Consider the following 113,807-nt stretch of genomic DNA (forward strand, 5'->3'; position numbering starts at 1 on the left):
CCGACCTGTGGCAGCTCAATCGCTGGATGGCGCAGCAGGAGCGCGCCCATTTCGCACGCTGGTCGCAGCAGCACGCCATCGGCTCTTCGTCATCAACGCAGTCGTCTTCTACCGCAGGAGTTTGAACATGCATACCGGACAGCGCAATTTCACGGCCTTGCCCGTGATCGATATCAGCGGCCTCTATCGCGACGAGCCGTCACAGCGCCAGGCGGTTGCCGACCAGCTGGGTGCGGCGGCGCGCGAGGTCGGGTTTTTCTACATCACCGGGCACGGGATCGATCCGCAACTCATCGCCGGCCTGCGCGAGGCCAGCCGCGCGCTGTTTGCGCAGCCGATGCCATGGAAGATGCGCTATTACATCGGCGATGCCTGGGGCCACAAGGGCTACGTGCCCGAGGGCGAAGAGGTCTACTCCAAAGGCCGGCCCGATCACAAGGAAGCGTTCGACATCGGTTTCGAGGTACCGGATGACCATCCGCTGGTGCTGGCCGGCACGCCCCTGATCGGCAACAACAAGTGGCCCGAGCTGCCGGGTTTCAAGGCCGCCGTCTCCCGTTACTACGAGGCGGTGTTCGCGCTTGGCCGTACCTTGTTCCGTGGCTTTGCCCTGGCGCTGGGCCAGCCCGAGGATGCCTTCGAGTCCCTGGTGACCTGTCCGCCCTCGAAGCTGCGCCTGATCCATTATCCGGTCGACCTGGAAGCGGTCGATGCGCCCGGTATCGGCGCCCACACGGATTACGAATGCTTCACCCTGCTGCTGGCCGACCAGCCCGGCCTGGAAGTGATGAACGACGAGGGCGCCTGGATCGACGCGCCGCCTTGTTCGGTGGCAGGTGAGGAAGCCTTCGTCATCAATATCGGCGACATGCTCGAAGTGATGACCGCAGGCGCATTCCCGGCCACGTCCCACCGCGTGCGCAAGGTGCAGCAGGAACGCTATTCCTTCCCGCTGTTCTTCGCCTGCGACTATCACACGCGCATCCGCCCCTTGCCGCAATTTGCCAACGGATCCGGGGACGCCGGCAGCTATGGCGAACTCTCCATCGGCGAGCATATGTATTCGCAGGCCCAGCAGACTTATACCTACCTCAAGCGCAAGGTGGAAGCGGGCGAGTTGGCGATGTCTGCCGATGCACTCAAGCCTGGCAGTTTTGGTTATACCCGGCCCAGGACGCCGGCTGGTCCTTGACCCATCGTCCTTTTTTCTTTCCCTCTTTTTCTTTTCTCCAGCCGCTCACAGAAGGAGTCCAGCGCCATGACCCATCCCCTCCGCAGTATTTCGTTCAAGCGCAACCTGTTCACGCTGGTCCTCTCGGCCGTGCTGCCGGTGGCAGCGTTCGCGCAGACCATGGTCCCCGGCCAGCTCAAGGTCGGCATGGAAATCACTTATCCTCCTTTCGAATCCTGGCAGGGCGACAAGGTCGTCGGTTTCGATCCGGATATGGCCGAGATGCTGGGCCGGGAATTGAAGCTCAAGCCGTCCTTTGTCGATACCAAGTTTCCCGGCCTGATCCTGGGCCTGGGCGGCGGCCAGTTCGATGCCGTCATCTCCGGCATGTACATCACGCCCGAGCGCACTGCCCAGGCCGATGCCATTGCCTACGGCAAGACCGGCGCGGCCATCATGGTGGCCAAGGATGGGGGCGTGATGCCCAGGACTGAAAACGACCTGTGCGGCCTCAAGGTCGGCCTGCAAGCGGGGACCAGCTGGGTCAACGCCTTGAAGAAACTCTCGGCCGAATACTGTGTGCCGCAGGGCAAGCCGGCGGTAGTCGTGAGCGAATTCCCGACCGCGCCGGAAGCTTCGCAGGCCCTGCTGTCGAGGAACATCCAGGCTCAGATGGAAATCGCCGGTGCCGCCAAGATGCTGGCAGAGCGCAGCAAGGGGCGCATCGTCATCAGCTCGCAAGCCTTGGTGTATCCGCAGACGCTGGGCATCTACGTCAAGAAGGGCAATACCGCCCTGTACCAGGCCTTGCAGAAAGCGCTGGCGGCAGGCCAGGCCAGCGGCGACTATGCGGCGCTCATCAAGAAATACGATCTTGAGCCCGTGGCGGTAGCCAAGTAACGTCGACCTTGACTCACCGGGAGCCCTCGCATGGCATTGGATTGGTCGTATTTCTGGTCCCTCTTTTCGATGGGAATCTTCTGGCGCGCGTGTCTCACGGTGGTCGAGCTGGGTTCGCTGGTATGGGTGCTGGGCATGGCGCTGGGCTTCTTGCTGGCCTGCGCCCGCACCTCCGAGACGCGCTGGATCAACTGGGCCGCCGGCCTGTATATCTGGCTCTTCCGCAGCCTGCCGCTGCTGGTCGTGGTGGTGGTGGTCTTCAACCTGCCGCAGATTTTCCCGCTGACCCGCGCCGTTGTGGGTGATCCCTTCTTTGCGGGGCTGGTGGCCATGGTGCTCACCGAGGCCGCCTACATGGCCGAGATCCACCGCGGCGGCCTGCAGTCGGTCGCCCGCGGTCAGCGCGAGGCCGCACGCGCCCTGGCGCTGGGCCTGTTCGGCACGATGCGGCTGATCGTCATCCCGCAAGCGTTCCGGATCGCCTTGCCCACCCTCATCAACGAATACGTCACCATCATCAAGCTGACTTCGCTGGTATCGGTGATCTCCTTGCCTGAGTTGCTGATGACGGGCCTGCGCCTGTATTCGCAGAATTTCCTGGTGATGGAAACCCTGCTTGGCGTGGCCGTGTATTACGTCTTGCTGGTGACGCTCTTCAGCACGCTGCTGGGTTGGTTCGAGCGCCGGCTGGATCTGCAGAAGCGCCGTCCCGCAACCCTCGGCGAGGCCGACTGCGCGGCCTTGCGCAAGCAGCTCGGCAACTTGCGGGTCGCACCAGCGGCGAGCCAGGCGCCAGGCCAGCCGAGCGCATTGGAACTGGTCAACATCCACAAAGCCTATGGCCCGCATCAGGTGCTCAAGGGAGTGAACCTGAGCGTGGGCAAGGGCGAGGTGATTTCCATCATCGGACCCTCGGGTTCCGGCAAGACCTCGCTGATCCGCACCATCAATGCGCTGGAAAAGATCGACCAGGGCGAGATCATTCTCTTCGGTGAAGGCTATATCAGCGCCAATGCCTCGCTCGACAGCAGGCTGGTGCGCAATGGCATCAGCCGCATCGGCATGGTGTTCCAGGGCTTCAACCTGTTCCCCCACCTGAGCGTGCTGGAGAACGTGTTGCTGGCACCGCGTTACCATCATGAGCCGGGCGATCCGGCGCTGCGCCAGACCCAAGCGCTGCAACTGCTGGACAAGGTGGGCCTGCTGGCGCACCAGCACAAATACCCGCACCAGCTCTCCGGTGGGCAGCAGCAGCGGGTGGCCATCGCCCGCGCCTTGGCCATGTCACCTGAGGTGATGCTCTTTGACGAACCCACCTCGGCACTGGACCCCGAGCTGGTCGGCGAGGTCTTGAAGGTGATCCAGGATCTGGCCCAGGAGGGCATGACGATGGTGATCGTCACGCATGAGATGGACTTTGCGCTGACCATCTCGGACCGGGTGCTCTTCATGGAAAACGGCCTGGTCCAGCTGGATGCCTCGCCCCGGCACATCCGCCAGGCAACGACCACCGACGCCGCGACGCTGCGCGTGCGCCGCTTCATGGGATTGGACGCTTGAAATGACGATGACCAACGACGAACCCAGCCTGCGCCGCGACCTAGCCGCCGCATATCGGCTGGCCGCGCTGTTCGGCTGGGATGACACGCTCTACACGCATTTCTCGGTACGGTTGCCGCGCGCGGCCAATGCGTCGCCGGAGGATGATCGTTTCCTGATCAATCCCTTCGGGATGATGTTCGACGAAGTGCGCGCCAGCGATTTGCTGGTGGTCGACCTGCAGGGGCGCGTGGTCTCCGGCAGTGCCGATTACAACGTCGCCGGCTTCACCATCCACAGCGCAGTACACATGGCCCGTGAGGATGCGCATTGCGTCCTGCACACCCACACGCTGCCCGGCATGGCGGTGGCAGCCTGCGCGCAGGGGCTGCTGCAGCTCAACCAGATCAGCACCGAGTTCTACCAGCGGGTCGGCGTGCATGCCTATGAGGGCGTGGCCTTCGATCTGGATGAGCGCACGCGCATTCAACAATCGCTGGGCAACAACATCGCCTTGCTGTTGCGCCATCACGGCCTCTTGTCAGTGGGGGGCACGGTGGCCGATGCGTTCGCGATCATGTTCTACCTCAATCGCGCGTGCGAGATCCAGATGGCTGCGGCACAAATGGCCTCGGTGGCTGGGCCGGTCACCGAGATCCCGGCGCACCTGAGCCAGCACGCCTGCGAGCAGCTGCAAAGCGTCGAGCATGAGCGCCAGATCCTGTGGCAAGCCTGGTTGCGTCGCCTGGACCGGATCGATCCTTCCTACCGCGACTGAGGGCCACACCCATGCCGACCCTGTTGATTTGCAGCGCGACCGACGACCTCAGCGACCTGCACGTGGTCTTTCGTGAAGAGGCTGCGCGCCGCATGCCGGAGCTGCAGGTGCGGCTGTGGCCGGACCTGCCTGATCCGGACGATGTGGAGGCGGTTGCCGGCTGGTATCCGCCGGCCGGGGTTATCGAGCGCTTGTCCAATCTGCGCCTGATTTCTTCGATTGCGGCCGGAGTCGATCATGTGCTCGATGCCGCGCGGGCTCACCCTGACGTGCCGCTGTGCCGTATCGTCGATCCCGCACTGGCCGCAGGCATGGCTGAATATGTGCTGTGGGCCGTGTTGTATTACCACCGTGCGCTGGACCAGGCGTTGCAGCAGCAAGTACAGCGTGTGTGGAAGATTCCGTCGCAAAAGCCTGCGTACCAGACCCATGTCGGCCTGATGGGGCTGGGTGCGCTGGGCAGCCATCTGGCCGGGGTGTTGCGCGCGCAGGGTTTCACGGTCAGTGGCTGGTCACGTTCGGCACATCACATCGAGGGCGTGAGGACCTATGCCGGTGGCGATGCGCTTCATGCCTTCCTGCAGGCACCCGATATCGTGGTCTGCCTCTTGCCGCTGACCGATGCCACCCGCAAGCTGCTGGGGCAGGGCGTATTTGCGGCAATGAAGCCGGGCGCAGCGCTGGTGCATTGCGGCCGGGGAGAGCACCTGGTGGAGGAGGACCTGCTGGAAGCACTGGATCGGCAGCATTTGCGCGGGGCCGTGCTGGATGTCTTTGCGCAGGAGCCGTTGCCCGCATCCAACGCGCTGTGGACGCACCCGCGCGTGGTGGTGACGCCGCATATGGCGTCTAGTGCGCAGTCGGAGGTCATCGTGGGGCAAATTCTGGAGAATCTGCAGCGGGTGCGCAGGGGGGAGGCTGTGTTGCATGAGGTTGATCGGAGCCGGGGATATTAACGCCCCCCAAAACAAGGCCGGACTTTCTGGTCCCTCCCGCAAGGCGCGCAGGCGCCTTGCTCGTGGTCCCCAAAACACAAAAGGCCGACTGACTTTCGTCAATCGACCTTTTCTATTTTGGTGCCCACGGAGGGACTCGAACCCCCACACCTCGCGGCACATGGACCTGAACCATGCGCGTCTACCAATTCCGCCACGTGGGCCTTCTGCAAATGCGTTCAAACTGCATTGCTTGAAAGAGGCTGCATTCTAAGGGCAAACTTTTAAGTTGTCACTTATTTTTTAAGTTTTTTTATTCCGAAAAACTAATCCGAAAACTAATAAAAAAATTGATGCCCAAGACGGAAGAAGACCCCTGAAACCTAACAAATTGGATAAGTAATTCTCGAAGAGAAACACCAAAAAATTAAACTATTTTCTGACCGAAGAAACGCAAAAGGCTGGTCGATTTTCATCGACCAGCCTTTTATGTTTGGTGCCCACGGAGGGACTCGAACCCCCACACCTCGCGGCACATGGACCTGAACCATGCGCGTCTACCAATTCCGCCACGTGGGCCTTCTGCAATCAGCGGTGACTTGCTGTGCTTGAAAGAGGCTGCATATTAAGGCCTATCAGCCCGATGGTCAACACCTAATTGAAAAATTTTTTATTATTTTTCGCAGGCGCCCGCCATCCCCATCAACCGCCCAGATAAGCCTCCACCACCTTGGGATTGCCCAGCAGATTCGCACCGCTATCCTCAAGCACGATCTTGCCCGTCTCCAGCACATAGCCCCGTTGCGCAATGCGCAGCGCCTGCCGCACGTTCTGCTCTACCAGCAGTACGGTCATGCCGGTCTTGTTGATCTCCTGCACGATGCGGAAGATTTCCTGGATGATCAGCGGGGCCAGCCCCATCGACGGTTCATCCAGCAACAGAACCTTGGGCTTGGCCATCAGCGCACGGCCAATGGCCAGCATCTGCTGCTCACCACCCGAGAGATTGCCCGCCAGTCCGGCCGCACGGTTCTTCAAGACCGGGAAGAGGGAATACACCCACTCCAGGTCACGCGCCACGCCGTCCTTGTCCTTGCGCGTATAAGCGCCCAAGGCCAGGTTCTCTTCCACGGTCAGCGTGGTCAGCGTGGCGCGGCCTTCAGCCACCTGCACCACGCCGGATTCGACAATGCGGTGCGGGGACATCTGCAGCAGGTCCTGCCCGTTGAGCAGCACACGGCCGCGCTGCGCCTTCACCAGGCCGGAAATGGCCAGCAGCGACGTGCTCTTGCCGGCGCCATTGGCACCGACCAGGGCCGTGATCTCGCCTTCGTTCAGGGACAGGCTGATGCCCTTGACCGCTTCAATGTGGCCATAGGCCACCGCCAGGTCCTCGACCTGCAAAATGGGTTGCTTGTTGCCGCTGGCGCTCATGCTTCTTCCTTGCCGAGATAGGCCTCGATCACTTCCTGGTTGTTCTTGATCTGGTCCGGGCTGCCCTCGGCGATGATCTTGCCGAAGTTCAGCACCGCGATGCGCTCGCACAGGCCCATGACGAAACGCATGTCATGCTCGATCATGAAGATGGTGAAACCGCGCGCCTTGATGTTGACGATCTCGCTCATCAGCTCGGTCTTCTCGGCCGGGTTCATGCCGGCCACCGGCTCGTCCAGCAGCAGCAGCTTGGGCTTGGTCGCCAGCGCACGGGCGAACTCCAGCTTGCGCTGCTCGCCATAGGAGAGGCTGTCGGCCAGCATGTGCGCCTTGTGATCCAGGCGCACCCAGGACAGCAGTTCCAGTGCACGTTCGCGCGCTTGCTTCTCGGCCTCGCGGAAGCCGCCGAGGTTGAAGAGCATGCTGGCCACGCCATAGTTCAGGTGCTCGTGCATGCCGACCACCACGTTTTCCAGCAGCGTCATTTCCTTGAACACGCGGATGTTCTGGAAGGTGCGGGCGATGCCGCGCTCGGTGATCTTGTGCGGGGCGACGGCGCCGATGTCGTCGTCATTGAAGCGGATGCTGCCGGAGGAGGCGCGCAGCAGGCCCGTGATGAGGTTGAAGACCGTGGTCTTGCCGGCACCGTTGGGGCCGATCAGGCCGAAGATCTCGCCTTCCTTGACGTTGAAGTTCACACCCTGCAGCACTTGCAGGCCGCCGAAGTTCTTGCTGATGTCGTTCAGTTGTAAAAGCATTACTTCACCTTCTTCTCAGCGTTGCGGCCCAGGAAGGCGCGGATGCGGCGCGGGTCCCAGATGCCCTTGGGCAGGTACAGCACCACCAGGATCAGGATCAGGCCATTGATGGCCAGGCGGAAGTCCTTGAAATGACGCAGCACTTCCGGCAGCAGCGAGAGAATGGTCGAGCCGATCATCGGTCCGATCAGGTTGCTGGTGCCACCGAAGACCGCCATGGTCAGGATGTCGACCGCGTTCTCGAAACCATAGTTGTTGGGGCCGATGGTGAAGGTGAAGTGCGCGTTGAGCCCACCAGCGACACCTGCAATGGCGGCACCGATGACGAAGGCCAGCAGCTTGTAGCCGGCCACGTTCACGCCCATCAGGCGCGCCGCGACTTCATCTTCCTTGATGGCCTCGAAGGCGCGGCCGGTCTTGGAGCGGCGCAGGCGGGCCAGCGCATAGATCGTCACGCCCAGGAGCAGCACGATGTGCCACCACTCGGTGATGGGCGGCACACCGTTCAGGCCCATCGGGCCCCCGGTGATTTCCAGGTTGAGGACGATGACGCGGACCACTTCGCCAAAGCCCAAAGTTGCCATGGCCAGGTAGACGCCGGAGAGACGCAGCGTCGGGATGCCGATCACCAGCGCTACCAGCGAGGGCAGCACGCCGCCCGCTGCCAGGGCGATAGGGAAGGGCATGTCGAACTGCATCGTCAACAGCGATGCGGTGTAAGCACCGATGCCCATGAAGGCCGCATTGGCCAGCGACAGCAGGCCGCAGGACAGCGTGACGTAGATCGAGAGTGCCAGCATGGCATTGACGCCGATGCTGAAAATGACCGTGTTGTAGGTGGCCCAGAAGCCATCCCACCATTCCATGAAACCCATCTTATGCCTTCCTTTCCAGCACTTTGCCAAACATGCCGGAGGGTTTTACCAGCAGGATCAGGAACAGGAGGCCAAACGCCACCGCATCGCGGAAGTCGCTGGAGATATAGGCCACCGTCAGCACCTCGGCAAAGCCGAGGAAGAGGCCGCCGATCATGGCGCCACGGATATCGCCCATGCCGCCCAGGATGATGACGGCGATGCCCTTGTGCAGCATCGGCTGTCCCATGAAGGGCGAGATCGCATTGAAGGACACGCCCACAAGCACGCCGGCCGCGCCACCCAGGGCCGCAGCGGCAAAGGAGGTCAGCAGGAACAGGCCTTCGACGTTGATGCCCAGCAGGTAAGCCGCCTTGGGCGACTCGGCGATGGCGCGCAGCGCACGGCCGAGCTGGGTCTTGCGCATCACGCCCAGCAGCACCACCATCAGCACGAAGGCGATCACGATGATCGCCACCTGCACGGCGGTGATGTGCAGGTTGCCCAGGCTCACGCTGTCTTCAGGAATCGTGCCCTGGGGGAAGCGCTTGTTCTCGGCACCGAAGATGCCCTGCGAGATGTTGGTGATCATGATGGCCACGCCAATGGTGGCTATCATCGGGATCAGGTGGGGTGCATTGCGGCGGCGCAGTGGTTTCAGGACCAGCACGTCGATGATGAGGCCGAGGGTACCGGTGGCCACCATGGCCAGCAGCAGGGCGACCCACAGGGGGAGGGCCATCTGCTCCACCAGCAGCAGGGCGGCATAGCTGCCCAGCATGAAGATGGCGCCGTGCGAAAGATTGATCACGCCCAGGACGCCAAAGACCAGCGTGAATCCAAGCGCGAAGAGCGCGTACACGCTGCCCAGCGAGAGGGCATTGATGAGCTGTTGTTCTAACATGGGAACCTGCAATAGGTGAGGTGACGCCGGGCGCCGCGTGGCGCCCGATGACTTGCGAACGGGCGCCGCCGGTGGACCGGCAGCGACCGTCTTTACAGCCTTGGGCTGCTTACTTCAGCAGGACGAACTTGCCGCCCTTGGCGATGTTGACGATGGCTTCCTGGTCCGCATCGAAGCCGACCTGCTTGCCTGCCACCGCCGGTGCTGCACGGAAGGCGAACTTGCCGGTGGCGCCGTCGATCTTGACTGCCGGCAGCGCGGCGCGCAGGGCGTCACGGTCCTTGGCCAGGTTGCCGGAGAGCTTCACGCTCTTGATCGCATCGGCCATGATGTACATGGCGTCATAGGCTTGCGCGGCGAACTGGTCAGGGTCGGAACCGAACTTGGCCTTGTAGGCGGCAATGAACGCCTTGTTGGCCGGGGTCTGGTTCTCGGCCGACCAGGGGCTGCCCATCAGGGTGTTGTCGCCGGCATCCTTGGCGATCTCGAACAGCTTGGGCGAGTTCAGGCCGTTGCCGCCGATGAAGGGCTGCTTCATGCCCAGCGCGCGGGTCTGCAGGATGATGTTGGCGGCTTCTTCAGCCAGGCAGGAGCAGACGATGGCGTCCGGGTTGCCGGCCTTGATCTTGGTCAGCTGGGCCTTGAAGTCGACGTCGCCCTTGGCATAGGCCTCGGTGGTGGTGACGGGGATCTTCTGCTGTTCCAGGGTGGCCTTGAAGACGTCATAGCCGGACTTGGTGAAGGCGTCGTCGTTACCGTAGATCACGGCAACCTTCTTGATGCCGAAGTGCTTCACGGCCGCCTTGACGGTGACGGGCAGCACGTCGGCTTCCATCACGGAATTGCGGAAGGTGAAGGGACCCATGGCAGTGATGCCGTCAGCGGTATTGCTGGTGCCGAACACCACCACCTTGGCGGCGTTGGCGATCGGGTCGGCAGCGAAGGCCGAATTCGACAGGGTGGGGCCGAAGACAGCCAGTACCTTGTCCTGGAAGATCAGCTTCTTGAAGACGTTGATGGCTTCTTCCTTCTTGCCTTGTTCGTCTTCGATCACCAGGGCCAGCTTGTCGCCGTTGACGCCGCCCTTGGCATTGATTTCTTCGGAAGCCAGTGTGAAGCCGTTCTTGATGGCCACGCCATATTTGGCGGCCGGGCCGGTCAGGGCTTCGGCCACGCCCAGCTTGATGTCGGCGGCCAGTGCGGCCGAGGACAGGGTGGCACCGATCAGCAGGGCCGGAATGGTCTTGAGCATGGTATTGAATTGCATCGAGTTCTCTCCTCAGTTAGATATTGTAGAAATCGTCCGCATCACGGAGCACCGTGCGCAACAGCGCGGCGCGACGTCATGTGGCGATTCCTTCATCGAGGATGATGCAAAAGACGCCCGGGATGGCCGGGACTTGTGCTCCATCCTCTGAAGACCGTTGTGTGGTCTCTTTCGATACAGCCGCCACAGCATACCCGAAAAGGCAGGCTGCGCCAGCAATTACAACCCGCTGCAACGCACCCGGGTAGGGCGCGCCACAGTGGCATGCGAAGTTCGTCCGGCCAGCGGACGAGGGTGGTGCGAGATAGTGCTTAGTTCAGTTCCTTGCGCAGTTGCGCAATGGCTGCACGCACCTGGTTGGGTGCGGTGCCGCCGATGTGGTCACGTGCGGCTACCGAGCCTTCCAGCGTCAGCACGGCAAACACGTCTTCCCCGATCAGCTCGGAGAAGGCGCGCAGGTCGGCCAGCGACAGGTCGGCCAGGTCGCAGCGCTTGTCCACGCAGGTACGCACGGCGTGCGCCACGGCTTCGTGGGCGTCGCGGAAGGGCAGGCCCTTCTTGACCAGGTAGTCGGCCAGGTCGGTCGCCGTGGCGTAGCCCTGCAGGGCGGCCGCGCGCATGGCTTCGGGCTTGACGCTGATGCCGCGCGCCATGTCGGCGAAGATGCGCAGGGTATCGGTGAGCGTGTCGACGGTGTCGAACAGCGGTTCCTTGTCTTCCTGGTTGTCCTTGTTGTAGGCCAGGGGCTGGCCCTTCATCAGGGTCAGCAGGGCGATCAGGTGGCCGTTGACGCGGCCGGTCTTGCCGCGCGCCAGTTCGGGTACGTCCGGGTTCTTCTTTTGCGGCATGATGGACGAGCCGGTGCAGAAGCGATCGGCGATGTCGATGAAGCCCACGCGCGGGCTCATCCAGATCACCAGCTCTTCGGACATGCGCGAGATGTGCGTCATCACCAATGCAGCGGCGGCGCAGAATTCGATGGCGAAGTCACGGTCCGAGACGGCGTCCAGCGAGTTGCGGCAGACGTCGTCGAAGCCCAGGGTCTTGGCCACGCGCAGGCGGTCGATCGGGAAGGTGGTGCCGGCCAGGGCGGCTGCGCCCAGCGGCAGGCGGTTGATGCGCTTGCGGGCGTCGATCATGCGTTCGGCATCGCGGCCGAACATCTCGACATAGGCCAGCACGTGGTGGCCGAAGGTGATCGGCTGTGCCACCTGCATGTGGGTGAAGCCCGGCAGGATGGTGTCGGCGTGCTGCTCGGCCAGGTCCAGCAGGGCCAGGCGCAACTCGCGCAGCAGGCCGATGATGTCGTCCACCGCGCCGCGCATGTAGAGGCGGATGTCGGTGGCCACCTGGTCGTTGCGCGAACGGCCGGTATGCAGGCGCTTGCCGGCGTCGCCGACCAGTTCGGTCAGGCGCTTTTCGATGTTCAGGTGGACGTCTTCCAGGTCCAGCAGCCATTCGAACTGGCCGGACTCGATTTCACCCTTGATCTGGGCCATGCCACGCTGGATCTCGGCGTAATCGGCCGCGCTGATGATGCCCTGGTGGGCCAGCATCTCGGCATGCGCCAGCGAGCCCTGGATGTCGACCTGGGCCATGCGGTTGTCGAAGAACACCGATGCGGTATAGCGCTTGACGAGATCGGAGACGGGTTCAGAAAAGCGAGCCGACCAGGCTTCGCCCTTTTTAGCAAATTGGTCTGTCATATTGGGAATTCCGGAGAATGGGCGATTATAGCAAGCACAACTGCGCCAAGCCACGGCCATGCAGCCGGAAATGCTGCGGCACGCGGATTTTTCGCATTTCATCACCGGCCAGTCGCACGCTTTTTTCATCCGTTCCCAGCGGATGGTGATGGAAAGCTTTTTACGCCGTCAAACCAGCCAAAGTTTCCATGTGGCATCATTTTTGCTTGTTGTTTTTGCGCAAGCTCTCCTGCGACGGCAAAAAGCCATGGGCTCCTGACATTTGCTGACGCTATACTCAAGGTGCGATGACTGATCCGGGTGAAATTCTGCAGGTTTCCGGAGAAGAACAGGGCTGCCAACCTCGGCGCAGCCAGGATGATGCCGGCACCGCCGGTGTCGTGGGGGTATCGTCCGGCTGCACATGCCACGGGGGTGGTCCTGTCAAGCGCTCAAGAGAGATGGTTGGGGGTCGTCTTACAGGAGAGAAGCATGAATTTGGAAGCACTGTTTCAGCAGCAAACTGCCTTGCCGAGCATTCCCAAGGTGGTGCAGGAAGTCATCGAAAGTTTCAACAATGATTCGGTCTCGATTGAAGAGATCGCCAAGAAGCTGGCCGCCGACCAGGTTTTGAGCGCCAAGATCTTGCGCCTGGCCAATTCATCCTATTACCACGTCTCGCGCACCATCGGCACCGTCGATGATGCGGTGCTGATGCTGGGTTTCATGACAGTGCGCACGCTGGTGGTGAGCACCGGCATGGCCGGCAGTTTCAAGAAGTTGCCCGGTGTGGACCTGAAGCTGTTCTGGCGTTACAGCCTCGATACGGCCATCGTCGCCAAGTGGCTGGCCAAGCAGAAGCAGGTCAAGCTCAATTCCGATTTTGCCTTCACGGTGGGCCTGATGCACGCCATCGGCCAGCTGGTGATGCATGCCGGCATGCCCGAGCAGGCGCTGGAGGTGGACAAGGTCGCCGGTCCCCTGGATGCGCGCCGCCTGGACGTGGAGCGCCAGTCCTTCGGCTACGACTTTGCCGATGTCGGTGCCGAGCTGGCACGCCGCTGGCGCTTCCCGGATGAGTTCGCCAAGGTCATCAAGGCTTTCCCGCAGCCGCTCAAGGGCGAGTTCGATCCCTTCGCCGCCGTTGTCCACCTGGCCGCCTGGCGTGCCCGCGCGGAAGAAAACAAGTATTCGGCCGACGAACTGGAATCGACCTTCCCGACTGAAGTGGCCGCCAAGCTGGGATTGAGCCTGGCCACCTTCACCGAGGACATGCCGCCACTGGCGGAACTGGGTGAGGGCATGCAGGAGCTGATCTCCTGATCGGCCAGATCATCCATGGAAGGGCAGGCCGGAGAGCGCCGAAGTAGGGCGGCTCCGGCCGGTGTGAAGGAAAAGGACGCAAAAAACGACAATGCCGGCTCCCGCAAGGGGCCGGCATTGTCGTTTGGTGAAGCGGCTTGCAAAATCCGGGAGGCGCCTGCGCCACCCGGATCTCCCGTGCCCGCTCAGTAATTGAGTTTGGCGTCCAGGAAATTGAGCATGGACCGATACGCCTGGCTGCGCGCATCCGGGTTGCCGCCGCTGGTGACGCCTTCGCCGCGCTTGCCCACACCGGCCACATCCATGCGCACGTGCACCGGCAGGCCGGGCGCGTCGAAGTCGTGATAGGTATCGGGATAGAGGCGCAGGGCGATCTCGGTGTCGCTGCCCTTCATCTTCTGCTCGATGGCTTCGCAGGCCTGGGGCGGGGTCCAGTCATCGTTCTCGCCCATCAGGATCAAGAGCGGTGCGGCCGGTTTGAAGGGCTCGGTGGTCTTGGCATAGGGGCGGCAATCCGGATAGAAGGCCACGGCAGCGCGCGGCTGGATCTTGCGCACGGCCACATCGGTCTCGGCCAGGTTCATCGCGGCCAGCAGGGTGGAGGCGCCATGCGACCATCCCAGCAGGGCGATGCGCTTCACATCCACGTCCGGCTGCGAAGTGACCCAGTGCAGGGCGGCCTGCACGTCGAAGCGGCGGTTCATGGCGCTGATTTCGCGCTGGGCCACGGTGTCCTGGCAGGTGGAGCGGCGGCCGCGCGGGGTGAAGCTGTCCGGGAACAGCACGTTGTAGCCGGCGTCACTGAGTACGCGCGCCATCGCCAGGTGGCGCGGCGTGAATTCACCCTTGCCATCCTTGACCATGCTGTACAAGCCGCCGCAGCCATGCAGGGCGATCACGGTCGGTGCCGGTCCCTTGGTGGTGAGCGATTTGCGTGCCTTGATCCACACGCCATAGAGCGCGGTGGCCTTGCCCCCCTTGCTGTCCACGCTGGTGAGCGACACGCGGCGTGCTTCCAGCGGTGCCGACGATGCCGGAGCCGGCGCGGCCTGCGCCCAGGAATGGATCACGGCGAGCGATGCTGCAATGCAGAACGCTGCCAGCGGTTTTCCCCAATGTCGCATGATGTTCGTTTCCCCGTTTCGATGCCTGGCCGCTGCGTCCTGACCATTCCCGCCTATGGGGAAAATGGTCGCTGAAGCAATAAGCTTCAAGGATTGCAACGACACTGTGTATTTGAATTCTTCAGCTTGTATTTTACAAAAGCGAAGCGTCTGGCGGCAGGGAAGATTCGTTTTTGCGGTGCAAAAACCTGATTCATCACAAGAGCGCGCCTGCACCTGTGCGCCGCCCGCAACAGCTTGTCGCTTCGTCAAATGTCAGATGAGCCATCTGTTATCGGCATGCAAACGCTGAACTTGAGACGGGGCGTCTCCTGGTTCCAATCCAAACAAAAAAAGGGCCGCCCGCATCGGCGGGCAGCCCTCTTGCTGGCAGGGCAACAGCCTCGCTCAGCCGGTATTGCGCAAGCCGGCGGCCACCCCATTGATGGTGAGGTGGATGCCGCGCTGCACGCGTTCTTCCGGCGTGCGCTTGGCGGCCGCGGTGGCGCGGTGGCGCTTGATCAGTTCGACCTGCAGGTGGTTCAGCGGATCGAGATAGGCGAAGCGGTTCTTGATCGAGCGCGCCAGCAGCGGATTGCCCGACAGTCGCTCCTTGGTGCCGGTAATGGCCGAGAGCATGGCGCTGGTACGTTCATGCTCGCCGGTGATGCGGCCGAAGATCGTGGTGCGCAGCTTGCGGTCGGCTACCAACCCGGCGTAGCGCGAGGCCACGGCCAGGTCGGTCTTGGAGAGCACCATGTCCATGTTCGACAGCAGGGCTGCGAAGAACGGCCATTCCTTGCACATGGCGCGCAGGGTGGCCAGGCGCTTTGCGCTCTCCTTGGCGTTGCCGGCTTCTTCCAGCCAGCCCGAGACCGCGCTGCCGAAGCCATACCAGCCCGGGAAGAGCAGGCGGCACTGGCCCCACGAGAAGCCCCAGGGAATTGCGCGCAGATCCTCGATGCGCTGGGTCGCCTTGCGCGAGGCCGGGCGCGAACCGATGTTCAGTTGCGCGATCTCGGCAATGGGTGTGGCGGCGAAGAAGTAATCGGTGAAGCCCGGGGTCTCGTAGACCAGGTTGCGGTAGGCGCGATAGGCGCGCTCCGACAGTTCTTCCATGACGCGCTCGAACTCGGCCAGCTTCTTGGCTTCCTTGCCATCGGTGGCGGCAGGCATCAGGCTCGCTTCCAGGGTGGCGGCGACCAGCAGCTCCAGGTTGCGGCGGCCGATTTCCGGATTGGAGAACTTGGAGGCGATGATTTCACCCTGCTCGGTCAGGCGGATCTGGCCGTTGACCGTGCCGGGCGGCTGCGCCAGGATGGCCTGGTAGCTGGGGCCGCCGCCGCGGCCGACGGTGCCGCCACGACCGTGGAAGAGGCGCAGCTTCACGCCGGCTTCATTGAACAGTTCCACCAGCTGGTTCTCGGCCTTGTAGAGCTCCCAGTTGGAGGTCAGGAAGCCGCCATCCTTGTTGGAATCCGAATAGCCCAGCATCACTTCCTGCAGCTTGCCGTGCTTGGCGATCAAGCCCTTGACCTGCGGCAGGGTCAGCCAGCCGCGCATGATCTCGGCCGCACAGCGCAAGTCGGGGATGGTCTCGAAGAGCGGGATGACCATCAGTTCCAGCTCGTGCAGCTGGTTGCCTTCGATGTGCAGCAGGCCCGTTTCCTTCTGCAGCAGCAAGACTTCCAGCAGGTCGGAGAGGGTTTCGGTGTGCGAGATGATGTAGTTGCGGATGGCGCGTTCGCCGTAGCGGCGGCGGATTTCACGCGCTGCACGCAGGATGGTCAGCTCGGAATTGGTCTCATCGGCGTACTGCAGGTAGGGCGAATACAGCAGGCGCGGCCTGGACAGTTCGCCCAGCAGCAGGGCGATCTTGCGCTCTTCAGCCAGGCCCGCGTAGTCGGCCTCGACCTGGGCCTTGGCAAAGAGCTCGGCCAGCACACGCTCGTGGACGTCGGAGCTTTGGCGCATGTCCAGCGTGGCCAGGTGGAAGCCGAAGATTTCCACGGCACGCTTCAATCCGGCCAGGCGCGGCTTGACCAGCGCGGCACCGTGGTTGGCCTGCAGCGAGGCTACCAGCACCTCCAGTTCAGCCACGCATTCGGCCGGGCTGGCGTAGGGCGCGGCAGCACCGATTTCCTGGCGCAGGATGTTGACCACGCCCAGCGAACGGGCGGTGGCGGCCAGGCGCGCGTAGATGCCGATGAGGGCGCGGCGGTAGGGTTCGTCGGCGCGGTGCTCGGAGTGGTCCGGCGAGGCATCGGCCAGGGCCAGCAGTTCCGGGCTGGCCGCGACCATCAGGGTGGAGATGGACATCTCGGCGCCCAGCGTGTGCACTTCGTCGAGGTAGTAATCGAAGATGGTGGTGGACTGGCGCTTCAACGCATGCTGCATGGTGGCGGCATTGACGTTGGGATTGCCGTCGCGGTCGCCGCCGATCCAGCTGCCCATCTGCAGGTAGGGCGGCAGTTCCACTGCGCGGGTCTTGGCGCGCGAGGGGAACTGGCTGTCGATCTCGGCCTCGATGTCGTCATACAGGGCCGGCAGTTCGCGCAGGAAGGTGATGCGGTAGTAGGAGAGGGCGTTCTCGATCTCGTCGGCCACCGTCAGCTTGGTATAGCGCAGCATGCGCGTCTGCCACAGCGTGGCGATGCGCGCGCGCAGCAGTTCGGTGTTGTGGCGCAGTTCGCGCGGGGTCAGCGGCAGGTCGCGTTCGGCCACCAGGCGGGCAATCTCGCGCTCGGCGTCCAGGATGGACTTGCGCTGCACTTCGGTCGGGTGGGCGGTCAGCACCGGCGAGACCAGCGCTTCCTTCAGGAAGCTGCGCACTTGCGCGCCCGAGACCCCGGCATCGTCCAGGCGCGAGAGCGCATAGGCCACGCTGCCCGGCTTGGCCTCTGAGCCCGCCAGCAGGTGCGCGCGGCGGCGGCGGTTGTGGTGCTGGTCTTCGGCGATGTTGGCCAGGTGCGAGAAATAGGAAAACGCGCGCACCACCGAATTGGTCTGGTCGCGGGTCAGTTTCTTCAACAGCTTGTCCAGCTCGGCGCCGGCCTTGGCGTCGGATTCGCGGCGAAAACGCACGGCGGTCTGGCGAATGGTTTCCACCACCTCGAAGACTTCATCGCCTTCCTGTTCCCGCACGACTTCGCCCAGGAGACGTCCGAGCAAGCGGATGTCTTCCTTCAGGGGCGCGTCCTTGTCGGTGCTGCGGGCGGGTTTGGTGACGGTCTTGCTGGCCGGGCTGCGCTTGGCGGCAGTGGTGGCGCGTGGCGTGGAGGGAGTGGAACGGGCACTGCGTGGTGTTGGATTTTTAGTCGCCATGATCAACGGTTGCTGCGGTTTTCGGAGGAGAAAGTCGTGCTTGTGGATCGGATTGCCGTAGGTGTGCGTGCTAGAATTTGCCTCGTTTTTGGTGTGCGTCTCGCTTCTGGTCGCTGTGATCGATGTGCGTTGCTGCTTGCCCCCGATCGCTTTTTTTAATCGTATTGTTCAGTCTGGATGCGCCGGTCTCCTGCTTTCCCTGTCTCCTCGGCCGCGGGTGCCACGACTGAATCGGAAAGCCCGTCTTGAAAGAATTTCCTCCTTCCAACATCGTCATCGTCTCGCGTGAAAGCCGCCTCGCCATGTGGCAGGCCGAGTACGTGCGGGACCGTCTGGCGGCATTATATCCGCAGTGCAGCATCAATATCCTCGGAACCACTACCCGTGGCGACCAGATTCTTGATCGCGCGCTTTCCAAGGTGGGTGGCAAGGGCCTGTTCGTCAAGGAACTGGAAGTGGCCATGGCCGAAGGCCGCGCCGACCTCGCCGTGCACTGCTTGAAGGACATGCCGATGGACCTGCCCGAAGGCTTCGAGCTGGCCGCCATCCTGGAACGCGAAGACCCGCGCGACGCCTTCGTCTCCAACGACTACGACTCGCTTGATGCGCTGCCCGCCGGCGCCATCGTCGGCACCAGCAGCCTGCGCCGCCAGGCCATGATCGCCGCGCGTTATCCGCAACTGGTGGTCAAGCCGCTGCGCGGCAATCTCGATACCCGCCTGGCCAAGCTGGATCGCGGCGATTATGCCGCCATCATCCTGGCCGTGGCCGGCCTGAACCGCCTGGGCCTGAAGGCGCGCATCCGCTCCTTCCTCGATCCCGAACAGAGCCTGCCCTCGCCCGGCCAGGGCACGCTGGCCATCGAGATCCCCGAAGGCCGTGACGACATCAAGCGCCTGCTGGCGCCCCTGCATGATGTGCCGGCGGCCGTCGTGTCGGCGGCCGAGCGTTCGGTCTCGCGCATCTTCGGTGCCAGCTGCCAGATCCCGCTGGCGGCCTACGCCACGCTGGACGGCGAACGCCTGCACCTGCGCGCCATGATCGCCACCCCCGACGGCGCGCAAGCCGCTGCCGCCGAGGCCGAAGGCTCGCCGGATGCGCCCGAGGCGCTCGGTGCGCAAGTGGCCGAGCTGCTCAAGTCGAGCGGCGCCGATGCCATTCTGGCGGCCTGCAAGGCCCAGGCTGATGCCGCTTCGGCCTGAGCCCGTTTCATCCTTGCCGGTGGTCGTGACCCGGCCACTGCAGCAGGCCGGCGCCTTTGCCGGGCGCGTGCAGCAACTGGGACGGCGTGCCGTGGTGTTCCCGCTGCTGGCCATCGGACCGGTGGACGATGACAGCGAACTCAAGGCCACGCTGGCGCGCCTGCACGACTTTGCGCTGGTGGTCTTCGTCAGCCCCAATGCCATCGATGCCGCCTTTGCCCACCTGCAGCAATGGCCGCGCGATGTGCCCATCGGCATCGTGGGGGAGGGCAGCAGGGTGGCCTTGCGCGGCCATGGCGTCGATACGGGCAACGCCACCATCTACGGCCCCCAACGCGCCGACAAGATGGATTCCGAGGAATTGTTCAAATCCCTCCCGCTGGAACAATTGCGCGGCAGGCGCGCTCTGATCGTGCGCGGCCAGGCCGGCCGCGACTTCCTGAGTGAAGCTTTGCAACAACAGGGCGTGGAGGTCGAATTGCTCACTGCCTATCGCCGCCTGGCGCCCGAACTGGACGCGCAAAACCGCCTGCAACTGCTGGATTTGCTCGACGGTGGCGCCGACTGGGTCATCACCAGTTCCGAGGCCTTGCGCAATTTGCTTCACTTGGCAAGACTAGCCGGGGGCGAGGAACGTGTGGTAAAACTGCAACGACAACGCATCGTCGTCTCTCACCACAGGATCGCCGAGACCGCGCGGGAGCAGGGTTTCGTGCAGGTGGTCCTGACCGGCTCGGGAGATGAACGCCTGCTTGCCGCCCTTGTTCCATCCGCTCCCTGAGTGGCCGCGTAATTTGCCGCGTTACAATCCAGCCCATGAACGAACAGCAACCCACTCCCCAATTGCCGGAGCCTCAACCGCAAGCCAGCCACGGCGCTGGTGCTGCGGCCCCGCAGGCTTCCTATACCTTCACCCCGCCGGATGGCACGGCCGTGCTGCGCCGCCGCCAGCGTGCGCAGACCATCGTGCTGCTGCTGGTCATCGCCGGCCTGGGCGCGCAGTGGTGGGTCTCGCATACCGAACTGCGCGACCTGCGCAGCGAAGTCGCGCAGCGCCTGCAGAATGGCGACAACAGCAGCAATGAACTGAAGGGCGTGCTCAAGGCCGTGCAGGAGAGCACCAAGGAACTGCAATCCAAGGTCAGCGTGCTCGACAGCAAGCAGGCCGAGTCCCAGAGCCAGCAACTGGCGCTGGAACAGATGTACCAGGACCTGAACAAGAACCGCGACGACTGGGCCCTCTCCGAAATCGAGGAAGTCCTTTCCACCGCTGACCAGCAGCTGGAGCTGGCCGGCAACGTGCAAGGCGCGCTGATCGCGCTGCAGAATGCCGACAAGAGCCTGTCGCGCTCGGACAAGGCGCAGTTCATCGCCATTCGCCGCGCCATCGCGCGTGACATCGAACGCCTGAAGGCCCTGCCCACGGTGGACATCGCCGGCATCGCCGTGCGCCTGGACAGCGCCATCGGCCAGGTCGACAACCTGCCGCTGCTGGTCGATGAGCGTCCGGTGGAGTCTGCCAGCGAACCCAAGCAACAGCAGGTGAAGACCGCTGCCGCCGAGAAGCCCGCCGCCAAGGGCGAGGCCGGCCGTGCCAAGACCAAGGCTGAAGCCGCGCCTGCGGAAGCGTCGGCCTGGTCGCAATGGCTGGCCGGTGCCCGCGAAACCTGGCAGAGCATGAGCACCGAGATGTGGTCCGAGCTGCGCCAGCTGGTGCGCATCCGCGAAGTGCAGACCCCCGAAGCGATCCTGCTCTCGCCGGGCCAGGCGTACTTCGTGCGTGAGAACCTCAAGCTGCGCCTCTTGAATGCACGCCTGGCGCTGCTCTCGCGCAACGAGTTCGCCTTCCGCAATGACCTGTCCTCGGCGCAGGACACCATCGCCAAGTATTTCGATACCCGCGCCAAGCAGGTCCAGACCACGCAGGCGCTGTTGAAGCAGGTGCAGGGCAGCAATGTCTCCATCCAGTTGCCCACGCTGGCTGAAAGCCTGAACGCGGTGCGCAACTACAAGGCCCGTCCGTGAGCCGCTGACGGGAACCTGATATGAAAATACTGCTCTGGCTTCTGACCCTGTTTGCCTCCGCCATCGGCCTGGCCGTGCTGGCGCGCTTCAACCCCGGCAATGTGGTGCTGTTCTATCCGCCGTACCGCATCGACCTGTCCCTGAACTTCTTCATCTTCGCCGTGCTGGCGGTGTTCCTGACCATCTACGTGGTCATCCGCGCCATCCGCCTGACGCAGAAGCTGCCCGGCCGCGTGATCGCCTATCGCCGTGCCAAGCGCGAGAATGAAAGCAACAAGGCCCTGCGCGACGCCCTGAAGGCTTACTTCGAAGGCCGCTTCGGCCAGGCCGAGAAGTCCGCCACGCGCGCCTCCGACCTGCCCGACAACGCCGGCGTGGCCGCCCTGATTGCGGCCCGTGCCGCGCACCGCATGCGCCAGGGCGACCGCCGCGACATCTGGCTGGCCAGCACCGAAGTCGATCCCACGCTCAAGGCTGCGCGCCTGATGACGGCACTGGAACTGCAAGTGGACGAACATCACTTCAAGCAGGCGCTGGAAACCGTGGAAGAGTTGAACGCCAACGGCACCCGCCACATCCAGGCCCTGCAATGGGCGTTGAAGGCCAACCAGCAAGCCAAGAACTGGCCCGAAGTGCTGCGCCTGGTGCAGACCCTGGACAAGCGCAACGCCCTGCATCCGGCCCTGTCGAATCGCCTGCGCGAGATGTCCTACGATGCCTTGCTGTCGGACCGCTCGCACGATGCCGAATCGATTCGCCTCTTGTGGAATGGCGTGCCTGGTGTCGACAAGCTGAAGCCCTACATCGCCGCACGTGCCGCCCACGCCTTCTCCAGCCGTGGCCTGCATGATGAAGCGCGCAGCCTGCTGGAACGCGCGCTGGCGGCTGACTGGGATATCCGCCTCTTGCGTGCCTATCGTGAATCGACCGCCGAAGCCGGCTCGCCGGCCTTGCTGTCGCAGATCGAGCATTGCGAATCCTGGTTGTCCAAGAACCCGACCGATGCCGAACTGGCCCTGACCCTGGGCATGTTCTGCCTGCGCCAGAAGCTGTGGGGCAAGGCCCAGCGCCATCTGGAGCAAGCCCTCTCGGACGCCATCGAACCGCGCACCGTGCGCGAATCGCACCTGGCCCTGGCCCAGCTGCACGAGGCCCTGGACCAGCCCGACCAGGCCGCCGGCCACTACAAGCAATGCGCCCTGGCTACAGCCATCCGCTGAACTTGTTGCGCCGGTCAATGACCAAGGCGGAAGCGGCGCAAGCCCTTCCGCCTTTTTCATGTGCGCTGCCGGGCACTGTCATGTTGGCGTAAGTTGCACCGGCCAAGATGCCGGTCTGAGCCTGAATGCCGCTATAATTGCGGCTTTCCGGTGTTTGGCATGCCTGAATTGAGCATTAAGCGCCGTTTAATGCTCATGGCATCGAGCATTAAGCATGGATGCCTTGGCGCTGCCGACCCGAAAACCGCTTTTCGTTTCTTTCCCTAGTGAGAATCCCATGAGCCTGAACAACGTCCCCGCTGGCCGCGACCTGCCCAATGACTTCAACGTGATCATCGAAATCCCGATGAACGCCGACCCGATCAAGTACGAAGTGGACAAGGACACCGGCGCCATCTTCGTCGACCGTTTCATGGGCACTGCCATGCACTATCCGTGCAACTACGGCTACATTCCCCAGACCCTGTCGCAAGACGGCGACCCGGTCGACGTGCTGGTGATCACCCCGTTCCCGCTGATCCCGGGCGTGGTGGTGCGCTGCCGTCCCATCGGCGTGCTGAAGATGGCCGATGAATCGGGCATCGATGCCAAGCTGCTGGCCGTGCCGGTCGACAAGATCCTGCCGATCTACACCCACTGGCAAAAGCCGGAAGACCTCAACGAACTGCGCCTGAACCAGATCAAGCACTTCTTCGAACACTACAAGGACCTGGAAAAGGGCAAGTGGGTCAAGGTCGAAGGCTGGGAAGGCCCGGACGCCGCCCGCGCTGAAATCCTGGCTGGTGTGGAAGCGTTCAAGAACGCCAAGTAATTCCCCGTCAGCAAGACATAAAAAATCGCCCGACAGGTTTGCGCCTGTCGGGCGATTTTCATTTCATGACCGGCGCGGGCCGGTCGATGTGCTCAACGCCGGGTCAATCCAGCTTGGCCGCATGCTCGCGGGTCGCATGGAAAGTGATCTCCGGCCAGCGTTCCTGGGTCAGGCGCAGGTTCACGCCCGAGCTGGCCAGGTAGGCCATGTTGCCGGCCGCATCGATGGCCAGGTTGGCGCCGGCCGAGGACTTCTCGAAGTCGGCCAGTTTCTTCTTGTCATCGCAGCTGATCCAGCGGGCGCTGCTGATGCTGGTGCCTTCAAACACCGCGTCCACGCCATATTCATTCAGCAGGCGGCTGGCCACCACTTCGAACTGCAGCACGCCCACCGCGCCCAGGATCAGGTCGCTGCCGGTGACGGGCTTGAAGACCTGCACCGCACCTTCTTCACCCAGCTGCTGCAAGCCCTTGTGCAACTGCTTGATCTTGAGCGGATTGCGGATGCGCGCCACGCGGAAGAAATCCGGCGCGAAGTAGGGAATGCCGGTGAACTGCAGCATCTCGCCTTCGGAGAAGCTGTCGCCGATCTGCATGTTGCCGTGGTTGGGCAGGCCGATGATGTCGCCGGCATAGGCTTCTTCCACCTGTTCGCGGCTGGAGGCCATGAAGGTCACCACCGACGACACCTTGATGTCGCGGTTCAGGCGCAGGTGCTTCAACTTCATGCCGCGCTCGAAGCGCCCCGAGCACACGCGCAGGAAGGCGATGCGGTCGCGGTGCGCCGGGTCCATGTTGGCCTGGATCTTGAAGACGAAACCGGAGAAGGGCTCTTCGGTCGGCTTGACATCACGCACGGTGGCGTCGCGTCCGCCCGGACCCGGTGCCCAGTCCAGCAGCGCATCGAGGATCTCGCGCACGCCGAAGTTGTTGATGGCCGAACCGAAGAAGACCGGGGTCTGCACACCGGCCAGGAAATCTTCCAGGTTGAAGGGGTGGGAGGCGCCATGCACCAGTTCCACTTCCATCTTGAGCTGTTCGATTTCCAGCGGGAACATCTCGGCCAGCTTGGGATTGTCGATGCCCTTGATGATTTCCACGTTGCCGTTGGCGCGTTCTTCACCGGCCTTGAAGAGCATGATCTCGTCACGCAGCAGGTGATACACGCCACGGAAATTCTTGCCCATGCCGATCGGCCAGGTCACCGGCGCGCACTGGATCTTCAGCACCGACTCCAGCTCATCCAACAGTTCCAGCGAATCGCGGGTCTCGCGGTCCAGCTTGTTCATGAAGGTGATGATGGGCGTATTGCGCATGCGGCAGACGTTCAACAGCTTGATGGTCTGTTCTTCCACGCCCTTGGCGGCATCGATCACCATCAGCGCCGAGTCCACGGCGGTCAGCACGCGGTAGGTATCTTCCGAGAAGTCCTGGTGGCCCGGGGTGTCGAGCAGGTTGACGACGTGATCGCGGTACTCGAACTGCATCACCGAGCTGGCCACGGAAATGCCGCGCTGCTTTTCGATTTCCATCCAGTCCGAGGTCGCGTGGCGGCCGCTCTTGCGGGCCTTCACGGTACCGGCCAGCTGGATCGCGCCCGAGAACAGCAGCAGCTTTTCGGTCAGCGTGGTTTTACCGGCGTCGGGGTGGGAGATGATGCCGAAGGTGCGGCGGCGTTTGACTTCGCGCGCGATCAGGTCGGAAGAGACCTTGGTGGTGGCGCCAGGCGCGCTGGCGTTATCTGCGTCAGCGGCTTGGGGAGCGGTGGCGGCGACGTCGGGGAGTTCGTTGCTGGGTTCTTGCATGGCGGATCGGTCGGGGTGGGAGCCGGGCGGAACACGGCCCCCGGCGCGGCTGGACGATCCAACCCGCATGGCCTCGGGCTGCGCGCACTGTTCCTTTGGCAAGGAGGCGCCGCACGCCCTGTTCCGACAGCTCTGGAAAACCCGAGATTATAACTGAAGCGGCCCGCTTGCCCGCATGTTTGCCGGACGGCAACGTGCGGGCGGCGGGCGGTCCAGGCGATGACGCACAGGTAGGGCGCGGCAGGATCAGGAGCGTTCGTCGCGGCGATCCTCGCGCCGCTGATGGGCTTCGCGCTGCTGGGCCTGCTGCTGGCGCGCCTGGTGCTGCTGCTGTTGCTGGCGGGCCTGCTCCATCTGGCGATGCTGCTGCTCGCGCTGCTGGTTCATCATCTGCTGCTGGCGTTGCTGCTCCTGCTGTTGATGCTGGCGCATCTGCTGCTCACGCTGTTGCTGCTGCAATTGCTGTTGCTGCATCTGCTGCTGGCGTTGTTGCTGCTGCTCCACCTGTTGCTGGCGCTGCTGCCACTGGCGTTCCTGGGCCTGCTGCTGCTGGCGCTGCTCCTGGGCTTGCTGGTCGCGTTGCAGCTGCTGGCCACGGATCATCTGTTCACGCTGGCGTTGCTGGTCATAGGCCTGCTGTTCACGCTGGCGCTGCTGGTCGATGGCCTGGCGCTGGCGCAGCTGATCCTGCTGGGCCACCCGCTGCTGGACGTTGTCGGCCACCGGCAGCGGGCGCGCCGCATTGGCCGGGAAGGGCTGTCCCGCTTGCGCTTGCGGACCATGTCCATGCCACTGCGGCGCATGCTGGGCCTGTACCAGGTTCTGTGCCTGGGGGCCAGCCAGCGGACGTTGTCCCGGCGGCGGGGCCAGTGCCGGGGCTGGCAGCTGCGCAGTGCGGCCGCCGGCATAACGCTGGTCGTGATGCCAGACCACCGGACGCTGGTTCATCGTCACGTTGCGGTTCACGTTGATGTTGTTGTTGACGTAGCGGTTGTTGATGACGCTGGTGTTGTTGACGTTGTTCACATTGGTCACATTGGTGACGTTGTTGATGCGCGTCTGCGTGACCATCACCTGGCGCTGGCGCCAGTCCGGGCGCGCATCACCAAAGACCGCACTCATGACGCCAATGCCCACCCCGAAGCTGATGCTGGCCGAGAACCCCGGCTCATAGCTGGGCGGACGATAGCGCGGCGGTGGCGCCCACACCACCGGTGGAGCCGACGGCCACCACCAGTTGCCATACACCACGGTCGGGTTGTAATACGGCACATAAACCACCTGCGGATTGACCGGCACGATCTCGATCACTTCGTCCTGCACCACCACGCGCTGCTGCGGGCTGGATTCGAGCGTGCCGGCGATGCGGGCGCGTTCGCGCAGGTTCTGCACCGTATCCATGACCGAGGTCTGCTGGGCGAGGAAGGCCTGTCCCAGTTGCTGGGTCCAGTCCAGGCGATCATTGAGCATGGCCAGTACCGAGGGGAATTGCACCAGCGCCTTCACGCTCGGGTCCCACGGCATGGGGGCTACCGCCCGCGCCAGGCCGTCGCCCTGCAGGCCCGGCCGGGCTTCGACAAAGCGCTGGGCCTGCACCACTTCCAGCGGATAGGTCGAGGCCATCAGCACCTGGGCCAGCAGCGAATCAGGATACAGCGCCACCGGGGCCAGCATCTGGTCCAGCTGTTGCTGGGTATAGGCGGGCGGGGGTGGCGGTGCGTACGTTGTCTGCGCCTGCACGGGCAGGCCAGAGACCAGCGAAAAGACCAGGCAGGTGGCCCAGGCCAGGGATGTCTTGTTCATGTCGTTCTCCTTGCCGGATTGCGTGCGGCGGAAGGAGGCAACAGGCGGTGCATGCTTCCGGGGCACAGGATGGAGCCATGCTCTGCCAACTTGAGTGCGCAAGGTGTAACGGAAGTGCAAGCAATGTTTCAGCCCGGGGGCGGCAGTGATCGCACCACTTGCCCAGTGGAAAGCCTTGCGCAAGGCGGGGGCTGCTGTGGCATCATGAATGGCCACGGCACGAATCTCATCAAGGAAACCGATGAATCGCATGATATTCATCTATCGTGCAGATCAGTCATTCATGAGCTTCACCGGCATCGCAGCGGCCCGCCACGATGGGTTGCCACGCTTTGCGACGGGGGAGGAGAAACGTTCTAAACTGTTTTCGCAGCAGGGCCGGGCATGCAGCAAGTACCAAGGCAAACTTTTTACGACAACAAGCCATCAAGCAAGGAACGACCATGAGCCATCACCTGATCTGGCGGCGCGATGATTTCCTCATCGACACCGATCCCGACCGGCTGGACATCCCCCTCATCCACGACGTACTGACCCATTCGAGCTGGTCGCCCGGCATCGACCTCAACACCGTGCGCACGGCGCTGGCCAACAGCCTCTGCTTCGGGCTCTATCGCGGCAAGCAGCAGATCGGCTTCGCCCGCGTGGTGACCGATCACGCCACCTTCGGCTACCTGTGCGATGTCTTCGTGGTCGGCGACCTGCGCGGCCAGGGCCTGGGCCGCTGGATGATCGAATCGGTCAACCAGCATCCCACGCTGCAGAAACTGCGCCGCGTCATGCTGACCACTTCTACCGCGCCGTGGCTGTATGCCAGCTGTGGTTTCGAGGCCATCAATCGCGGTGACTTCGTCTGGCATATCTCGCGCCCGGATATCTACAAGCAGGCCGCGGCGCAGTAAATCTTCCTGCGCCGGATCAGCGGAGTGCAGGCATGCCTCCGCTGGTTTTCCTGATGCGACCTGACCGGCGTGATCAGTAAACTTAGTTTTCCAGCGCTTTTGCTTCCTTGGCCTTCTACCGGAAAACGCATGCGGATTCCCGCTGTGTGCGATTCCAGAACCCCTGCGGATTCCTCCTCCCGTCTTCCTTCCTAAGCATTTTTCTTCCCGGCCCCGCCTGGGACGGCCATATCCGATGCTGGCAACTTAGTTTTGATGAAGACTTGATCCAGTTCCTGTCGCAGTGACGCAAAGATGATCCGCATCAAGAAGCGGCCAGATGTGAATTTGCATCATTTTTCGCAGACTTATAATTTTGGCACCTCTTCATTTCAGTCCGCCGCCTCGCCGCGTCACATCACCTCGCGAGCGCACGACTCCTGACCATGACCATTGCCAACAAACTCCGTCTGCTTCTGCTTGCCGTCGTCCTCGGCCTGGCCAGCCTCACCGGCCTGAGCATCCATCACAGCAATCGAATTGCCGATGCTGCCAGCTATTCTGCGGTCAACACCGTGCCCAGCCTGCTGCTGCTGGGCGAGGCGGGGGAAGCCATCTTCCGCATCCGCGTGGGCATCTGGCGCTATGCGGCTGCGACCGATCCTGCCGTGCGTGCCAAGCTGGAGAAATCCATGGGCACGAACCGCGACAAGGTCATCGCCGCCTTCGACCGTTACGAGAAGGAAGCCCTTTCCGACGCGACCGATCGCCAGTTGCTGCAAGCCGATCGCGACGCCTTCGCCGACTATGAAAAAAGCCGCCAGGTGGTCATCGCCCTGGGAGCCGCAGGCAAGATCGAGGAAGCCCTGCACGCCGTCGAGCACCAGGTCGTGCCGCCCGGGGACAAGCTCATCGGCGCCCTGGCTGCGCATCGGCAGTACAACGCCCAGCTGGGCCAGCAAGGTGTGCAGGCGGCCCAGGGCAGCCTGCGCTCGGCCGTCTACCAGGCGGTGTTGATGAGCCTGGCCGTGTGTGCGGTGGTGGCGGTGGTCAGCCTGCTGATTTCGCGCACCATTTCCACTTCGCTGGGCGAGGCCATCATGACGGCGCGCGCCATTGCCACGGGCGACCTCAGCACCCGTATCCGTCGCCGCGCCGATGATGAAGTGGGCCAGCTGATGATTGCCATCCAGCAGATGACCGACAGCCTGGTCCGCATCGTGAGCAATGTGCGCAGCAGTGCCAGCGCCATCGCCACGGCCACGGGAGAAATCGCCGCCGGCAACCTTGACCTGTCGGCCCGTACCGAATCCCAGGCTGGCTCCATCGAAGAGACCGCCTCCGCCATGGAGCAACTGACGGCCACCGTGCGCCAGAATGCGGACAACGCCCAGCAGGCCAATGTGCTGGCCAGCTCCGCCTCCAGCATCGCTACCGAGGGTGGGCAGGCGGTGCAGCAGGTGGTGCGAACGATGGAAGAGATCAATGCGTCCTCGCTGAAAATCGTCGACATCATCAGCGTGATCGACGGTATCGCGTTCCAGACCAACATCCTGGCCTTGAATGCGGCCGTTGAAGCCGCGCGTGCCGGCGAGCAGGGGCGCGGCTTTGCGGTGGTGGCCTCTGAAGTGCGTTCACTGGCCCAGCGCTCGGCTGCGGCGGCGCGTGAGATCAAGCAACTGATCGATGACTCGGTCGGCAAGGTGGAGAGCGGCAGCCGCCTGGTGGCGCAAGCGGGCGATACGATCCAGCAGGTGGTCGACAGCGTGCGCCGCGTGACCGACATCGTCGCCGACATCACGGCTGCCAGCGCCGAGCAGAGTGATGGCATCGTCCAGGTCAACCAGGCCATCGGTTTGATGGATCAGGCCACGCAGCAGAATGCGGCGCTGGTGGAGCAGGCAGCTGCGGCATCGCAGTCGATGCGGGAGCAGGCAGCGGGATTGTCCGAGGCCGTGGCGGTGTTCAAGCTGGCGCATGAGCTGCAGATGCAGGGTGAAGCAGCTCCACACGCGACGGCTGCAGGCACCTTGGCAGGACGCGACGTGCTGGCCTTGCCTGCCTGATGCAGGTGCTTGCGCCCGTGGTGGTCGGCGCAAGCGTCTGTTTTTGACGCCGGTTTTTTTGGAGGCCGCGTCAGCTTGCGGATGGTCAGCAGTAGTCATGAGATGTGAGCGTTGGTGATCCTCAGTTCGGCTAAGGTTCCTGCAGCCCGATGTGGGCAAGCATTCTGCAGTGACCTACTCATGCGCCAAGGAGAGCCGAACATGACCATTGCCAAGAAGTTGTACCTTCTCATCATCGCCGTCATCCTGGGCCTGTGCGCCCTGGCAGCGCTGAGCATCAACCAGAGCCACCGGGTGTCGGCGGCAGCCGGATATTCGACGCACAATACCGTCCCCAGCATCCTCGCACTGGATCAGGCGATCGAATCGGTTTACGCGATACGGCTGAACGTGGCGCGCTACTTCATCGAGCCCGCGACCCGCAACAAGATTTTCCCTGTCCTTGATTCGCTGCATGAAAAGGTACAGGCCGCCTTCCTCAAATACGAGAAGGATTGCATCTCCGACCCGAAAGACGCAAAGATGCTGGAGCAGGACCGTGCTGCCTTTGCCGATTACGAGAAAGCACGGCACCAGACCTTGGCCCTGGTCGAGACCGGGCAGCCGTCCGAACTGTCGCGCGCGAGGGAAGAGCTGCTGGTGCCGGCAGGCAACCGATTGATGAAAGCCCTCATCGAGCACAAGCAGTACAACGAACAGCTGGGCCGCCAGGGGATGGAGAACGCCGCTTCCATCCTGGAGTCGTCCACCGTCATCATCGTCGGCGTGAGCCTGCTGATCGGTGCGGTGGTGGTGGGTTTGAGCCTGCTGCTGGTGCGCCTGATCGTCACGTCCCTGCGACACGCCACGCATGTGGCTGAGGCCATCTCCCGCTACGACCTCACCAGCAAGATCGATCACGCCGCGCGTGATGAGATCGGCCATCTGATGCAGGCGCTGGGTCGCATGAACGACAGCCTGCGCAAGATCATGGGCGGTGTGGGCGACAGCACTGGCACGATCCAGGTGGCCGCGCGTGAAATCGCCACCGGCAATCTGGACCTGTCTTCCCGCACCGAATCGCAGGCGGGCTCCCTCGAAGAAACGGCCACCGCCATGGAGCAACTGACCGCCACCGTTCGCCAGAACGCGGAGAACGCGCGCCAGGCCAGCGAACTGGCGCGCTCGGCCTCGGCCGTGGCGGCCCAGGGTGGCAAGGTGGTCGATGAAGTGGTGCTGACCATGGAGGCCATCAATGCCTCGTCGCTGAAGATCGTGGATATCATCAGCGTGATCGACGGCATCGCTTTCCAGACCAATATCCTCGCCTTGAATGCAGCGGTTGAAGCGGCACGTGCAGGTGAGCAGGGACGCGGCTTTGCGGTGGTGGCTTCGGAGGTCCGTTCGCTGGCCCAGCGTTCGGCCACGGCCGCCAAGGAGATCAAGGAATTGATCCAGGATTCGGTCGACAAGATCGGTGCCGGTGGCCGCCTGGTGACCGAGGCGGGCAGTACGATGGCGCAAGTGGTGCAGAGTGTGGGGCGGGTCACCGACATCGTGAGCGAAATCAGTGAGGCCAGCAGTGAACAGAGCCAGGGCCTGGAGCAGATCAACCAGGCCATCGGTGCCATGGATGAAGTCACGCAACAGAATGCGGCGCTGGTGGAGCAGGCGGCTGCGGCCTCGCAATCGCTGCAGGAGCAGGCGGTGCAGCTGGCAGGTGCGGTGCAGGTGTTCAAGCTGGATCGTGAACGGGAGCTGGCCATTGACCTGGTGTCCGGGGAGGCCATCCCGGAGCGGGCTGCCGACTTGCTGCTGGTGGGCGCACGCGCGCAGGCTTGAGGGCAAGAGGGGCGCTTGGTGGCGTCCCTCTTTTTTCATTTTTCTTCAATGCGACGGTAATACCGTCCTGAATCGCAGCGTTCTTACTTTTCCGGCATGCCTGAAGAATGATGGCTGGTGATCAGCCACTCCTTGCCGTTCCATTCATAGGTAAAGCTGTAGCGCGCATGCACGACCTGGCCGGTGGTGCCGAAGGTGAAGCTGTAGAGGCCGGCGTCGATGGCCGTGTTGCAGCCTATCCAGAGCCAGCGCTGGTCGATCTTGCCGACGGGCTTGTTGTGGAGGAAGTGTTCGAAATAATCGATGCGCTCTTCGTTGGTGAACCGTGGCTTGTTGGAAACGGTGGGCAAGAGCAGCGAGCGCGGTGCGTAGTTTTCGGCGACGGCTTCGGGATCGAGCGTTTGCAGTGAGGCATTCCAGCGGTCGAAGAGGGCGGCGATTTCTTTGCCTGTGGTTGATTTGCACACCATGCCGTTGCCGGGACCCTCAAAGGGCAGGTCGGGAGCGGGTTTGCTCGACGGGGTCGAGGCGCAGCCGGTGAGGATGAGTGCAAAGGCTGATGCGGAAAGGACTGTTTTCATTTTTCCCCCTGTTAATTTTTATGGTCAGGTGTTCTGCTGAAGATCGCTGACCGGAGTTGGGGTCTTCAGCGCTGGCTATTTTAAGCGGCGGGATTGTTTTTTTCCGAGAAATCGTTAGTGCGTTAATGCATTGCTTACCTGCGATAATTCGCCGATGAGGGGCCGGGTGATAGTACCTGTGATCTAGCATAAGTCGATGCTGTCATTCCGTCGATTTTCGGTATTGGCATAAAGCAAGCTGCTACTGAAACGGTCGATTGATTACCGGCGCGGTAAGCAAGTGGGTAGCCCTTTGAGGCTTGAAGTGTAGAAGCCGGTTGTTTCCCTGTCCCGGTACCGTGGCGCAGCCCCTTGGCCCTCCTCGCAAGCCCCGGAGGCATCGATAGCTAACGAGGTGTTGGGCGGGAGCGTGCGCGTGCGTTCTCTTCCCCCGCGTGTATCTTGTCGTGTACGTCATATCGGCGCGGGTGCACGGGGAGTGCGGGCGCGGGCGGGGCGCAGTAGTCCCCACGAAAATCTGGATCAAATTTTGGCCCGTAGCTCATATTCATGGGTCACGCTGGGGATATGGTAGTCTGTTGCAAATCCATGTGTCACAACAGCTTTATTTAGCAATGTCCAATGTAAATCCTCAAGTGTTGCAGTGGGCCAGAGAGACTGCGGGTCTTTCTCTGGTGGATGCTGCTGCGCGCCTTCAGCTAGGTAACGCAAAGCTCCGTGGCGAGGAAGTACTGAGTCAGTATGAATCAGGTGTCAGTTTTCCGAGTCGGAGTGTGGTGCTGCGCATGACCAAGGTGTACAGGAGGCCGCTGCTAACTTTCTATCTCGCTCAGCCTCCATTGCAGGGTGAGCGCGGCGAGGACTTTCGGACAATTCCAGAGGCGCGCCGCCAAGAGAGTGCAGGGCCATTGGATGCGTTGGTGCGAGACGTGTTTGTTCGTCAGCGCCTAGTCCGTGAAGCGGTGGTGGAGGCGGAAGAGGCTGTATCGCTTACTTTCGTGGGGAGCGTCAGCCTGGATCAGCCTGTGGCCGATGTTAGCGCGAAGCTTGTTAAGCGGTTGCAGTTCGACTTAACTGAGTTCCGTCGTAAGCGAGCAGCAGAGGATGCATTTAAGTATCTTCGTGGCTTGGTAGAGCATACCGGGGTCTTTGTACTCTTGATTGGCAATTTGGGCAGTCATCACTCGAACATAAGCGCGGAGGTATTTAGAGGTTTTGCGCTCGCTGACGAAATATCTCCCTTCATCATCATAAATGACCAAGATGCAAAGGCGGCATGGTCGTTCACGCTTCTCCATGAACTCGCCCACATTTGGCTCGGTGCTACTGGCCTTAGCGGCGGGGCGTTTGATCAACGCCTAGAGCGTTTCTGTAATGAGGTGGCGAGTGAGATATTGTTGCCCGCAGATGACTTGCGTGCACAAAGATTCGACACCAGCAGCCGTGATGCCTTGATTAACTCAATCAGTGCGTATGCAGACAGATGCAACGTGAGTCGTAGCATGGTTGCCTACCGCTTGTTCAAGGCGGATCGGTTGAACGAAGCAATTTGGCAGGATGTGACTGAGCATTTCAGACAAGTGTGGCTTCAGGACCGGGGCGCGAAAAAGGCGGATACCTCTGAGGGCGGGCCTTCCTATTTCGTCGTTCGTCGCCATCGTCTAGGTAACGCGTTACTGGACGTAGTAAGACGCACTTTGGATGAGGGAATTCTTACTCCCACTAAGGCGGGGAAGGTTCTTGGAGTCAAGGCCAGTAACGTTGCGACCTTGGTGGAGAGCGCATGAGTGCATCTTCGTCTGTTCAGTTGTATTTGCTCGACGCGAACGTCCTTATTGATGCTCACAACAAATACTACGCAGTGGACATGGTTCCAGAGTTTTGGGAGTGGCTGCTGCATAGTGCCTTATCCGGTCGAGTTGCCATGCCGCTAGAGACTTTCGAGGAAGTTAAGGGTGGGCCAAACGCCAAAAAGGACGGGCTGAATGAGTGGTTGCACTCTGCTGATGTGGAGAAGAACTTGGTCTTGCCGGAGGAGTTTGATGGCGGGCTGTTGCAAAGGGTGATGGATACATATGCCCCAGACCTCACTGATGTGGAAGTAGAGCAGGTTGGACGAGATCCGTTCTTGATTGCATATTGCCTAGCCGATCCCGCTTCTAGGTGTGTTGTGTCTAATGAGGTTTCTAAGCCGGCAAAGCAACGCGCCAATCAAAAAGTGCCGGATGTTAGTCGAAAGGTTGGTGTGGAGTGCTGTGACACTTTTGCGATGTTGCGCCGTCTGGGCTTCAAAACGGGTTGGAAGGCGGGAACCTGAGCACACTTTGAGCACAGTGCCGAGATAAAATAAATGACCTGGCCCGGTGAACGCCGTCCACCGTTGGCTCGTAAGTGCCTGATCTGCAAGGAAAAACGCGAGGAAGTTTGGCCTGCCCTGAGGGACTCGAACCCCCGACCTATGGCTTAGAAGGCCATTGCTCTATCCAGTTGAGCTAAGGGCAGTTCGGCGTGGCTGGCGGTGTGATGCTGCGCCGATGCGCTACCGCCAACGATCCAGAAAAAGAAAACGGGCTGTCACAGACAGCCCGTTTTTGATGAGTGGTCGGAGTACAAGGATTCGAACCTTGGACCCCCTGGTCCCAAACCAGGTGCGCTACCGGGCTGCGCTACACTCCGAGAAGCGAGATAATAGCAGCATCCCTTTCAAATGGTCAACAAAGAATGCAAATTCTTCAAACAAGACCCTAAGCCGCCGTCTCCCGCTCCCGTGCTTCAGCCTCGCCCTGCACCCTGATCTCCACCATCAGCTTCTTGATCTCCGGCACGCACGAGCCGCAATTGCCGCCCGCTTTCACACACGCCGTCACCTGGCTGACCTCCGTCAATCCCTGCGCACGGATCGCGTTGCAGATGGTGTTGCGCCCCACACCAAAACACGAACACACCGTCGGCCCGGCGTCAGCACCTTTCTCGATCGGCTGACCCACGAGCAGTCCCACGCGGTCGGCTTCTTCCAGCTTGTCCTTGGCAAACAGTCCCGCCAGCCACGAGCGCGAGGGCAGGTCAGGGCGCGCCGACATGAACAGGCACATGTCGATGCGATCATCGACCACGTGCACCGCACGATAACTGCCGTCGCTCAGGTCTTCATACTCCAGCCAGTCCGCATCGTCGGCCTGCACGCCCAGGAGCGCCCTTGCCCAAGCGGTGTGGTCGCTGATGTGATTGCGGCCGGCCAGTTCATAACGCACGAAGTCGCGGCCTTGCACGCGGGTCCAGTGGGTGATGTCATCCAGGTCCAGCGCATGGCGTGTGAGGATGAAACCATGCCAGCCCACGCGGAATTCTTCGATGGCCACCGGCGTGTGCTTGAACTCCGGTTCGCCCGAGACCGGATCGACCACCGGATTGACCACCGCCCCCACGCGCGCATCAGAGGCGGACTGACCGTTCCAGTGGATCGGCACGAATACATTGCCGCGCGGGATGCCGCCACCATGCTGCACGCGCGCCACCATCGCACCCCAGCGGCTGCTGATGCGGGCCAGGCCGCCCTCGCGCACGCCATACAGCAGCGCATCCTGCGGGTGCAGGTCGATGAAGGATTCAGGTATATGGCTGGCCAGCGTGGCCGACTTGCCGGTGCGCGTCATGGTGTGCCAGTGGTCGCGCACGCGGCCGGTGTTGAGGATCAGCGGGTAATCCTCGCAAACGGCGTGGCCCGGCGTGCGCGGTGCGGTCGGCACAAAACGCGCGCAGCCATCAGCGTGGGTGAAACGATGATCTTCCAGTACCCTTGCCGTGCCGCTGATGCTGCCATCGGACAAGCGCTGCACGGGCCACTGGATCGGCGCCATCGCGTCATAGGAAGCCTTGTCCATGCCCGTCAGGCCGGAGAGATTGAAGACGCGGCGTGCGCGGTGAGCACCCCCGGCATCGGCTTCGCCATTGCGATACGCGGAGAGCCGTGCATGTTCATCAAAGATCGCCTGCGGGCCATCGAAATCAAATCCTGCAAAGCCCATGCGCCGCGCGACCTCGCAGATGATCTGCCAGTCACCGCGCGCCTCGCCCGGTGCCGTGAGGAAAGCCCGCTGCCGCGAAATGCGGCGCTCGGAATTGGTCACCGTCCCGTCCTTCTCGCCCCAGGCCAGCGCCGGTAGCAGCACGTGGGCCAGCGCATTGGTATCGGTCTGCGTGATGACGTCGGAAGACACCACCAGCTCGCACTTCAGCAGCGCCCGCTGCACCAGGTCGGCATCGGGCAGGCTCACCAGCGGATTGGTGGCCATGATCCACACCGCCTTGATGCGGCCTTCCTCGATGGCGCGGAACATGTCCACGGCTTTCAAGCCCGGCTTGTCGGCGATGCGCGGGGATTGCCAGAAGCCTTGCACGATCTCGCGATGCAAGGGCTGGTCCAGGTCCATGTGTGCGGCCAGCATGTTGGCCAGGCCGCCGACCTCGCGCCCGCCCATGGCATTGGGCTGGCCGGTGATGGAGAAGGGGCCCATGCCGGGCCTGCCGATGCGGCCCGTGGCCAGGTGGCAGTTGATGATGCTGTTGACCTTGTCAGTGCCGACCGAGGATTGATTGACGCCCATGGAGAAGCCAGTGACGACCTTCTCCGTCTCGGCAAAGGCTTCGTAAAAGGCCAGCAGGTCTTGCAGATCCACCTTGCAGATGCGCGCTACCGTGGCCGGATCGGCGCACTCGGCATCGGCCACCGCCAGCGCTTCATCGAAGCCCTTGGTGTGCGCGGCGATGAAGGCGTTGTCGCGCAGGCCGCGATGGGCGAGGTAGCTCATCAAGCCATTGAAGAGCCACACATCCGTGCCCGCCTTGACGGGCAGGTGCAGGTCCGCCAGTTCGCAGGTCGCGGTGCGGCGCGGGTCGATCACGACCAGGCGCAGGGCAGGGCGGGTTTCTTTGAGCTTGGCGATGCGCTGGAAGAGGATGGGATGGCACCACGCGGCATTGGAGCCGACCAGCACGATCAGGTCGGCCAGTTCCAAGTCTTCGTAGCAGACCGGCACCAGGTCTTCACCGAAGGCGCGCTTGTGGCCGGCTACGGCCGAGGACATGCACAGCCGTGAATTGGTATCGATGTTGGCGCTGCCGATGTAGCCCTTCATGAGCTTGTTGGCGATGTAGTAGTCCTCGGTCAGCAATTGTCCCGAGACATAGAGTGCGACCGCATCCGGACCATGTTCGGCAATGACGGCCGAGAACTTGCTCGCCACCTGCTCCAGCGCCTGGTCCCAGGAGACCTGCTGCAATGCGCCTTGCGCATCGCGCACTTGCGGATGCAGCAGGCGGCCATCCAGATCCACCGTCTCCGCGAGGGCCGATCCTTTCACGCACAGGCGGCCGAAGTTGGCCGGATGCTGCGCGTCGCCCTGCACGCTGATGCGGCCATCGTTCTTCAGCGAAGCCGTCACGCCGCAGCCCACGCCGCAGTAGGGGCAGGTGGTCGAGGTGGTGGCCACGGCCAGGGCCAGCGGGGTCTGTGCAAGGTTCATTGGTATCCTCTGTTACTAATTGCCGTAGTCGATGCGACGGCTAGGCAGCATGCTGGCACATCGCCTGTCCGAACGGCAGTTCGCGCCTGAACGCGCTGATGTCGTGGCCGCTCTGAATCAGGTCGAAGTACCACGGTCCATCTTTGACATCACCATACAGCACTGCGCCGACCAGGCGCGAGCCACGCAATACCAGGCGCTTGTAGATGCCGCGGCGCGGGTCGCGTACCACCAGGTCTTCGGTATCTTCACCGCCGATGAAATCGCCTGCCGAATACAGGTCCACGCCGGTCACCTTGAGTTTGGTCGCCGTGGCCTGCTGCACGTAACGGCGATGACCGGCACCGGCCAGGTGCGCACCGCAGACGCGTGCCTGGTCCCAGATCGGGGCCACCAGTCCGAAGGTGGCCTTGCGGTGCTGTACGCATTCGCCCACGGCATAGATGCGCGGGTCGTAGGTCTGCAAGGTGTCGTCGACGATGATGGCGCGTTCACAGTGCAAGCCTGCCGACTTGGCCAGCGCAATGTTGGGGCGCACGCCCGCCGTCATCACCACCAGGTCGGCCGGAACACTGCTGCCATCCTTGAAGCGCACGGCGGTGACGCGATCCGGGCCGATGATTTCTTCCGTATGGGCATTGAGCAGGAAGCGCAGGCCCTTGTCTTCCAGCGCCTTTTTCAGCAGGGCGGCAGCGGGCTTGTCCAGTTGCTGGTTCATCAGCGCATCCGTGACGTGCACCACGGTCACCTCCATGCCCTGGCGCATCAGGCCATTGGCCGCTTCCAGCCCGAGCAGGCCGCCGCCGATCACCACCGCATGGCGATGGGTGCGCGCGGCTTGCAGCATGGTGTCCACGTCCTGGATGTCGCGGAAGGCGATCACGCCCGGCAGTTGATGGCCCGGCACCGGGATGATGAAAGGCGTGGAGCCGGTGGCCAGCAGCAGGCGGTCGTATTTCACGGCCAGGCCGGATTGTGCGTGGACGGTGCGCTGGCGGCGGTCGATCTGCACCACCGGGTCGCCCGCATGCAGGGTGATGCCGTGTTCGTCATACCAGGCGCGCGGGTTGAGCATGATGTCATCGATGCTCTTGTCGCCGGCCAGTACCGGCGAGAGCATGATGCGGTTGTAGTTGCCATGCGGCTCGGCACCGAAAACGGTGATGTCGTAGAGATCCGGTGCGAGCTTGAGCAGCTCCTCCACCGTGCGCATGCCGGCCATGCCATTGCCGACCACGACCAGCGAGGGCTTGGCGGTCGTCATCTCAGCCACCGATCCAGACTTTGCCTTCGTCGATGCGCGCCGGCCAGGCGGGTACCGAGTTGGCGGGTTCCTCCAGGCACTGCCCGGTGGTGAGATCGAAGTGATGCTTGTAGATCGGCGAGGCCACTACGATGCGTTCGCCCAGGTTGCCCACCAGCCCGCGCGAGAGCACGGCGGCCTGGGCATTGGGATCATAGTTGCCGATGGCGAAGACGCGCGGCTGCGGCGCGCCCTGGCTGCGGTCGATGACGTGGAAGATGGCTACCTGCTGGTCGCCGATCAGCGCGGCCACGCCCGTGTTGGGGACGATCTCGGCCAGTTCGCAGACGGGGGTCCAGTGCTTGATTTGTTGGTCGCTGTGCATGCCGGGCTCCTGATGGTTCCTGATGTTCAGACGGTCTCGACGACGACGGGAATATCGAGCAGCTTCTTCTCGGCCACCGTGGCCGGTCGGATCTGCCCGCGTTCCTCGACGAACTTGATGTTGCCGTCGGCCGCCTTGCTGTTGACGAAGTGGCGGAAGCGCTTGCGCGTTTCGGGATCGGTGACGGCCTTCTTCCATTCGCACTGGTAGGTGTCGACCACGCGCTGCATCTCGCTCTCCAGCTCGGCGGCTATGCCCAGCTTGTCGTCGATGACCACGCTCTTGAGGTAGTCCAGCCCGCCTTCGAGGTTTTCGCGCCAGGTGCTGGTACGTTGCAGGCGGTCTGCCGTGCGCACGTAGAACATCAGGAAGCGGTCCACGTAACGGGTCAAGGTTTCTTCATCCAGGTCGGAAGCGATCAGTTCCGCATGGCGCGGCTTCATGCCGCCATTGCCGCAGACGTACAGGTTCCAGCCCTTGTCGGTGGCGATGATGCCCACGTCCTTGCCCTGCGCTTCGGCGCATTCGCGGGTGCAGCCTGAGACGCCGAACTTGATCTTGTGCGGCGAGCGCAGGCCCTTGTAGCGGTTTTCCAGGCGCACGGCGAAGCCCACGCTGTCGCCCACGCCGTAACGGCACCAGGTCGAGCCGACGCAGGATTTGACGGTGCGCAGCGACTTGCCGTAGGCGTGGCCGGTCTCGAAACCGGCGGCGATCAGTTCTTCCCAGATGTCAGGCAGCTGGTCCACGCGGGCACCGAAGAGGTCCACGCGCTGGCCGCCGGTGATCTTGGTGTAGAGGCCGTATTTCTTGGCGATCTGGCCGACCGCGATCAGGCCATCGGGCGTGACTTCGCCACCGGCCATGCGTGGCACCACCGAATAGGTGCCATCCTTCTGGATATTGCCGAGGAAGTAGTCGTTGGAATCCTGCAGGCCGGCGTGTTCCTTCTTGAGCACGAAGTCGTTCCACAGCGATGCCAGCACATTGGCCACCATCGGCTTGCAGACATCGCAGCCCAGGCCCTTGCCGTGCTTGGCCAGCAGTTCATCGAAGCTCTTGATCTGGCCCACGCGCACCAGGTGGTGGATTTCCTGGCGCGAGTAGGGGAAGTGTTCGCAGACATGGTTGTTGACGGCCAGGCCCTGCTTCTTCATCTCGGCCTTCATCACCTGGGTGACCAGCGGCACGCAGCCGCCGCAGGCGGTGCCGGCCTTGGTGCAAGCCTTCAGGTCGCCGATATTGGTGACGCCCGAGGCCACCGCCGCACACAGCTGGCCCTTGGAGACGTTGTTGCAGGAGCAGATCTGCGCCGATTCCGGCAGGGCGTCCACGCCCAGGCCCGGTTTTGCCTTGCCGTCGGATTGCGGCAAGATCAGGAATTCCGGCGACTCCGGCAGCTCGATCTTGTTGAGCATCATCTGCAGCAGCGTGCCGTATTCGGCGGCATCGCCCACCATGACCGCGCCCAGCAGGTGCTTGCCCGATTCGGAGACCACGATCTTCTTGTAGATCTGCTTGCGCTCGTCGGTGAACTGGTAGGAGCGGCTGCCGGCTTCCTTGCCGTGCGCATCGCCGATGCTGGCCACGTCCACGCCCATGAGCTTCAACTTGGTGCTCATGTCGGCACCGTTGAAGGCCGGTACTTCGATGGCTTCATCGCGGTGCGAGAGCAGGTGCTTGGCGGCAGTGCGGGCCATGTCGTAGCCGGGGGCGACCAGGCCGAAGATCTTGCCGTTCCACAGCGCGCATTCGCCGATGGCATACACGGCCGCGTCGGACGTGAGGCAGCTGTTGTCGATGACGATGCCGCCCCGGTCGCCCACCTTCAGGCCCGCCTGGCGCGCCAGTTCGTCACGCGGGCGGATGCCGGCGGAGAAGACGATCATGTCGGTTTCCAGGTGCGAGCCATCTTCGAAATTCATGCGATGGGTGTGCTGCTTGCCATCGACGATCTCGACCGTGTTCTTTTGCGTATGGGCGGTCACGCCCAGTTCCTCGATCTTCTGGCGCAGGATGCGGCCACCGCTTTCATCGACCTGCACCGCCATGAGGCGCGGCGCGAATTCGACCACGTGGGTTTCCAGCTTCAGGTCACGCAGGGCCTTGGCGCATTCCAGCCCCAGCAGGCCGCCGCCGATGACCACGCCGCTCCTGGAGCGGCTGCCGCATTCCAGCATCGCTTCCAGGTCTTCGATGGTGCGATAGACGAAGCAATCCTTGCGCTGGTTGCCCGCCACCGTCGGCACGAAGGGATAGGAGCCGGTGGCCAGTACCAGTTTGTCATAGGACAGGGTCTCTTCCGCACCGGCCACATTGACCACCACCTGCTTGCGTTCCAGGTCGATGTGCCGGGCCTTGGCGTTGAGCTTGAGATCGAACTGCACCGGGCTGCGGCCGGCGTCGAAGAAACCGGGCGCCACCAGCGACAGGTCTTGCGCGCTCTTGCCGGCAAAGAATTCGGAGAGGTGCACGCGGTCGTAGGCCGGGCGCGGTTCTTCGCACAGGATGGTGACCTTGAGGTCGCCTGCGCCGCTTTCCGCCAGGCATTCCAGGAATTTGTGGCCGACCATGCCGTGGCCGATGACGATGATGTTCATGGGTGCTCTCCTCAGGCTGCAACTTTGCTGTCGGCCAGGGCGGCGTCGCCGCTCTTGTCCGACGCGGTGAAACGGATGGCCACTGCGCACAGTGCCGAAATGGTCACCAGCACGCCCAGCATGGACAGGGTCTGCTGGGTATTGCCCAGGCCCTTCATCAGGAAGCCCGCTGCCACCGCGCCGACGTTGCCACCGGCACCGATGATGCCGGCCACGCCGCCGAGCGCCTTGCGGTCGATGAAGGGCACCAGCGCATAGGTCGCGCCACAGGCCATGTGGGTGAAGAGGCCGAAGCACAGCATGGCGACGACGGCAGCCAGCACGCTGCCGGCATGGGCGAACCACAGCAGGCCCAGGCCTTCACCCAGCATCATCACGAAGAGCAGGGTGGCGCGGCGGTTCAGGCCGCCACGCAGGGCCACCTTGTCCGAGATGTAGCCGCCCAGGGCGCGCGCAAACAGCGCCAGCAGGCCGAAGCTGGCGGCGGCGATGCCGGCCGATTCCAGCGAGAGCTGGAAGTGATCCACGTAGTAGATGGCGGCGATGTTGTGGATGAAGATCTCCACGCCGAAGCAGGCACCGTAGGTAATGAAGAGCATCCACACGCGATAGTTGGCGGCCGCTGCACGGAAGCTGGCCCAGCCGCCGCGCTTGCCGCTTTCGATGGTCACGCCGGCGGCGCGCAGTTCGTCATAGTTGCCTTCCGGGCAGTCCTGGGTAAAGCGCCAGTAGAGCGCGGCCATCACCAGCATCAGTACGCCCGGCACCAGCAGCGCGGCGCGCCAGCCCCAGCCTTGCGAGACGCCCAGCATCAGCATGGCGGCCATCAGCAAGGGCATCACGCCCTGTGCCACGCCGCCGCCCGCATTGCCCCAGCCAGCCGTGGCCGCATTGGCCGTGCCGACCACGTTGGGGGCGAACATGACCGAGGTGTGGTACTGGGTGATGACGAAGCTGGCACCGACGGCACCGATGAGCAGGCGGAAGAACAGGAAGCTCTCGTAGGTCTGCGCGAAGGCCACGCCGATCACCGGTACGGCACCGGCCAGCAGCAGCCCGGTATAGGCCTTGCGCGGGCCGAAGCGGTCACACATGGGGCCGATGATGAGGCGCACCAGAATGGTCACGGCCACGGCGGCGATGTTGATGTTGGCGATCTGGCCGGGGGTAAGGTGGAATTCACCCTTGATGACCGGCATCAGCGGCGCGCAGGCGAACCAGGCGAAGAAGCAGACGAAGAAGGCCATCCAGGTCAGGTGGAAGGCGCGCATCTGGGGCGTGCCCAGGGAGAACAGCGCGATACGATTGGATTTGCTCATGTCGGGGTCCCGTAAAAACAAAAAGGCGCCCGCTCGAATCCGAGGCCTTGCCTCGTTTCAAGCGGACGCCATTGTCCGTATGCATTGCAGATCCATCGTTAGATCGGCATCAAAGTGGTGGATCGTCCTTGATCCTGATGGACATTGAGCAAAGGCCGTGCCAGGCGGAGGGTTTTGGTGCGGTGGCAGGCGGGGAGCGGCTTTGCAGGGAGTGAGCGGACATCAGGCGCAACCTCGGTGCCGTGCCGGATCACCGATATATATCATTGCATGATGTATCCGGGTGCGTGCTGCGCGTTCGTGGTGCAGTGCATCGTAACAGTGCGTGGGTGTGCAGGCCGGGGCAAGTGAAGACGCTGAGGTATCTGTTGCCGCAGGGATATCCCGTGTGCACAGGGCAGGGACGAGCAACGCTTATCGCGGCTGGAAGGCAATGAGCGCCATGCCCGCCAGCGCCACGGCCACCCCGGCGCAATCCCAACCCGAGGGCCGCACGCCGTCCACGGCCCACAGCCACAGCATGGCCACGGCGATGTAGACCCCGCCATAGGCTGCATAGACGCGCCCGGAAGCGGCCTCATGCAGCGTCAGCAGCCAGGCGAACAGGGCCAGGCTGGCGGCGGCCGGTAGCAGCCGACGATTTCGGCCAAGGCCGTGCAGAGATAGAGGAAAACCGTTTTCATCGGCGCGTTCGTCAGTCTTCTTCGCGAGCGCTGATGTCGGCTCGCTCGTCGTCGGTCTTGCGCAGCCACTGGCGATGCAGGAAGTGCTCCAGCGGCCGGCCCACCACGAACAGCAGCAGGATCAATCCCGTCGCAATGAGCGCCACGCGCCACCAGCCAGCTCCGCAGACGATGCCCACCGCAGCGGTGACCCAGATCGAAGCCGCCGTGGTCAGGCCGCGTACTTTTTCGCTGCGCTGTTCATGGATGATCACCCCGGCACCGAGGAAGCCGATGCCGGTGATCACGCCCTGGATGGCGCGGCTGACCGCATCGCGGCTATGCACGTCGGACTCCATCGAGAAATCCATGGCGGCCATGGTGACGAGCGCCGCCCCCAGCGCGACCAGGCCCAGGGTCTTCATGCCGGTCGGTTTACCGCGCAGGTTGCGGTCGATGCCGATGACGCAGCCGATGAGCATGGCGAAGAGCAGGCGGTAAAAGATTTCCAGATGGTCGGTCATGGGAGGCGGATGCAGTGATCGAGGGCGACATTGTAACCTTGCGGTCCACCGCTTTTTCATCCTCCGTCCGGTCCTGGGTCACACGCATAAAAAAGCCCCGTCAACTTCGACGGGGCAAATCAGGCATGGCGGGAGGCTTGCGCTGCGCCATGCTGCGCTCAAGCATCAAACAACAGGAAACAACGGAGACAACAGGAAAAACAGGAAAAACAGGTACTGCGGAGACATCGACTACCTGGAAAGAGCGATGCGCCCATCGGTCTGCAGCAATGGATCAGGAACCCGAGCCGCCAGCGCCTCCGGCACCACCGGTGCCGCTGCCGCCGGCTGCACCGCCCGCACCCGTACCGGTGCCACCAGTGCCACCGGAGCCGCCGCCAGGGCCGCCATTGCCGCCCGGGGAGGTGCCCAGCGGGCCGCCCTTCATGTCAGTGGAATTGGGGTTGTTGCCGGAGCGGGACTTCTGGCTGCTGCTCTTGTCCGACTTGTTGTGGTTGCGCATGCTCTTGCCGGAGGAAGAGCTGCCGGTGTCGGTGGCGCTGTTGTTGGGGGCCATCTGCCCGCCGGTAGCGCCTGTTGCGCCCGAGCCGGCGGCACCCGCACCTGCTGCACCACCGCTGGCACCCGAATTCTGCGCGAAGGCGCCGGTGCTGAAAGCGGCGACCACGAGGGCGGTGCCGAGCAATTTCAAAGTCGGTTTGGACATGGAGATCTCCTTGGGTTGTTGTGGGGGCGTCCCGCCATCGCGAGCCGTTGGAGACATACTAGGTCCTGCACCGAAGACGGGCAGTCGGACGCAGTTTCAATCGCGTGTCGGTGCTTTCGTACCCGGATGACGGTGCTTGTTGTTGAGCCACGCAGTCCATCACGCCGTTTTGATCACGCGGCGGCCGGCGTGCATGCCCTCAAGCCAGGGTCTGCCGCAGTTCGCTGGGGCTGATCCCGTAATGCTGGCGAAAGCGCATCGCAAAACGCGAGGGCGAGTCATAGCCGCAGGCCGAGGCGATGTCGGCGATGGGCAAGGAGGAGGCCTGCAGCTGGTCCAGTGCCAGTCCCAGCTGCACCTTGTCGAGCAGCTCCCGAAAGCCGGTCTGCTCGCGCGCCAGGCGCCGGCGCAGGGTCGAGACGCTGCAATGAAACGCTTCGGCCACGCGCTCCAGGCTGCGTTCTTCGGGCGCCAGCATCAGCAGGTGCTGTTCGATGTGATGGCTGATGGCGTCGCCGCGTTCGCGCAGCAGGCCGCCGATGGCGCCGCGCAGGCTCAGCGCCAGCAACAGGCCTTCTGCGGCCTGGCATTGCAGTTCGACCGCTGCTTCTTCGCGGATGCAGTCCTGCAGGTGGCGCCAGGCGCGCAGGGTGTCGGCCTCCTGCTTCACGCTGCTGACCGCACTGGCCTCGCGCGCCTGCACGCCCTGGCCGGGGTAGTGCAGGCGGAAACGCTCCACCAGCGCCGGCGGCAGCGACACCATGTCGGCCGCGTACTCGCCTCCCTTGGGCAGGTTGGCCACATTGACCTGGGTGCCAGCGGCCAAGAGCACCAGCACATCCTGTCCGCACAGCAGCTGGCGATGGCCCCATTGCAGGCGCTTCTTGCCCTGGCGCACGTGGCAGATGCTGGCCAGGCCGATGAAGACCTGGCGCAGCTGCTGTTCGTGGCGGGCGCGGATGCGGGTCAGCGTGGGGCCCGTGCCATGGGCGAAGGGCAGGATGGCGATGTCACTTTGCATGCGGGAATCAACGTCCGTAGGTGGCGGTCAGCCTGGCCTGGCCGAGGGCCGAGGCATTGAGGAAGAAGCCGAGCATAGCACCGCTGGCTTGCGCATCCAGTGGCAATTTTTCGGTGTTCAGTGCCCAAATGACGAATTGATAGCTGTGCGGCTTGTCCCCTGCTGGCGGACAGGCGCCACCGAAACTGCTGCCGCCGAAATCGGTCCGGCCTTGCACCGCACCTGCGGGCAGGCCATGGCCTTGCGCATTGATGCCGGCCGGCAGGCTGGTGGTGGAGGCCGGCAGGTTGAACACGGTCCAGTGCCACCAGCCGCTGCCGGTGGGCGCATCGGGGTCATAGACGGTCACGGCGAAGCTCTTGGTGCCAGCCGGCGCGTTGGACCAGGACAGCTGCGGCGAGCGGTTCAGGCCGCTGCAGCCGAAGCCATTGAAGACTTCCGCGTTGGAGAGGGCCTGGCCGTCCTTGATGTCGCGGCTGCTGATGGTGAAGTCGGCGGCCTGTGCCGACAGTGCAAAAAACGTCAGGGCCAATGCGGCCAGGGAAAGGCGGGAAGAAGGCATGCAAGCGCTCCGGTCAAGGTTGAGGAGCGCCCATGGTAGAAGACGCATATCCGGCGCATGGTGCAGAAAACGTCAGCCTCGGTGCAGAAAGCGTCAAGGCGCAAACAGGCTTGCGGGTGGCACTGTCAGAACAGGTTCAGCGAAATCAGCAAGTCCAGTCCCTGGAACAGTTCGACATAACGGCTGGCGGCCGATTCATTGATGACGATGAAGCGGGTGAAATCGAACAGCGCCGGTTCCAGCTGCGCATCAATGGCTTGATGTGCGGCGAAGCTGGCGTAGCTGAGGCCGAAACCGTAGAACTGCTGCTTGAACTGCGGATTGAGATTGGCCTCATCGACCGGGTGGAATTTCATCACCAGCCGTGCATGCTGGCTGGCCACCAGCGCCTGCATGGTGCGCAGCGAACTCATCAGGCCATGGAGGTTGCGCCGGGCCTCTTCGCTGTGCTGGCCGCAGCGCGCCACCATGTTGATGATGTTGGGCAGGAAGCACAGCCAGTGGCGCTGCTCTTGCCCCAGGGCCCCCTGCGGTGCCAGGCTGACCGTGCGCACCTTGGGGAGGCCCGGAAAGGCTTGCGGTGAGACGCGGTAGGCGCCGCCATATTTCGGATGGTGCGCGTCGAACCAGATGGCGGGCACCGCATTGATTTGCAGGATGGCTTGCGGCGTCAGTCCCAGGCGCTGCATCAGCACGGGTCTGGCTTGCAGCATGTGCAGCAGCGCGGTGGCATCGACGGCGGCATTCTGTGCCGGTCCGGCCAGCAGGGGATTGCAGGAGGTGTTGCCTTCTTCCAGGTAGCACACGCTCTGCACCGCCGCCGCCAGCTTGAGCAGCTTGCCCAGCAGGTAGCCGGTGTGCGGCACGAACAGGCGCAAGGGCGTGAAGGTGGCAGGCAAGGCCGCCACCATTGCATCCAGGAACGCTACCGTGCGGGCCAGATCCCAGATGCCGTCGTTGATGACGCTGGCAAAGGCTCCCTCCCATTGCATGCCGCGTCCGCATACCACCCGCGGCGCGCGCAGTTCTCCCTCGCGCTGAAGTTGCCGGGCGATGGAATAGGTGATGGGGCTGTGCAGGTAGACGATGTCCATGGAAGAGCAGGGGCGTGGCCGCAAACTCGCGCCTGGTGCGGCAAAGGCAGGATGATGGTCGCCCCGGCCTGCATGCACCATGGGAAGATGATTCACAAACGTAACGGGATGTAACGGAGGCGCAGCGTCCCGTTGCGCCGCTGTCAGCTTCAGCGAGCGCCATATGTTCCGGTGCACCAGGCTCAGCCACGAGGCTGCACAGCGCTTTCGCCAGCCGCCTCTCTGGTTGGCGCCTACTGACCGGGATGGCGGAGGCAGTCAAGCTTTTATAATGATCGCGCTTCCCTATTCTGAGCGAGTTCCCATGAACCTCACCCCCCTAGCCATCCTGCTGGTCTTCCAATGCCTGGGCGAAGGCGCCGCGCAATTGCTGGGCCTGCCCATTCCCGGTCCGGTGATCGGCATGCTGCTGCTGCTGATCGCCTTTCTCTCTTCACCCCGTCTGGCGCAGATGATGGAGCCGACCTCCTGGGGCATCCTGCAGCACCTGTCGCTGCTGTTCGTGCCCGCGGGCGTGGGCGTGATCGCCGCCGCCGGTCAGCTCAAAGGCGATCTTCCTGCCATCGTGGTGGCGCTGGTGGTCAGCACGGTGCTGGCCATCGCCGTCGGCGCGCTGGTGACCAACGCGGCGATGAAGCGCTTTACCGGCGCACGGCAGGCGCCTGACGATGAGGAGTCGCGCTGATGCACGGCCTGGCACGCCTCTCCGATGTCTGGGTCTACCTCGCCGCCTCGCCGCTGCTGGGGTTGACGACCACGCTGGTGGCCTATCTTTTCGCGTTGTGGGTGTATCGCCGCCTGGGTTACAACCCCTTGGCCAACCCGGTCCTGATCGCCATTGCCATCGTGGTCAGCATCCTCGCCATTACGCATACCCCCTACAAGACCTATTTCGAGGGCGCGCAATTCGTCCACTTCATGCTCGGCCCCGCCACGGTCGCCCTGGCCATGCCGCTCTACAAGCAGTGGCACAACTTCCGCCGCGCCGTGCTGCCGCTGATGCTGGGGCTGGCCGCCGGGTCGGTGACGGCGGTGGTCTCGGCCGTCGGCATCGCCTATGCGATGGCGGCTTCGCGCGACATCCTCATCTCCATGGCGCCCAAGTCCGCCACCACTCCCATTGCGATGGCCATCGCGGAACGCTTCGGCGGCCTGCCCTCGCTGACCGCCGTGCTGGTGATCTGCACCGGCATCCTGGGCGCGGTGCTGGCGCGCTACGTCCTGAACTTCCTGCGCATCGACAGCCATCCCGTGCGCGGCTTCGCGCTGGGCGTGGCCTCGCATGGCATCGGTACGGCGCGGGCGCTGCAGGTCAGCGCCGAGATGGGCGCTTTCGCCGGACTGGGCATGGGCCTCAATGGCGTCTTCACGGCCGTGCTGGTGCCGGTCCTGATGCCGCTGTTGCTGCGTTGGACCGGGCACTGAAAAAGGACTAAATGATTTATACGGCGGGCTTGGGGCACCATGGCGGTACCTTGAACTGCTCCACCAGGAAATCACGCATGCGTTGCACCTTGGGCGGCAGGTGGGTGCGGGTCGGGTAGAGGGTGTGCACCACCAGTTGTTCCCCGGTGCTCCAGCCCTCGAACAATTCCACCAGTTCACCGGACTGGATCGCGGCATTGACGATGAAGTCCGGCTGGATCGCGATACCCTGGCCGGCAATGGCCATGGCGCGGCAGGTCGCACCGTTGTTGACGTAGACGGTGGAGCGCACGCGTACCTGGCAGGTGTCGCCATGCACGTGTTTGAAATGCCACTCGTCGCCGCCGTTGCGGTAGCTGTAGGAAATGAAGGGAAAATCGCGCAGCTCCGCCGGACTCACCGGCGTACCGTGCCGCTCCAGGAAGGCCGGCGAAGCGCAGGCGATCATGCGCACCGGCGCCAGGGGACGCGCCACCATACGGCTGTCACCCAGGGTGCTGATGCGGATGGCCATGTCGAATCCTTCTTCAAGCAGGTCGATGGTGCGATCCGACAGGGTGATGTTGAGCGTGATCAGCGGATTCTGTTCGGTGAACTTGCCCCACAGCGGGGCCAGTTGCTCGACGCCGAAATCCTGCGGCGCGCCGATGCGCAGGCGGCCGCAGGCCTGGTCGGAATTGAGCCCGACTTCGCTCTCCACATCCTGGATCGATTCCAGCAATTCCTTGCAGCGCGTGAAGTAGACGCGCCCTTCATCGGTCAGCGAGAGCCGCCGCGTGGTGCGGTGGAGCAGGCGGATGCCCAAAAACTGTTCCAGCTCAGATACCTGCCGCGAGACCGCCGGCTTGGACTGGCCGGTCACATCCACGGCGGCCACGAAGCTGCCGCTTTCGACGACGGCGACAAAGGTTTCCATCGCTTGCAACTTGTCCATGGCTGCCTTCCGATTTGCAAGAAAAATACCGTGCAGACTGCCACAGGTGCGCGCGCTTGCCCATGCTACGTTCGGATAATGGCGCGCCGGGGAAATTCGTTCATCGCACCGTGGCGGCCCACGCCACGACGTCGCCCGCCAGGCGCGCCGAGGCGCTGCCAAAGGCGCTGACCACTTCCGGTACCTTGCTGCCGGCCACCGGTTCGACCACCGCAAAGCGGCGCGCGGCCAGTTGCTGGCGGGTGGAGGTGTCGACCAGGCGGGCCTCGTAGACGATCACCACCTTGGGCTGGCCGTTGCGATATTCAGTCTGGAAGGCCAGCAGCGCTCCATTGAGTTCCACCTCGGCGGCGATGTTGGCGTTGTCGCCGGACAGGCGGGGAAAACGTCCATCGGCCTGGAAGGCGTCCAGCAAGCGGTCGCGCAGCAGTTGCGGCGCCGGGTCGCTCCAGCGCACGCCGGCATAGGACTTGACCACGTCGCCTTCGGGCAGCACCAGGATGCGTTCGCTGTCGATGCTGCGGCTGGCCGTCGGCGTGGCGATGCGCAGTGCACGGTAAGGGCTGGCGGAGACAGGGGCGGCGGCGGAAGCCAGCGGCGGCAGCCGATAGACCGCCAGCGGATCAGCCTTGGGCAGGATGGAACACGCCGTCAGGGCCAGGCTGGCGGCCACCAGGGCGGAGCGCAGGAGCGGGGTCATCATGGGTTGAATTCCTGGAGATTGTCTTGGCCCAGCAGGTAACCGCCGGGATTGCTTTCCAGCTTGCGGCTGATGGCCCGCACCGAGGCCAGGGTACTGCGCAGCTCGGTAATGGCCGGGCCGATCTCGGCTACCCCCTGGGCGCCGTTGTTGAGCGCTGCCTGGTTCTGCTGGATCAGCTTCTCGATCTGCTGGCTGCTGGCTGCCAGCGAACGCATGGCCTGCTGCAGGTTGCCCATGGCGTCATTGCCGCGCGTGGCCAGCAGCTGGTTGGCCGACTGCATGGCCAGGTTGGCCTGGCGCGCAGCGGCCGCCAGTTCCTGCATTGCCGTGCCGACATTGCCGCGCTGGTTGGCCAAGGTGTCGGTCAGCTGTTCCAGGTGCGCCAGGGTCTGGTTCAGGCGCCGGGCGTTCTCGGGGGCGAGGAACTGCTTGGCATTGAGCAGCACCTCGTTGACGTTGGAGAGCAGGTCTTCACCGTTGGAGAGCAAGGAGCTCAGCGGCGAGGGCGAAGCGATGATGATGGGATCATTGCCATCCTTGGATTCCAGTCGCGGACTCTGCGGCGAGCCATTGGTCAGCTGGATCAGTGCGGTACCGGTGATGCCGGCCAGGGCCAGCTTGGCGCCGGTGTCTTCCTTGATGGGCGCCTTGCCGGTCACGCGGATGCGCGCGCGCACCTTGCGCGGGTCGGCCGGGTCCAGGCTCAGGCCGACCACGTCGCCCACCTTGATGCCGCTGTACTGCACGGGGCTACCGCGCGAGAGTCCGCTGACCGCCTCGTTGAAGATGACCGTGTAGTAGTCGACGTCGCGGTCCTGCCCGACCTTGGTCAGCCACAGGCAGAACACCAGCGCCGCCAGGGCGACCAGGATCGTGAAGAGTCCGATGAGGACGTGATGGGCACGCGTTTCCATTAGGCGTTTCCTTGATGCGTTGGGGTGGCCGAGGCGCGCAGTGCGGCCTGGCTGGCGGCCCGTCCGCGCGGGCCCTGGAAGTATTGCTGTATCCACGGATCATCGAAAGCCGCCACGGCCTCGATGCGGTCGGCCACCAGCACGCGCTTGGCCGAGAGCACGGCGACACGGTCGCAGATGGCATAGAGGGTGTCCAGGTCATGGGTGACCAGGAACACGGTCAGGCCCAGCGCATCGCGCAGGGTCAGGATCAGGCGGTCGAAGGCGGCCGCGCTGATGGGGTCGAGGCCGGCAGTCGGTTCGTCCAGAAACAGGATGTCCGGATCCAGCGCCAGCGCGCGGGCCAGTGCGGCGCGCTTGATCATGCCGCCCGAGAGTTCTGCCGGATATTTGTCGCCGGCGGCAATGGGCAGGCCCGCCAGCGCCAGCTTCATGGCCGAGACGCCGCGCGCCTCATCGGCATCGAGCCCGCCGTATTCGGTGAGGGGCAGGGCGATGTTTTCCAGCACGGTCAGCGACGAGAACAGCGCGCCCTGCTGGAACAGTACGCCGAAGCGCCGCTCGTATTGCGACCGTGCTTCGGTCGACAGCGCGGACAGATCCTGCCCGAACACCTTCACCTGTCCGGCCGCAGGACGCTGCAAGCCGACGATGCTGCGCAGCAGGACCGACTTGCCGGTCCCGGAACCACCCACCACGCCCAGGATTTCACCGCGCCGTACCTGCAGGTCCAGCTGGTCGTGCACCACCTGGGGGCCGAACTGGTTGCGCAGGCCGCGCACGTCGATGATCGCCTCCGTGGCGCGGTCTTCGCGCACCCGGGTCACCATCCCATCTCCATGAAGAACAGGGCCGCCAGTGCATCCAGCAGGATCACCACGAAGATCGACTGCACCACGCTGGAGGTGGTGTGCTGGCCCACCGACTGGGCGCTGCCGCTGACCTTGAAGCCTTCATTGCAGCCGATGATGGCGATCACGAAGGCAAACAGCGGGGCCTTGACCATGCCCAGCACGAAGTGGCGGATGCCCACATCCTGCTGCAGCAGCGAGAGGAACATGGTCGGGCTGATGTCCAGCGACAGCGCACACACCATGGCGCCGCCGAAGAGGCCCGACATCATGGCGATGAAGGTGAGAATGGGCATGGAGATCAGCAGCGCGATGATGCGCGGCAGGACCAGCAGGTTGATCGGGTCCAGCCCGAGCGCGCGGATGGCATCGATTTCCTCGTTGGCCTTCATCGAGCCGATCTGCGCCGTAAATGAACTGGCGGTACGCCCCGCCATCAGGATGGCCGTCAGCAGGACGGCGAACTCGCGCAGGAAGGAGAAGGCCACCAGGTCCACCGTATAGAGGCTGGCCCCGAAGTCGGCCAGCACGGTGGCGCCGAGGAAGGCGACCACGGCGCCCACCATGAAAGTGAGCAGGGAGACGATGGGTACCGCATCCAGACCGGTCTGCTCGACCTGGGCCACCACGCCCGTAAAGCGCCAGCGCGAGGGGCGCCAGAACGACGCCGCCAGGGTCTGCAGGCACAAGCCGGCAAAACCCAGCAGCCCGCGCGAACAGGCGCGCAGGTTGAGCGTGGCCACGCCGGCCCGTTCGAGCATGTCGGTGATCCAGGCCTGCGGCGGCGGGGCGGCCTTGGGCATGGCGATGGCCTTGGCCTCGGCGACGGCGGCCAGCAGGCCCCGCCAGGCGTGCGGCAGGTCGCTGCTTTCGCCGGTCTGGCGCAAGGCCGCCGGTACGCCCAGCAAGTCCACCAGCAGCTTGGCCCCCACGGTATCGAAGGCGGTCAGTGCAGAAAACGTCAGCACCAGTTCATCGCCTGCCGTCGGCCGCTGCTGCGCAATCTGGCGCGACAGCGCGCGGTAGTTGCGCAAGGTCCAGTCGCCCTCCACGTGCAGCACAGGCGGGCTGGACGGTTCGAGGCGGAAGGTGGCGGCGTTGTTCAAATCAGGTCAGGCCGGCAAGGGCAAGGTTGGAAGAGGGCAGTGTACCGAACTTGCGCACCACTGCGCAAAAAGCGTCAGCGGGCCGCGGCAAGTATGGCATGGGCACAGGCTTCGCGCCAGACGCAATGACCCGCGCGGGCACTATCCCAAGAGGTAATTGCCGCTGGGCGGAGCGGCTCCTACCATGTGCTCTCCCTGGACCCGGCCAGTGCCATCCTCCTCCCTCCACCGGCAGAAAGCACCGGGGCTGGTTTGACGTTTTCTGCACCATGCCGCGTGCGGCACGCTTCTCATGAAAAAACTCATCTTTACCCTTTCCGCCCTGGGACTGCTCAACGCCAGTCAATGTGCCCAGGCCCAGGCTTCCAGTGTCACCGTCTATGGCGTCATCGACATGAGCCTGGTCTATACCAGCAAGGTCGGTGCCGGCAACAACAGCCGCGTCAGTGTCGATTCGGGCGATGCCATGGCCTCGCGCATCGGCTTTCGCGGCCGGGAGGAGCTGGGCGGCGGACTGGCTGCCATCTTCCAGCTCGAAAACGGCTTTTCCGCCGACGACGGCGCCATGGCCACGCCCGGCACCTTGTTCGACCGCAAGTCGATCGTCGGCCTGAGCGGCCATCTCGGTACGCTGACCATCGGCCGCCAGACCGATTACCTGGAAGAAATCGGCCTGCAATACAGCTCCTTCCAGATCTTCGGTGGCGGCGGGGTGCGCGCCGGCCACTTCAACAGCCTTGATCGCCTGACCGGGGCGCGTACCAGCAATTCCCTGCGCTTCGATACGGCGGACATGGGCGGATTCACCGGTAGCCTCTTCTATGGTTTCGGCGAGGTCGCCGGCAAGACGTCGGCAGGACAAGCCTTCGGGGTCGGGGCCAACTACAAGAACGGCAACGCCGGTATCGGTGCCGCCTATTACCAGAGCAAGCTGGCCGCCGATACGCCGCCCTCCAGTGCCGGTGATACCGACCTGAAGACCTTCACCCTGGGCGCCAGCTACCAGGCCGGGCCGGCCAAACTGTTCGCCGCCTGGTCGCAGGTGCGTCGTCCGACCCAGCAGCCATTGGCTGCCAGCGGCCTGGTGGCCATCACCACCGCCACGCGCGCCAATGTCTTTGATGTCGGTGTCGACTATGCGCTCGATGCCAAGCTGCACCTGCTGGGCAGCGTCATCCATGACCGCGCCGACCTGTCCCGCGCCAACGGTGGCGCTACGCGCGGGCACACCACGCAGTTCAATGTCGGCGTCGATTACTTCTTCAGCAAGCGCACCGACCTCTATGCCATGGCCAGCCGCCAGTCGGCCAGCGACGTGCTCAATCCCGGCGTCATCAGCGCAGCCTATTCGTCGGCACCGGCCGACGACAGCAGCCAGAACGTCTTGCGCATCGGGCTGCGGCACAAGTTCTGAGCGCGCCGAAAAACATAGCCGAAAATGGCAAAACAGCCTCCGCAGTGCGGGGGCTGTTTTGCTTTTGAGCGCTGCGGTCCGGGCCCATCACGGGCGCGGAAACGGCGTATTCGGGAGGAGAACGCAGGCTGCGCGAGCGCCAGCGCGTCGTGCAGCGCGCAGGTTTGCCAAATCGGGCTACACCGGTGCGCAACGGGAACGCAATAATCCATCACACCCGTTCCACACCGACACGTCCCGACCATGACCTCCACTCGTTTCCGTTTGCGCCTGCTGCACCAGGCGCTCCTGACCACGCTCTCCGCAGCCGGCCTGGCCACTGCCTTGCTGGCGCCGTTGCCGGCGGCCGCCCATGGTGCGGCCGCGCACATGCTGCCGCTCAAGAAGACCCTGGAGGATTTCGGCGCTACCGTGCGCTGGGATGCCTATGCCGGCCTGTGGACCATTCAGCGCAACAGCGTGACCGTGCGCGTCAAGCCGCGTGCCGCGACCGCGCTGGTCAACGGCCAGCCGGTCAAACTGCCGGTGCCGCTGGTGATGAAGAACGGGCAGCCCTATGTCTCGGATGAATTCATCAACACCGTCTTTGCGCCCAGCCTGGACAAGACTTTCCAGATCGAATCAGTACCGCATCCGCTCAATCCGCTCAGCGCCGATGAGATCAATGCCACGCTGGACGTCTTGAAGGCCAGCGGCCGCTGGCAGCCGTCCTATCGCTTTACCGAAATCACGGTGGCCGAAGCGCCCAAGGAGCAGGTCTGGAAATTCGCCCTCGGCGAACGCGGCCTGGCCTTTGCGCGGCGCGCCGATTTCACCTTGCTCGATGGCAGCCAGGTCATCGAAGGCACGGTGGACCTGGGCCAGCGCAGCGTGACCCGCTGGGAGCCCAAGGCCGGGGTGCACGGCATGGTGCTGGTGGATGATTTCGCCACCGTCCAGAATGCCATGGAGACCAGCACCGACTACGCCCAGGCGCTGGCCAAGCGCGGCATCACCGATATCAAGAAGGTGGTAGCCACTCCGCTGACCGTGGGCTACTTCGGCGGCAAGGATGCCCTGCAGGAAGATGCCCGCCTGCTCAAGGTGGTCAGCTACCTGGATGTGGGCGACGGCAATTACTGGGCGCACCCCATCGAGAACCTGGTGGCGGTGGTCGACCTGGTGCAGAAGAAGGTCATCAAGATCGAAGACAACGGCGTCATCCCGGTGCCGATGAAGCCGACCGGCTACGACGGCAGCGGCCGCGCACTGGTCCCGCCGCCCAAGCCGCTGGACATCAGCGAGCCCGAGGGCAAGAACTACACCATCACCGGCAATACCCTGCGCTGGCGCAACTGGGAGATGCATTTCAAGCTGGATTCGCGCGTGGGCCTGATGTTCTCGACCGTCACCTACAACGACCACGGCAAGAAGCGCCAGATCATGTATGAGGGTTCGCTGGGCGGCATGATCGTGCCCTATGGTGATCCGGACGTGGGCTGGTATTTCAAGGCCTACCTGGATTCGGGCGAATACGGCATGGGCACCCTGACTTCGCCCATCGAGCGCGGCAAGGATGCACCCGACAATGTGGTGCTGCTTGATGCCACCCTGGCCGACACCAGTGGCAAGCCGCGTACCATCCCGCGCGCCATCGGCGTCTTCGAACGCTATGCCGGTCCGGAATTCAAGCACCAGGAATACGGCCAGCCCAATCTGTCGGTGGAGCGGCGCGAGCTGGTGATCCGCTGGATCAGCACGGTCGGCAACTATGACTACATCTTCGACTGGGTCTTTGCCGAGAATGGCACCATCGGCATCAATGCCGGCGCCACCGGCATCGAGGCGGTCAAGGGCGTGAAGTCCTCGACCATGCGTGACGCCAGCGCGGCCGAGGATACCCGCTACGGCACGCTGATCGATCACAACATCGTCGGCACCACGCACCAGCATATCTACAACTTCCGTCTCGACCTGGATATCGATGGGGAAAGCAATTCGCTGACCGAAGTCGATCCGGTAGTCTTGCCCAACACCCGGAGCGGCCCGCGCGGCAGCACCATGCAGACCGTACAGCGCACGGCCGATACCGAGCAGCAGGCGGCGCAGAAATTCGATGCCTCGACCATCCGCCTGCTGAGCAACCCGAACAAGTTCAACAAGGTCGGCAATCCCGTGTCTTACCAGCTGATCCCCTACGCGGGCGGTACGCACCCGATTGCCAAGGGCGCCAACTTCTCGCCGGATGAATGGCTCAACAAGCGCCTGAGTTTCATGGACCGCCAACTGTGGGTGACCCGCTATGACCCGCAGCAGCGCTTCCCGGAAGGCAAGTATCCGAACCGCTCCCATGAAGACACCGGCCTGGGCGCCTTCACCAAGGACAACCAGTCCATCGTCAACCAGGACGATGTGGTCTGGCTGACCACCGGCACCACCCACGTGGCGCGTGCCGAAGAGTGGCCCATCATGCCCACCGAATGGGTGCACGTCCTGTTGAAGCCCTGGAACTTCTTCGACGAGACGCCCACCCTCGGCCTGAACAAGAAGAAATAAGGCTTCCCCAAGCCGGCAAAGCTTGACCGTCTGCTTCGGGCCGACGGTCTTTTTTCACAAGGAGACTCCATGCATATTGCATCGAACATCATAGGCGGCCAGCTGCGCACGGGCAGCCGCCTGCTCGATTCGTACAATCCCGCCAACGGCCAGGTCATGGGCCGCTTCCCGCAATCCGATGCCATCGAGGTAGCCGCGGCGGTGGCCGCCGCGCGCCAGGCGCAGCCCGGCTGGGCCGCATTGTCACTGGTGCAGCGGCGCGAGCACCTGCAGCGCGTGGCCGATGCCATCGCCGCCCATGCCGAACGGCTGGCCACGCTGGTGACACAGGAACAAGGCCGTCCATTGGGTGGCGTCGGCCCTGGCCAGGTGCCGGGCTCGCGCTTCGAGCTGTGGGGCTGCGAAGCCTGGACGCGTGCCACTGCGAGCCTTGAACTGGCCCCGGAAGTGGTGTTCGAGGACGAGACCCGGCGCGACGAACTGCATCGCAAGCCCTATGGCGTCATCGCCGCCATCGCACCCTGGAACTGGCCGCTGATGATTTCCATCTGGCAGATCATCCCGGCGCTCTACACCGGCAATACGGTGGTGCTCAAGCCCTCCGAATACACCAGCGTCTGCGGCCTGGAACTGGCGCGCGTGATTGCCGAAGCACTGCCGCCCGGTGTGCTCAATACCGTCAGCGGCGATGGCAGCGTGGGTGCCCTGCTGGTGGAGGATGCGGACGTCAACAAGATCATGTTCACCGGCTCCGGTGCGACCGGAGCACGCATCGTCGCGGCGGCCGCGCGCAACCTCACGCCGACCACCATGGAACTGGGCGGCAATGATGCGGCCATCGTGCTGGAGGATGCGGATCCCAAGGCGATTGCACCGGGCCTGTTCTGGGGCGCTTTCCTCAACATGGGGCAGACCTGCGCCTGTGCCAAGCGGCTCTACGTGCCCGATGCGCTGCATGACCAGATCGTGGCCGAGCTCAAGGCCATCATTGCGGCCACCCCGATGGGCGACGGCTTGCAGCCCGGCATCGCCATGGGGCCGGTGCAGAATCCCATGCAATTGAAGAAGGTGGCGGCGCTGGTGGACAGTGCCCGTGCAGAGGGGGCCACCATCGTCTGCGGCGGCGAGCTGCCGGAAGGCCCGGGCAATTTTTATCCGCTCACGCTGGTGACCGATATCCGCGATGGGGCGCGCCTGGTGGACGAGGAACAGTTCGGCCCGGTGCTGCCCATCATTCGCTATGCCGATCTTGAGCAGGCCATTGCCAATGCCAACCGGCTTGATGTGGGCCTGGGTGCGTCGGTGTGGAGCAATGACACGCAGCGTGCAGCTGAAGTCGCCATGCGCCTGCAGGCCGGGACGGTATGGGTGAACCAGCACGGCATGGTTCATCCGATGGTGCCTTTCGGCGGCAACAAGCGCTCGGGTTGGGGGCTGGAGTTCGGGCAGGAGGGATTGAAGGGCGTGACGCAGCCGCAGGTGATCAGCCTGAAGAAATAACCGTACGGTTTTGTATAAAAAAGGATATCCGCGGATATCCTTTTTTTTGTGTCGGGCGCGAAGTGATGGCTGCATGCCCGGGATGGAAAGATCAGCGCGTCGCGCTCGCTTCCAGTTTGGCCTGCCCGCCCTTGCCATAAGCGAGAGGCCGCTCGGCACGCCCATCCTGCAATTCCAGCGTGGTCAGCGCATCGCGAGCCACCGCCTTGACGCGCCATTGCCGCCCGTCGTCCTCGCTCACCAGCAGGGCACCGGAGAGCGAGCTTGCCATGACCTGGTTGCCTTCGCTGCGCAGGGCCGTGATGGAGCCGCTGGTAGGGGAGGCCAAGGATTGCCAATGCTGCCCGCCATCCTCGCTGCGCAGCAGCTTGCCGCCCAGGCCACCAACGATGATGGCCCCGGAGGCAGTGACCACGCCGCTCCACAGTGATGCCTTGCTGCCCGTGGCCAGCGCTTCCCAGTGCTGGCCACCATCGTGCGAGCGATACAGCACGCCTTGCTCGGCCGAGACGAACAGCGCGCCATCACGGCCGGGGAAGATGTGCAGCAGGTTCAGGTCGCCGCGCTGCTGGCCGGGTGCCGTGGGCAGTTTGACCTGCTGCCAGCTCTTGCCGCCATCGCGCGTATGCAGCAGCAGCGACCACAGGCCCGCTGCCCAGCCTTCATTGGCATTGGCAAACCAGATCGAGAACAGTGGCTGGTCGACGCTGGTATCACTGCGCTGCAGGGCCCAACTCTTGCCGCCATCGGCGGTATGCAGGATCACGCCACCGTGTCCGGCGGCCCAGCCTTGTTCGGGGCCGGCGAAGCTGACCGAGGTCAGCGTGGTATCGACCGGTACCTTGTCCGCCTGGCGATAGCTGGCACCGCCATCGTCGGAGAGGATGATGTAGCCATAGGCGCCCACGGCCACGATGCGGCTGCCAGCACGCGCAGCGCCCAGCATCATGTTGTGCAGGGCATGCGCATCGGCGCGCGCCGGTGACAGCGTGACTGGCGCGCCGGCCTGCGCGAATGCGCCATGGGAGACGCTACCGGCGAACAGGGCCAGCGCGAGCGCCAAGGAATGTTTGCGGAAAGAAATCATGACTCGTCCTTGCGATCGGTAATCAGTGCGCCAGGGCGCTGTTGAGCTTGATGGGCGACTTGCGCGGGAACATCTTCTCCAACACCACCGCGAATGCGGGCAGGGCAGTCATCGCCATGACCAGGTTGACCAGGAACATGAAGGCCAGCAGCTTGCCCATGTCGGCCTGGAACTTGAGGTCGGAGAAGGACCACGTTGCCACGCCGATGGCCAGCGTGATGGCGGTGAAGATGGTGGCGATGCCCACTTCCTGGATCGCATTGTGCAGTGCCTGTTCAATGGGCAGGCCAGCGGCCAGATGCAGTTGCAGGCGGTTGTAGATGTAGAAGGCATAGTCCACGCCGATCCCCACGGCCAGCACCATCACCGGCAAGGTGGCCACCGTCAGGCCGATCTGCAGTTGCTTCATGAAGGCATAGCCGATGAAGGTGGCCACCGTCAGCGGCAGGCAGCAGGCGATGATGGCGCGCCAGTCGCGATAGACCACAAACACCAGCAGCACGATGGCCCCATAGACGTAGAGCATCATGGGCAGCTCGGATTTTTCCACTTCGTCGTTGACGGCAGCGATCACGCCCGCGTTGCCGGCGGCCAGGCGGATTTCCAGCCCGGCCAGCTTGTGCTGGTCGCGATAGGACTTCACCGCCTGGATCACGCCATTGATGGTGGCAGCCTTGTGATCGGCCAGGAACAGGTGGCTGGCCAGCATGTTGCAATCCTTGGAGAGGAAACCGCGTACACGCCCGATCTCGACTGCCAGCGCGGCGTAGTTGGCGGCATCCAGCGGTACCGTGAACATGGCCGGATTGCCCTCGTTGTAGCCTTCGTTGTAGATCTTCATCTGGTCCGCGAAGGAGCTGACCGAGAGCACGCCCGGCACATGCCGCATGACCGTATCGAACTGGTCCTGGTAACGTCCGAAGTTGACGTTATCGCAAGAATTGGAGGGCGTCGAGAGGATCACCGTGAGCCAGTCCAACCCGTTGCCGTAGTTGTCCGCGATCCAGCGGGCATCGCGGTTGTAGCGTGCATCGGCATGCAGTTCCGGTGCGCCCGGCTGCAGCGTGCCGACCAGGCGGTCATGGCTGTACCAGGCCGAACCGGTCAGCACCAGCAGCGTGACGACCACGATGCTGCGGGCCACGCGCGGCTGTGCCGAGCGCGACAGCACGGCCAGCCAGCGGCCCCTGGCCTGCTGGGCGCGCATGGCGCTGTCGGCGTAGGTTTTGCCGACCTTCAGCAGCGAGGCCGCCAGCGGCAGCATGACCAGGTTGGTGATGATCTTGTAGCCCACGCCGATGGAGGCCGTGATGGCCAGCTCGCGCACCATGGGAATGGGGATCATCACCAGGGTGACGAAGGACACCAGCGCCGTCACCAGCGCCAGGACGCCCGGAATGAGCAGGCCCTTGAAACTGGCGCGGGCCGCCGCTTCGCAGGACTGGCCGCTGGCGATGCCGCGCACGATGGTATTGATCTGCTGCACGCCGTGCGAGACGCCAATGGCAAACACCAGGAAGGGCACCAGCACCGCCAGCGGATCGAGCCCGTAACCGAGCAGGCGCAGGGTGCCGAACTGCCACACCAGCGACACCAGCGAACAGGCCACCGGCAGCAGTGTGAACGGCAGCGAGCGGCAATACCAGTAGACCGCGATGGTGGTCAGCAGCAGGGCCATGGCGCAGAACTTCAGGACACCCTCGGCCCCATCGGCCACGTCGCCGATCTGCTTGGCAAAGCCGATGATCTGCACTTCGAAGTCGGCGTTCTCGTATTTCGCGCGCAGGTCGTTGAGCAGCTTGTTGTAGGCCAGGTAGTCGACCTTGTCGCCCTTGGCATCGAACTCGTTGATCTCGGCCACGATCATGGCGCTGTCCTGGTTGCGCGAGATGAGGGTGCCGACGAAGCCGCCATTGACGGCCGTGTTGCGGATCTGCGCGATGGTCTCCGGCGTGAGCGCCGAGGGGATCACGGTGCCGGGGATGACCGGGTCGGCGCGGAAGCCTTCCTCGGTGATCTCATTGACGAAGGTGTTGGGCGTCCACAGCGATTGCACGCCGAGCCGGCTGATGTTGGGCAGGAACATGACGGCCTGCGTCATCTCGGACAGGCGGGTCAGTCCCTCCTGGGTCCAGATGCTGCCCTTGCGTGCACGCAGCACGATGTTGAGGCGATTGGCGCCGAGCACGTCATCGCGGTACTGCTTGAAGGTATCGATGTATTCGTGATGCGTCGGCATCTGTTTTTCAAAGCCGGCGTCCATGCGCAATTGCAGCGCGAAATACGACAGCACGGCGGTAAAAGCCAGCAGCAGGGCCAGGATGGGGATGCGCAGGCGGAACAGGCTGGCTTCGAGTCTATCCAGGCTGAACAGGGAAGGGGCGTTGGCCATGGTGCGGTGGTCTCGGGTCGGAGTTCAAAAACGCTGGCCGCCCGCAGGCGGCACAAGGAAATACGCGGCAACAGGACGACGCGCCCGGAGCGTGGAGGCCGCGGGCGCGCTGCCTCAGAAGTTGCGGCTGATGGTCATGCCATAGAAGCTGCGGTCACGCAGCGGTTGATCCAGCACGCTGGCCCCGCCCCAGAACTTGGCCAGGTTCAGCGCCACCTGCCATTTGGCCGGGTTCTGCGTGAAGGTCACGGTGAAGTTGGCCATCTTGGCGCCTTGCATGAAGGTCGCCGTGGCATTGGGCGTGCGGCCCTTCACGGCATGGAAGAAGTAGACCTCGGGGATGACCTGCCAGCCCGGGATCACCGAACCATCGTAGACCCAGCTGAAGTCGAAGTTGTAGCCATATGAAGTAGCGCTGCCCACGCCGGCGGTATTGCCGCCATTGGCCAGCGTATTGCTGGCATTGGCCGTGGTGTCATAGCCCCAGCCCCACAGCCCTGCAGCCACGGGGATGCCGCCATAGGCATTCTTCAGGTTGGGATACTTGATGGCCACCGCTTCGACCATCAGCGTGGCGGTATCGGCACCCAGGGTCTTGAGGACGGCACCGTGCTCGCTGGGGGTGAGGCTGAGCATGCCGGTGACGGCCAACTGGTATTTCTCGGTCTCGATGTAGCACTTGCCATTGGTCTGGCACAGTCCGCCATTGGCGTTCTGTACCGAGCCGTTGAGCGAGACCGCATCCTTGGGCCGGTACGACAGCTCGGTGCCGATGGCCCAGTTGCCCAGCGGGAAGTTGGCCGACAGGCCGACCATCTTGCGGTCTTCCAGGTAGGAATAGCCCAGCCCGCTGGTGGTGTTGGCCGTCGACAGCACGGGCGACTTGTCGTGGTAGTTCATCACGTACAGGCCAAAGTTCACGTCCTTCCCTGGTGGCGTATAACGCAGCGCCACGCCGTACTGGCCGGTGGAGCGCGGTCGGTTGGTGGTCGGCACGCCCAGTGCATCGGCGCCGATGCCCACCGTGGCGGTGGACCAGTAGCTGCCCACCGGCGGGAAATAGTTGCTCTCCCAGCCTTGCTGCAAGTAGGTCTCCACCGAGAAGCCACGGCCCAGGCCAGTGGCGAAGTTGACCATGGGCGCGGGCAGGATGGCCTCCTTCAACTGCGTGCCCGGATTGGACAGGCGCATGATGTCGATGGCGTTGGTCTGGTTGATGCCCCCGGCGATGAACAGGCTCTCGCCCCAGTTCACCACCTGGTTGCCGACGCGGATGCGGGCGCGTTCTTCACCCAGGTCGAAGGACTTGCTGACCCACAGGTCCAGCAGGCGGATCTTGGTGTGCAGCTCGTTGCTGGCGTCGTTGGACAGCGCGTTGCCAGTCGTGTTGGCCCCGCTGATGTTGCCGGTGGTGCGGGTCGATGAGAAATCGCGCAGCCAGCTTACCCGCCCCAGGAATTTCACGTCTTCCGGCATGTTGAGCAATAGCTCATGGGTCCCTTTGAGGTAGGTGGTGAAGCGGTCGCCCCGGTTGTAGTTCAGGTCGCCCTGGTCATTGAGCGAGGACAGCGCATCGGTACAGCCAGCCGGTGCACTTGGGCCAGTGGCGGCGGCAGCATTGCCGCCGCTGCTGCCGATGACCAGCCCGCAGGCCTGCTTGCCGGCGCGCACGCCCACACCCAGCGAGACCGTGGAATCGAAGTTGCCGGAGACCGTCTCGCCCTCGAAGGTGATGGCCTGTGCGGCCCCGCTGCACAGCGTGGCGGCGGCCAGTGCGATGACCCTGGTTTGCAGATGATGTTTCATTATTGTTCCTCTCCCGTTGCTGATGCGGTGTCAGGACCGCTCAGCGATCGCTGATGGCACGCAGGTTGTCGGCGCTGTAGAAGCTGGCCTTGGTACGTGGATTGCCCTTGCCATCGACTTCCCAGGCCATGTCGCGGCCGGTGCCGGCCGAGTGCAGGTCGAACACGTAGCGGCCCTCGGCCAGGTTGTATTGCGCGAAGCCGGCCTGGTCGCAGCTGCCGGTCTCGTAGACCGGGATCACGTAGGCTTCGCGGTGCTTCCACAGCTTGCCCTGGGCGTCGTAGTCATCGGCGGCGACCAGGTTCCAGCTGTCTTCGTCGACATAGAAAGTGCGCTTGGGCGCGAGGTGGCGCACGCCGGCCTTGACGGTGGCTTCCACCACCCACACGCGGTGCAGCTCATAGCGGCGGGCGTTCTCGGCGATGTAGTCGTCACCGGCCACGTCCTCGAACTTGGCCTTGAAGTCGGTGGCGCCGAAACTGCCGTAGGGAACGTAGATTTCCTTCTTGCCCACCAGCTTCCAGTCGAAGCGGTCGATGGTGCCGTTGAAGACCATGGGCTCATCCAGGGTGTACTGGTTTTCCATGCCGATCTGCGGAGAGTCGTAGGCATAGGAGGGCATGCGGCGCACGCGGCGCTGGCCGGGGAAGTAGTAGAAGGTTTCGCCGCCGGCCTGGTTGAGGAAGGTGGTCAGCGACAGCGCCTGGCCGGCCAGCGCCGTGGGCGAGTTGTAGGCGAAATAGGTGTAGTACTCCACCGGCGGCAGGGTCGACAGGTTCACGCTGCCCTTGGCAGCCCAGGGGAAGAACATGGTCTGCTGCGAACCGGCCTTGATCCATTCGCTGCTGCCCTTGCGCGGCGAGACGGCGGTGATGGTGGATTTCCATTCCAGGGCCACGCCGCGATAGCGCATCTTGCTGTTGTACATGACCTCTTCGCCGGTCTTGGGCACCGGGAAGGGAATGCCCGGCACTACCGCCTCGGCCAGGCTCCAGCCGTCGGCACCGAGCTTGGCGCTGGTGTTCTTTTTGGTGTTCTCCACCACGAAATCGGGAGCGCTGCAGTAACGATGGCTGGGATAGACATCCATCTTGTAACCCTTGATCTGCTTGATCAGGGCGACCTGGCCGGCAGTGAGCTTGCTGGCGTACTTGTCGACGTTGGCGGCATCGATGGTGTCGGTCTTCTTCTCGTCCTTGTACTTGAAGAAATCGCGGCGCAGCTTGCCGTAGGACCAGCCGGGCAGGACCACGTTGTCTTCCTTCCAGTCCGGCACGCCGTTGCCGCCGGCTTTCTCGCCGCCCAGCGGCGTGAGGCTGCCGCCCAGGTCCGCGGGCGTGGCGGCCTGCGCGAAGGTGGCGGCCAGCGCCAGGGCGATGGCGCTCATGTGGATGACCTTCATTGCTCTTCTCCCTTGTGGTGATGCTGATGTGCATTGGCCGGACGCGCTGCCGCGCGTTCCGGATGGGTGACCGTTCCCGAGGCGTGGAGGCCTTTCCTGTCGCCGCAACCCGGTCGGGCTCGGGGCCGTTCCTGACAAATGACTGACGGAACGGGAATTTGACTCGCTTATGGCGTTGTCCTGGACAGGGTTTTTTTAGGGAGCAGTGGACGAGGGAGAATGTAGAAGGGGCGCCCATGCAACTGTTAGCCGCTTTTAGCAATTTTCTGGCTCGCGGCCAGAAAGGGATGGTCCAAAATGAAGCGGATCCGCTGAACGCCAATCAGAAAAGGACTTTCCGGCCGGCGGTGCTGGTTTGGACGGGCAGGGTCATGCGCTGTAGAAGGAATGCAGGGATTGTTCCCCTCTTGTGAGATTGACCTGTGACAATAAAGGGATTATTGCCGTAAACGAGATAAATCAACCGATTGGTCGGCTTTGTGAGGAGAAAAGCTCGTATTTGGTACGAGGCGTTTTTGGTAAGCGCGCACATTGCCATGCGCGCCAGGGGTGCAGGGGAGGGAGGACGAATGAGATGGCGGACCAAGACAGGGCAGCTTTGCCAAAAACGGCTATGCCTTTGCCCCAAAATTGCCCAGTGATGGTTGCGGGCCGCAGATGGTAACGGACGTTACCAATGCGGCCCGCATGGTGAAACTCAGGATTGCGCGGCAGTTTTCAACGCTGTTTCGGAAGGCAGGACGCCGAACATCTTCTTGTATTCCGAGGCAAAGCGGCTGGGATGGTTGAAGCCGCACAGCGCGGCCAGGTTGCCGATGGTGTCATGGCGATCATGGGCGCGATCCTCGCTGCCCCGGCGCTTGATCTCGCGGTGGGCGGCGTTGAGCCGCAGTGCCTTGAGGTATTGCAGCGGCGAGATGTCTAGCCTTTCCTCGAAGCAGTATTGGAGCGTGCGGCGGCTCACGTGGGTGGCGCGGCAGACATCGAGGATGCCGATCTCTTCACCCGCATGCGCACGCATGTAGTCGATGGCGTTTTGCACGATGCGCTCGCGGCGCTGGCGCGAGGGCAGCGTCGATTCCAGTTCGTGGCTGCCCTGGTTCAGCGACAGCGCCAGTGCCACGTTGCTGATGGCGGTGGAGGCCAGCGCACGCGGGCTGATCGGGCGCGCGGCCGCGCCCGCCGGCGTGTTGAGCAGATCGAAGGCGACCGAGAAGTAGTGCCGCAGCATGCCCGCCGTGGCCGCATCGAGCTGCAGCACCGACAGGTCCAGCCATTTGCGCACGCTGGCTTCATCCTGCTCGTGCAGCTGCGACAGGAACAGCTCGCGCGGCACCGAGATGCCCAGCAATTCGATGGGTCCGGTGGTGCGGATATGATGCGGCCGGCTGCCATCGAGCACGATCAGCTGGTCTTGCGTGAGCGGCCGGCCGTTGAGCAGGTGGCCCTGCGCCTGGGTGTTGCAGATGCCGATGACCATCTGCTCGGGCGGCGGCACGATGCGTTCGTGCAGGGCCGTGTTGGTACTCTCTCGGATGAAGCAGAACTCGTCGGTTTCCACGATGGCCAGCGCGCCGACGAAGCGGCCACTGCCCAGTTGCTGGTACTCCTGCTCCCATCCGGCGAGCGTGCTGGCTTGTTCATCCACGTCCGAAAACTGTTCGGCATGGACGGAAAAATGATCGGAATGCATGGCGCGGGCTCCTGTTGTTTTGGGTCAGCCAATGCAAATTCCGCACCAGCCGGTCAAACAGCCGGAAACGGCAAGCCGTACGCGCACCGACGCCGCAGACCAGGTACGCAGGCGGTAAGGGGCAGGCAGGATGGTTCTCCGTCTCCGTTGTCTCGGAGCACCTTCGAGGGTGTCTCTCGGACTTTGCTTTTTTTCGTCAATCTACTGAATCAAACAATAAACCACAAGGGCGGATTGGTCACATTGGGAATCAGGAGGATTGCGGTCAGCCGGATAAATATGCTAGGCCGTTTTTCCTTTCGCCAGGGCAGAGCTGATTTACGGGTGCCAGGTTGGCGCAGATTTATTCATATAAATCGTTTCCGTCCGGCCTGGTGATGCAAGACGATGCTGAAGAAGCTTTCACATGGGCAAGAGGCGGCGCCGCAAGGGCGATACGCGGCTGCCCCTTTCGCAGCACCATGGTGCGATTGCCGGCCACGGCGAGCTCGGGGTTGAATGAGCGCGGGAAGAAAAATTACGAGCTTTGATACGAACAAATTCGAGATGAGGCCAAAGGCGCCGGGACGACAGTGATGCCGTCCACAGAATGCGACCGTGTCCCGACAACAAGCTCGATGCGTGTCATTGCCTTCGATTGACATCGCTCAGGGAAAACACCATGACCATCACCATTGCGCCCAATCGCCTCTCGGCCTTGGCCTCTGCACCACTGGCCCCGTCTTCGCGTGTGCGCAAGCCGGCCCCGGCTGCCATCACCAGTACCGCCAGTTTTGCCCGCTCGGCGCTGGTGGCCGAGGAGGGCGTCACGCCCATTTCGGCCTTCGGGATGGACCAGACCGCCGCGCCCAATTCCTTGGCCGCGTCGGCTCCGGCGGCGCACACGGTCCGCGCCAGACGGCGCGAACAGGCCGTGCGCGCCAAGACGGAGCAGGACCAGGCTCTGCCTGCGTTGAGCACGCCGGGAATGCCGAGAACCGGCTTGCCTGCCTGGAGCGAGGCGGGCTCCTCCGAGGTGGCGCAGGCCGATCTGGTCAAGGTGCACTCCACGACGCCGCCGGCCGGGCTGCTGCCAATCAAGCCGCAGGAGGCCGAGCCGGCCTGGTCCGCAGCGGATGCTGCACCATCGGCACCGGCAGCTGTACCGCCGCAGGCCTGTCCAGCCATGCCCGTGGCGGTGATGCCGGCATCGGTCTCTTCAGGTACCGGTGCAGACCCCGTGGCCTGTCCGGTCGTGCAGACCGCGCCGCCGCAGGCCAATCCCGGCAAGACGCCGGGCCGCCCCACGTACTGGACGACCGATCTGGTTCCCTTGGCGGACGCTTTTCCTCCCGATGTGATCCTCATCTCCGATTGCGTTCCGGTGCCGGTGTCCTCGCTCATTCCTGCGCCGGTCACACCGCCGATCTGCACGCCGGTGCCAGTGCCTGCCCCCGCGCCCCGCGTCGTACCGGCGCTACCTGTGGTCGCTCCCGCAATGGTGGCCGCGCCGGTTGTACCCGCGCCTTCAGCGTCAGCTCCTGCGCCGTCGGCTGCACCGGCGATCGCCCCCGCACCGACGGCTTATGTGGCACCACCGGCCGCGGTCTATGTCGCCGCACCGGCAGAACCGCCGGTCCCCGACAGCAATTTCCGCGCGCTGCGCGACGATGGCAACGCCTTCAAGCTCGATGATGGCCGCACGGTCAATTTCGGACCGGGGCAGGTCAAGGCGCTCAACAACTGCCCTGGCTGTCTGGTCGGCACCGATGGCAATGACCTGCTCGATCCCAACCTGGGTACCTCCAACTACAACGTCAACGTCCAGTCCGGACCCTTCCGGCAGTTGGCCGGAGGTGGCGGTGACGACCTCATCAATGGCAGCAAGGGCGATGACATCCTCTGGGGTGGTGATGGCAAAGATCTCTTGTGGGGCAAGGAAGGCGACGACCAGCTCTATGGCGAGAACGGCGATGACCAACTGGTGGGCGATGATGGCAACGACCTGCTCTCGGGCGGTGCCGGCAACGACCGCATTTTTGCTGGCATGGGCAATGACCGCATCTGGGGTGGCGACGGCGATGACCAGCTGTATGGCAATGACCTGATCCTCAAGGGCGTCAAGGGCCTGCAAGCCGGCCAGACAGACGATGACCAGATCGTGGGCGGTGCAGGTAACGACAGCATCTCGGGCGGCTTCGGCAATGACCAGCTATGGGGCGGCACGGGTGATGACAACCTCTATGGCGACGATGGCGATGACAAGCTCTATGGCGACGAAGGCAACGACCATCTTTATGGCGGCGCTGGCAACGATGTCCTGCAAGGTGGCGACGGCAATGATGTGCTCTACGGTGACTACATGCATGCCTACGGCGCCGCCACCAATGACATTGGTGGCGATGACCTGCTCTACGGGGGCGCCGGCAACGATTCCTTGTATGGTGGCGTGGGCAACGACCTGCTTGACGGCGTCACCGGCAGCGACTACATGGAAGGCGGCCAGGGTGACGATATCTATGTCGTCGATTGCAGCGGCGACACCGTGGTCGAGAACCCCAACGAAGGCCATGACACCGTCATTGCCTCTTGCAGCTATACGCTCACACCCGATGTGGAAGATCTGCACCTGGCCGAGGGCGGCAACTTCAATGGTACTGGCAACACCCTTGACAACCTGGTCACCGGCAACAGCCAGGACAACCGGCTCGACGGCGGCCAGGGCGCCGACACCATGATCGGTGGCAAGGGCAACGATATCTATGTGGTCGATAACGTCGGCGACAAGGTGGTGGAACTGGCGAATGAAGGCATCGATACGGTCCTCTCCAAGATCAGCCATACCCTGGGCGACCACCTGGAAAACCTGACGCTGATGGACAGCACCAGCGCGCAGGCCGAGACCATCAACGGCAAGGCGGCGCAGGTGTACGGTTTCCCGCACAACTATGACCTGGATTATTCGCAGGGCGACGAAGTGCCCGGCTACAAGGGAACCTGCGGCGAGACCAGCGTGGCCAACATTTGCATCATGTCCGGCCTGCAGGAGACCGAGGCCGATGTGGTCAAGCGCGCCATCGCCAATGGCTGGTGCCGTACGCAAGGCAGCAGCGACGCAACGCGCGGGGGCTGCAATCAGTACGATCAGGTGAACCTGCTCAAGAGCTTTGGCCTGCAGGCGGAGTACAGCAACGGGTATGACCAGGCCAGGTTGGCCAGCCTGCTCAAGGATGGCCGTGGCGTCCTGATCGCCGTCAACGCGGGCAAGCTGTGGGGCGATCCTGACTACATCCAGGGCGGCGTGCTCAACCACGTGGTGACGGTCACCGGCGTGGCCTGCGATGCCGACAGCGGCAACGTGCTCGGTTTCTATATCGCCGATTCCGGACGCGGCCAAGCCGCCGATGCCAATCGCTACCTGTCAGCCGACGACATGCGCCAAGTGGCTGACGCATACGGTGCCAACATGGTCTATACGCGCGATCCGATCAAGGTCCGCAACGAGAACATCGACGCCACCGGCAATGCGCTGGACAACGTCCTCACCGGCAATCGCGGCAACAACACCCTCACCGGCGGAGCTGGCGACGATCTCCTCATCGGCGGCGCCGGCAACGATACCTATGTCTTTGCCCGTGGCGATGGCCGCGACCAGATCAACGACAACGATGCCACGCGTGGCAACCAGGATGTGCTGCAGTTCAAGGACATCAAGCAGACCAACCTCTGGTTCAGCCAGGTCGGCCAGGACCTGCAGATCGACGTGATGGGCAGCAGCGACCGCCTCACCATCAGCGACTGGTTCGCAGATGGCAGCAGCGGCACCGACCATCACGTCGAGCGCATCCGTACCGCCGATGGCAACACGCTCCACGACACCGATGTGGCCCCGCTGGTGCAGGCCATGGCCAGCTTCGCGCCACCTGCGTCCTTGCAGACCGAGTGGAGCAACGGCCAGGCCAGCGCAAGCGGCAAGGTGCTGCTGACGGTCAATCACTGAGCGGCAGGATCATCGGCGCGGCGCCTGCCCCAGGCTGGGCGGCCGCTGCGCGCCGGGTGCTAATCGGGCAGGACGACAGTCATCTACTCCTCTTCGGGAATCCTATGAACGAGAGCGATAACGATCCCGGCCAGGCGGTCATGGACAGCGGCTTGCTGTGCCTGATCATGCTGGCCAAGCTGCACGGCATTGCCGCTGATGCGCAGCAATTGAGGCACCGCTTCGGCCGGCAGCCCTTCGGTGAGCAGAACATCCTGCTGGCCGCACGCATGCTGGGCATGAAGGCGCGCTGCATCCGCCAGCATCCCTCGCGCCTGGAACGCACGCCCTTGCCGGCCATCGGCGTCGATCACGAGGGCCGCTTCTTCGTGCTGGCCAAGATCGAGTCGGAGCCCGGCCAGGCGGGCCCGGCCGTGCGCGTGCTGGTCCAGCAGGCGGGCCAGCCGCCGCAGGTGATGTCGCGGGCGGAGTTCGTGGCCTTCTGGAGCGGCAAGATCATCCTCATGGCCAGCAAGGCGACCTATGCCGGCGAAGCCTCGCGCTTCGATTTCACCTGGTTCATCCCGGCCGTGGTGAAGTACCGCAAGGTGCTGGGCGAGGTCTTGCTGATCTCGCTGGTGCTGCAGGTCATCGGCTTGGTCACGCCCTTGTTCTTCCAGGTGGTGATGGATAAGGTGCTGGTCAATCATGCCATGATGACCCTGAACGTGATTGCCGTCGGGCTGATCGCGGCCACCATTTTCGAGGCGCTGCTCACTGGTATCCGTACCGCCATCTTCGCCAGGGCCAGCAGCAAGATCGATGTGGAACTCGGGGCGCGCCTGTTTGCCCATCTCCTGAGCCTGCCGCTGGCCTACTTCCAGGTACGCCGCGCGGGCGATTCGATCGCCCGGGTACGCGAGCTGGAAAACATCCGCAGCTTCCTCACCGGCAATGCCATGACGCTGGTGCTGGACCTGGTGTTTTCCTTCATCTTCCTGGCGGTGATGCTCTGGTACAGCGTGCCGCTGAGCCTCATCGTGCTGGCTTCCATCCCGGTCTACCTGTTGCTGTCATTGATCTTCACACCGGTCCTGCGCGCCCGCTTGAACGACAAGTTCAACAAGAGCGCCGAGAACCAGTCCTTCCTGGTGGAGACCTTGACCGGCATGGATACCGTCAAGGCCATGGCGGTAGAGCCGCACTGGCAGCGCAAGTGGGACCAGCAGCTGGCCGCTTACGTCGCCGCCGGCCTGGGCACCACCAACATCAGTCTGCTGGCCAGTGGCGGGGTGAGTCTGGTCAGCAAGCTGGTTGGCGTGGGCATCATGTGGCTGGGGGCATTGCAGGTGGTCGACAACAAGCTGTCGGTCGGGGAGCTGGTGGCCTTCAACATGCTGGCCGGGCAGGTGGCCGCGCCCATCCTGCGGCTGGCGCAATTGTGGAACGACTTCCAGCAGGTTGGCATCTCCATGAGTCGGCTGGCTGACGTGCTCGATGCCCGTAGCGAGGTCGCCGGCCATCGTACCCGCTTGCCGCGCGTGAGCGGGGCGATTGCCTTCGAGCGGGTGAGCTTCCGCTATCGTCCCGAGACGCCGGAGGTCATCCGCGGGTTGTCCTTGCAGGTCCGACCGGGGGAAGTCATCGGTATCGTCGGCCGTTCCGGTTCCGGCAAGAGCACCCTGGCCAAGCTGGTACAGCGGCTCTATGTCTGCGAGAGCGGGCGCATCAGCGTGGACGGGCAGGACATCGCCATCATCGACACCGCATCGCTGCGCCAGCAGATCGGGGTGGTGCTGCAGGAGAACACGCTGTTCTCGCGCTCCATCCGCGACAACATCGCCCTGGTCGATCCCTCTGCCTCCATCGAGGAAGTGATTGCCGCCGCGCGGCTGGCAGGTGCGCATGACTTCATCTGCGAACTGCCCGAGGGCTACGACACCCTGGTCGGCGAGCAGGGTACGGGCCTCTCCGGTGGCCAGCGCCAGCGCATCGCCATCGCCCGCGCGCTCATCAGCAATCCCGGCATCCTGATCTTCGACGAAGCCACCAGCGCGCTGGACTATGAATCCGAAAAGATCATCCAGGACAACATGCGCCAGATCTGCGCCGGTCGCACGGTGCTCATCATCGCCCATCGCCTGTCGGCGGTGCGCGAGGCCGACCGCATCCTGGTGATGGAGCGCGGCAATGTGGTCGAAAGCGGTCGCCATGAAGAACTGGTGGGCCTGACCAACGGCATCTATGCCCATCTGCATGCACTGCAGGCCGGCAAGTCGTCCAGGGAGGAATCGGCATGAGCATGCATTATCGTTCGCAGGCCTGGATGGCCCTGTGGCAGCGCTACGGCCGCCGCTTCCTGCAAGCCTGGCGCGGGCGTCACCAGCACCCCGCCGGGCTGTTCAACGAAGATGAGGCGGAGTTCCTGCCGGCGGCCCTGTCGCTGCAGGAGGCCCCCGATTCCGCCAGCCTGCGCTGGACGGCGCGCCTGCTGGTGGCGATGGTGGTGCTGGCACTGGCGTGGTCATTGATCGGGCATATCGATATCGTGGTCAGCGCCAATGGCAAGGTCATTCCGGCCGGGCGCAGCAAGACCATCGCCGCGGTCGAGGTGGCCAGCGTGCGCGCACTGCTGGTGCGCGAGGGACAGCATGTGCAGGCCGGGCAGGTGCTCATCGAACTGGACGCCACCAGCAGCGACAGCGAGCGCGACAAGGCGGCCGACATGCTGGCCCAGGCGCGCCTGCAGGTGGCGCGCGCGGCGGCCATGATGGACGCGGTACAGCAGCTGCGCGCACCGCAGCTGGAGACGGTGGCAGAGGTGACGCCAACGCAATGGGATTCGGTGCAGCGCCAGTTGCAGGGGCAGTACCAGGACTTTCGCGCTCGTCTGGCCCGGCTGGACGATGAGGTCGTCCGCTACGATGCCGCACTGCGCCTGGCCACGCGGCGTGCCAGCGACTACCGGGACCTGAGCGCCGACCACAGCGTGTCGCGTCACGCCTGGCTGGAGAAGGAACAGGCACGCATCGATCTCCAAGGGCAGCTGGCCGATGCCCGCAACCAGCGTGCGGCCTTGCTGGCCCAGACCCGGAAGGAGGCGCACGATAGCCGGATCGAAGCCGAGAAGATCATCGAGAGCGCCCGCCAGGACCAGCGCCGTGCCGGGGAACACAGCAATCTGCTGCGCCTGACCGCGCCGGTCACGGGCACCGTGCAGCAGCTTGCGGTGCACACCGTCGGCGGTGTGGTCGCGGCGACGCAGCCGCTCATGCAGATCGTGCCAGAAGGCGGCGACATCGAGATCGAGGCCCAGATCGAGAACAAGGACGTGGGTTTCGTGGAGGTCGGCCAGCAGGTCGAGGTGAAGGTCGATGCCTTCGATTACACCAAGTACGGCACCGTCCCGGCGCGGGTGGTCTTTGTCTCGCGCGACGCCATCCAGGATGAGAAGAAGGGCCTGGTCTACTCCGCCCGCATCGCCCTGGAGCGCAACAGCCTCGACGTGGAAGGCCGCCGGCTGCCGCTGTCGGCGGGGCTGGCGGTCAACGTGGGCATTCGCACGGGCAGTCGCCGGGTGATCGAATATGCGCTCTCGCCGCTGATGCGTCACCAGAAGGAGGCCTTGCATGAGCGTTGATCTTGCGCCCCGTTGCCCGCGCTGGCTGGCCGCCATGGGCATGGTGGCCGCGTTGCTGGCGGCGATGCCTGCCTGCAACGGCGAGCCTGCGCCATTCGATCCCCTGCTGGCGCGGCCGCCTGAACTGGACCGGGGCAAGCTGATGCCGGGCGATGAGCAGGGCATGGTCTGCACCAGCAGCAGCTTTGGTCCCGGCAAGGTTCTGACCCTGGCCGACGCGGTGGATCTGGCGCTTTGCCACCAGCCCCAGGTGCAGGCCACCTGGGCCAGCATCAAACTGCAGGCGGCGCAACTGGGCGAGGCGCGCGCTGCCTACCTGCCTACCCTCAATGCAGGTGCCAGCCGCTACCGTGACGGCATCAGCGCGGAGCAGGGCAGCAGCACCCGCTCGGTCGGCACGCTCTATGCCACACTGACCTGGCGTCTGCTTGATTTCGGCGGACGCAGCGCCAACCAGCGCGCTGCCGATGTGTTGTTGCAGGCCGCCTCGGCCAGCCAGGATGCGACCCTGCAGAAGGCCATGGCCGCGGCGGTCGGCCTGTACTACGAGGCGCACAGTGCGCGGGCGGCCGAGCACGCGCGTGAGCGTGCGCTGCAGCTCGCGCACCAAGTGCTGGCCACTGCCATCAAGCGGGAACAGCGCGGCGTGGGCAGCTTGCCCGAGACCCTGCAGGCACGCAGCTTCGTGGCCAAGGCTGAACTGGAACTGGCACGCGCCGTTGGTCAGCACAAGCGCAGCCTGGTGGCCTTGGCGGTGGGGCTGGGCTTGCTGGACCAGGCGGGCGATGTGCCGGTACTGACGCTGTCTTCCGAGGTCGAGGAAGATCCGCTCGGGCTGGAGCAGAACCTGCCCGGCTGGCTGCAATCGGCACGGCAATACCACCCCGGGATCCTGGCGGCCCGCGCCCAGTTGGAAGCGGCGCGCGAGAAGGTCAAGGTGGCGCGTTCGGAGGGATTGCCAACGCTGGACCTGAGCGCCAGCCGCTTCATCAATGGCCGGCCCAACCAGGCGGGTGGCAGTCGCGGCGACCGTGAAACGGTGGTGGGCCTGAACCTCAACATTCCGGTGTTCGAGGGCTTTGCACGCAACTACAAGATCGATGGCGCGCAAGCCCAGGTCGAGCTGCGCGAAGCCGAGTTGCGCGATGTCCAGGCGCAGGTGCTGGGCGACATCGCCACTACCTATGCCGATGCGACCACGGCCTTGCGCAGCATGGCTTCTTCGCGCAGCCTGCTGGAAGCGGCGCAACGGGCGGTGGAGTCGGTACGGCGCAAATACGATGCGGGCGCCGCCGACATCGTGGAAATGCTCAATGCGCAATCCGTGCTCAGCGAGGCAGAACTAGAACGCATCCGCTGCCTGTCGGACTGGCGCTCGGCGCGACTGCGGCTGCTGGCCAATGCAGGTGAAATGGGGCGCAGCAGTTTCGCTACCAGCAGTGCACCACTGAAGCCCCCCGCCAGGCCCTAGGCACCCTTGCGCGGCGCACGGCGCCAGGTCAGCCAGCCGACATGCAGGGACAGCATGGCGCCCAGGACGAAGACCAGGCCGCTGGCCACACGTTGCTCGATGGCCAGGGTCAGTGCGGTCGGCATCACCACGACGCCCACAAAGCCGGCGAAGACGCACAGTCCGGTGGCCCGGCCGACCTCCTCACGCGGTACCAGGATGGCGATCTCGGAAAACAGCACGCCATTCCACGCCACCACCGCCACACCCAAGGCTGCCGCTGCCACGAACAGCATGAACGGCGCCACCACGCTGAAGGCCGCGCACGCCAGGATGGCGAAGCCCAGCGCGCCAAGCAGGCCGGAGAGGGCGAGCATGCGCAGCGCCGGCATGCCCCGGTCGACACAGCGGCCCCAGAGCAGCCGAAAGACCACGCCGACCAGGTTCAGGAGCGTGAGCAGCAGTCCGGCCTGCTCAATGGACATCTGCTGGAAACCATGCAGGAAAGGCACCAGCATGGCCAGGGTAGTGACCTGCAGCCCGGAAAAAACAAAGGCCACCAGCACCAGCATGCGCAGCGGCGGATGGGTCGCCAGCAGCGACCAGACACTGGCCTGTGTGCTGGCCGCGCTGCCAGACTGCGCCGTGTGGCGGAGCTCCTGCGCAGAACGTGCGGTGAAGGCGACTGCGGCCAGCAGGCCCATGATGCCTGGAGCCAGGAAAGCCCAAGGCAATCCCAGGTGCTGCACCATGGCCGGCACCAGCACGGCGGCCAGTGCGGCACCGGCCGGCACGCCGCTTTGCCGGATGGAGAACAGCAGGCTGCGATGTTTCAGCGGCGCGCCTTGGCTCAGGAAGTACGAACTGGCCGGCGTGATGCCGCCGTAGCCCAGGCCCATGAGCACGCTGCCGACCAGCACGCCGGCCACATGGCTGCTGGCGATGAGCAGCATGCCCGAGGCGCAGAGCGCCAGGCACCAGCGGCTGGCCTGGAACGCGCCGAGGCGGTGGACGCGGTTGCCGAACCAGATCGACGAGCAGGCCGCCGCCGCGTAGAGCACGGCCGTGTAGACCCCGACCCAGCGGGCGGAAATGCCCAGTGTGTCTGCCAGCAGGGGCGAGACGGTCAGGACTGCGGTGGCGGCGAAGGAGGTGGCGATCTGGATGGCGGTCAGCAGGAGCAGGGCGGCAAGGGCATTCATGGACGAGATCGCGGTACCGGACTGGCCGGGAGAAAAATAAGAAAAGCGGCATGAGCCTGGCGACGTCGCAGGGCGTGCGCACTTGCAGGCAGGCATCAAGGTCACAAAGGCATGATTGTAGGAAAAGATACGGAATCATGTTTTTCCTGATAGATTCGGCTACGGCAACGCTGCTAACGTAGCGCTTGGAGGGCGCGGTGCCGGAACGCCGGGCAAGCTCGAAGAAGCTCACGAGCGACGATGAATGCCGGTGCGGCGAACTGGCCGATTGAACGGGTACGGACCAGGGGCGGGGAAGCAGGAATGCGATTTCTCAACAAAGATCATCAATGGAAGATCGGGCAGCTCATCGTCGGCGCCTTGATCTGTTTCATTGCGTGCCTGGCCGCGTTTGGCGCGGCCGGCTTCTTCTGGTTGCAGCACGACCTGGAAGAGAAGATCGTGCAGCCGCTGCTGGAACGTGAACTCAATCGCGTGCTCGAGGGCTTTCGCTCCGAATACCTGGCCGGCGGCGTCTTCATCAAGCAGATGCAGGGCCTGATGCTGGAATCCTCGATCTCCCTGCATGGAGACCTGCGTCCGTTGGCCCGCTTCATCGAAGCGCTGGCGCGCCGCGAGAATGCCGAGGAACCCCGCTTTTCCTACATCCAGTTCGGCAACAACCGGGGCCAGCTGATTGCCGTCAATCTCAAGGGCCATGGCAGCCTGGACTACTACCTGCAGGATGACGCACATCCCGGCCTGCAGCATTTCGACCAGCGCCCGGATGGCGAGCACCTCACTCCACTCTCGGTCACACCCGATTACGATGCCCGCCAGCGGCCGTGGTACGTCAATGCCACTGCCGAATGCCCGCAGGTCTCCGCGATCTACTTCAGCATGGGGGCCGATGCGCAGTGGAATGCCTCCATGACCTGCCCCGTCAATCGCTCCCCGGAGGACCAGGGCGTGATTGCGGTCGATCTCTCACAGGCGCGCCTGCAGCATCTGCTGGATGCGGCGGTCCAGCAGTCGCTGGTGGCCGGGATCTTCATCGTCGATGACAACGAACGCGTACTGCTGCAATCGGACCGGCTCAGTGCCGCCGACAAGCGCTTCCTGATTGACCAGCCGCCCGGCAGCCGCGCGCGCTTCACCGAGCTGGCCATCGCGCGCCTGGCCGACCGCTCGCGCATGGTCAACCTCAAGACCGATGCCAACGGCAAGTTCCTGATCTACCAGCAGCCCCTCTCCAAGATCGACGGTGCGCCTGCCGAGCTGGCCGGTTACCGGGTGCTGGTGATTTCGTCCCGCTCGGAATTGCTCTCGGTCTTCGATGGCATCTTCTGGATCAGCTGGGTGGCACTGGCGGTCATGCTCGCGGGCGGCCTGGTCCTGATCCGCCTGTATCGCGGAAGCATCACCTCACCGTTGATGCGCTTGCGCCACCAGGCCGAGCAGGTGGCTTTCCGCGAGGCCAGTGGTACGCATCGCTTCGATCTGCTCTATCCCAAGGGCTGGGCCATCGAAGAGATCGTCTCGGTGCAGGATGCGGTGGAACGCATGGCCGGCAATCTCTACAAGCTGTATCGCGAACTGCGCGACCAGGTCGATCGCGACCAGGAAAGCGGACTCTTGAGCCTCATCGGGGCAGCCGACCGGCTGGAGCAGAGCGCGTGGGAGCAGGCCACGGTCTGCATGGTGGAGATCAACAACTACATGGTGCTGGCCGATACCCTCAACAAGGTTGCCCTGCGTCACCTGTGGCAGAGCCTGTGCCAGCAGGTGGCTCCCGTATGGGGCGACTTTGCCGCCCAGCGGCTGGTCCGTTGCCGCTACAGCGAAAGCCGCGTCGCGGTGGTGATGCTTGGCGCGCCTGCCGAACATGAAGACATGCTGCTGCGCCTGCGCAGCAAGTCCGAACTGGTGCTGGCCACCGGCGGGGCAGAAGAGGTGCGCGTGTTCCTCAGTATTGGCGTGAGCGTTTGCGCACAGCGCAACAAGGCCGCCATGGAAAAAAGCCTGGCCAATGCTGCCGTCGCACTGCGCCAGGCGCAGCAGCCGGGTGGTGGCGGGTACTGCGTGTTCCAGCCGTCCATGCTGGCACGCGAAGAACGGGTGCAGGCACTGCTGGCGGCCATGGATGCGGCCACGCTGGAGGCCGAGTTCAGCATGGTCTACCAGCCCATCTGCGATCTGCGCAGCGGCGCCTTGCACGGTGTAGAGGCATTGATGCGCTGGCATTCGCCAGCCTTCGGCCCGGTTTCGCCAGCGGAATTCATTCCGCTGGCTGAGCGCAGCGAGCGTATCTCGCAACTGGGTGCATTGGCTTTCCGCAAGGTCGCAGCTGACGTTGCGCAGTGGCAGGCGCAGGGGCTCTTGCCGGAGGATTTCACGGCGCACGTGAACGTTTCGGTGCGGCAGGCCATGAACGTACACTTCTTCGAGCAGGTCCGCGACATTGCCTTGAGCGCTGGCGTGGCGCCGCCGCGTATTACCCTGGAGCTGACCGAGAGCCTGCTGATCGATGATGCCCATCACCTGCAGGCGCAGTTCCGGCAATTGAGTGCCTACGGGTTTGGACTGTGCCTGGATGACTTCGGTACCGGCTATTCCTCGCTGTCGACGCTGCACAATTATGATTTCGATTGCGTGAAGCTGGATCGCTCCTTCATCCTGCGCGTGACCGAAGAAGGGCGGGCTTCCTCCTTGCTGCCCGCCATCATCGGCATCGCACGGTCGCAGCAGATGCACTGCGTGGCCGAGGGTGTGGAAACCGAAGAGCAGGCCGAACTGTTGCGCGCCATGGGCTGCGAGTTCGTGCAGGGCTATCTGTTCGCGCGGCCGATGGAGGCGCAGGCGCTGGTGGCCTGGATGCGGCGAGAGCCTGACGCTGGTACCCGGGGCCAGCCAGTCATGCCGCCATGAGCGCAAAGACCAGCACGCCCGCCGCAGCGACGTCGATTGCCAGCAGCAGCGCGGCGCCAAGACGACGCTCCATGAACGCGCCAAGCGCCCAGAACCCGGCCAGCAGGGCCACGCTGGTGGCAAGCAGCCAACCATAAGATTGACCATCGGCCAGCCAGAGCACCGCCGCGGCTGCGCCCAGCAGCAAGAGGAACTGCAATGCCGAGGCCCATCGTGCCAGCGTCGGCAGCTCGGTCTCGTAACGCCGGCGCGCGGCGTCGAGGTCGAACGGGGCAGGTGCCGCCATCCCGGCGGGACGCCATCCGGGCGGCTTGATGAAAATTTTCAGCTTGTCCTGCCAGCGTGGCATTTGGGCAGCGTTCTGCAGCAATTGCTGGTAGCCGGAAAAAATCGACCATAGCGGATCCCAACTGTTCAACGGTGTGCGGGTGCCGTAGACCACCGGCTCTTTTTCCTCGGCGAAGGTACCGAACATGCGGTCCCAGATCACCAGCATGCCGCCGTAGTTCTTGTCGAGGTATTGGTCGTTCACGGCGTGGTGTACGCGATGGTTGGACGGCGACGAAAACACGCGATCGAACCAGCCCAGCTTGCCCACGTGCTCGGTATGGATCCAGAACTGGTAGATGAGCACGACCAGTCCCGCGATCCCGAACTGCTCTGGCTCCACGCCGAGGATGGCCATGGGCAGATAGAAGATCCATCCCAGCAGCATGACGGTGCTTTCCTGGCGCAGAGCGGTGGAGAGATTGAAGTGCTGGCTCTGGTGGTGCACGGAGTGGGCCGCCCAGCCCAGCGCATTTTCATGGCCGAAGCGGTGCAGCCAGTAATCGAAAAAGTCGAACAGGAGGATGGCCGTGATCCATCCCAGCGCCCCGTGCCAGAATCGCGCCGCCGGGAATATGGCGAAGACGCGGTAGGCCAGGAAATACAGGCCGACCTGGAAGATCTGGGTGACCAGCGCCACCAGCTGGCTGATGACGCCCAGCGACAGGCTGGCCAGGGAGTCGGCCAGTTGATAGGTATTGCGTTGGCGCAGGTAGCCGTAGCCGAATTCCACTGCGATGAGCAGGAGGAATACGGGGATGGCGTAGACGATGATGGTTTCCATGGGGCTTGAAGAGGTGAAGCAGGGGCCGACGAACCCGCAAGTATGCCGCTACCCGGGAATATTTTCCTGGCGCGGTGGCTTTTGATGTAAAAGCGGTGCGGACGGTGTGCGTCGGCTTTATCTTGATTTGTATGGAAACATGAGCTGATTGTATCCATACATTCTGGAGGTGGCGGCAGCATTGGGCCACGCGCTGTCCTTCCCGTTTGCAAACTGAAATCGTAAATGCGTCGACGGGCAGCTTTTCCCGCAATGGACAACGGGACCATTGCCGAACTCATCGCCTTGCGCGTCGCTTCTTCAAGCACACCTGTGCATTCGATGGCCTGATGGTTTCTCAGTGAGCTCGGCCAGTCCGCCTCCGGCGGTGCGGACGCCACCGCTTCAACTCGGATGCGGACGCTGTCAATGTTGCTTTCGTCAAATGCCAGCGGAGAGAGTTTTTCCGTGATCAGTGGCGGCACCGCGCGCAATCTGCTGCGACTCGGCGTGGGTGCGACCTACCCGCTCTCCGATACCTCCAACCTGTTCAGCCAAGCGCAATTCCATTTCGGTGCGGCCAGTCGTTCCTGCGGGGTGACGGCCGGCTGGCGTTGGTGGTGGTGACCGGATCGGCTGTTTCCTGAAGAGTTCAAGCGCCAGGCAGGCAAACTGGCCGGCGCAGTTGCGTAGGCAATGCCTCCATGAACGTACTCAAATGAACTGTTGCACAATTCCCGCCGCGCGTTGAATCCCTATTACCTCGCGTCGCTGTTGCCATGCATCCGGCACGGCTCGGCCAATTTGAGACCGGCTCAGGTTTCTTGGCGCAATCCAATGACCTGCTCTTCGCTCCATCGTTTCTTCATGCTGCCCCCCGTATGAGGCAGCTTCCCCCGTCGATCCCCTACCTGTTTCATCCAGCAGAGTATTCAGGCCAGCGTCTCCATTTCCCGCGCACCATGCTGTATCGGCTTCGCGACAGGTGCTGATACGGTGCAAATCGCTCACCAGGTCGGCGCTGCATGCCTGTCTTTGGTGAGTTCCCAGCCGGGAAAAGCGATGAGATCTGGTGTTCCAGCCTGGCACGCCGTTTGCTTTTAGGCAGAAAACGATTTTTATATAAACCATCAGTTCATATATGAAACAAAATAAGTCATTTTGTTTCGAGATATCTGCTATATTGGCTACGAATATCTCCCATATATAAATTGCTGTTTCATATATGGAACGTTTCGGTGCCCGGCAGGAGGCACCCGTCCGCAGAGACGGCAGCCGGGAAGAATAGCTGGGGCGCAGCAGCGCGCTATGGCAATCAGCAGAGGCAACATGATCGAAATCGAATTCCGCAAGGTCGGCAAAAGTTTTGTCGATCGCCAGACGGCGCAAGCGCGCGCCGCTGTCACCAACGTCAACCTGTCCATCAAGAGCGGCGAGGTGGTCTCCATCATCGGTCCCTCCGGCTGTGGCAAGAGCACCCTGCTCAACATGGGAGCAGGGCTGTACCTGCCCACCGAAGGCGAAGTCTTCGTCGGCGGTGAGCGCGTGACCAAGCCGGTCCGCAAGGTCGCCTTCATGCTGCAGAAGGACCTGCTCATGCCCTGGCGCAATATCCGCGCCAACGTCACCCTGGGGCTGGAAATCGACGGCATCCGCGAGGCCGAGCGCCGGCGCATCGCCGACGAGCTGCTGGCCAAGTGCCACCTCAAGGGCTTTGAAGAGCATTACCCATACCAGCTCTCCGGCGGCATGCGCCAGCGCGCCGCGCTGGCCCGCACGCTGGCGGTGGACCCGCAGGTGCTGCTGCTGGACGAACCCTTCTCGGCCCTGGATGCCCAGACCAAGATGGTGCTGCAGCAGGATCTGGCCAAGATGCTCTACGAAAAGAAGAAGACCGCGCTCTTCATTACCCACGACCTGGTGGAAGCCATCGCCCTGTCGGACCGTCTGCTGGTCATGAGCGAGCGTCCCGGCACCATCGTCGAGGAAATCGTGGTGGACCTGCCGTTCCGCGACAACCCGTTGGAGCGCCGCAAGCTGCCCGAGATCGGCCCCTTGCAAGGGCGCCTGATGGAACTGCTCAAGGTGGGCAAAGAGACCGCCGAGCTGCACTGATTTCACGCTGCATCTTCACCCGTCAACAGAGAGACCCCAAGGGAGAGCCAGAAACATGAAGAACCTGTTCGCATCCGCCTGTAGTGCATTCGCCCTGGTCGCGGCCATGGGCGCCGCCGTCCTGCCCATGGCCGCGCATGCCGCTCCGGAAGAAGTGACCTACCTGCTGCCCGCGCCACCCAATTCGCCGGCCTTCGCTCCCTGGGTGCTGGCCCAGCACAAGGGCTATTACGCCGATGAAAACCTGAAAGTCAGCTTTATCGTCGCCAAGGGCGGCGTGGACGTGGCCAAGCAGATCGGCGCCGGCAATGCCGTCATCGGTGGTGCCATTGGCGACACCCCCATCGTGGTTCGCGCCAACGGCATTCCGGTCAAGGCCATCGCCGTACTGGGCGCCGGTTCGGTGACCATGGTCGCTGCCAACCCGGCCGATGGCATCAAGGGCCTCAAGGACCTAAAGGGCAAGACCGTCACCGTGATGTCCTATACCGATACCACCTACTACGCCTTCCTGGGCAGCCTGAAGACCGCCGGCCTGTCCAAGACCGACGTGCAGATCCAGGCCGCCGGTCCTTCCGGCGTCTGGCAGCTGTACACCTCGGGCAAGTCGCAGGCCTTCGCCGGTGTGCCCGACTGGGTGGTCAACGCTACCGATGCCGGCGCCAAGGTCGAACTGCTGGACAACGGTGGCTTCAAGAGCATGGCGCAGGCCATCCTGGCCTCCGACGACACCATCAAGAAGAACCCGGAACTCTTGAAACGCCTGGTGCGCGCCACCCTGCGCGGCATGCAGGACATCATGAAGGATCCCAAGGCCGCGGCCGATGACTACGTCGCCGCACTGCCCACTTACAAGGGCAAGGAAGCCAGCATCCAGGCCACCTTCGAGATGTACAACAAGTACGTCTATGCCAACCAGAAGACCCTGGGCCAGATCGACCAGGCGCGCATGGAAGCGGTCCAGAAGTTCTACGTCAGCGAAGGCATCGTCACCAAGGCCACGCCGGTCAACGAGCTCTTCACCAACCAGTTCGTCGGAGTCGCCAAGTAATCATGAATACCACCACAGCCAAAGACCTGACCATGTCCAGTCCCGAGCCAACGTCCTCGCCCGATCTGATCAAGCCGACGGGGCGTCGTCCGCTGATGAACGACAAGGCCCGCACGGTGTGCGGCAGCCTGGCGCTGCTGGTGGTGTTCATCGCCGCCTGGCAGTGGGGGCCCGGCATGCTGGGCATGCCCGAATACATCCTGCCCAACTTCATGCAGGTGGTGCGTGAAGCGGTGGTGATGTGGAACAACGCGCAATTGCTGCAGCACTTCGGCATCACCGCCATGGAAGTGGTGTTCGGCTTCCTCTTCGGCGCCTTGCTGGGCCTGGCCGTCGGCGTCGCGCTGGGCCTCTCGCCGCGTGCCGAGGCCATGCTCTCGCCCTATATCCTGGCGCTGCAGATCGCGCCCAAGGTGGCCTTTGCACCACTGTTCGTGATGTGGCTGGGCTACACCATCTATCCCAAGATCATCGTGGCGGTGCTGATCGTGTTCTTCCCGATCATGATCAACGTGCTCTCGGCCATCCGTACCGTCGATCCCGACATGGTCAACCTGGTGCGTACGCTCAATGCCGGCCGCTGGCAGATCTTCCACCTGGTCGAGTTCCGTTCGGCACTGCCGGCGCTGTTCTCGGGCCTGCGCATCGCCTCCACGCTGTCGGTCATCGGCGTGACCGTAGGTGAACTGGTGGGCGGCAACCAGGGGCTGGGTTATCTGCTGGTCGATGGGGAAGGACAGGGCAATACTGCTGCCGTCTTCGTCTCCATCGTCGCACTGACCCTCATCGGTGTGGTCACCTACGGTGTGGTGGTCTGGGCCGAACGCAAGGTCCTGCACTACCTGCCCAAGGCCAATACCAGCACCGTCTGAATCGAACCACTCAACCAGCGCAACAGGAGCACGCACATGTCAGCAGCAAGCACGGCGACACTTTTGGCGGGACGACGCATTCTGGTCACTGGCGCGGCACGCGGCCTCGGCCTGGCGTTCGTGGACGCCATCGCCGCCGCCGGGGCCAAGGTGGCCATGGCCGACATCCTCCAGGAAGAACTGGCAGCCTCCGTGGCCGCCCTGAAACAGCGCGGCCTGCAGGTCGAAGGTTTCGCACTGGACCTGGCCGATGCGGCCTCGGTGAAGGCCTGCGCAGCGGCCGCCACCAAATGGCTGGGCGGACTCGACGGCCTGGTCAACAACGCGGCCATCACCAACTCAGGCGGCAAGAGCAGCGAGCAGCTGGAGGTAGACATGTGGGACCGCGTCATGGATGTCAACGTACGCGGCACCTGGCTGATGACCAATGCCTGCCTGCCGTCGCTGCGTGCCTCGGGGCGCGGTGCGGTAGTGAACCTGTCGTCCGATACTCCCTTGTGGGGCGCGCCCAACCTGCTGGCCTACGTGGCCAGCAAGAGTGCGGTGATCGGCATGACCCGTTCACTGGCTCGCGAGCTGGGCGCCGACAACATCACCGTCAATGCCGTGGCACCGGGCCTGACGCTGGTGGAAGCCACCCAGTACGTACCGCAGGCGCGGCACCAGCACTACCTCGACGGCCGAGCCATCCGGCGCGACCAGTTGCCCGAGGATGTCTGCGGCGCGGTGGTGTTCGCGCTGTCGGACATGGCGCGCTTCTTCACCGGTCAGGTGATGGCGGTCAACGGTGGTTTCGTGATGCATTGAAGACTTACCTCTTGCCAGATCAACCCGGATCATTCCGGACCCATTCAAGGAGAAAAAGCATGACCGATATGTCCGAACAGGAAAACATGGGCCGCAGCTGGGATCGCCCCGCCGGCGCCAGCTTCGCTGACTGGATGGAGTCGCGCGTGGCGCGCCTGTCCACCCGCAAGTATGACTGGAACGCACTGAAGTTCCAGGCCGACTACGACCCCAAGTACCGTCGCGCCCAGATGCGCTACATCGGTACCGGCGGCACGGGTGTGGCCCATGACGCCAACGTCATTCCCTCCGAGCATTTCACCTTCTCGACCATGATCATCCCGGCCGGCCACGAAGGCCCGTCGCACCTGCACGTGGACGTGGAAGAAGTGTTCTTCGTCCTGCGCGGCAAGCTCAAGCTGGTGCTGGAAAAGGATGGCGAGCGCTTCGAGACCGTCCTCACCGACCGTGACGTGGTCTCGGTGCCGCCGGGCGTGTATCGCGAAGAGATCAACATCGGCGACGAAGACGCGCTGATGTGCGTGATGCTGGGTGCCAAGAAACCCATCACCCCGACCTATCCGCCGGATCATCCGCTGACCTCCGTCAAGCGCTGATTGCAGAGAACGACACCATGCATCCTGACACCTCCATCGCCCCCGTCACCGCAGCCAGCTGCGACGAGGCGCTGCGCGAACCGCTGGCACTGCTCGATAGCCGCTTCACCGAGGGCAGCGTCGAGGTGCCGGGTGGCCGTGTCAGCTACCGCAGCTGCGGTAGCGGTCCGGTGGTGGTGCTGTTGCATGGCATCAGCTCGGGCGCGCCCTCGTGGTTGCAGTGCGCGCTCAAGCTGGCGTCGCAGGCCCGCGTGATCGCCTGGAACGCGCCCGGTTACGGCCGTTCGACACCGCTGACGATGAGCCAGCCCACGGCGGTCGATTATGCAACGCGCCTGCAGGACATGTTGCAGGCGCTGGAGGTCGAGCAGTGCGTGCTGGTCGGCCATTCCCTGGGCGCGCTGATGGCCGCAGCCTACCTGGCCCATGGCGATGGTCGCGCACGCCGTACGCTGCTGGCCGATCCGGCGCTGGGCTACGGTGCTGCCGACAAGCAAGAGCGCGCGCAGCAGGTGCGGCAAGAGCGCCTGGCTGCCTTGTACACACTGGGCATCGCCGGCATGGCGCAGAAGCCGACACGCCTGCTGTCGGCCCACGCCAGCGCGCAGGACCACGCCTGGGTGCGCTGGAACATGCAGCGGCTGGACGCATCGGGCTACACCCAGGCCGTGCAATTGTTGTGCGGTGACGATATCGCGCCTTACCTGCAGGCTGCACCACGACGGGGGTTGTCGGTGGCGTGCGGAACCGAGGACATCGTCACCACCCCGCAGGCCAGTGAAGGGCTGGCCAGGCAGTTCGGACTTCCCTTCAAGCTGGTGGACGCGGCCGGCCATGCCTGCTATATCGAGCAGCCGTCGCAATTTGCTGCGCTGGTCAGCGCGCAACTCACCTCAACCAATTAAATAAAACAGAAAATCATCATGAACAAACCAGTGATGCCAGAAGAAGAGTCGCAAGACAAGTATTCCGTCCCGGGCCTGGAACGCGGCCTGCGCCTGCTATGCGAATTCAGCCGCCAGGACAAGACCCTGTCCGCGCCCGAACTGGCGCGTCGTCTGGACATCCCGCGCTCCACGGTGTTTCGCCTGCTGGCCACGCTGGAACGCATGGGCTTTGTCGAGCGCGCCGATGGCGGGCGCGACTACCGCCTGGGCATGTCGGTGCTGCGCCTGGGCTTCGAATACCTGGCCTCGCTGGAACTGACCGAGATCGGCCGCCCGCTGCTGGACCGCCTGCGCGACGAGATCGGCTACTCCTGCAACCTGGTCGTGCGCGATGGCCGCTCCATTGTCTATGTCGCCAAGTCGGTGACCCAGACCGCATTCACCAGCCACGTCAACGTCGGCACCCGTCTGCCGGCGCATGCCACCGTGCTGGGCAGGGTGCTGCTGGAAGACCTGAGCCTGCCGCAACTGCGCGCCCTGTATCCGGAAGAGCACCTGGAAGTCTTTTCCAGCAACACCCCCAAGACCGTGGTCGAGTTGTTCGACATGGTGCAGGCCGACAAGGAACGCGGCTTCGTCCTGCAGGAAGGTTTCTTCGAAACCAGCATCTCCACCGTCGCCGCACCGGTACGCGATCACTCCGGCAACGTGGTGGCCGCCATGGGCGCCACGATCCCTTCGCCGCACATCGATGCCAGCCAGCTCGACATCATCGTGGCCCGCGTTCGCGAGACCGCAGCCGAACTGTCCCGCCTGCTGGACCACGCTCCGCAAGGCGGCGCCAAGGTCGTCAACATGTGGCGGGGCTGAGATGGCGATGACTTCCCTCCAAGGCAAGGTGGCAGTGGTCACCGGCGGCTCTTCCGGCATCGGTCTGGCGACCGTGGAACTGCTGCTCGAAGCGGGCGCAGCCGTGGCCTTCTGCGGCCGTGATGGCGCCCGGCTCAAGGACGCTGAAGCCGCGTTGCGCGAGCGCTACCCGCAGGCCCGCCTGTACAGCGCACCTTGCGATGTGCTCTCGCAGGAGCAGGTGCAGGCGTTTGCCGCCTCGGTGGAAAACACCCTGGGCGCGGTGTCCATGCTGGTCAACAACGCCGGCCAGGGCCGCGTCTCGACCTTTGCCGATACCGCCGACGAGGCCTGGAGCGAAGAGCTGCGCCTGAAATTCTTTTCCGTGATCTACCCGACCCGCGCCTTCCTGCCGCAACTGCAGGCCATGAGCGCGCAGCACGGGGATGCTGCCATCGTCTGTGTCAATTCGCTGCTGGCCACGCAGCCCGAGCCGCACATGGTAGCCACTTCCGCCGCCCGCGCCGGCGTGCACAACCTGGTGCGCTCGCTGGCCACCGAATTGGCCACTGGCGAAGCCGCCCGCGTGCGCGTCAATGGCATCTTGATCGGCCTGGTGGAATCGGGCCAATGGCGCCGCCGCTATGCCGCGCGTGACGCCGAACTGCAGGACCAGAGCTGGGCCCAATGGACCGCCGCGCTGGCCGCAAAGAAACAGATTCAACTCGGCCGTCTCGGCCTTCCCCGGGAAGCCGCGCAGGCGATCGTGTTCCTCGCCACGCCGCTTTCCTCGTACACCACAGGCAGCCATATCGATGTTTCCGGAGGACTTTCCCGCCATGTCTAATACCAACCAGCAAGTGACCGTCGGCTGCGCCATCGCCGCTTTCCTCGAACAATGCGGCGTGAAGGCTGCCTTCGGCGTGATCTCGATCCACAACATGCCCATCCTCGACGCCTTCGGCGAGCGTGGCAAAATCCGCTTCATCCCGGCCCGCGGCGAAGCGGGCGGGGCCAACATGGCCGACGCCTATGCGCGAACCACCGGTGGCCTGGGCGTGTGCCTGACCTCCACCGGCACCGCCGCCGGCAATGCCGCCGGTGCCATGGTGGAGGCCTTGACCGCCGGTACGCCGCTGCTGCACCTGACCGGTCAGATCGAGACGCCTTACCTGGACCAGAGCCTGGCCTACATCCACGAAGCGCCGGACCAGTTGAGCATGCTCAAGGCCATCTCCAAGGCGGCCTTCCGCATCCGCAGCGTGGAGACTGCCATCAGCACCATCAAGCTGGCCGTGCAGACTGCGCTGACCCCGCCGATGGGGCCGGTCTCGGTGGAAATTCCCATCGATATCCAGGCGGCGCTGATCCCCATGCCCAGCAACCTGCAGCCGCTGGCCATACCGCAAAGCGTGCCGTCGGCGCGCGCGCTGGATGAACTGGCTGATCGCCTGATGAAGGCCAAGCGTCCGCTGCTGTGGTTGGGCGGCGGGGCGCGTCATGCCGGCGCGCAGGTAAAGCGCCTGATGGACCTGGGCTTCGGCGTGGTGACCAGTACCCAGGGTCGCGGCATCGTGGCCGAGGATGATCCGCGCTCGCTGGGTGCCTTCAACCTGCACAAGCCGGTCGAAAATTTCTATCAGAGCTGTGACGCCATGCTGGTGGTCGGCTCGCGCCTGCGCGGCAACGAGACCCTGAAGTACGAGCTGAAACTGCCGCGCCCGCTGTATCGCGTGGATGCCGACCCGGCTGCCGAAGGCCGCTGCTATACCAGCGACTATTTCGTCTGCGGTGATTCGGCGCTGGTACTGTCCGGCCTGGCCGATCGCCTGGCTGCAATGAAGGTCGATCCAGGCTTCATGGCCGACCTGCAGAAGGCACGCGATACCGCCGTGCATGGGCTGGTCGATGGCCTTGGCCCCTATAGCGCCCTGGTGGAACAGTTGCAGCAGGCTGCCGGGCGCGAGTTCAACTGGGTGCGCGACGTCACCGTCTCCAACAGCACCTGGGGCAACCGCTACCTGCGCATCTTCGACCCGCGTGCCGGCGTGCATGCGCTGGGTGGCGGCATCGGTCAGGGCCTGGCCATGGGCATCGGTGCGGCCATCGGTGCAGCGGTCACGCAGTCCGGCAAGAAGACCTTCACCCTGGCCGGTGACGGCGGCTTCATCCTCAACCTGGGTGAGCTGGCCACGGCCGTGCAGGAACAGGCCGACATGGTGATCGTGCTGATGAACGACAAGGGCTACGGCGTCATCAAGAATATCCAGGACGCGCAATACGGCGGCCGCCGCCATTACGTGGACCTGCACACCCCCGATTATGCCGAACTGTCCTCGGCGCTGAAGCTGCGTCACCAGCGCGTAGGCAACCTGGCCGAGGTGGCCGGCGTGCTGGACGAGGCGCTGTCGCAGAAGGGCCCGTTCCTGCTGGAGATCGACATGCTGGCCATCGGCAGCTTCAAGACCGTCTTCGCCGGCCCGCCGGTCAATGAGACGGCCAAGGCCGCCGCTGCCGCTGCAGTGGTTGCCGCTGTCGCCACCGCTGCCACCGCCTGAGGAGCAGAGCATGCTGCACGTATCAATGATCGGATGCGGCGCCATCGGCGTGGGCGTCATGGAAATACTCAAGAGTGATCCCGAAGTCGCTTTCGACATGGTGGTGGTGCCGGAGGCGCACATGGAGCGTGCCCGCAGCACGGTCTCTACGCTGGCGCCGACGGCCCGGGTGGTGTCGCGGCTGGGAGAGGAACGTCCGGACCTGCTGATCGAATGCGCCGGTCACCAGGCCATCGCAGAACACATCATCCCGGCGCTGGAGCGCGGCATCCCCTGCATGGTGGTGTCCATCGGTGCCTTGTCCGAACCCGGCCTGGTGGACCAGCTGGAAGCCGCCGCCCGTGCCGGCAAGACCCAGGTGCAGTTGCTCTCCGGTGCCATCGGCGCCATCGACGCCCTGGCCGCAGCCAAGGTCGGCGGGCTTGAATCGGTGGTCTACACCGGCCGCAAGCCGCCGCAGGCCTGGAAGGATACGCCGGCCGAGGCTGCCTTCGATCTGGATGCGCTCAAGGAGCCGACCATCATCTTCGAAGGCAGCGCACGCGAGGCGGCGCGGCTGTATCCCAAGAACGCCAACGTCGCCGCCACGCTGTCACTGGCCGGCCTGGGCCTGGACCAGACCCGGGTGCGCCTGTACGCCGATCCGGGCGTGAGCGAGAACGTGCACTACGTGGAAGCGCGCGGCGCCTTCGGCGGCTTCGAGCTGACCATGCGCGGCAAGCCGCTGGCGGCCAATCCCAAGACCTCGGCGCTGACCGTCTACAGCGTCGTGCGCGCCTTGGGCAATCGCGCCCATGCGCTGTCGATCTGAGCGTTGCAAGGACATGCGAACCATGATGATGAATCTGAACGAAACGCTGCCGATCTGCATCGCCGGCCAATGGCGGCTGGGCGGCGGGGAGCGTTATGCGACGCTCTATCCGGCCACGGGTGAGCCGGTGGCCTACCTCCATGCGGCCAGCGTGGCCGATGTGGAAGAGGCCATCGCCGGTGCCGACCACGCCTTCCGGACCAGCGGCTGGGCGCAGAAGAAACCGCACGAGCGCGCCGCCGTCCTGTACCGCGTGGCCCAACTGATCCGCGAACGGGGCGAAGCGCTGGCGCAGATGCAGCGCCTGGACAATGGCAAGCCCATCAGCGAGACGCGCAATTTGGTGGCCAGCGCTGCCGGTACCTTCCAGTTCTTCGCGGCCGCCTGCGAAACCCTGGAAGAAACGCTCACGCCCATGCGTGGCGACAACCTCACCATGAGCGTGTATGAACCCATGGGTGTGGTGGCCGCCATCACGCCGTGGAATTCACCGATTGCCAGCGAGGCGCAGAAGATGGCTCCGGCCCTGGCTGCCGGCAATGCAGTGGTAGTCAAGCCGGCCGAAGTGACGCCGCTGGCAGCCCTGGAACTGGCACGTATCTGTATCGAAGCCGGCGTACCGGCTGGCATGATCAGCGTGCTGCCGGGCAAGGGCTCGGTGATCGGCGACGCCATCACCCTGCACCCGCTGGTCAAGCGCGTGTCCTTCACTGGTGGCACCACCACCGGCAAGCACATCGCCCACATCGCCGCCGACAAGATGATGCCGGTCTCGCTGGAACTGGGCGGCAAGTCGCCCACCATGGTGTTTGAGGATGCCGATCTCGACCACGCCGTGGCCGGCGTGCTGTATGGCATCTTCAGCAGTTCCGGTGAATCCTGCATCGCCGGCTCGCGCCTGTTCGTGGCGCGCGCGCTGTACGACGGTTTCATGGAACGCCTGGCCGCTGGTGCCGCCGCATTGCGCGTGGGCGACCCGGCCGACGAGCGCACCCAGATGGGACCGCTGATCACCGCACGGCATCGCGAAGGCATCGAACGCTACGTCGACATCGGCGTGACCGATGGTGGCCGCATCCGCACCGGCGGCGTACGCCCCAAGGGCGAAAAGTTCGAACGCGGTTACTACTACACGCCGACCATCATCGAAGGCCTCAGCAATGATCAACGCATCTGCCAGGAAGAAATCTTCGGACCGGTGCTGGTGGCCATGCCCTTCGATGACGAGGACGACCTGATCCGGCAAGCCAATGACAGCGTCTACGCGCTGGCTGCCGGCATCTGGACGCGCGACTACAAGCGCGCCTGGCGCATCGGCCGCGCAGTACAGGCCGGCAATGTCTGGATCAACACCTACAAGCAATTCTCGATCTCGACCCCCTTCGGAGGCTGGCGTGACAGCGGCCTGGGCCGCGAAAAGGGCAGGCTGGGCATCCTGCAGTACATGGAGCAGAAGGCCATGTACTGGGGCATGAACGAACAGCCCTTGCCCTGGGCCGGTTGAAGCGCCGCCCGCTGAACACGTATTGGAGAATCACATGGACGTATTGGGTATCGACGAAATCATCTACGGCGCGGACGACCTGCCGACCTGCCGCCAGTTCTTCCTCGACTGGGGTATGCAACTGGCGCTGGAAAGCGCGGCCGAACTGGTCTTCGAATCGCAGAACGGCTGCCGCGTCATCGTGCGTGACAGTGCCGACCCGGGCCTGCCGCCGGCCATCGAAGCCGGACCGACCCTGCGCGAGGTAGTGTGGGGCGTGTCCTCGGCCGCCGTGCTGGACAAGTTCGCCAGCCGCATCGCGGCTCTGCCGGGCTATGTCAATGACGGCAAGCGCGTCGGCTGCACCGATCCGAACGGACTGGCAGTACGCTTCCAGGTGTCAGTCAAGCGCGATGTCGAGGTCGAATGCGCCCGCATGAACACCTGGAACGAAAAGAACCGCGTCAACCAGCGCAGCCCGATCTATGAACGTGCTGCACCCATCGAGGTGGGTCACGTGGTGTTCTTCGTCAAGGACGTCAAGGCCTGCGAACGCTTCTATTGCGACAACTTCGGCTTCGTGCCCTCGGACCGCTATCCGGAACGCGGCGCCTTCCTGCGCTGCGCCGATGTCGGTGGCCATCACGATATCTTCCTGCTGCAACCGCCGGAGGCACGTGCGGGCTTGAACCACGTGGCCTTCACCGTGCGCGACATCCATGAGGTCTTCGGTGGTGGCATGCACATGTCGCGCTTGGGCTGGGAGACGCAGCTGGGCCCGGGCCGTCATCCGATTTCCTCGGCCTACTTCTGGTACTTCAAGAATCCGGCCGGCGGCCTGATCGAATACTACGCCGACGAAGACCAGCTCGATGCCCATTGGGAGCCGTGTGACTTCGAACCCGGTCCGACCGTGTTCGCCGAATGGGCCATCGATGGCGGCATCGACGGCAACACCCGCCGCCAGAAGAATGCGCAAGGCCCCAGCGGCAAGTTCCTGACCGACCGTGCGCCGGCCGGCAAGTAAGACGGCCATCCTTCATTTGTAGAAAGGAAATCCAGATGTCCTTCAAGATTGGAATCCTGGGCGCCGGCATCGGTGGCCTGACCGCCGCCATCGCCTTGCAGCGCGCTGGCCACGAGGTGGTGGTGTATGAACAGTCCAAGCAATTCCTGCGCGTGGGCGCGGATATCAACCTCACTCCCAACGCGGTACGGGCCCTGGACGGCCTGGGCATCGGCGAGGCCGTGCGCCGTACCGCTGCCCGTCCTACCCACCGCATCAGCCGCACCTGGGACAGTGGCGAGGAAACCTCGCGCCTGGCCATGGGCGACACCGCCGAAGAAAAATACGGCGCACCGCAACTGACCATCCACCGTGCCGACCTGCTGGCAGCGCTGGCCGAAGTATTCCCGCTGGAGCAAGTGCGCTTTGCCCGTCGCGCCGAAAACATCAGCGAAGAGGGCGATGGCATCCACCTGCACTTTGCCGATGGCAGCACCGACCGCGTGGATGTACTCATCGGCGGCGATGGCATCCACTCCGCCGTGCGTACGGCCATGTTCGGCGCCGAGAGCCCGCGTTTCACCGGGGTGGTGGCCTTTCGTGCGGTGGTGCCGGCCTCCCGCGTGGCCGGCGTGCCGAACCTGCAGGCCTTCACCAAGTGGTGGGGGCCGAACCCGGAAAGCCAGATCGTGACCTTCCCGCTCAATCGCGGTCAAGACATCTTCATCTTCGCTACCACCGCGCAGGAAAGCTGGCACCTGGAATCCTGGACCACCCCGGGCAACGTGCAGGAACTGCGCGACAGCTACGCCGGTTTCCATCCCGATGCCACGGCCTTGCTGGACGCCTGCGACGAAGTGCTCAAGACCGCGCTGTATGAACGCGATCCGTTGCCGGCCTGGGCACGCGGCAACATGGCGCTGCTGGGCGATGCCTGCCATCCAATGATGCCCTTCATGGCGCAGGGCGCCGGCATGGCCATCGAGGATGCAGTGGTGCTGGCGCGCTGCCTGGCCAAGGTGACCACGCTGGAGCAGGTGGCAGGATCCTTGCATGCCTATGAGCAGTTGCGCATGGAGCGTGCCTCGAAGATCCAGGTCGGTTCACGCGGCAACAACTGGCTTCGCGAGGGCGGCAACGCCGACTGGGTCTACGGCTATGACGCCTGGAGCACGCCGCTGGATGCCCGGCCCGAATCCGCCGCCGTCCCTGCGTGAGCACGCGATGAGTGCAGAGACCCGCTGCGACCACATGCTCCTGACCATCTTGCTCAGGCATGACCAGTCGAAGAACCTGGAGCAGATCCAGGCGCACATGAAGCAGATGGACTGGTGGGAGCGCTTCCCGGTGGAAGGCTGTCGCGTGGTGTCCTGGACCGTGGCCATGGGCCTGGGCCAGATCGTCACCCTGGCGCTGCCGCCGGCGCTGCTGCCGCAAGTCAATGTCGAGCTGGAGCGCTCGGCCTGGGGCGTGTTCCGTACCGAGTGCTACCCCACTTACGATTTTGTTCCCGTGCGCGAGCGTATCCGCGAGCGCGTCAGAAATGGAGGCCAATGATGGTTGCAACTGTTACCGATGTCTATCTCAATCCGCACCAGGCACGTCGCCGTGCGCCGACCCAGTTCGAAGACCTGCTGGGCGATTCCATCGAGCGCGCCTACGCCGCTGGCATCCACGAACTGGATGCGCTGGTGGCACACCTGAACCGTACCGGCCCGAGCTGCCCCTACAACCAGGGCGTGTGGACCGCCGCCAACTTCCAGGAAGAGATTGCCCGCCTGGCCGCCTGATCCGTCCAGACGCCAAGCCAGCTTACAGGAGAGTATCCAAATGAGAACCACCGCCAATGATCCCGTCGATGCGGTCCTCGCCGTCGGCCTGAAAGACCTGTGGTACCCGATCTGCCCGTCCGAGTTCGTGGCCGAGAAGCCGGTCTCGCTGCGCCGCCTGGGCAAGAAGTTCGTGTTCTGGCGCGAGCCATCGGGCAAGCTGCATGCCCTGGAAGACCACTGCCCGCACCGTGGCGCGCCGCTGTCCATGGGCATCCCCATGGGGGACCGCATCGCCTGTGGCTACCACGGCGTGCAGGTGCGCTTCGACGGCGTTGTCACCAGCGTACCCGGCAGCCCCGGCTGCAAGCTGGAAGGGGCCAAGGCCACGCGTCGCTTCCATGTGACCGAAGCGGCCGGTGCCATCTTCCTCTACAACAGCCTGGAAGACGTCGACACCCCGCCGCCGCTGCGCCTGCCGGAAGAGTTGACCAGCCCCGAGTATTCCAACTTCCTGTGCTACACCGAATGGAAGGGTGATTACCGCTATGTACTGGACAACGTGATGGACCCGATGCACGGCACGTTCCTGCACAAGCAGTCGCACTCCATGGCCGAAGGCGACAACACCGCCAGTTTCGGCATCCGCGAGACCGACATCGGCTTTATCTTCGAAAAGGAAGGCCAACGCGACGTCAACTTCGACTGGACCGAGTGGGGCGACACCGACCTGCACTGGATGCGGCTGGCCATTCCGTATCCCAAGACCGGTGGCCCGGGTGGCAGCTTCGTCATCATCGGCAGCTACACCCCCATCGTGGACAACATCGCTGCGGTATTCCATTGGCGCTGCCGCAAGCTGTCCGGCTGGCAGCGCGATACCTGGCGCTTCCTTTACCGCAATCGCCTGGAAGCGCGCCACTGGAACGTGCTGGAGCAGGACCGTGTGGTACTGGAACTGATGGAGCCCGACGCCAACCAGCGCGAGATGCTGTACCAGCACGACATGGGCATCGTGCGCCTGCGTCGTCACCTGCGCAGCCTGGCCAAGGCCCAGCTGGAGCGGGAAGAACAGCTGGCCGCGGCCAAGGTGCCGGTGAAGGCGGCATGAGCCAGCGCCTGCCCCAGGCCGCCAGCCCGGTCACCGTGCGCCATGTGAAGACCGACAAGGTCCCTGAACTGGCCTCGGCCACCTGGTCCAACTGCCTGGTGGTGGGCGACGAGGTCGTGATGTCCGGCATGACCGCACATCCGGCCTCCCGCCAGCAGACGCTGGACCCTTACCAGCAGACGCTGGTGGTGCTGGGCAAGATCCGCGATCTGGTGGAGGCCGCTGGCGGCAGCATCGGCAGTATCACCAAGCTGGTGATCTACGTCACCGACATCGCGCACAAGGACGAGGTGGGACGTGCCCGGCGCGACTTCTTCGGCACGCCTTATCCGTGCTCGACGCTGGTAGCGGTGAGCGCGCTGGTGTTTCCTGAGCTGACCGTCGAGATCGATGCCTTTGCGCGGCTGGGTGCCGACCTGCGGCAAGCAGTGGCCGGTTGATGCAAGCGGCTGCAAGTGGCATGACGCGGTTTGAACAATCTGATGTGATGGTGGTGCATTCATGAGCAGTCCTCTTATTTCCGTGCGCGTGCAGGCCATGCGCTTTGAAGCGCAAGGTGTGGTCAGCGTCGAACTGCGCCTGCCCGAAGGCGGCGAGCTGCCGGCCTTCGAGGCGGGTGCGCATATCGACCTGCATCTGGGCAATGGCCTGGTACGCAGCTATTCGCTGGCAAACTCGCCGGCCGAACGGCATCGCTATGTGGTCGGTGTGCTCAACGACCGTGGCAGTCGCGGTGGCTCGCGCTATGTGCATGAACAACTGCGGGTAGGTACCAGCCTCACCATCTCGGCGCCGCGCAACAATTTTCCGCTGGAAGCAGCAGCACCATTGTCTGTGCTGATCGCCGGTGGCATCGGCATCACGCCGATCTCCTGCATGTATCACCACCTGCGCGCCCAGGGTCGCGAAGCGGTGTTGCACTACTGCGCCCGCTCCCGCAAGGAAGCGGCATTCACCGCCGAGCTGCTGGGCCAGCCCGGTGTGTCCAGCCATTTCGATGACGAGGCCGGCGCTCCACCTGACCTGCGGGCTTTCCTCGCCGCGCATCCGAAGGACGCACATTTCTATTGCTGCGGCCCGACACCCATGCTCAACGCCTTCGAAAGCCTGTGCGAAGACCTGGGTCTGCCCAACGTCCACATCGAACGCTTTGCCGCCGAAAAGGTAGAGGCGGTCCAGACCGGCAGCTACGTGGCCGAGCTGGCGCGCAGCAACGCCAGCATCACCGTCCCGGCCGGCAAGTCGTTGCTGGACGCTTTGCTCGATGCCGGCATCACCGTCGACCACAGCTGCCGCGAAGGGGTTTGCGGCGCCTGCGAGACCAGGGTGCTGGAGGGTGAGCTGGAACATCGCGACGGCGTGCTCAGCAAGGCCGAGCGCGCTTCCGGCAAGACCATGATGGTGTGCGTGTCCGGCTGCAAAGGACAACGCCTGGTGCTGGACCTGTAGCAGGACCTGAAGGCAACGCGGCCCGGGCAAGGTTCGCCCGGCCACATGCCCGTGCTTAGGCACCGGGCATTTTTTTGAGCCTGATGAATTTAGTGGAACGTTGATCCATAGGTGGAACAAACAACGCCGGATCACGCTGCACTGGGCGAGCGGCCCCTGCCAGCCATGTGGCGCAGGGCGCAGCGCTTGCCTGCAGAAGTCACCTTTCCTGCGCACGGGGCGCCGGAGAGCAGTGAGTGAATGCGGCCTGGCCGCGTGTTTGGACTTTATTCGTTGAAGGGGAGTTTGATGAAGAAGTTAATGATTGCCGCAGCGGCATCCTGCCTGTCGGCAGGCGCTTTTGCGCAGAGCAGCGTCACCATCTACGGCAGCCTCGATGCTGGCGTGGCCTATATCAACAACCTCAATGGCGGATCGGTGTCGCGCCTGGATCAGGGCACGATGCAGCCGGATCGTATCGGCTTTCGTGGTGTCGAGGACCTGGGCGGCAATCTGAAGGCGATCTTCCAGCTGGAAGCCGGCTTCTACACCGACACCGGCGCCACGCCCAATTCCTCCAAGCTGTTCAACCGCTACAGCACCATCGGCCTGTCCGGCGACTTCGGCGCGGTGACCCTGGGTCACATGCCCGACGTCGTGTTCGACTACGTGGGCAAGCTGTCCAACGGTTTCCAGCTGACCAACTGGTACCTGTTCCACCCGGGTAACCTGGACAGCCTGGCCAACACCTACCAGTTCGACAATGCGGTGCGCTATACCTCGCCCACCGCAGGCGGCTTCCAGGGCAGCCTGATGTACGGCTTCGGCGAAGTGGCAGGAGACAGCAGCAACGGTCGCAACGTCAGTGCCGGTGGTACCTATACCAATGGCCCGTTCCGTGCGGCGCTGGCGTATTCCAAGCTGAACAACCGTGCTGCCGGCTATGCCGGGGCCTTCCTCACCAGCGTCGGCCTGGGCAATGCCGGTACGGTCTTCAACAGCCTGACCACCACCGCCGGCGGACTGGGTTACACCATCGGCAGCGTGCGCCTGAACACCGCTTACACCCAGGTCAAGCTGTCCATGCCCAGCGGCGCCACGCCCAAGCAGAAGAACCTGGACCTGGGCGCAGCCTGGCGCTATGCCACGCTGGACACCATCAACTTCGGTTATGGCCTGTCCAAACTGGAAGGCGCGCGCTGGAACACCTTCAGCCTGTCGCACGTGCATGAGTTCTCCAAGCGCACCCAGTGGTACGTGCAGGCAGCCTACCAGCGAGCCGGCGGCGATGCGCGCTTTGCCGTCATGAACGGCACGGGTGCAGGCGGTGCCACCGGGGTCTCCGGCGGCCGGGGCCAGCTGGTCACCACCCTCGGCATGCACCACTCGTTCTAAGGCCATCTTCGGATGGCTGGCATGACCTTCTGTAAATAGTCTTGTCTTGCGTGCGCCGCCCCTGGAGCGGGGTGGTGCTTCGTAGTGCCTTGGGCGGAGGAAGTCCTCTTTCTCCGCCATTTTTTTATCCAAACCGAATTCATTGCCGGTGGGCATCAGGGCATCTTCCCCCGGCATTCTTGCGTTGCGGAGAAAGCCTCATGATTGCAAATCTCAAACTGGGCGCCCGTCTTGGACTGGGCTTCGGACTGGTACTGGCGCTGTTGGTCGGGATCACCTGGCTGGCCATCGCCAGCCTGTCCACGCTGCACCACGGCACGCGCCAGATCGTCGAAGACCGCTACCCGCAGGTCTTGCTGGCCAATGACGTGCTCTTGCGCATCAGCGAGAACGCCAGCGCCATGCGCAACCTGCTGCTGCTGGACGACCACCAGAAGCTGGTCGAGGAAATCGCCCGCATCGACAAGGGCGAAGTCGCCATCGGCGACGACCTCGGCAAATTGCAGGCGCGCCTGTCCAGCGAGCAGGGGCGCAAGTCCTTCGCCGAGATACTCGCCCTGCGCGCCAACTATCGGCAGGGCCAGCAACGCTTCCTGCAGCTGGCCTCCACCGGAGCCACCATGGATGCTACCGAGCTGCTGATGACCAGCCTGCGCCAGGACCAGGACAAGTACATTGCCCGCCTCAAAAGCTATATTTCCGTGGGCACCATGATGATGGAGCGCAGCGGCCAGGAGGCCGCCGACCAGTACCACGGCAAGACCCTGGTCATGCTGGCCATCGCTGCGTTGGCGGTGTTGCTGGGTGGCGGCTTTGCCTGGTGGACCACGCGTTCCATCACGCGCCCTGTACGTCATGCGGTAGAGGTGGCGCAGCACGTGGCTGACGGCAACCTGTGCAGCGAGATCCGGACCGGCGCGCGGGACGAGATCGGCCAGTTGCTGGAGGCGCTGCGCCAGATGAACGGCAGTCTCACGCGCATCGTGGCCGATGTACGCGGAGGGGCTGAAACCATCGCCACCGCTTCGGCCGAGATCGCCGACGGCAACCTGGACCTGTCGGCGCGCACCGAGCAGCAGGCCGGCGCACTGGAAGAAACGGCGGCGGCCATGGAGGAACTGACTTCCACCGTGCGCCAGAATGCCGAGAACGCGCAGCAGGCCAACCAGCTGGCCTCGGATGCCTCCGGCGTGGCGGCGCGCAGCGGCGAAGTGGTGCAGCAGGTGGTGAGCACCATGCAGGGCATCAGCGAGGCCTCGCGCCGCATCGTCGACATCATCGGCGTGATCGACGGCATCGCATTCCAGACCAATATCTTGGCGCTCAACGCGGCAGTGGAAGCGGCGCGTGCTGGCGAGCAGGGCAGGGGCTTTGCGGTGGTGGCATCGGAAGTGCGTTCGCTGGCGCAGCGCTCGGCCACGGCGGCCAAGGAGATCAAGGTACTGATCGATGATTCGGTGGCGCAGGTTGATGCCGGTGGACGCCTGGTGGTACAGGCCGGTGCGACCATGGGCGAGGTGGTGGACAGCGTGCGACGGGTGTCGCATATCGTCGGTGAGATCAGCATGGCGACGCAGGAGCAGCGCGCCGGTATTGAACAGGTCAATCACGCCATCACCCACATGGATGAAACCACCCAGCAGAATGCAGCGCTGGTGGAGCAGGCCGCCGCCGCAGCCAAGTCCTTGCAGGACCAATCTCAGCGGCTCCGGGAGCTGGTGGGTATATTCCGGTTGCAGGACGCACGAGCGCAGCGGACGATGCTGCAGGTCGCCGAGGTGGAAGATGAGACTGCCGTGTCGGTCTTGCCGAAATTTGGCACCAGCGTGGCGACCAGTCCGCAGATGGCAGCGAAGCTCATCCAGTAACCTGGTGCCGCCTTGGCGGGGAGTCTAAAAGAGGTGCTGTTTCAGGCGGCTTGAAGTTGTGGAGCATCAGCATGCATGTGCACGCTTCAAGGGAATCGGCCCGGCACTTGACGTGCAAACGACATTTTCCTCAGGGGGGATCAAACGAAAAACGGGCCCGTTCGGGCCCGTTTTCATCATGTCCTGGCGGAGGCTGTGAGATTCGAACTCACGGACGGGTCACCCCGTCGGCAGTTTTCAAGACTGCTGGTTTAAACCACTCACCCAAACCTCCTTGCGTGGCAGCCGGGCATGGCGCCCGTCGCACGAGGGCCGCATTATACATCACATCACTTGCTTTGCATCCACCCCTTGCGGCAAGCAATGCCCGGCCAAGCCAGGCGCGCCTCAGAATGTCCCAGGATAAGCCCCGCCATCCATCAACAGGTTCTGCCCCGTGATGAAGCCCGCCTGCGCGCTGCACAGGTAAGCGCATGCATCCCCGAACTCGGCCGGATCGCCAAAACGACCCGCAGGATTGAGCTTGCGGCGATCGGCCAGCACCTCATCAACCGTGCGCCCGCTCTCCTTGGCCGCACCGCTTGCAGTGGAACGCAAGCGATCGGTCTCGAACGGCCCCGGCAGCAGGTTGTTGATGGTCACGTTATGTGCCACCGTCTTGCGCGCCAGCCCCGCCACAAAACCCGTCAGCCCCGAGCGAGCGCCATTGGAGAGCCCCAGGATATCGATCGGTGCCCGCACCGCGCTGGAAGTGATATTGACGATGCGCCCGAAGCCGCGCGCGATCATGCCATCGACCGTCGCCTTGATCAGCTCGATGGGCGTGAGCATGTTGGCGTCTACCGCCGCAATCCAGTCGTCCCGCGTCCACTCACGGAAATCGCCCGGCTTGGGGCCGCCGGCATTGGTCACGAGGATGTCCGGGGCAGGGCAGGCGGCCAGCGCCTGGGCCCGTCCTTCCGGGGTGGTGATGTCGCACGCCACGGTGGTGATGATGGCACCGGTGGCGGCGGTCTCGGTGCGGATGGCCTGGGCCGTCGCTTCCAGTGCCTCCGCTCCGCGTGCCAGCAGCGTGACGTGTACGCCTTCGCGCGCCAGCGAGAGCGCGCAGGCGCGGCCGAGGCCCTTGCTCGATGCGCAGACGAGGGCGGTTTTACCTTTGATGCCGAGATCCATTCTGTCTTCCTTTGCTGAGGGGGGATTGTATGGCTGCGCAGACCGCCGGGACAGCCTTGGCCGGCTGCGCTACACTGTCGGGCCTGACGGGCGGCGCTACTTCTTCAGTACCATGTAGATGGCCAGCGCAATGAGGGCAACCACGCCCATCTCCAGCGCAAACACGATGACGCCGCTCATGTCAGTCTCCTTTTTTATCCTTCGATGCGGCCGCTGCATCCTGCAGCCGGCCAGCAGAGGCATCACTGTACACCGATGACGGCTTCCTTGTTTTTCTCCGGCGTAGTCAACTTCCTGCTCGGCGGCCTGCTGGGCGCCATGGGTGGTCTCTTCGGGATAGGCGGCGGTCTCATCGCCATCCCCGTGCTGGGCTACCTCTACGGCATGGACCAGCAACTGGCCCAGGGCACGGCACTGGTGATGATCGTGCCCAACGTCGTCATCGCCTTCTGGCGCTACAAGCAGCGCAATCACATCCAATGGAGTACCGCTGCCATGATGTGCGTGCCGGCCGTCTTCACCACCTACGTCTCGGCTCGCATCGCCACCTCCATGGCCGCGCGCAGCCTGCATGTCTGCTTCGCCGCCTTCATGGGGCTGCTGGCGCTGTATTACCTGTGGACGCTGTTGCGCAACAAGCGCAGCGTGGAGTCGTCGGTGCTCCTGTCGCGCCGCTATATCCCGCTGGTCGGGATGTCCGCCGGGGCGTCGGCCGGTTTCTTCAGCGTGGGCGGCGCCATCGTTGCAGTGCCCTTGCTGACGGCCTTGTTCGGTGTCACCCAGACCGCAGCGCAAGGCCTGGGGCTGGCCATGGTCACGCCCGGCACCCTGGTGGCCCTGTGGACCTATGCGCAGGCCGGCCATGTGGACTGGTCGGTGGGCATTCCCATGGCGCTGGGCGGCGTGCTCAGCATTTCCTGGGGCGTGGCGCTGGCGCACCACCTGCCGGAACGGCGCCTGCGCATCCTCTTCTGCGCGGCGCTGTTGCTGCTGTCGGTGTGGATGCTGATCGCCGGCTGAGGTTGTCTTCGCCGGAGGGACTCAAGCGAATTTTTTCTCAAGGACGGCGGGTTCGACCTCATTGGACTGCTGGCTCATCTGCTCGCGGATGAAGTCGACCAGGTTGCGCGCGTGGGGCGAGAGGGTCTCCATGGCCTGGAACACCATGCTGCGCTCGCGCACGCTCCACGGATCGTTCAGTTCCACCACCGACAACTGCATGGTCTGCTGATGCCGCTGCGCCGCCGAGCGCGGCATGATGCCGATGCCGACATTGGTTTCGATCATGCGGCACATGGCTTCAAAGCTGCGTACCTGGATGCGCAGCTTGAGCCGCTGTCCATGCCCGGAAACGATCTTGTTGAGGAAGTGATGCAGCGTGCTGCCCTCGTGCAGGCCGATGTGTTCGTACTCCAGCGTGTCGAGGAAGGGAAGGCTGCCCGCACCCGCCAGCGGATGTTCCAGCGCGGTGGCCAGCACCAGGCGGTCAGTGGAAAAGTTGAGCACTTGCAGCCCATCCCCCTGCACCGGGCCGGCCACGATGCCGATATCGGCCGTGCCTTCCTGGATGCCGCGCAGGATATCGTGGTTCAGCCGCTCCTCGAGCGCGACGTTGACCTGCGGATGCCTGGCCAGGAACTTGCCCAGGATCTCGGGCATGAATTCGGTCACCGCCGTGGTGTTGGCGAAGATGCGGATGTAGCCCTTGATGCCGTTGTTGTACTGCTGCATGTCGCTCTTCAAGTGCTCTACCTGCTGCATGAAGAGCTGCGCATGATGCAGCAGGGTGTGCCCGGCCGGCGTGAGCTGTACGCCCTTGCTCTCGCGATAGAGCAGGCGGGTGCCAAAGCGCGTTTCCAGTTCCTTGATGCGATTGCTGGTGGCGGCCAGCGAGAGATTCATGCGCTCGGCGCTGCGGGTCAAGCTGTTGAGTTCGGCGATCAGGATGAACAGGCGCAGGTCGGTCAGGTCGAAAAGCATGATGTCTCCCGGAAAGAATCGGTGAGGAGGGCAGCTGCGCTGCGGCAGGCTTGTCCATCCCATGTTGCGGCACGCTGTCACCAATGGTGCGCGCGTGCTCTCGTTGGCTGCCCATGGTACGCCGATTTGGGTCGCTGCATGGCCTGAAATGTGGCCGACTTGTGATGCGATGCCGCATCCTTTTGCTGCGCATGACTTCACTTCTGCGTAAGCCCCCCTTCCAAAAATACAGATTGTCCTCGGCGTGGGGACGCCACAGACTGGCGCCCAATCAACAACAACGATGCGAGGAGACATGTCGCACCCCGACCTCGATCTCACCCTGCTGCGGCAGTGGCTGGACAAGACCGAAACGCGCCACGACCAGATCAGCCCGGCCCTGGCGGCAGCGCTGGCGGCGACGCTGGACGGTCCACGCCAACCGCTGGCCGGTGACGCGTTGCCGCCGCTGTGGCACTGGATCTATTTCTGGAGCGTGTGCCGCCAGTCCGAAGTCGGCGCGGATGGCCATCCGCAGCGCGGCGGTTTCCTGCCGCCGGTGCCCTTGCCGCGCCGCATGTGGGCCGGGGGACGGCTGCGGTTTGCGGCACCGCTGCCCATTGGCGCTGCGGCCGAGAAGGTCTCGCGCATCGCCAGTGTGGACGTCAAGCAGGGACGCACCGGTGCGCTCGCCTTCGTCACCGTGCAGCACACCGTCCGTCACCACGGCCAGCTATGCCTGACCGAAGAGCATGACATCGTCTATCGTGACCTGCCGCAGCCGGGCGCACCGGTGGTGCTGCCCAAGAGCGCACCCGGCGATGCGCGCTGGTCGCGCCGCGTGGAGCCTGATCCGGTGCTGCTGTTTCGCTATTCGGCGCTGACCTTCAACGGCCATCGCATCCATTACGACCGCAGTTATGTCACCGGGGTGGAGGGCTATCCCGGCCTCATCGTCCATGGTCCGCTCATCGCCACCTTGCTGGCTGACCTGGTGGCGCGCGAAATGCCGCAGGCGGTGATGCGCGAGTTCAACTTCCGCTCGGTGGGCACGCTGTTTGATACCGAGCCCTTCACGCTCTGCGGCAAGCCCGCTGCCGATGGCAAGAGCGTAGCGCTGTGGGCGCAGAACGAACGGGGCGAACTGGCGATGCAGGCCGACGCCTTGCTGGACTGACACCAGGAAAATCATTTAGAGAATTGATAGCCGGAGCCCCCTCATGCCGTTTCAAGCCGATCCCGATACCCATACCGACCTGCGTGACGCCGTACGCGACCTGTGCCAGACCTTCCCTGCGGAGTACTGGCGCAAGGTGGACGAAGCACGTGGCTATCCCGAGCAGTTCGTCGATGCCCTCACCAAGGCCGGCTGGATGGCGGCCTTGATCCCACAGGAGTATGGCGGCTCGGGACTGGGCTTGACCGAGGCGTCGGTCATCATGGAAGAGATCAATCGTACCGGCGGCAATTCCGGTGCCTGCCACGGCCAGATGTACAACATGGGTACGCTGCTGCGCCATGGCTCGGAACGGCAGAAACAGCAGTACCTGCCCAAGATCGCCAGCGGCGAACTGCGCCTGCAGTCGATGGGCGTGACCGAGCCCACCACGGGTACCGACACCACACGTATCAAGACGGTGGCCGTGAAGAAGGGGGATCGCTACGTGGTCAATGGCCAGAAGGTCTGGATCTCGCGGGTCCAGCATTCGGACCTGATGATCCTGCTCGCCAGGACCACGCCGCTGGATCAAGTGAAGAAAAAGTCCGAGGGCATGTCGATCTTCCTGGTGGACCTGAAAGCCGCCATCGGCCGGGGCCTGGAGGTGCGGCCCATCCTCAACATGGTCAACCACGAGACCAATGAACTGTTCTTCGACAACCTGGAAATCCCGGTCGAGAACCTGATCGGCGAAGAGGGGCGCGGCTTCAAATACATCCTCGACGGCCTCAACGCCGAGCGCACCCTGATCGCCGCCGAGTGCATCGGGGACGGCTACTGGTTCATCGACAAGGCGACTGCCTATGCCAACGAGCGCGTGGTCTTTGATCGACCCATCGGCATGAACCAGGGCGTGCAGTTCCCGATTGCCGATGCCTACATCGAGATCGAAGCCGCCAACCTCATGCGCTACCAGGCTTGCGCGCTCTTCGATGCGCACCGGAACTGCGGGGCCCAGGCCAACATGGCCAAGTACCTGGCGGCCAAGGCTTCATGGGAGGCGGCCAATGTCTGCCTGCAGACCCATGGCGGTTTCGGTTTTGCCTGCGAATACGACGTCGAGCGCAAGTTCCGCGAGACGCGGCTGTACCAGGTGGCACCGATTTCGACCAACCTGATTTTTTCCTACGTGGCCGAGCATATCCTCGGTCTGCCCCGTTCCTTCTGAGGCCCGCCATGCAAGCCAGTGCAATGATGTCCACCCATGGTGCAGAAAACGTCAGCCCCGGTGACCACCCCTCGCGCCTGCTGGCGGCCTTCCTGGCCGGGCTGCGCTACGAGGATATTCCGTCGGCGGTGATTGCCCGCGCCGAAGATCTCTACCTCGACTGGTTCGCCTCGGCGCTGGCCGGCAAGACCGCGCGCCAGGTCGGCATCATCGAACGCTATGCGGCGCAGATGGGGCCGCAGCATGGGCCGTCGACCATCCTCACCAGCCGTCGCGGGACCACGCCTTACTTTGCCGCGCTGGTCAATGGCGCGGCCTCCCATGTGGTGGAGCAGGATGACGTTCACAATAGCTCGGTATTCCACCCGGCGGCCGTGGTGTTTCCGGCCGCGCTGGCCGCTGCGCAGGCGCTGGGCAAGTCGGGGGCCGACCTGCTGGTGGCGGCGGTGGCCGGCTATGAGGCCGGTATCCGCATCGGGGAATTCATGGGGCGCTCGCACTATCGGGTCTTCCATACCACCGGCACCGTGGGCACGCTGGCGGCCGCGGTGGCGGTGGGCAAGCTGATGGATTTCGATGCGCAGCAGTTCCTGCATGCCATGGGCTCGGCGGGGACGCAGGCGGCGGGTTTGTGGGAGTTCCTGCGCGATGCGGCCGATTCCAAACAGCTGCATACCGGCAAGGCGGCGGCCGATGGATTGCTGGCGGCCTATCTGGCCAAGGACGGCTTCACCGGCGCGCAGCGCATCCTGGAGGGGGCGCAGGGCATGGCCGCCGGGATGTCGAGCGACGCCAATCCTGCCCGCCTCACCGATGGCCTGGGTACCCGCTGGGCCACGGCGGAAACGTCCTTCAAGTTCCACGCCTCCTGCCGTCATACCCATCCGGCCGCCGATGCCCTGCAATTGCTGATGCAGCGTGAGGGACTGCAGCACGACCAGGTCGCCTCGGTGACCACGCGCGTGCACCAGGGAGCCATCGATGTACTGGGGCCGGTGGTGGATCCGCAGACGGTACACCAGGCCAAGTTTTCCATGGGCACGGTACTGGGCCTGATCGCCGTACATCAGCAGGCCGGTCTTGCAGAATTCGAACAGCAGGCCTTGAGCGACCCGCGTGTAGCGCAGTTCCGCCAGAAGGTGCAGATGCGCCTGGATGCCGAAGTCGACCAGGCCTACCCGGCGCGCTGGCTGGGCCGGGTGGAAGTGCGGACCACCGATGGGCGCCAGTTCGAGGCCGCCGTCGACGTGCCCAAGGGCGATCCCGACAACAGCTTGTCGCGGCCCGAGCTGGAGCAGAAGGCGGCACGCCTGATCCGCTTTTCGCGGGCGGCCAGCGAGCCTGAGATCGGCGAGATCATCGCACGCGCCTGGCGCCTGCATGAGACGCGCGACCTGCAGCAGCTGTTCTGAAGCCCAACCGCATTCCATCATCCCGACGCGCAACGAACGCCAGGAGAACACGCCATGTCGCAATCCAACCGCCCGCTGGAGGGCATCACCGTCATCAGCCTGGAGCACGCCATCGCCGCGCCGTTCTGCACGCGCCAGCTGGCCGACCTCGGTGCCCGTGTCATCAAGATCGAGCGACCCGGTGTGGGTGACTTCGCGCGCGGCTATGACACGCGCGTCAACGGACTGTCTTCGCACTTCGTCTGGACCAACCGCTCCAAGGAGAGCCTGACCCTCAACCTCAAGGACGAAGAGGGCAAGCGCATCATCGACCGGCTCCTGGGTGAGGCCGATGTCCTGGTGCAGAACCTGGCGCCGGGCGCTGCCGCCGGTCTGGGCCTGTCGGCCAAGGTGCTGCATGCGAAGCACCCGGGCCTGATCGTCTGCGACATCTCCGGCTATGGCGAGGATGGTCCCTATCGCGACAAGAAGGCCTATGACCTGCTGATCCAGAGCGAGGCCGGTTTCCTTTCGGTGACCGGTACGCCGGATGAAGTGGTCAAGGCCGGCTGCTCGATTGCCGACATCGCCGCCGGCATGTACGCGTATTCCAATATCCTGGCTGCCCTCATCAAGCGCGGGCGCGACGGACGCGGCAGCCATATCGATCTCTCGATGCTGGAGGCATTGACGGAGTGGATGAGTTTTCCGCTGTATTACGCCTACCAGGGCGCCAGTGCGCCCGGCCGCTCGGGTGCCGAGCACGCCACCATCTATCCGTATGGACCTTTCGTGGCGGGCGATGGCAAGACCGTGATGCTGGGTTTGCAGAACGAGCGGGAATGGAAAGTCTTTTGTGAAGTGGTGCTGCAGGATGCAACCCTGGCCAGCGATGAGCGCTTCTCCAGCAATGCCCGCCGTCATGAACATCGGGAAGCGCTGCGCCAGCTGATCCTGGGCATGTTCGCCGACATGAGTGCCGAGCAGGTGGTGGCGCGGCTGGACCAGGCGCAGATCGCCAATGCACGCGTAAACACCATGCAGGAACTGTGGCAGCACCCGCAACTGGCTGCGCGTGAACGCTGGGTTGACGTGGATACGCCAGTCGGCAAGGTCGCCGCACTGCTGCCACCGGGCGTCAACGACAGCTACGACTACCGCATGCAAGCCATCCCCGCCCTGGGAGAGCATACCGACACCATCCTCGCCACACTGGGCTATGACGCGGCTGCCATTACGGCACTGCGCGAACGGGGGGCCGTGTAATGGCACCGCACATCACCACGGCCAGCAGTTACCTGTTCGTCCCGGCCAATCGTCCCGAGCGCTACGAGCGGGCGCTGGAGAGCGGCGCCGATGCGGTCATCGTCGACCTGGAAGATGCGGTGGCCTTGCCGCAGAAGGAAGAGGCGCGCGCCACCCTGGCGCGCTGGCTGCGCGGCAATGGTCCGCAGCCGCGCCTGTGGGTGCGTATCAACGCTGCCGATACCGTCTGGCATGGTGACGACCTGTTGACGTTTTCTGCACTATCGATGGCGGGGATCGTCCTGCCGAAGGCGGAAGATCCCAAGACGCTGTCTGCCATCGCACGTCGCCTGGGGCCGGGTCGCGGCCTGATCGCGCTCATCGAGAGCGCCGCCGGGCTGGCCGCCATGCGCGAGATCGCCGCCGTGCCGGGCGTGCAGCGGCTGGCCTTTGGTTCCATCGATGCCCAGGTCGACCTGGGCATGCAATGCGGGCCGGAGGAAGAAGAGCTGATGCATTTCCGTATCGAGATGGTGATGGCTTCGCGCCTGGCCGGTATCGCCCCGCCCATCGATGGCGTGACTACCGACTTCAATGACGATGCCTTCCTCACGCGCATGGTGCAGCGGGCCCGGCGCATGGGCTTTGGCGCCAAGCTGTGCATTCATCCGCGGCAGGTCGAGGCAGTGCGGCGCGGCTTCATGCCGAGCGAGCAGGAGCTGGTATGGGCCGAGGAAGTGATGGCGGCCGTGCGCGCCAGCGACGGGGGGGCCATTTCGCTCAAGGGCAAGATGATCGACAAGCCGGTGATCCTGCAGGCAGAGAAATTCCTGCATCAGGCCGGACGCCTGCCGCATTGAAGGGCAGGGCAACCGCACAACAACAATCACAGCAGCCGGACAGGCAGTACCCACAGGCCGCAGCGGGGCGCGGCAGGTTCCATCAACAGGAGGAGAGACATGTTCAACAAGAAAATCATCAGCACCCTGCTGGCCGCCGCATCGGCGCTGGCATTCGCCCAGGGCGCAGCGGCCCAGGCCAAGCCGTCCGAACTGAAGGTGGGCATCACTACCTTCACCTCGGGACCCGCCTCGGTATTCGGCGTGCCGGCCAAGCAGGCGGCTGAACTGTACCTGGAAGACCTCAACGCCAAGGGCGGCATCAATGGCGTGAAGGTGGTGCCGACTTTCATCGATGAGGGCGTGGGCGGCGACAAGATGCTCTCCGAATACCGCCGCGTGGTGCAGGAAGAAAAGGTCAAGGTGATGCTGGGCTCCATCTCCAGCGGCAACTGCAACATCCTGGCCCCGGTGGCGGAGGATTTGAAGGTGCTCAACATCCTGTGGGATTGCGGTACCGAAAAGGTGCTGGAGGATCGCCGCTACAAGTACGTGGTCCGTACGCAAGCCAACGCCACTACCGAGATGGTGGCCAGCGTCCTGTATCTGCTGCGGCAGAAACCCAATTTCAAGACCATCGCCGTGGTCAACCAGGACTATGCCTGGGGTCGTGATTCCTGGGAGTTGTTCTCGCAGACGCTGAAGGTGCTCAAGCCGGACGTGAAGGTGGTGGCCGAGCTGTTCCCCAAGTTCGGTGCCTCCGATTTCTCCACCGAGATCAGCCGCCTGCAGGCCTTGCGTCCCGACGTGATCCTCTCGACCTCCTGGGGCGGCGACCTCGATACCTTCGTGCGCCAGTCGGCCCAGCGCGGACTGATCAAGTCTTCCCTGTTCGTGCTGCCGCTGGCGGAAAGCTCGCTGGAACGCCTGGGCACGACCCTGCCGGACGGCGTCATCATCGGGGCCCGCGGCGACCACTATTTCCTGCATCCGGTATTGAAGGATGATCCCAAGCTCAAGGGCTTCGTTGACAAGTTCAAGGCCAGGACCGGTGCCTACCCCATCTATTCGGTCTACCACATGATCCAGGCGCTCGACGGGCTGGTGGCGGGTTACGACAAGGCGATCAAGGCCAACAAGGGACAGTGGCCGAGTACCGAGCAACTGGCCGAAGCCATGCATGGCCTGAGTTTCCGTGGCCTGACCGACCAGGTCACCATCCGCGAGGACGGCCAGGGCCTGGAAGACCAGCTGCTGGGCACGACCAAAAAGGTGGCGGGCTATCCCTTCCCCATCCTCGACAAGATCGAAATCTATCCGGCCGAGATGGCCATTGCACCAGTCGGCCAGAAGTCGGTGGATTGGGTCAAGACGGTCAAGCCCGAGTTGCTGAAGGACTCGCGCATCAAGACCTTCCCTGCGGTGAACTGAAGCGGGACGGGCGACGATCATGAATCAGGAATTGTTCCTGCTGGCGGTGCTGGACGGCATCTCCTACGCTGCGCTGCTGTTCCTGGTGGCGCTGGGCATGACGCTGGTGTTTGGCGTCATGCGCATCCTCAACATGGCGCATGGCAGCCTGTATGCCTTCGGCGGTTACTTCGCCGCCACCCTGGGACTGTGGGCGGCTGCACGCGGCCTCTCGCCTGCCTGGTCCTTCCTGTGGCTGGTGCTGGCGGCGCTGGTGATCGGGGCTGTGCTGGGCAGCGTCATGGAAGTGCTGCTGCTGCGCCGGCTCTACGAGAAGGAGCAGATCCTGCAACTGCTGGTGACCTTCGCCGCCTTCATGATCTTTGAGGACCTGCAGCGCATGATCTGGGGCGCCCAGCCTTACTTCGTCTCGGACATCGTCAGCTACCTGGGGGTGGCCGAGATCCTCGGCATCACTTATACGCGCTACCAGTTGATGGTCTTGCCGGGCGTGGCGCTGGTGGTGTTCGTGGGGCTGCGCTGGTTCTTGCGCTCCAGCCGTACCGGGCGCCAGATCGTGGCGGTGGCGCATCACCGTGAGGTGGCCACGGCCATGGGTATCGATGCCAAGCGCATCTGCCTGCTGACCTTCGTGGCCGGCTCCATGCTGGGTGCGCTGGGCGGTGCGCTGGCCTCACCGACCACCTCGCTGGTACCGGGCGTAGGGGCTGAAATGATCGTGCTGTCCTTCGCCGTGGTAGCCACCGCCGGGCTGGGGCAGATCGAAGGCACGCTGGTGACCGCACTGCTGATCGGCCTGGCACGTTCGTTCTCGGTGTACCTGCAACCTGAACTGGAGGTGCTGGTGCCTTACCTGATCATGGTGCTGGTGCTGCTGTTTCGTCCGCAAGGACTGTTCTCCGTGGCCCAGGCGAGGAGGGTGTGATGACGCGAGCCA

96 protein-coding genes, 5 tRNA genes and 1 pseudogene (2 of these 102 cut by a window edge) are annotated in these 113,807 nt (G+C 63.8%); 60 read left to right on the forward strand and 42 right to left on the reverse strand.

The window, feature by feature from the left end; all coding sequences use genetic code 11:
* The 6 genes from FYB76_RS10885 to FYB76_RS10910 all read left to right on the forward strand — a co-directional run.
* A protein-coding gene (locus FYB76_RS10885; RefSeq protein WP_154133646.1) for a sugar phosphate isomerase/epimerase crosses the window boundary here: on the forward strand, positions 1-125 show its final stretch. 769 nt of this gene lie to the left of the window's left edge; the window shows 125 of its 894 coding nt (coding positions 770-894); the start codon falls outside the window, past its left edge; its stop codon occupies positions 123-125.
* A 2-nt stretch (positions 126-127) separates the two neighbouring features.
* Positions 128-1,192 (forward strand): isopenicillin N synthase family oxygenase, encoded by a 1,065-nt coding sequence (locus FYB76_RS10890; RefSeq protein ID WP_154133647.1) that lies wholly within the window; start codon positions 128-130, stop codon positions 1,190-1,192.
* Positions 1,193-1,258: 66 nt separating this feature from the next.
* Positions 1,259-2,071 (forward strand): transporter substrate-binding domain-containing protein, encoded by an 813-nt coding sequence (locus FYB76_RS10895; RefSeq protein WP_088753385.1) that lies wholly within the window; start codon positions 1,259-1,261, stop codon positions 2,069-2,071.
* Between the two features lie 30 nt (positions 2,072-2,101).
* Entirely contained in the window at positions 2,102-3,631 is a 1,530-nt protein-coding gene (locus tag FYB76_RS27030) for an amino acid ABC transporter permease/ATP-binding protein (RefSeq protein WP_154133648.1), read from the forward strand.
* Between the two features lies 1 nt (position 3,632).
* Positions 3,633-4,388: a class II aldolase/adducin family protein gene (locus tag FYB76_RS10905; protein ID WP_229296945.1), complete on the forward strand. Its 756-nt coding sequence runs from the start codon at positions 3,633-3,635 to the stop codon at positions 4,386-4,388.
* Positions 4,389-4,399: 11 nt separating this feature from the next.
* Entirely contained in the window at positions 4,400-5,344 is a 945-nt protein-coding gene (locus tag FYB76_RS10910) for a glyoxylate/hydroxypyruvate reductase A (RefSeq protein ID WP_154133649.1), read from the forward strand.
* A 118-nt stretch (positions 5,345-5,462) separates the two neighbouring features.
* Here the strand turns inward: FYB76_RS10910 and FYB76_RS10915 are convergent.
* From FYB76_RS10915 to argH, 8 genes are all read right to left on the reverse strand, one after another.
* Positions 5,463-5,547, reverse strand: a tRNA-Leu gene (locus FYB76_RS10915).
* Positions 5,548-5,817: 270 nt separating this feature from the next.
* Positions 5,818-5,902 (reverse strand) — tRNA-Leu (locus FYB76_RS10920).
* Between the two features lie 123 nt (positions 5,903-6,025).
* A complete protein-coding gene (locus FYB76_RS10925; RefSeq protein ID WP_088753394.1) occupies positions 6,026-6,757 on the reverse strand; it encodes an ABC transporter ATP-binding protein in 732 nt (243 codons plus the stop codon).
* Entirely contained in the window at positions 6,754-7,515 is a 762-nt protein-coding gene (locus FYB76_RS10930; protein ID WP_154133650.1) for an ABC transporter ATP-binding protein, read from the reverse strand. Before FYB76_RS10930 ends, FYB76_RS10925 begins: the two co-directional genes overlap by 4 nt.
* Positions 7,515-8,390 carry a branched-chain amino acid ABC transporter permease gene (locus tag FYB76_RS10935; RefSeq protein WP_034335500.1) on the reverse strand — a complete coding sequence of 292 codons (876 nt, stop codon included), beginning with the start codon at positions 8,388-8,390 and terminating at the stop codon, positions 7,515-7,517. Before FYB76_RS10935 ends, FYB76_RS10930 begins: the two co-directional genes overlap by 1 nt.
* Before the next feature lies 1 nt (position 8,391).
* Positions 8,392-9,273 carry a branched-chain amino acid ABC transporter permease gene (locus FYB76_RS10940; protein ID WP_088753396.1) on the reverse strand — a complete coding sequence of 294 codons (882 nt, stop codon included), beginning with the start codon at positions 9,271-9,273 and terminating at the stop codon, positions 8,392-8,394.
* A gap of 109 nt (positions 9,274-9,382) precedes the next feature.
* Positions 9,383-10,540: an ABC transporter substrate-binding protein gene (locus FYB76_RS10945; protein WP_088753397.1), complete on the reverse strand. Its 1,158-nt coding sequence runs from the start codon at positions 10,538-10,540 to the stop codon at positions 9,383-9,385.
* A 311-nt stretch (positions 10,541-10,851) separates the two neighbouring features.
* A complete protein-coding gene (argH, locus tag FYB76_RS10950; protein WP_154133651.1) occupies positions 10,852-12,246 on the reverse strand; it encodes an argininosuccinate lyase in 1,395 nt (464 codons plus the stop codon).
* 58 nt (positions 12,247-12,304) lie between these two features.
* Between argH and FYB76_RS10955 the strand changes: the two genes are divergently transcribed.
* Positions 12,305-12,505: a hypothetical protein gene (locus FYB76_RS10955; protein ID WP_154133652.1), complete on the forward strand. Its 201-nt coding sequence runs from the start codon at positions 12,305-12,307 to the stop codon at positions 12,503-12,505.
* 212 nt (positions 12,506-12,717) lie between these two features.
* Positions 12,718-13,548 (forward strand): HDOD domain-containing protein, encoded by an 831-nt coding sequence (locus FYB76_RS10960; protein ID WP_088753400.1) that lies wholly within the window; start codon positions 12,718-12,720, stop codon positions 13,546-13,548.
* A gap of 185 nt (positions 13,549-13,733) precedes the next feature.
* Here FYB76_RS10960 and FYB76_RS10965 read toward each other — a convergent pair whose 3' ends face one another.
* Both FYB76_RS10965 and ppc read right to left on the reverse strand, forming a co-directional pair.
* Positions 13,734-14,672, reverse strand: coding sequence for a dienelactone hydrolase family protein (locus FYB76_RS10965; RefSeq protein ID WP_088753401.1), 939 nt, complete (start codon positions 14,670-14,672; stop codon positions 13,734-13,736).
* Between the two features lie 387 nt (positions 14,673-15,059).
* A complete protein-coding gene (ppc, locus tag FYB76_RS10970) occupies positions 15,060-17,975 on the reverse strand; it encodes a phosphoenolpyruvate carboxylase (RefSeq protein WP_154133653.1) in 2,916 nt (971 codons plus the stop codon).
* Positions 17,976-18,220: 245 nt separating this feature from the next.
* Here ppc and hemC point away from each other — a divergent pair, with 245 nt between their 5' ends.
* The 5 genes from hemC to ppa all read left to right on the forward strand — a co-directional run bounded on the left by hemC (position 18,221) and on the right by ppa (position 23,233).
* Positions 18,221-19,177 carry a hydroxymethylbilane synthase gene (gene hemC / locus FYB76_RS10975; RefSeq protein ID WP_154133654.1) on the forward strand — a complete coding sequence of 319 codons (957 nt, stop codon included), beginning with the start codon at positions 18,221-18,223 and terminating at the stop codon, positions 19,175-19,177.
* Positions 19,161-19,958: a uroporphyrinogen-III synthase gene (locus FYB76_RS10980; protein WP_154133655.1), complete on the forward strand. Its 798-nt coding sequence runs from the start codon at positions 19,161-19,163 to the stop codon at positions 19,956-19,958. The genes hemC and FYB76_RS10980 overlap by 17 nt, the downstream gene beginning before the upstream one ends.
* A 35-nt stretch (positions 19,959-19,993) precedes the next feature.
* Complete coding sequence (locus tag FYB76_RS10985; RefSeq protein WP_088753405.1) at positions 19,994-21,202, forward strand: uroporphyrinogen-III C-methyltransferase; 1,209 nt, start codon at positions 19,994-19,996, stop codon at positions 21,200-21,202.
* A gap of 20 nt (positions 21,203-21,222) precedes the next feature.
* Positions 21,223-22,422 carry a heme biosynthesis protein HemY gene (locus FYB76_RS10990; RefSeq protein WP_088753406.1) on the forward strand — a complete coding sequence of 400 codons (1,200 nt, stop codon included), beginning with the start codon at positions 21,223-21,225 and terminating at the stop codon, positions 22,420-22,422.
* Positions 22,423-22,699: 277 nt separating this feature from the next.
* Positions 22,700-23,233 (forward strand): inorganic diphosphatase, encoded by a 534-nt coding sequence (gene ppa / locus FYB76_RS10995; RefSeq protein WP_006463345.1) that lies wholly within the window; start codon positions 22,700-22,702, stop codon positions 23,231-23,233.
* A 103-nt stretch (positions 23,234-23,336) separates the two neighbouring features.
* Here ppa and FYB76_RS11000 read toward each other — a convergent pair whose 3' ends face one another.
* Both FYB76_RS11000 and FYB76_RS11005 read right to left on the reverse strand, forming a co-directional pair.
* Complete coding sequence (locus FYB76_RS11000) at positions 23,337-25,037, reverse strand: peptide chain release factor 3 (protein ID WP_088753407.1); 1,701 nt, start codon at positions 25,035-25,037, stop codon at positions 23,337-23,339.
* Between the two features lie 246 nt (positions 25,038-25,283).
* Complete coding sequence (locus FYB76_RS11005; protein WP_154133656.1) at positions 25,284-26,840, reverse strand: DUF3300 domain-containing protein; 1,557 nt, start codon at positions 26,838-26,840, stop codon at positions 25,284-25,286.
* A gap of 241 nt (positions 26,841-27,081) precedes the next feature.
* Here FYB76_RS11005 and FYB76_RS11010 point away from each other — a divergent pair, with 241 nt between their 5' ends.
* The 4 genes from FYB76_RS11010 to FYB76_RS11025 all read left to right on the forward strand — a co-directional run bounded on the left by FYB76_RS11010 (position 27,082) and on the right by FYB76_RS11025 (position 31,608).
* A complete protein-coding gene (locus FYB76_RS11010) occupies positions 27,082-27,315 on the forward strand; it encodes a hypothetical protein (RefSeq protein ID WP_154133657.1) in 234 nt (77 codons plus the stop codon).
* Positions 27,284-27,742 carry a GNAT family N-acetyltransferase gene (locus FYB76_RS11015; RefSeq protein ID WP_088753409.1) on the forward strand — a complete coding sequence of 153 codons (459 nt, stop codon included), beginning with the start codon at positions 27,284-27,286 and terminating at the stop codon, positions 27,740-27,742. Before FYB76_RS11010 ends, FYB76_RS11015 begins: the two co-directional genes overlap by 32 nt.
* A 425-nt stretch (positions 27,743-28,167) precedes the next feature.
* Positions 28,168-29,787, forward strand: coding sequence for a methyl-accepting chemotaxis protein (locus tag FYB76_RS11020; protein WP_195724616.1), 1,620 nt, complete (start codon positions 28,168-28,170; stop codon positions 29,785-29,787).
* A gap of 201 nt (positions 29,788-29,988) precedes the next feature.
* The gene (locus FYB76_RS11025) at positions 29,989-31,608 is read left to right on the forward strand and encodes a methyl-accepting chemotaxis protein (RefSeq protein WP_154133658.1); all 1,620 of its coding nucleotides are present in this window, start codon (positions 29,989-29,991) and stop codon (positions 31,606-31,608) included.
* An 83-nt stretch (positions 31,609-31,691) separates the two neighbouring features.
* On the opposite strand, the gene FYB76_RS11030 is transcribed toward FYB76_RS11025, so the two are convergent.
* Positions 31,692-32,189 carry an SgcJ/EcaC family oxidoreductase gene (locus FYB76_RS11030; RefSeq protein WP_154133659.1) on the reverse strand — a complete coding sequence of 166 codons (498 nt, stop codon included), beginning with the start codon at positions 32,187-32,189 and terminating at the stop codon, positions 31,692-31,694.
* Positions 32,190-32,767: 578 nt separating this feature from the next.
* Between FYB76_RS11030 and FYB76_RS11035 the strand changes: the two genes are divergently transcribed.
* Both FYB76_RS11035 and FYB76_RS11040 read left to right on the forward strand, forming a co-directional pair.
* Positions 32,768-33,976, forward strand: coding sequence for an ImmA/IrrE family metallo-endopeptidase (locus tag FYB76_RS11035; RefSeq protein ID WP_229296946.1), 1,209 nt, complete (start codon positions 32,768-32,770; stop codon positions 33,974-33,976).
* A complete protein-coding gene (locus FYB76_RS11040; RefSeq protein WP_154133660.1) occupies positions 33,973-34,506 on the forward strand; it encodes a DUF4411 family protein in 534 nt (177 codons plus the stop codon). Before FYB76_RS11035 ends, FYB76_RS11040 begins: the two co-directional genes overlap by 4 nt.
* 108 nt (positions 34,507-34,614) lie before the next feature.
* On the opposite strand, the gene FYB76_RS11045 is transcribed toward FYB76_RS11040, so the two are convergent.
* The 13 genes and pseudogenes from FYB76_RS11045 to FYB76_RS11105 all read right to left on the reverse strand — a co-directional run bounded on the left by FYB76_RS11045 (position 34,615) and on the right by FYB76_RS11105 (position 47,827).
* Positions 34,615-34,691, reverse strand: a tRNA-Arg gene (locus FYB76_RS11045).
* A gap of 97 nt (positions 34,692-34,788) precedes the next feature.
* Positions 34,789-34,865: transfer RNA gene (locus tag FYB76_RS11050), tRNA-Pro, on the reverse strand.
* 68 nt (positions 34,866-34,933) lie between these two features.
* Positions 34,934-37,711, reverse strand: coding sequence for a nitrate reductase (locus tag FYB76_RS11055; protein ID WP_154133661.1), 2,778 nt, complete (start codon positions 37,709-37,711; stop codon positions 34,934-34,936).
* A gap of 40 nt (positions 37,712-37,751) precedes the next feature.
* On the reverse strand, positions 37,752-38,975 hold the full coding sequence (locus tag FYB76_RS11060) for an NAD(P)/FAD-dependent oxidoreductase (protein ID WP_154133662.1): 1,224 nt from the start codon (positions 38,973-38,975) through the stop codon (positions 37,752-37,754).
* 1 nt (position 38,976) lies between these two features.
* Complete coding sequence (gene nirD / locus FYB76_RS11065) at positions 38,977-39,339, reverse strand: nitrite reductase small subunit NirD (protein ID WP_154133663.1); 363 nt, start codon at positions 39,337-39,339, stop codon at positions 38,977-38,979.
* Between the two features lie 26 nt (positions 39,340-39,365).
* The gene (gene nirB, locus FYB76_RS11070; RefSeq protein WP_154133664.1) at positions 39,366-41,939 is read right to left on the reverse strand and encodes a nitrite reductase large subunit NirB; all 2,574 of its coding nucleotides are present in this window, start codon (positions 41,937-41,939) and stop codon (positions 39,366-39,368) included.
* Between the two features lie 11 nt (positions 41,940-41,950).
* Positions 41,951-43,258: an MFS transporter gene (locus FYB76_RS11075; protein ID WP_154133665.1), complete on the reverse strand. Its 1,308-nt coding sequence runs from the start codon at positions 43,256-43,258 to the stop codon at positions 41,951-41,953.
* Positions 43,259-43,672: 414 nt separating this feature from the next.
* Positions 43,673-43,941: pseudogene (locus FYB76_RS11080) on the reverse strand (YnfA family protein).
* Between the two features lie 11 nt (positions 43,942-43,952).
* Complete coding sequence (locus tag FYB76_RS11085; RefSeq protein ID WP_088753418.1) at positions 43,953-44,444, reverse strand: MgtC/SapB family protein; 492 nt, start codon at positions 44,442-44,444, stop codon at positions 43,953-43,955.
* A 274-nt stretch (positions 44,445-44,718) separates the two neighbouring features.
* Entirely contained in the window at positions 44,719-45,150 is a 432-nt protein-coding gene (locus FYB76_RS11090) for a hypothetical protein (protein ID WP_088753419.1), read from the reverse strand.
* Between the two features lie 199 nt (positions 45,151-45,349).
* On the reverse strand, positions 45,350-46,171 hold the full coding sequence (locus tag FYB76_RS11095; RefSeq protein WP_088753420.1) for a helix-turn-helix transcriptional regulator: 822 nt from the start codon (positions 46,169-46,171) through the stop codon (positions 45,350-45,352).
* Positions 46,172-46,178: 7 nt separating this feature from the next.
* A complete protein-coding gene (locus FYB76_RS11100; RefSeq protein ID WP_154133666.1) occupies positions 46,179-46,733 on the reverse strand; it encodes a YbhB/YbcL family Raf kinase inhibitor-like protein in 555 nt (184 codons plus the stop codon).
* Between the two features lie 125 nt (positions 46,734-46,858).
* Positions 46,859-47,827: a hypothetical protein gene (locus tag FYB76_RS11105; RefSeq protein ID WP_154133667.1), complete on the reverse strand. Its 969-nt coding sequence runs from the start codon at positions 47,825-47,827 to the stop codon at positions 46,859-46,861.
* 304 nt (positions 47,828-48,131) lie between these two features.
* On the opposite strand from FYB76_RS11105, the gene FYB76_RS11110 reads away from it, so the two are divergent.
* Positions 48,132-48,512 carry a CidA/LrgA family protein gene (locus FYB76_RS11110; RefSeq protein ID WP_154133668.1) on the forward strand — a complete coding sequence of 127 codons (381 nt, stop codon included), beginning with the start codon at positions 48,132-48,134 and terminating at the stop codon, positions 48,510-48,512.
* Complete coding sequence (locus FYB76_RS11115) at positions 48,512-49,252, forward strand: LrgB family protein (RefSeq protein ID WP_154133669.1); 741 nt, start codon at positions 48,512-48,514, stop codon at positions 49,250-49,252. The genes FYB76_RS11110 and FYB76_RS11115 overlap by 1 nt, the downstream gene beginning before the upstream one ends.
* Before the next feature lie 16 nt (positions 49,253-49,268).
* On the opposite strand, the gene FYB76_RS11120 is transcribed toward FYB76_RS11115, so the two are convergent.
* From FYB76_RS11120 to FYB76_RS11140, 5 genes are all read right to left on the reverse strand, one after another.
* The gene (locus tag FYB76_RS11120) at positions 49,269-50,186 is read right to left on the reverse strand and encodes a LysR family transcriptional regulator (RefSeq protein WP_088753425.1); all 918 of its coding nucleotides are present in this window, start codon (positions 50,184-50,186) and stop codon (positions 49,269-49,271) included.
* A gap of 100 nt (positions 50,187-50,286) precedes the next feature.
* On the reverse strand, positions 50,287-50,889 hold the full coding sequence (locus FYB76_RS11125) for an ABC-type transport auxiliary lipoprotein family protein (RefSeq protein WP_088753426.1): 603 nt from the start codon (positions 50,887-50,889) through the stop codon (positions 50,287-50,289).
* Positions 50,886-51,803 (reverse strand): MlaD family protein, encoded by a 918-nt coding sequence (locus tag FYB76_RS11130; RefSeq protein WP_154133670.1) that lies wholly within the window; start codon positions 51,801-51,803, stop codon positions 50,886-50,888. The genes FYB76_RS11125 and FYB76_RS11130 overlap by 4 nt, the downstream gene beginning before the upstream one ends.
* A complete protein-coding gene (locus FYB76_RS11135; protein ID WP_154133671.1) occupies positions 51,803-52,633 on the reverse strand; it encodes an ABC transporter ATP-binding protein in 831 nt (276 codons plus the stop codon). Before FYB76_RS11135 ends, FYB76_RS11130 begins: the two co-directional genes overlap by 1 nt.
* Positions 52,627-53,760 (reverse strand): ABC transporter permease, encoded by a 1,134-nt coding sequence (locus FYB76_RS11140; protein ID WP_088753429.1) that lies wholly within the window; start codon positions 53,758-53,760, stop codon positions 52,627-52,629. Before FYB76_RS11140 ends, FYB76_RS11135 begins: the two co-directional genes overlap by 7 nt.
* Positions 53,761-54,052: 292 nt before the next feature.
* Here FYB76_RS11140 and FYB76_RS11145 point away from each other — a divergent pair, with 292 nt between their 5' ends.
* The 3 genes from FYB76_RS11145 to FYB76_RS11155 all read left to right on the forward strand — a co-directional run bounded on the left by FYB76_RS11145 (position 54,053) and on the right by FYB76_RS11155 (position 59,209).
* Positions 54,053-55,174 carry a porin gene (locus FYB76_RS11145; RefSeq protein ID WP_154133672.1) on the forward strand — a complete coding sequence of 374 codons (1,122 nt, stop codon included), beginning with the start codon at positions 54,053-54,055 and terminating at the stop codon, positions 55,172-55,174.
* Between the two features lie 243 nt (positions 55,175-55,417).
* The gene (gene tynA, locus FYB76_RS11150) at positions 55,418-57,709 is read left to right on the forward strand and encodes a primary-amine oxidase (RefSeq protein ID WP_154133673.1); all 2,292 of its coding nucleotides are present in this window, start codon (positions 55,418-55,420) and stop codon (positions 57,707-57,709) included.
* A gap of 69 nt (positions 57,710-57,778) precedes the next feature.
* Positions 57,779-59,209: an aldehyde dehydrogenase family protein gene (locus FYB76_RS11155; protein WP_154133674.1), complete on the forward strand. Its 1,431-nt coding sequence runs from the start codon at positions 57,779-57,781 to the stop codon at positions 59,207-59,209.
* Positions 59,210-59,300: 91 nt separating this feature from the next.
* On the opposite strand, the gene FYB76_RS11160 is transcribed toward FYB76_RS11155, so the two are convergent.
* From FYB76_RS11160 to FYB76_RS11175, 4 genes are all read right to left on the reverse strand, one after another.
* Positions 59,301-60,296 (reverse strand): YCF48-related protein, encoded by a 996-nt coding sequence (locus FYB76_RS11160; RefSeq protein WP_154133675.1) that lies wholly within the window; start codon positions 60,294-60,296, stop codon positions 59,301-59,303.
* Positions 60,297-60,318: 22 nt separating this feature from the next.
* Positions 60,319-62,688, reverse strand: coding sequence for an RND family transporter (locus FYB76_RS11165; protein WP_154133676.1), 2,370 nt, complete (start codon positions 62,686-62,688; stop codon positions 60,319-60,321).
* A 114-nt stretch (positions 62,689-62,802) separates the two neighbouring features.
* The gene (locus FYB76_RS11170) at positions 62,803-64,494 is read right to left on the reverse strand and encodes a DUF1302 domain-containing protein (RefSeq protein ID WP_154133677.1); all 1,692 of its coding nucleotides are present in this window, start codon (positions 64,492-64,494) and stop codon (positions 62,803-62,805) included.
* 40 nt (positions 64,495-64,534) lie between these two features.
* Positions 64,535-65,896 (reverse strand): DUF1329 domain-containing protein, encoded by a 1,362-nt coding sequence (locus FYB76_RS11175; protein WP_088753437.1) that lies wholly within the window; start codon positions 65,894-65,896, stop codon positions 64,535-64,537.
* 236 nt (positions 65,897-66,132) lie between these two features.
* Here FYB76_RS11175 and FYB76_RS26625 point away from each other — a divergent pair, with 236 nt between their 5' ends.
* Positions 66,133-66,309, forward strand: a complete 177-nt coding sequence (locus FYB76_RS26625) for a hypothetical protein (protein ID WP_195724617.1) — start codon at positions 66,133-66,135, stop codon at positions 66,307-66,309.
* A gap of 284 nt (positions 66,310-66,593) precedes the next feature.
* Here FYB76_RS26625 and FYB76_RS11180 read toward each other — a convergent pair whose 3' ends face one another.
* A complete protein-coding gene (locus tag FYB76_RS11180; RefSeq protein ID WP_154133678.1) occupies positions 66,594-67,589 on the reverse strand; it encodes a helix-turn-helix domain-containing protein in 996 nt (331 codons plus the stop codon).
* 661 nt (positions 67,590-68,250) lie between these two features.
* On the opposite strand from FYB76_RS11180, the gene FYB76_RS11185 reads away from it, so the two are divergent.
* From FYB76_RS11185 to FYB76_RS11200, 4 genes are all read left to right on the forward strand, one after another.
* Complete coding sequence (locus FYB76_RS11185) at positions 68,251-71,568, forward strand: calcium-binding protein (protein ID WP_229296947.1); 3,318 nt, start codon at positions 68,251-68,253, stop codon at positions 71,566-71,568.
* 104 nt (positions 71,569-71,672) lie between these two features.
* Positions 71,673-73,847: a type I secretion system permease/ATPase gene (locus FYB76_RS11190; RefSeq protein WP_154133679.1), complete on the forward strand. Its 2,175-nt coding sequence runs from the start codon at positions 71,673-71,675 to the stop codon at positions 73,845-73,847.
* Entirely contained in the window at positions 73,844-75,187 is a 1,344-nt protein-coding gene (locus tag FYB76_RS11195) for an HlyD family type I secretion periplasmic adaptor subunit (RefSeq protein WP_088753440.1), read from the forward strand. Before FYB76_RS11190 ends, FYB76_RS11195 begins: the two co-directional genes overlap by 4 nt.
* Entirely contained in the window at positions 75,177-76,658 is a 1,482-nt protein-coding gene (locus tag FYB76_RS11200) for a TolC family protein (RefSeq protein ID WP_154133680.1), read from the forward strand. The genes FYB76_RS11195 and FYB76_RS11200 overlap by 11 nt, the downstream gene beginning before the upstream one ends.
* Here the strand turns inward: FYB76_RS11200 and FYB76_RS11205 are convergent.
* The gene (locus tag FYB76_RS11205) at positions 76,655-77,839 is read right to left on the reverse strand and encodes an MFS transporter (protein WP_195724618.1); all 1,185 of its coding nucleotides are present in this window, start codon (positions 77,837-77,839) and stop codon (positions 76,655-76,657) included. The genes FYB76_RS11200 and FYB76_RS11205 overlap by 4 nt on opposite strands.
* 303 nt (positions 77,840-78,142) lie before the next feature.
* On the opposite strand from FYB76_RS11205, the gene FYB76_RS11210 reads away from it, so the two are divergent.
* Positions 78,143-80,746 (forward strand): EAL domain-containing protein, encoded by a 2,604-nt coding sequence (locus FYB76_RS11210; protein WP_158214884.1) that lies wholly within the window; start codon positions 78,143-78,145, stop codon positions 80,744-80,746.
* Here the strand turns inward: FYB76_RS11210 and FYB76_RS11215 are convergent.
* Positions 80,733-81,857 (reverse strand): sterol desaturase family protein, encoded by a 1,125-nt coding sequence (locus FYB76_RS11215; protein WP_154133682.1) that lies wholly within the window; start codon positions 81,855-81,857, stop codon positions 80,733-80,735. The two genes, FYB76_RS11210 and FYB76_RS11215, sit on opposite strands and share 14 nt — an antisense overlap.
* Before the next feature lie 408 nt (positions 81,858-82,265).
* Between FYB76_RS11215 and FYB76_RS11220 the strand changes: the two genes are divergently transcribed.
* From FYB76_RS11220 to FYB76_RS11320, 21 genes are all read left to right on the forward strand, one after another.
* Positions 82,266-82,463 carry a hypothetical protein gene (locus FYB76_RS11220; protein ID WP_154133683.1) on the forward strand — a complete coding sequence of 66 codons (198 nt, stop codon included), beginning with the start codon at positions 82,266-82,268 and terminating at the stop codon, positions 82,461-82,463.
* Between the two features lie 702 nt (positions 82,464-83,165).
* Positions 83,166-83,951, forward strand: coding sequence for an ABC transporter ATP-binding protein (locus FYB76_RS11225; protein WP_088753445.1), 786 nt, complete (start codon positions 83,166-83,168; stop codon positions 83,949-83,951).
* Positions 83,952-84,006: 55 nt separating this feature from the next.
* Complete coding sequence (locus tag FYB76_RS11230; RefSeq protein WP_088753446.1) at positions 84,007-85,002, forward strand: ABC transporter substrate-binding protein; 996 nt, start codon at positions 84,007-84,009, stop codon at positions 85,000-85,002.
* A 2-nt stretch (positions 85,003-85,004) separates the two neighbouring features.
* Positions 85,005-85,874 (forward strand): ABC transporter permease, encoded by an 870-nt coding sequence (locus tag FYB76_RS11235; protein ID WP_206601731.1) that lies wholly within the window; start codon positions 85,005-85,007, stop codon positions 85,872-85,874.
* A gap of 36 nt (positions 85,875-85,910) precedes the next feature.
* Positions 85,911-86,681, forward strand: a complete 771-nt coding sequence (locus FYB76_RS11240) for an SDR family oxidoreductase (protein ID WP_088753447.1) — start codon at positions 85,911-85,913, stop codon at positions 86,679-86,681.
* A 59-nt stretch (positions 86,682-86,740) separates the two neighbouring features.
* Positions 86,741-87,277 (forward strand): cupin domain-containing protein, encoded by a 537-nt coding sequence (locus tag FYB76_RS11245; RefSeq protein WP_154133684.1) that lies wholly within the window; start codon positions 86,741-86,743, stop codon positions 87,275-87,277.
* Positions 87,278-87,294: 17 nt separating this feature from the next.
* Positions 87,295-88,182, forward strand: a complete 888-nt coding sequence (locus FYB76_RS11250) for an alpha/beta fold hydrolase (RefSeq protein WP_154133685.1) — start codon at positions 87,295-87,297, stop codon at positions 88,180-88,182.
* Positions 88,183-88,200: 18 nt separating this feature from the next.
* Positions 88,201-89,034 (forward strand): IclR family transcriptional regulator, encoded by an 834-nt coding sequence (locus tag FYB76_RS11255; RefSeq protein ID WP_167386276.1) that lies wholly within the window; start codon positions 88,201-88,203, stop codon positions 89,032-89,034.
* A 1-nt stretch (position 89,035) separates the two neighbouring features.
* Positions 89,036-89,860: an SDR family oxidoreductase gene (locus FYB76_RS11260; RefSeq protein WP_195724619.1), complete on the forward strand. Its 825-nt coding sequence runs from the start codon at positions 89,036-89,038 to the stop codon at positions 89,858-89,860.
* Positions 89,853-91,571, forward strand: coding sequence for a thiamine pyrophosphate-binding protein (locus FYB76_RS11265; protein WP_154133687.1), 1,719 nt, complete (start codon positions 89,853-89,855; stop codon positions 91,569-91,571). The genes FYB76_RS11260 and FYB76_RS11265 overlap by 8 nt, the downstream gene beginning before the upstream one ends.
* A 10-nt stretch (positions 91,572-91,581) precedes the next feature.
* Positions 91,582-92,382, forward strand: a complete 801-nt coding sequence (locus FYB76_RS11270; RefSeq protein WP_088753624.1) for an aspartate dehydrogenase — start codon at positions 91,582-91,584, stop codon at positions 92,380-92,382.
* A gap of 28 nt (positions 92,383-92,410) precedes the next feature.
* On the forward strand, positions 92,411-93,886 hold the full coding sequence (locus FYB76_RS11275; RefSeq protein WP_195724621.1) for an aldehyde dehydrogenase: 1,476 nt from the start codon (positions 92,411-92,413) through the stop codon (positions 93,884-93,886).
* A 34-nt stretch (positions 93,887-93,920) separates the two neighbouring features.
* Positions 93,921-94,892 (forward strand): VOC family protein, encoded by a 972-nt coding sequence (locus FYB76_RS11280; RefSeq protein WP_154133688.1) that lies wholly within the window; start codon positions 93,921-93,923, stop codon positions 94,890-94,892.
* Between the two features lie 35 nt (positions 94,893-94,927).
* The gene (locus tag FYB76_RS11285) at positions 94,928-96,088 is read left to right on the forward strand and encodes an FAD-dependent monooxygenase (RefSeq protein ID WP_154133689.1); all 1,161 of its coding nucleotides are present in this window, start codon (positions 94,928-94,930) and stop codon (positions 96,086-96,088) included.
* A gap of 7 nt (positions 96,089-96,095) precedes the next feature.
* A complete protein-coding gene (locus FYB76_RS11290; RefSeq protein WP_088753626.1) occupies positions 96,096-96,428 on the forward strand; it encodes a hypothetical protein in 333 nt (110 codons plus the stop codon).
* Positions 96,428-96,661, forward strand: a complete 234-nt coding sequence (locus FYB76_RS11295; RefSeq protein ID WP_006462358.1) for a recombinase-like helix-turn-helix domain-containing protein — start codon at positions 96,428-96,430, stop codon at positions 96,659-96,661. The genes FYB76_RS11290 and FYB76_RS11295 overlap by 1 nt, the downstream gene beginning before the upstream one ends.
* Before the next feature lie 40 nt (positions 96,662-96,701).
* Positions 96,702-97,751, forward strand: a complete 1,050-nt coding sequence (locus FYB76_RS11300) for an aromatic ring-hydroxylating dioxygenase subunit alpha (protein ID WP_154133690.1) — start codon at positions 96,702-96,704, stop codon at positions 97,749-97,751.
* Complete coding sequence (locus tag FYB76_RS11305; protein WP_154133691.1) at positions 97,748-98,191, forward strand: RidA family protein; 444 nt, start codon at positions 97,748-97,750, stop codon at positions 98,189-98,191. The genes FYB76_RS11300 and FYB76_RS11305 overlap by 4 nt, the downstream gene beginning before the upstream one ends.
* Before the next feature lie 61 nt (positions 98,192-98,252).
* A complete protein-coding gene (locus FYB76_RS11310) occupies positions 98,253-99,200 on the forward strand; it encodes a PDR/VanB family oxidoreductase (protein ID WP_154133692.1) in 948 nt (315 codons plus the stop codon).
* A 300-nt stretch (positions 99,201-99,500) separates the two neighbouring features.
* Positions 99,501-100,574 (forward strand): porin, encoded by a 1,074-nt coding sequence (locus FYB76_RS11315; protein ID WP_088753455.1) that lies wholly within the window; start codon positions 99,501-99,503, stop codon positions 100,572-100,574.
* A 200-nt stretch (positions 100,575-100,774) separates the two neighbouring features.
* Entirely contained in the window at positions 100,775-102,442 is a 1,668-nt protein-coding gene (locus FYB76_RS11320) for a methyl-accepting chemotaxis protein (protein ID WP_154133693.1), read from the forward strand.
* Positions 102,443-102,626: 184 nt separating this feature from the next.
* On the opposite strand, the gene FYB76_RS11325 is transcribed toward FYB76_RS11320, so the two are convergent.
* The 3 genes from FYB76_RS11325 to FYB76_RS11335 form a co-directional block, all read right to left on the reverse strand.
* Positions 102,627-102,716 (reverse strand) — tRNA-Ser (locus FYB76_RS11325).
* 113 nt (positions 102,717-102,829) lie between these two features.
* Positions 102,830-103,618 (reverse strand): SDR family oxidoreductase, encoded by a 789-nt coding sequence (locus FYB76_RS11330; protein ID WP_154133694.1) that lies wholly within the window; start codon positions 103,616-103,618, stop codon positions 102,830-102,832.
* A 96-nt stretch (positions 103,619-103,714) separates the two neighbouring features.
* Positions 103,715-103,861, reverse strand: coding sequence for a hypothetical protein (locus FYB76_RS11335; RefSeq protein ID WP_154133695.1), 147 nt, complete (start codon positions 103,859-103,861; stop codon positions 103,715-103,717).
* A gap of 12 nt (positions 103,862-103,873) precedes the next feature.
* On the opposite strand from FYB76_RS11335, the gene FYB76_RS11340 reads away from it, so the two are divergent.
* Positions 103,874-104,638: a sulfite exporter TauE/SafE family protein gene (locus FYB76_RS11340; protein WP_154133696.1), complete on the forward strand. Its 765-nt coding sequence runs from the start codon at positions 103,874-103,876 to the stop codon at positions 104,636-104,638.
* Between the two features lie 21 nt (positions 104,639-104,659).
* Here the strand turns inward: FYB76_RS11340 and FYB76_RS11345 are convergent, their stop codons facing one another.
* A complete protein-coding gene (locus tag FYB76_RS11345) occupies positions 104,660-105,598 on the reverse strand; it encodes a LysR substrate-binding domain-containing protein (RefSeq protein ID WP_088753459.1) in 939 nt (312 codons plus the stop codon).
* Between the two features lie 295 nt (positions 105,599-105,893).
* Here FYB76_RS11345 and FYB76_RS11350 point away from each other — a divergent pair, with 295 nt between their 5' ends.
* The 8 genes from FYB76_RS11350 to FYB76_RS11385 form a co-directional block, all read left to right on the forward strand.
* Positions 105,894-106,754, forward strand: coding sequence for a MaoC family dehydratase N-terminal domain-containing protein (locus tag FYB76_RS11350; protein WP_154133697.1), 861 nt, complete (start codon positions 105,894-105,896; stop codon positions 106,752-106,754).
* 43 nt (positions 106,755-106,797) lie between these two features.
* Positions 106,798-107,964 carry an acyl-CoA dehydrogenase family protein gene (locus FYB76_RS11355; protein WP_088753461.1) on the forward strand — a complete coding sequence of 389 codons (1,167 nt, stop codon included), beginning with the start codon at positions 106,798-106,800 and terminating at the stop codon, positions 107,962-107,964.
* Between the two features lie 8 nt (positions 107,965-107,972).
* Positions 107,973-109,376 (forward strand): MmgE/PrpD family protein, encoded by a 1,404-nt coding sequence (locus FYB76_RS11360; RefSeq protein WP_229296950.1) that lies wholly within the window; start codon positions 107,973-107,975, stop codon positions 109,374-109,376.
* 54 nt (positions 109,377-109,430) lie between these two features.
* Positions 109,431-110,621 carry a CaiB/BaiF CoA-transferase family protein gene (locus FYB76_RS11365; RefSeq protein ID WP_154133698.1) on the forward strand — a complete coding sequence of 397 codons (1,191 nt, stop codon included), beginning with the start codon at positions 109,431-109,433 and terminating at the stop codon, positions 110,619-110,621.
* Positions 110,621-111,460, forward strand: coding sequence for a CoA ester lyase (locus FYB76_RS11370; RefSeq protein ID WP_154133699.1), 840 nt, complete (start codon positions 110,621-110,623; stop codon positions 111,458-111,460). Before FYB76_RS11365 ends, FYB76_RS11370 begins: the two co-directional genes overlap by 1 nt.
* A 99-nt stretch (positions 111,461-111,559) precedes the next feature.
* Entirely contained in the window at positions 111,560-112,870 is a 1,311-nt protein-coding gene (locus FYB76_RS11375; RefSeq protein WP_154133700.1) for an ABC transporter substrate-binding protein, read from the forward strand.
* 19 nt (positions 112,871-112,889) lie between these two features.
* Complete coding sequence (locus FYB76_RS11380; RefSeq protein ID WP_154133701.1) at positions 112,890-113,795, forward strand: branched-chain amino acid ABC transporter permease; 906 nt, start codon at positions 112,890-112,892, stop codon at positions 113,793-113,795.
* Positions 113,795-113,807: the 5' end (the start) of a branched-chain amino acid ABC transporter permease gene (locus FYB76_RS11385; RefSeq protein WP_154133702.1), read on the forward strand. The gene runs 977 nt beyond the window's last position; the window shows 13 of its 990 coding nt (coding positions 1-13); it begins with the start codon at positions 113,795-113,797; the stop codon falls past the right edge of the window. Before FYB76_RS11380 ends, FYB76_RS11385 begins: the two co-directional genes overlap by 1 nt.

Source organism: Herbaspirillum sp. CAH-3, assembly GCF_009668275.1.
Taxonomy (GTDB): Bacteria; Pseudomonadota; Gammaproteobacteria; order Burkholderiales; family Burkholderiaceae_D; genus Herbaspirillum; species Herbaspirillum aquaticum.

What these genes read in the sequence shown, in the direction of transcription:
- FYB76_RS10890 (WP_154133647.1), top strand. Translation starts at nt 128, where the DNA reads ATGCATACCGGACAGCGCAATTTCACGGCCTTGCCCGTGATCGATATC.
- FYB76_RS10895 (WP_088753385.1), top strand. Translation starts at nt 1,259, where the DNA reads ATGACCCATCCCCTCCGCAGTATTTCGTTCAAGCGCAACCTGTTCACG.
- FYB76_RS27030 (WP_154133648.1), top strand. Translation starts at nt 2,102, where the DNA reads ATGGCATTGGATTGGTCGTATTTCTGGTCCCTCTTTTCGATGGGAATC.
- FYB76_RS10905 (WP_229296945.1), top strand. Translation starts at nt 3,633, where the DNA reads ATGACGATGACCAACGACGAACCCAGCCTGCGCCGCGACCTAGCCGCC.
- FYB76_RS10910 (WP_154133649.1), top strand. Translation starts at nt 4,400, where the DNA reads ATGCCGACCCTGTTGATTTGCAGCGCGACCGACGACCTCAGCGACCTG.
- FYB76_RS10925 (WP_088753394.1), bottom strand. Translation starts at nt 6,757, where the DNA reads ATGAGCGCCAGCGGCAACAAGCAACCCATTTTGCAGGTCGAGGACCTG.
- FYB76_RS10930 (WP_154133650.1), bottom strand. Translation starts at nt 7,515, where the DNA reads ATGCTTTTACAACTGAACGACATCAGCAAGAACTTCGGCGGCCTGCAA.
- FYB76_RS10935 (WP_034335500.1), bottom strand. Translation starts at nt 8,390, where the DNA reads ATGGGTTTCATGGAATGGTGGGATGGCTTCTGGGCCACCTACAACACG.
- FYB76_RS10940 (WP_088753396.1), bottom strand. Translation starts at nt 9,273, where the DNA reads ATGTTAGAACAACAGCTCATCAATGCCCTCTCGCTGGGCAGCGTGTAC.
- FYB76_RS10945 (WP_088753397.1), bottom strand. Translation starts at nt 10,540, where the DNA reads ATGCAATTCAATACCATGCTCAAGACCATTCCGGCCCTGCTGATCGGT.
- argH (WP_154133651.1), bottom strand. Translation starts at nt 12,246, where the DNA reads ATGACAGACCAATTTGCTAAAAAGGGCGAAGCCTGGTCGGCTCGCTTT.
- FYB76_RS10955 (WP_154133652.1), top strand. Translation starts at nt 12,305, where the DNA reads ATGCAGCCGGAAATGCTGCGGCACGCGGATTTTTCGCATTTCATCACC.
- FYB76_RS10960 (WP_088753400.1), top strand. Translation starts at nt 12,718, where the DNA reads ATGAATTTGGAAGCACTGTTTCAGCAGCAAACTGCCTTGCCGAGCATT.
- FYB76_RS10965 (WP_088753401.1), bottom strand. Translation starts at nt 14,672, where the DNA reads ATGCGACATTGGGGAAAACCGCTGGCAGCGTTCTGCATTGCAGCATCG.
- ppc (WP_154133653.1), bottom strand. Translation starts at nt 17,975, where the DNA reads ATGGCGACTAAAAATCCAACACCACGCAGTGCCCGTTCCACTCCCTCC.
- FYB76_RS10980 (WP_154133655.1), top strand. Translation starts at nt 19,161, where the DNA reads ATGCCGCTTCGGCCTGAGCCCGTTTCATCCTTGCCGGTGGTCGTGACC.
- FYB76_RS10985 (WP_088753405.1), top strand. Translation starts at nt 19,994, where the DNA reads ATGAACGAACAGCAACCCACTCCCCAATTGCCGGAGCCTCAACCGCAA.
- FYB76_RS10990 (WP_088753406.1), top strand. Translation starts at nt 21,223, where the DNA reads ATGAAAATACTGCTCTGGCTTCTGACCCTGTTTGCCTCCGCCATCGGC.
- ppa (WP_006463345.1), top strand. Translation starts at nt 22,700, where the DNA reads ATGAGCCTGAACAACGTCCCCGCTGGCCGCGACCTGCCCAATGACTTC.
- FYB76_RS11000 (WP_088753407.1), bottom strand. Translation starts at nt 25,037, where the DNA reads ATGCAAGAACCCAGCAACGAACTCCCCGACGTCGCCGCCACCGCTCCC.
- FYB76_RS11005 (WP_154133656.1), bottom strand. Translation starts at nt 26,840, where the DNA reads ATGAACAAGACATCCCTGGCCTGGGCCACCTGCCTGGTCTTTTCGCTG.
- FYB76_RS11010 (WP_154133657.1), top strand. Translation starts at nt 27,082, where the DNA reads ATGAATCGCATGATATTCATCTATCGTGCAGATCAGTCATTCATGAGC.
- FYB76_RS11015 (WP_088753409.1), top strand. Translation starts at nt 27,284, where the DNA reads ATGAGCCATCACCTGATCTGGCGGCGCGATGATTTCCTCATCGACACC.
- FYB76_RS11020 (WP_195724616.1), top strand. Translation starts at nt 28,168, where the DNA reads ATGACCATTGCCAACAAACTCCGTCTGCTTCTGCTTGCCGTCGTCCTC.
- FYB76_RS11025 (WP_154133658.1), top strand. Translation starts at nt 29,989, where the DNA reads ATGACCATTGCCAAGAAGTTGTACCTTCTCATCATCGCCGTCATCCTG.
- FYB76_RS11030 (WP_154133659.1), bottom strand. Translation starts at nt 32,189, where the DNA reads ATGAAAACAGTCCTTTCCGCATCAGCCTTTGCACTCATCCTCACCGGC.
- FYB76_RS11040 (WP_154133660.1), top strand. Translation starts at nt 33,973, where the DNA reads ATGAGTGCATCTTCGTCTGTTCAGTTGTATTTGCTCGACGCGAACGTC.
- FYB76_RS11055 (WP_154133661.1), bottom strand. Translation starts at nt 37,711, where the DNA reads ATGAACCTTGCACAGACCCCGCTGGCCCTGGCCGTGGCCACCACCTCG.
- FYB76_RS11060 (WP_154133662.1), bottom strand. Translation starts at nt 38,975, where the DNA reads ATGACGACCGCCAAGCCCTCGCTGGTCGTGGTCGGCAATGGCATGGCC.
- nirD (WP_154133663.1), bottom strand. Translation starts at nt 39,339, where the DNA reads ATGCACAGCGACCAACAAATCAAGCACTGGACCCCCGTCTGCGAACTG.
- nirB (WP_154133664.1), bottom strand. Translation starts at nt 41,939, where the DNA reads ATGAACATCATCGTCATCGGCCACGGCATGGTCGGCCACAAATTCCTG.
- FYB76_RS11075 (WP_154133665.1), bottom strand. Translation starts at nt 43,258, where the DNA reads ATGAGCAAATCCAATCGTATCGCGCTGTTCTCCCTGGGCACGCCCCAG.
- FYB76_RS11085 (WP_088753418.1), bottom strand. Translation starts at nt 44,444, where the DNA reads ATGACCGACCATCTGGAAATCTTTTACCGCCTGCTCTTCGCCATGCTC.
- FYB76_RS11090 (WP_088753419.1), bottom strand. Translation starts at nt 45,150, where the DNA reads ATGTCCAAACCGACTTTGAAATTGCTCGGCACCGCCCTCGTGGTCGCC.
- FYB76_RS11095 (WP_088753420.1), bottom strand. Translation starts at nt 46,171, where the DNA reads ATGCAAAGTGACATCGCCATCCTGCCCTTCGCCCATGGCACGGGCCCC.
- FYB76_RS11100 (WP_154133666.1), bottom strand. Translation starts at nt 46,733, where the DNA reads ATGCCTTCTTCCCGCCTTTCCCTGGCCGCATTGGCCCTGACGTTTTTT.
- FYB76_RS11105 (WP_154133667.1), bottom strand. Translation starts at nt 47,827, where the DNA reads ATGGACATCGTCTACCTGCACAGCCCCATCACCTATTCCATCGCCCGG.
- FYB76_RS11110 (WP_154133668.1), top strand. Translation starts at nt 48,132, where the DNA reads ATGAACCTCACCCCCCTAGCCATCCTGCTGGTCTTCCAATGCCTGGGC.
- FYB76_RS11115 (WP_154133669.1), top strand. Translation starts at nt 48,512, where the DNA reads ATGCACGGCCTGGCACGCCTCTCCGATGTCTGGGTCTACCTCGCCGCC.
- FYB76_RS11120 (WP_088753425.1), bottom strand. Translation starts at nt 50,186, where the DNA reads ATGGACAAGTTGCAAGCGATGGAAACCTTTGTCGCCGTCGTCGAAAGC.
- FYB76_RS11125 (WP_088753426.1), bottom strand. Translation starts at nt 50,889, where the DNA reads ATGATGACCCCGCTCCTGCGCTCCGCCCTGGTGGCCGCCAGCCTGGCC.
- FYB76_RS11130 (WP_154133670.1), bottom strand. Translation starts at nt 51,803, where the DNA reads ATGGAAACGCGTGCCCATCACGTCCTCATCGGACTCTTCACGATCCTG.
- FYB76_RS11135 (WP_154133671.1), bottom strand. Translation starts at nt 52,633, where the DNA reads ATGGTGACCCGGGTGCGCGAAGACCGCGCCACGGAGGCGATCATCGAC.
- FYB76_RS11145 (WP_154133672.1), top strand. Translation starts at nt 54,053, where the DNA reads ATGAAAAAACTCATCTTTACCCTTTCCGCCCTGGGACTGCTCAACGCC.
- tynA (WP_154133673.1), top strand. Translation starts at nt 55,418, where the DNA reads ATGACCTCCACTCGTTTCCGTTTGCGCCTGCTGCACCAGGCGCTCCTG.
- FYB76_RS11155 (WP_154133674.1), top strand. Translation starts at nt 57,779, where the DNA reads ATGCATATTGCATCGAACATCATAGGCGGCCAGCTGCGCACGGGCAGC.
- FYB76_RS11160 (WP_154133675.1), bottom strand. Translation starts at nt 60,296, where the DNA reads ATGATTTCTTTCCGCAAACATTCCTTGGCGCTCGCGCTGGCCCTGTTC.
- FYB76_RS11165 (WP_154133676.1), bottom strand. Translation starts at nt 62,688, where the DNA reads ATGGCCAACGCCCCTTCCCTGTTCAGCCTGGATAGACTCGAAGCCAGC.
- FYB76_RS11170 (WP_154133677.1), bottom strand. Translation starts at nt 64,494, where the DNA reads ATGAAACATCATCTGCAAACCAGGGTCATCGCACTGGCCGCCGCCACG.
- FYB76_RS11175 (WP_088753437.1), bottom strand. Translation starts at nt 65,896, where the DNA reads ATGAAGGTCATCCACATGAGCGCCATCGCCCTGGCGCTGGCCGCCACC.
- FYB76_RS26625 (WP_195724617.1), top strand. Translation starts at nt 66,133, where the DNA reads ATGCAACTGTTAGCCGCTTTTAGCAATTTTCTGGCTCGCGGCCAGAAA.
- FYB76_RS11180 (WP_154133678.1), bottom strand. Translation starts at nt 67,589, where the DNA reads ATGCATTCCGATCATTTTTCCGTCCATGCCGAACAGTTTTCGGACGTG.
- FYB76_RS11185 (WP_229296947.1), top strand. Translation starts at nt 68,251, where the DNA reads ATGACCATCACCATTGCGCCCAATCGCCTCTCGGCCTTGGCCTCTGCA.
- FYB76_RS11190 (WP_154133679.1), top strand. Translation starts at nt 71,673, where the DNA reads ATGAACGAGAGCGATAACGATCCCGGCCAGGCGGTCATGGACAGCGGC.
- FYB76_RS11195 (WP_088753440.1), top strand. Translation starts at nt 73,844, where the DNA reads ATGAGCATGCATTATCGTTCGCAGGCCTGGATGGCCCTGTGGCAGCGC.
- FYB76_RS11200 (WP_154133680.1), top strand. Translation starts at nt 75,177, where the DNA reads ATGAGCGTTGATCTTGCGCCCCGTTGCCCGCGCTGGCTGGCCGCCATG.
- FYB76_RS11205 (WP_195724618.1), bottom strand. Translation starts at nt 77,839, where the DNA reads ATGAATGCCCTTGCCGCCCTGCTCCTGCTGACCGCCATCCAGATCGCC.
- FYB76_RS11210 (WP_158214884.1), top strand. Translation starts at nt 78,143, where the DNA reads ATGCGATTTCTCAACAAAGATCATCAATGGAAGATCGGGCAGCTCATC.
- FYB76_RS11215 (WP_154133682.1), bottom strand. Translation starts at nt 81,857, where the DNA reads ATGGAAACCATCATCGTCTACGCCATCCCCGTATTCCTCCTGCTCATC.
- FYB76_RS11220 (WP_154133683.1), top strand. Translation starts at nt 82,266, where the DNA reads ATGTTGCTTTCGTCAAATGCCAGCGGAGAGAGTTTTTCCGTGATCAGT.
- FYB76_RS11225 (WP_088753445.1), top strand. Translation starts at nt 83,166, where the DNA reads ATGATCGAAATCGAATTCCGCAAGGTCGGCAAAAGTTTTGTCGATCGC.
- FYB76_RS11230 (WP_088753446.1), top strand. Translation starts at nt 84,007, where the DNA reads ATGAAGAACCTGTTCGCATCCGCCTGTAGTGCATTCGCCCTGGTCGCG.
- FYB76_RS11235 (WP_206601731.1), top strand. Translation starts at nt 85,005, where the DNA reads ATGAATACCACCACAGCCAAAGACCTGACCATGTCCAGTCCCGAGCCA.
- FYB76_RS11240 (WP_088753447.1), top strand. Translation starts at nt 85,911, where the DNA reads ATGTCAGCAGCAAGCACGGCGACACTTTTGGCGGGACGACGCATTCTG.
- FYB76_RS11245 (WP_154133684.1), top strand. Translation starts at nt 86,741, where the DNA reads ATGACCGATATGTCCGAACAGGAAAACATGGGCCGCAGCTGGGATCGC.
- FYB76_RS11250 (WP_154133685.1), top strand. Translation starts at nt 87,295, where the DNA reads ATGCATCCTGACACCTCCATCGCCCCCGTCACCGCAGCCAGCTGCGAC.
- FYB76_RS11255 (WP_167386276.1), top strand. Translation starts at nt 88,201, where the DNA reads ATGAACAAACCAGTGATGCCAGAAGAAGAGTCGCAAGACAAGTATTCC.
- FYB76_RS11260 (WP_195724619.1), top strand. Translation starts at nt 89,036, where the DNA reads ATGGCGATGACTTCCCTCCAAGGCAAGGTGGCAGTGGTCACCGGCGGC.
- FYB76_RS11265 (WP_154133687.1), top strand. Translation starts at nt 89,853, where the DNA reads ATGTCTAATACCAACCAGCAAGTGACCGTCGGCTGCGCCATCGCCGCT.
- FYB76_RS11270 (WP_088753624.1), top strand. Translation starts at nt 91,582, where the DNA reads ATGCTGCACGTATCAATGATCGGATGCGGCGCCATCGGCGTGGGCGTC.
- FYB76_RS11275 (WP_195724621.1), top strand. Translation starts at nt 92,411, where the DNA reads ATGAATCTGAACGAAACGCTGCCGATCTGCATCGCCGGCCAATGGCGG.
- FYB76_RS11280 (WP_154133688.1), top strand. Translation starts at nt 93,921, where the DNA reads ATGGACGTATTGGGTATCGACGAAATCATCTACGGCGCGGACGACCTG.
- FYB76_RS11285 (WP_154133689.1), top strand. Translation starts at nt 94,928, where the DNA reads ATGTCCTTCAAGATTGGAATCCTGGGCGCCGGCATCGGTGGCCTGACC.
- FYB76_RS11290 (WP_088753626.1), top strand. Translation starts at nt 96,096, where the DNA reads ATGAGTGCAGAGACCCGCTGCGACCACATGCTCCTGACCATCTTGCTC.
- FYB76_RS11295 (WP_006462358.1), top strand. Translation starts at nt 96,428, where the DNA reads ATGGTTGCAACTGTTACCGATGTCTATCTCAATCCGCACCAGGCACGT.
- FYB76_RS11300 (WP_154133690.1), top strand. Translation starts at nt 96,702, where the DNA reads ATGAGAACCACCGCCAATGATCCCGTCGATGCGGTCCTCGCCGTCGGC.
- FYB76_RS11305 (WP_154133691.1), top strand. Translation starts at nt 97,748, where the DNA reads ATGAGCCAGCGCCTGCCCCAGGCCGCCAGCCCGGTCACCGTGCGCCAT.
- FYB76_RS11310 (WP_154133692.1), top strand. Translation starts at nt 98,253, where the DNA reads ATGAGCAGTCCTCTTATTTCCGTGCGCGTGCAGGCCATGCGCTTTGAA.
- FYB76_RS11315 (WP_088753455.1), top strand. Translation starts at nt 99,501, where the DNA reads ATGATTGCCGCAGCGGCATCCTGCCTGTCGGCAGGCGCTTTTGCGCAG.
- FYB76_RS11320 (WP_154133693.1), top strand. Translation starts at nt 100,775, where the DNA reads ATGATTGCAAATCTCAAACTGGGCGCCCGTCTTGGACTGGGCTTCGGA.
- FYB76_RS11330 (WP_154133694.1), bottom strand. Translation starts at nt 103,618, where the DNA reads ATGGATCTCGGCATCAAAGGTAAAACCGCCCTCGTCTGCGCATCGAGC.
- FYB76_RS11335 (WP_154133695.1), bottom strand. Translation starts at nt 103,861, where the DNA reads ATGCCTCTGCTGGCCGGCTGCAGGATGCAGCGGCCGCATCGAAGGATA.
- FYB76_RS11340 (WP_154133696.1), top strand. Translation starts at nt 103,874, where the DNA reads ATGACGGCTTCCTTGTTTTTCTCCGGCGTAGTCAACTTCCTGCTCGGC.
- FYB76_RS11345 (WP_088753459.1), bottom strand. Translation starts at nt 105,598, where the DNA reads ATGCTTTTCGACCTGACCGACCTGCGCCTGTTCATCCTGATCGCCGAA.
- FYB76_RS11350 (WP_154133697.1), top strand. Translation starts at nt 105,894, where the DNA reads ATGTCGCACCCCGACCTCGATCTCACCCTGCTGCGGCAGTGGCTGGAC.
- FYB76_RS11355 (WP_088753461.1), top strand. Translation starts at nt 106,798, where the DNA reads ATGCCGTTTCAAGCCGATCCCGATACCCATACCGACCTGCGTGACGCC.
- FYB76_RS11360 (WP_229296950.1), top strand. Translation starts at nt 107,973, where the DNA reads ATGCAAGCCAGTGCAATGATGTCCACCCATGGTGCAGAAAACGTCAGC.
- FYB76_RS11365 (WP_154133698.1), top strand. Translation starts at nt 109,431, where the DNA reads ATGTCGCAATCCAACCGCCCGCTGGAGGGCATCACCGTCATCAGCCTG.
- FYB76_RS11370 (WP_154133699.1), top strand. Translation starts at nt 110,621, where the DNA reads ATGGCACCGCACATCACCACGGCCAGCAGTTACCTGTTCGTCCCGGCC.
- FYB76_RS11375 (WP_154133700.1), top strand. Translation starts at nt 111,560, where the DNA reads ATGTTCAACAAGAAAATCATCAGCACCCTGCTGGCCGCCGCATCGGCG.
- FYB76_RS11380 (WP_154133701.1), top strand. Translation starts at nt 112,890, where the DNA reads ATGAATCAGGAATTGTTCCTGCTGGCGGTGCTGGACGGCATCTCCTAC.